This window comes from Georgenia wangjunii (genome assembly GCF_036421975.1).
Classification (GTDB): Bacteria; Actinomycetota; Actinomycetes; order Actinomycetales; family Actinomycetaceae; genus Georgenia_A; species Georgenia_A wangjunii.
The window spans coordinates 1-113,805 of sequence record NZ_JAZGON010000006.1 but is presented as its reverse complement, the minus strand read 5'-3'; the positions used below and the strand labels follow the sequence as shown (position 1 = coordinate 113,805).

Annotated in this window: 98 protein-coding genes, 6 tRNA genes, 1 other RNA gene and 2 pseudogenes (1 of these 107 only partly in view); 41 read left to right on the top strand and 66 right to left on the bottom strand. The window is 73.8% G+C overall.

Annotated features, from left to right (window positions below; all coding sequences use genetic code 11):
• Nucleotides 1–1,825: the 3' portion of a valine--tRNA ligase gene (gene valS / locus V2J63_RS10655; protein WP_331231012.1), read on the top strand. 905 nt of this gene lie to the left of the window's left edge; the window shows 1,825 of its 2,730 coding nt (coding positions 906–2,730); its start codon lies off the left edge, out of view; the stop codon is at nt 1,823–1,825.
• 97 nt (nt 1,826–1,922) lie between these two features.
• Nucleotides 1,923–3,761, top strand: coding sequence for an AMP-dependent synthetase/ligase (locus V2J63_RS10650; RefSeq protein ID WP_434056314.1), 1,839 nt, complete (start codon nt 1,923–1,925; stop codon nt 3,759–3,761).
• Nucleotides 3,762–3,847: 86 nt separating this feature from the next.
• Here the strand turns inward: V2J63_RS10650 and V2J63_RS10645 are convergent, their stop codons facing one another.
• The 3 genes from V2J63_RS10645 to nirD all read right to left on the bottom strand — a co-directional run bounded on the left by V2J63_RS10645 (nt 3,848) and on the right by nirD (nt 5,384).
• On the bottom strand, nt 3,848–4,183 hold the full coding sequence (locus V2J63_RS10645) for a chorismate mutase (protein WP_331231011.1): 336 nt from the start codon (nt 4,181–4,183) through the stop codon (nt 3,848–3,850).
• A gap of 74 nt (nt 4,184–4,257) precedes the next feature.
• A complete protein-coding gene (locus tag V2J63_RS10640) occupies nt 4,258–5,007 on the bottom strand; it encodes a sirohydrochlorin chelatase (protein WP_331231010.1) in 750 nt (249 codons plus the stop codon).
• Entirely contained in the window at nt 5,004–5,384 is a 381-nt protein-coding gene (gene nirD / locus V2J63_RS10635) for a nitrite reductase small subunit NirD (protein ID WP_331231009.1), read from the bottom strand. Before nirD ends, V2J63_RS10640 begins: the two co-directional genes overlap by 4 nt.
• A gap of 229 nt (nt 5,385–5,613) precedes the next feature.
• On the opposite strand from nirD, the gene nirB reads away from it, so the two are divergent.
• The 6 genes from nirB to V2J63_RS10605 all read left to right on the top strand — a co-directional run bounded on the left by nirB (nt 5,614) and on the right by V2J63_RS10605 (nt 15,802).
• Complete coding sequence (gene nirB, locus V2J63_RS10630) at nt 5,614–8,244, top strand: nitrite reductase large subunit NirB (RefSeq protein ID WP_434056313.1); 2,631 nt, start codon at nt 5,614–5,616, stop codon at nt 8,242–8,244.
• A 3-nt stretch (nt 8,245–8,247) separates the two neighbouring features.
• Nucleotides 8,248–9,276: a uroporphyrinogen-III C-methyltransferase gene (cobA, locus tag V2J63_RS10625; protein ID WP_331231008.1), complete on the top strand. Its 1,029-nt coding sequence runs from the start codon at nt 8,248–8,250 to the stop codon at nt 9,274–9,276.
• A complete protein-coding gene (locus V2J63_RS10620; protein WP_331231007.1) occupies nt 9,273–10,409 on the top strand; it encodes a uroporphyrinogen-III synthase in 1,137 nt (378 codons plus the stop codon). The genes cobA and V2J63_RS10620 overlap by 4 nt, the downstream gene beginning before the upstream one ends.
• Before the next feature lie 163 nt (nt 10,410–10,572).
• Entirely contained in the window at nt 10,573–12,024 is a 1,452-nt protein-coding gene (locus V2J63_RS10615; protein ID WP_434056312.1) for an MFS transporter, read from the top strand.
• A 5-nt stretch (nt 12,025–12,029) separates the two neighbouring features.
• The gene (locus V2J63_RS10610) at nt 12,030–14,141 is read left to right on the top strand and encodes a molybdopterin oxidoreductase family protein (RefSeq protein WP_331231006.1); all 2,112 of its coding nucleotides are present in this window, start codon (nt 12,030–12,032) and stop codon (nt 14,139–14,141) included.
• Nucleotides 14,138–15,802: an FAD-dependent oxidoreductase gene (locus tag V2J63_RS10605; RefSeq protein WP_331231005.1), complete on the top strand. Its 1,665-nt coding sequence runs from the start codon at nt 14,138–14,140 to the stop codon at nt 15,800–15,802. Before V2J63_RS10610 ends, V2J63_RS10605 begins: the two co-directional genes overlap by 4 nt.
• 58 nt (nt 15,803–15,860) lie before the next feature.
• Here the strand turns inward: V2J63_RS10605 and V2J63_RS10600 are convergent, their stop codons facing one another.
• The 6 genes from V2J63_RS10600 to V2J63_RS10575 form a co-directional block, all read right to left on the bottom strand.
• A complete protein-coding gene (locus V2J63_RS10600) occupies nt 15,861–17,054 on the bottom strand; it encodes a baeRF2 domain-containing protein (protein ID WP_331231004.1) in 1,194 nt (397 codons plus the stop codon).
• A 105-nt stretch (nt 17,055–17,159) separates the two neighbouring features.
• Complete coding sequence (gene clpX, locus V2J63_RS10595; protein WP_331231003.1) at nt 17,160–18,434, bottom strand: ATP-dependent Clp protease ATP-binding subunit ClpX; 1,275 nt, start codon at nt 18,432–18,434, stop codon at nt 17,160–17,162.
• A 101-nt stretch (nt 18,435–18,535) separates the two neighbouring features.
• Nucleotides 18,536–19,240 (bottom strand): ATP-dependent Clp protease proteolytic subunit, encoded by a 705-nt coding sequence (locus tag V2J63_RS10590; RefSeq protein WP_331231002.1) that lies wholly within the window; start codon nt 19,238–19,240, stop codon nt 18,536–18,538.
• Between the two features lie 44 nt (nt 19,241–19,284).
• Nucleotides 19,285–19,905, bottom strand: coding sequence for an ATP-dependent Clp protease proteolytic subunit (locus V2J63_RS10585; protein ID WP_331231001.1), 621 nt, complete (start codon nt 19,903–19,905; stop codon nt 19,285–19,287).
• 215 nt (nt 19,906–20,120) lie between these two features.
• Nucleotides 20,121–21,593, bottom strand: a complete 1,473-nt coding sequence (gene tig, locus V2J63_RS10580) for a trigger factor (RefSeq protein WP_331231099.1) — start codon at nt 21,591–21,593, stop codon at nt 20,121–20,123.
• Nucleotides 21,594–21,832: 239 nt separating this feature from the next.
• Nucleotides 21,833–21,909: transfer RNA gene (locus V2J63_RS10575), tRNA-Pro, on the bottom strand.
• A gap of 109 nt (nt 21,910–22,018) precedes the next feature.
• Between V2J63_RS10575 and V2J63_RS10570 the strand changes: the two genes are divergently transcribed.
• Nucleotides 22,019–22,092 (top strand) — tRNA-Gly (locus tag V2J63_RS10570).
• 133 nt (nt 22,093–22,225) lie between these two features.
• On the opposite strand, the gene rpmF is transcribed toward V2J63_RS10570, so the two are convergent.
• Entirely contained in the window at nt 22,226–22,393 is a 168-nt protein-coding gene (rpmF, locus tag V2J63_RS10565; protein WP_331231000.1) for a 50S ribosomal protein L32, read from the bottom strand.
• A 201-nt stretch (nt 22,394–22,594) separates the two neighbouring features.
• On the opposite strand from rpmF, the gene V2J63_RS10560 reads away from it, so the two are divergent.
• The 5 genes from V2J63_RS10560 (at nt 22,595) to epsC (ending at nt 26,528) form a co-directional block, all read left to right on the top strand.
• Nucleotides 22,595–23,248, top strand: coding sequence for an IMPACT family protein (locus V2J63_RS10560; protein ID WP_331230999.1), 654 nt, complete (start codon nt 22,595–22,597; stop codon nt 23,246–23,248).
• A 43-nt stretch (nt 23,249–23,291) separates the two neighbouring features.
• A complete protein-coding gene (locus tag V2J63_RS10555; RefSeq protein WP_331230997.1) occupies nt 23,292–24,224 on the top strand; it encodes an alpha/beta hydrolase in 933 nt (310 codons plus the stop codon).
• A gap of 67 nt (nt 24,225–24,291) precedes the next feature.
• Nucleotides 24,292–24,729, top strand: a complete 438-nt coding sequence (locus V2J63_RS10550) for a PH domain-containing protein (protein WP_331230995.1) — start codon at nt 24,292–24,294, stop codon at nt 24,727–24,729.
• A gap of 277 nt (nt 24,730–25,006) precedes the next feature.
• Nucleotides 25,007–25,942, top strand: a complete 936-nt coding sequence (cysK, locus tag V2J63_RS10545; protein ID WP_331230994.1) for a cysteine synthase A — start codon at nt 25,007–25,009, stop codon at nt 25,940–25,942.
• A 1-nt stretch (nt 25,943) separates the two neighbouring features.
• Nucleotides 25,944–26,528, top strand: coding sequence for a serine O-acetyltransferase EpsC (gene epsC / locus V2J63_RS10540; protein WP_331230993.1), 585 nt, complete (start codon nt 25,944–25,946; stop codon nt 26,526–26,528).
• 118 nt (nt 26,529–26,646) lie between these two features.
• Here the strand turns inward: epsC and V2J63_RS10535 are convergent, their stop codons facing one another.
• The 3 genes from V2J63_RS10535 to V2J63_RS10525 form a co-directional block, all read right to left on the bottom strand.
• Nucleotides 26,647–27,747 (bottom strand): ScyD/ScyE family protein, encoded by a 1,101-nt coding sequence (locus tag V2J63_RS10535; protein WP_331230992.1) that lies wholly within the window; start codon nt 27,745–27,747, stop codon nt 26,647–26,649.
• Between the two features lie 230 nt (nt 27,748–27,977).
• Complete coding sequence (locus tag V2J63_RS10530) at nt 27,978–29,054, bottom strand: Fpg/Nei family DNA glycosylase (protein WP_331230991.1); 1,077 nt, start codon at nt 29,052–29,054, stop codon at nt 27,978–27,980.
• Nucleotides 29,047–29,412, bottom strand: a complete 366-nt coding sequence (locus V2J63_RS10525) for an MGMT family protein (RefSeq protein ID WP_331230990.1) — start codon at nt 29,410–29,412, stop codon at nt 29,047–29,049. The genes V2J63_RS10530 and V2J63_RS10525 overlap by 8 nt, the downstream gene beginning before the upstream one ends.
• Nucleotides 29,413–29,542: 130 nt before the next feature.
• On the opposite strand from V2J63_RS10525, the gene V2J63_RS10520 reads away from it, so the two are divergent.
• A complete protein-coding gene (locus V2J63_RS10520) occupies nt 29,543–30,256 on the top strand; it encodes a hypothetical protein (protein ID WP_331230989.1) in 714 nt (237 codons plus the stop codon).
• Between the two features lie 41 nt (nt 30,257–30,297).
• On the top strand, nt 30,298–31,569 hold the full coding sequence (locus V2J63_RS10515) for a GNAT family N-acetyltransferase (protein ID WP_331230988.1): 1,272 nt from the start codon (nt 30,298–30,300) through the stop codon (nt 31,567–31,569).
• 43 nt (nt 31,570–31,612) lie between these two features.
• Here V2J63_RS10515 and V2J63_RS10510 read toward each other — a convergent pair whose 3' ends face one another.
• Nucleotides 31,613–32,059, bottom strand: a complete 447-nt coding sequence (locus V2J63_RS10510) for a ribose-5-phosphate isomerase (protein ID WP_331230987.1) — start codon at nt 32,057–32,059, stop codon at nt 31,613–31,615.
• Between the two features lie 168 nt (nt 32,060–32,227).
• Here V2J63_RS10510 and V2J63_RS10505 point away from each other — a divergent pair, with 168 nt between their 5' ends.
• Nucleotides 32,228–34,240 carry a M13 family metallopeptidase gene (locus V2J63_RS10505; protein WP_331230986.1) on the top strand — a complete coding sequence of 671 codons (2,013 nt, stop codon included), beginning with the start codon at nt 32,228–32,230 and terminating at the stop codon, nt 34,238–34,240.
• Nucleotides 34,241–34,300: 60 nt separating this feature from the next.
• Here V2J63_RS10505 and V2J63_RS10500 read toward each other — a convergent pair whose 3' ends face one another.
• Both V2J63_RS10500 and V2J63_RS10495 read right to left on the bottom strand, forming a co-directional pair.
• Nucleotides 34,301–34,852 (bottom strand): hypothetical protein, encoded by a 552-nt coding sequence (locus V2J63_RS10500; protein ID WP_331230985.1) that lies wholly within the window; start codon nt 34,850–34,852, stop codon nt 34,301–34,303.
• Nucleotides 34,853–35,082: 230 nt separating this feature from the next.
• Complete coding sequence (locus V2J63_RS10495) at nt 35,083–35,706, bottom strand: mycothiol-dependent nitroreductase Rv2466c family protein (protein WP_331230984.1); 624 nt, start codon at nt 35,704–35,706, stop codon at nt 35,083–35,085.
• 248 nt (nt 35,707–35,954) lie between these two features.
• Between V2J63_RS10495 and pepN the strand changes: the two genes are divergently transcribed.
• A complete protein-coding gene (pepN, locus tag V2J63_RS10490; protein WP_331231098.1) occupies nt 35,955–38,555 on the top strand; it encodes an aminopeptidase N in 2,601 nt (866 codons plus the stop codon).
• 203 nt (nt 38,556–38,758) lie between these two features.
• On the opposite strand, the gene V2J63_RS10485 is transcribed toward pepN, so the two are convergent.
• From V2J63_RS10485 to V2J63_RS10465, 5 genes are all read right to left on the bottom strand, one after another.
• Nucleotides 38,759–39,463, bottom strand: a complete 705-nt coding sequence (locus tag V2J63_RS10485) for an HAD family hydrolase (RefSeq protein WP_331230983.1) — start codon at nt 39,461–39,463, stop codon at nt 38,759–38,761.
• On the bottom strand, nt 39,460–39,918 hold the full coding sequence (locus V2J63_RS10480) for a PTS sugar transporter subunit IIA (protein WP_331230982.1): 459 nt from the start codon (nt 39,916–39,918) through the stop codon (nt 39,460–39,462). Before V2J63_RS10480 ends, V2J63_RS10485 begins: the two co-directional genes overlap by 4 nt.
• Nucleotides 39,915–40,145: a PTS sugar transporter subunit IIB gene (locus V2J63_RS10475; protein ID WP_491062234.1), complete on the bottom strand. Its 231-nt coding sequence runs from the start codon at nt 40,143–40,145 to the stop codon at nt 39,915–39,917. The genes V2J63_RS10480 and V2J63_RS10475 overlap by 4 nt, the downstream gene beginning before the upstream one ends.
• Before the next feature lie 157 nt (nt 40,146–40,302).
• The gene (locus tag V2J63_RS10470; protein ID WP_331230981.1) at nt 40,303–40,557 is read right to left on the bottom strand and encodes a PTS sugar transporter subunit IIB; all 255 of its coding nucleotides are present in this window, start codon (nt 40,555–40,557) and stop codon (nt 40,303–40,305) included.
• Nucleotides 40,554–41,345 (bottom strand): GntR family transcriptional regulator, encoded by a 792-nt coding sequence (locus V2J63_RS10465; RefSeq protein WP_331230980.1) that lies wholly within the window; start codon nt 41,343–41,345, stop codon nt 40,554–40,556. The genes V2J63_RS10470 and V2J63_RS10465 overlap by 4 nt, the downstream gene beginning before the upstream one ends.
• A gap of 225 nt (nt 41,346–41,570) precedes the next feature.
• Between V2J63_RS10465 and V2J63_RS10460 the strand changes: the two are divergent.
• Nucleotides 41,571–42,911: pseudogene (locus V2J63_RS10460) on the top strand (PTS transporter subunit EIIC); the annotation flags it as partial.
• A gap of 268 nt (nt 42,912–43,179) precedes the next feature.
• Here V2J63_RS10460 and malQ read toward each other — a convergent pair.
• Nucleotides 43,180–45,342, bottom strand: a complete 2,163-nt coding sequence (gene malQ / locus V2J63_RS10455; RefSeq protein ID WP_331230978.1) for a 4-alpha-glucanotransferase — start codon at nt 45,340–45,342, stop codon at nt 43,180–43,182.
• A 457-nt stretch (nt 45,343–45,799) separates the two neighbouring features.
• Here malQ and ptsP point away from each other — a divergent pair, with 457 nt between their 5' ends.
• The 7 genes from ptsP to V2J63_RS10420 all read left to right on the top strand — a co-directional run bounded on the left by ptsP (nt 45,800) and on the right by V2J63_RS10420 (nt 55,355).
• Nucleotides 45,800–47,521 carry a phosphoenolpyruvate--protein phosphotransferase gene (ptsP, locus tag V2J63_RS10450; RefSeq protein ID WP_331230977.1) on the top strand — a complete coding sequence of 574 codons (1,722 nt, stop codon included), beginning with the start codon at nt 45,800–45,802 and terminating at the stop codon, nt 47,519–47,521.
• Nucleotides 47,518–47,922 (top strand): globin, encoded by a 405-nt coding sequence (locus V2J63_RS10445; RefSeq protein WP_331230976.1) that lies wholly within the window; start codon nt 47,518–47,520, stop codon nt 47,920–47,922. The genes ptsP and V2J63_RS10445 overlap by 4 nt, the downstream gene beginning before the upstream one ends.
• Entirely contained in the window at nt 47,919–48,866 is a 948-nt protein-coding gene (locus tag V2J63_RS10440; protein WP_331230975.1) for an acyl-CoA thioesterase, read from the top strand. The genes V2J63_RS10445 and V2J63_RS10440 overlap by 4 nt, the downstream gene beginning before the upstream one ends.
• Before the next feature lie 255 nt (nt 48,867–49,121).
• On the top strand, nt 49,122–50,096 hold the full coding sequence (locus V2J63_RS10435) for an SDR family oxidoreductase (RefSeq protein ID WP_331230974.1): 975 nt from the start codon (nt 49,122–49,124) through the stop codon (nt 50,094–50,096).
• Nucleotides 50,093–52,636 (top strand): glycosyltransferase, encoded by a 2,544-nt coding sequence (locus V2J63_RS10430; protein WP_331230973.1) that lies wholly within the window; start codon nt 50,093–50,095, stop codon nt 52,634–52,636. Before V2J63_RS10435 ends, V2J63_RS10430 begins: the two co-directional genes overlap by 4 nt.
• On the top strand, nt 52,633–52,938 hold the full coding sequence (locus V2J63_RS10425; RefSeq protein ID WP_331230972.1) for a hypothetical protein: 306 nt from the start codon (nt 52,633–52,635) through the stop codon (nt 52,936–52,938). Before V2J63_RS10430 ends, V2J63_RS10425 begins: the two co-directional genes overlap by 4 nt.
• Before the next feature lie 269 nt (nt 52,939–53,207).
• Nucleotides 53,208–55,355: an alpha/beta hydrolase domain-containing protein gene (locus V2J63_RS10420; RefSeq protein ID WP_331230971.1), complete on the top strand. Its 2,148-nt coding sequence runs from the start codon at nt 53,208–53,210 to the stop codon at nt 55,353–55,355.
• Nucleotides 55,356–55,486: 131 nt separating this feature from the next.
• On the opposite strand, the gene V2J63_RS10415 is transcribed toward V2J63_RS10420, so the two are convergent.
• Nucleotides 55,487–55,618, bottom strand: a complete 132-nt coding sequence (locus V2J63_RS10415) for a hypothetical protein (protein ID WP_331230970.1) — start codon at nt 55,616–55,618, stop codon at nt 55,487–55,489.
• Nucleotides 55,619–56,014: 396 nt separating this feature from the next.
• The gene (locus V2J63_RS10410) at nt 56,015–56,620 is read right to left on the bottom strand and encodes a DUF2231 domain-containing protein (protein ID WP_331230969.1); all 606 of its coding nucleotides are present in this window, start codon (nt 56,618–56,620) and stop codon (nt 56,015–56,017) included.
• A gap of 302 nt (nt 56,621–56,922) precedes the next feature.
• On the opposite strand from V2J63_RS10410, the gene V2J63_RS10405 reads away from it, so the two are divergent.
• A complete protein-coding gene (locus V2J63_RS10405; protein ID WP_331230968.1) occupies nt 56,923–59,868 on the top strand; it encodes a family 20 glycosylhydrolase in 2,946 nt (981 codons plus the stop codon).
• 57 nt (nt 59,869–59,925) lie between these two features.
• Here the strand turns inward: V2J63_RS10405 and V2J63_RS10400 are convergent, their stop codons facing one another.
• The gene (locus tag V2J63_RS10400; protein WP_331230967.1) at nt 59,926–60,969 is read right to left on the bottom strand and encodes an SAM-dependent methyltransferase; all 1,044 of its coding nucleotides are present in this window, start codon (nt 60,967–60,969) and stop codon (nt 59,926–59,928) included.
• Between the two features lie 122 nt (nt 60,970–61,091).
• Between V2J63_RS10400 and V2J63_RS10395 the strand changes: the two genes are divergently transcribed.
• Nucleotides 61,092–62,105 carry a DNA topoisomerase IB gene (locus V2J63_RS10395; RefSeq protein ID WP_331230966.1) on the top strand — a complete coding sequence of 338 codons (1,014 nt, stop codon included), beginning with the start codon at nt 61,092–61,094 and terminating at the stop codon, nt 62,103–62,105.
• A gap of 367 nt (nt 62,106–62,472) precedes the next feature.
• Here V2J63_RS10395 and V2J63_RS10390 read toward each other — a convergent pair whose 3' ends face one another.
• The 5 genes from V2J63_RS10390 to V2J63_RS10370 form a co-directional block, all read right to left on the bottom strand.
• Nucleotides 62,473–63,021, bottom strand: a complete 549-nt coding sequence (locus V2J63_RS10390) for an acyl-CoA thioesterase (RefSeq protein ID WP_331230965.1) — start codon at nt 63,019–63,021, stop codon at nt 62,473–62,475.
• Between the two features lie 13 nt (nt 63,022–63,034).
• Nucleotides 63,035–64,717 (bottom strand): energy-dependent translational throttle protein EttA, encoded by a 1,683-nt coding sequence (gene ettA / locus V2J63_RS10385; RefSeq protein WP_331230964.1) that lies wholly within the window; start codon nt 64,715–64,717, stop codon nt 63,035–63,037.
• 149 nt (nt 64,718–64,866) lie between these two features.
• Nucleotides 64,867–65,400, bottom strand: a complete 534-nt coding sequence (locus V2J63_RS10380) for a single-stranded DNA-binding protein (RefSeq protein WP_331230963.1) — start codon at nt 65,398–65,400, stop codon at nt 64,867–64,869.
• A gap of 159 nt (nt 65,401–65,559) precedes the next feature.
• Entirely contained in the window at nt 65,560–67,056 is a 1,497-nt protein-coding gene (locus tag V2J63_RS10375) for a GTPase (RefSeq protein ID WP_331230962.1), read from the bottom strand.
• Between the two features lie 83 nt (nt 67,057–67,139).
• Nucleotides 67,140–68,855 carry a hypothetical protein gene (locus tag V2J63_RS10370; protein WP_331230961.1) on the bottom strand — a complete coding sequence of 572 codons (1,716 nt, stop codon included), beginning with the start codon at nt 68,853–68,855 and terminating at the stop codon, nt 67,140–67,142.
• Between the two features lie 187 nt (nt 68,856–69,042).
• On the opposite strand from V2J63_RS10370, the gene V2J63_RS10365 reads away from it, so the two are divergent.
• The 5 genes and pseudogenes from V2J63_RS10365 (at nt 69,043) to V2J63_RS10345 (ending at nt 72,588) form a co-directional block, all read left to right on the top strand.
• Nucleotides 69,043–69,115: transfer RNA gene (locus V2J63_RS10365), tRNA-Arg, on the top strand.
• Nucleotides 69,116–69,153: 38 nt separating this feature from the next.
• A complete protein-coding gene (locus V2J63_RS10360) occupies nt 69,154–70,623 on the top strand; it encodes an MFS transporter (protein WP_331230960.1) in 1,470 nt (489 codons plus the stop codon).
• On the top strand, nt 70,620–71,615 hold the full coding sequence (locus V2J63_RS10355; RefSeq protein ID WP_331230959.1) for a DMT family transporter: 996 nt from the start codon (nt 70,620–70,622) through the stop codon (nt 71,613–71,615). Before V2J63_RS10360 ends, V2J63_RS10355 begins: the two co-directional genes overlap by 4 nt.
• Nucleotides 71,616–71,632: 17 nt before the next feature.
• Nucleotides 71,633–72,253, top strand: a pseudogene (gene orn / locus V2J63_RS10350) (oligoribonuclease); the annotation flags it as partial.
• Between the two features lie 259 nt (nt 72,254–72,512).
• A tRNA-His gene (locus V2J63_RS10345) sits at nt 72,513–72,588 on the top strand.
• 232 nt (nt 72,589–72,820) lie between these two features.
• Here the strand turns inward: V2J63_RS10345 and V2J63_RS10340 are convergent.
• The 4 genes from V2J63_RS10340 to V2J63_RS10325 all read right to left on the bottom strand — a co-directional run bounded on the left by V2J63_RS10340 (nt 72,821) and on the right by V2J63_RS10325 (nt 76,231).
• Entirely contained in the window at nt 72,821–73,045 is a 225-nt protein-coding gene (locus V2J63_RS10340) for a sulfurtransferase TusA family protein (protein ID WP_331230958.1), read from the bottom strand.
• A 24-nt stretch (nt 73,046–73,069) separates the two neighbouring features.
• Nucleotides 73,070–74,137, bottom strand: a complete 1,068-nt coding sequence (locus V2J63_RS10335; RefSeq protein WP_331230957.1) for a YeeE/YedE family protein — start codon at nt 74,135–74,137, stop codon at nt 73,070–73,072.
• Nucleotides 74,138–74,337: 200 nt separating this feature from the next.
• Complete coding sequence (locus V2J63_RS10330) at nt 74,338–75,219, bottom strand: carbohydrate deacetylase (protein ID WP_331230956.1); 882 nt, start codon at nt 75,217–75,219, stop codon at nt 74,338–74,340.
• Nucleotides 75,220–75,319: 100 nt separating this feature from the next.
• Nucleotides 75,320–76,231, bottom strand: coding sequence for an ATP-grasp domain-containing protein (locus V2J63_RS10325; RefSeq protein WP_331230955.1), 912 nt, complete (start codon nt 76,229–76,231; stop codon nt 75,320–75,322).
• 171 nt (nt 76,232–76,402) lie between these two features.
• Between V2J63_RS10325 and V2J63_RS10320 the strand changes: the two genes are divergently transcribed.
• From V2J63_RS10320 to V2J63_RS10300, 5 genes are all read left to right on the top strand, one after another.
• Nucleotides 76,403–76,478 (top strand) — tRNA-Lys (locus V2J63_RS10320).
• A 439-nt stretch (nt 76,479–76,917) separates the two neighbouring features.
• Nucleotides 76,918–77,391 carry a thioredoxin-dependent thiol peroxidase gene (gene bcp / locus V2J63_RS10315; RefSeq protein ID WP_331230954.1) on the top strand — a complete coding sequence of 158 codons (474 nt, stop codon included), beginning with the start codon at nt 76,918–76,920 and terminating at the stop codon, nt 77,389–77,391.
• Nucleotides 77,392–77,433: 42 nt separating this feature from the next.
• Nucleotides 77,434–77,515: transfer RNA gene (locus tag V2J63_RS10310), tRNA-Leu, on the top strand.
• A 95-nt stretch (nt 77,516–77,610) separates the two neighbouring features.
• Nucleotides 77,611–78,147 carry a DUF4916 domain-containing protein gene (locus tag V2J63_RS10305; RefSeq protein WP_331230953.1) on the top strand — a complete coding sequence of 179 codons (537 nt, stop codon included), beginning with the start codon at nt 77,611–77,613 and terminating at the stop codon, nt 78,145–78,147.
• A gap of 53 nt (nt 78,148–78,200) precedes the next feature.
• Nucleotides 78,201–78,554, top strand: coding sequence for a DUF3054 domain-containing protein (locus tag V2J63_RS10300; RefSeq protein WP_331230952.1), 354 nt, complete (start codon nt 78,201–78,203; stop codon nt 78,552–78,554).
• A gap of 164 nt (nt 78,555–78,718) precedes the next feature.
• On the opposite strand, the gene rdgB is transcribed toward V2J63_RS10300, so the two are convergent.
• The 7 genes from rdgB to clpS all read right to left on the bottom strand — a co-directional run bounded on the left by rdgB (nt 78,719) and on the right by clpS (nt 85,713).
• Complete coding sequence (gene rdgB / locus V2J63_RS10295; RefSeq protein ID WP_331230951.1) at nt 78,719–79,471, bottom strand: RdgB/HAM1 family non-canonical purine NTP pyrophosphatase; 753 nt, start codon at nt 79,469–79,471, stop codon at nt 78,719–78,721.
• Complete coding sequence (rph, locus tag V2J63_RS10290) at nt 79,468–80,247, bottom strand: ribonuclease PH (protein ID WP_331230950.1); 780 nt, start codon at nt 80,245–80,247, stop codon at nt 79,468–79,470. The genes rdgB and rph overlap by 4 nt, the downstream gene beginning before the upstream one ends.
• A gap of 87 nt (nt 80,248–80,334) precedes the next feature.
• Nucleotides 80,335–83,019 carry a phosphoenolpyruvate carboxylase gene (locus V2J63_RS10285; RefSeq protein WP_331230949.1) on the bottom strand — a complete coding sequence of 895 codons (2,685 nt, stop codon included), beginning with the start codon at nt 83,017–83,019 and terminating at the stop codon, nt 80,335–80,337.
• Between the two features lie 58 nt (nt 83,020–83,077).
• Nucleotides 83,078–83,875, bottom strand: coding sequence for an MBL fold metallo-hydrolase (locus V2J63_RS10280; protein WP_331230948.1), 798 nt, complete (start codon nt 83,873–83,875; stop codon nt 83,078–83,080).
• Nucleotides 83,872–84,696: a glutamate racemase gene (gene murI / locus V2J63_RS10275; protein WP_331230947.1), complete on the bottom strand. Its 825-nt coding sequence runs from the start codon at nt 84,694–84,696 to the stop codon at nt 83,872–83,874. Before murI ends, V2J63_RS10280 begins: the two co-directional genes overlap by 4 nt.
• 11 nt (nt 84,697–84,707) lie before the next feature.
• Entirely contained in the window at nt 84,708–85,388 is a 681-nt protein-coding gene (locus tag V2J63_RS10270; protein WP_331230946.1) for a DUF2017 family protein, read from the bottom strand.
• A gap of 1 nt (nt 85,389) precedes the next feature.
• Complete coding sequence (clpS, locus tag V2J63_RS10265) at nt 85,390–85,713, bottom strand: ATP-dependent Clp protease adapter ClpS (RefSeq protein ID WP_331230945.1); 324 nt, start codon at nt 85,711–85,713, stop codon at nt 85,390–85,392.
• Between the two features lie 45 nt (nt 85,714–85,758).
• On the opposite strand from clpS, the gene V2J63_RS10260 reads away from it, so the two are divergent.
• Entirely contained in the window at nt 85,759–87,102 is a 1,344-nt protein-coding gene (locus V2J63_RS10260) for a nicotinate phosphoribosyltransferase (protein WP_331230944.1), read from the top strand.
• Between the two features lie 78 nt (nt 87,103–87,180).
• Here V2J63_RS10260 and V2J63_RS10255 read toward each other — a convergent pair whose 3' ends face one another.
• The 10 genes from V2J63_RS10255 to V2J63_RS10210 form a co-directional block, all read right to left on the bottom strand.
• A complete protein-coding gene (locus V2J63_RS10255; protein WP_331230943.1) occupies nt 87,181–87,342 on the bottom strand; it encodes a hypothetical protein in 162 nt (53 codons plus the stop codon).
• Between the two features lie 92 nt (nt 87,343–87,434).
• Entirely contained in the window at nt 87,435–88,235 is an 801-nt protein-coding gene (locus tag V2J63_RS10250) for an HAAS signaling domain-containing protein (protein ID WP_331230942.1), read from the bottom strand.
• On the bottom strand, nt 88,232–88,582 hold the full coding sequence (locus V2J63_RS10245) for a PadR family transcriptional regulator (protein ID WP_331230941.1): 351 nt from the start codon (nt 88,580–88,582) through the stop codon (nt 88,232–88,234). Before V2J63_RS10245 ends, V2J63_RS10250 begins: the two co-directional genes overlap by 4 nt.
• Nucleotides 88,583–88,805: 223 nt before the next feature.
• Nucleotides 88,806–90,641 carry a DEAD/DEAH box helicase gene (locus tag V2J63_RS10240; RefSeq protein ID WP_331230940.1) on the bottom strand — a complete coding sequence of 612 codons (1,836 nt, stop codon included), beginning with the start codon at nt 90,639–90,641 and terminating at the stop codon, nt 88,806–88,808.
• Entirely contained in the window at nt 90,638–91,000 is a 363-nt protein-coding gene (locus tag V2J63_RS10235; protein WP_331230939.1) for a DUF3039 domain-containing protein, read from the bottom strand. The genes V2J63_RS10240 and V2J63_RS10235 overlap by 4 nt, the downstream gene beginning before the upstream one ends.
• 95 nt (nt 91,001–91,095) lie before the next feature.
• Complete coding sequence (gene nagB / locus V2J63_RS10230) at nt 91,096–91,881, bottom strand: glucosamine-6-phosphate deaminase (RefSeq protein ID WP_331230938.1); 786 nt, start codon at nt 91,879–91,881, stop codon at nt 91,096–91,098.
• Between the two features lie 103 nt (nt 91,882–91,984).
• The gene (locus tag V2J63_RS10225; RefSeq protein ID WP_331230937.1) at nt 91,985–93,604 is read right to left on the bottom strand and encodes an NACHT domain-containing protein; all 1,620 of its coding nucleotides are present in this window, start codon (nt 93,602–93,604) and stop codon (nt 91,985–91,987) included.
• Entirely contained in the window at nt 93,580–94,347 is a 768-nt protein-coding gene (locus V2J63_RS10220) for an ABC transporter ATP-binding protein (RefSeq protein WP_331230936.1), read from the bottom strand. Before V2J63_RS10220 ends, V2J63_RS10225 begins: the two co-directional genes overlap by 25 nt.
• A 95-nt stretch (nt 94,348–94,442) precedes the next feature.
• Nucleotides 94,443–94,727 (bottom strand): HU family DNA-binding protein, encoded by a 285-nt coding sequence (locus V2J63_RS10215; protein ID WP_331230935.1) that lies wholly within the window; start codon nt 94,725–94,727, stop codon nt 94,443–94,445.
• A 178-nt stretch (nt 94,728–94,905) separates the two neighbouring features.
• The gene (locus V2J63_RS10210; protein ID WP_331230934.1) at nt 94,906–95,193 is read right to left on the bottom strand and encodes a GNAT family N-acetyltransferase; all 288 of its coding nucleotides are present in this window, start codon (nt 95,191–95,193) and stop codon (nt 94,906–94,908) included.
• A 194-nt stretch (nt 95,194–95,387) separates the two neighbouring features.
• Here V2J63_RS10210 and V2J63_RS10205 point away from each other — a divergent pair, with 194 nt between their 5' ends.
• Nucleotides 95,388–96,383: an aldo/keto reductase gene (locus V2J63_RS10205; RefSeq protein ID WP_331230933.1), complete on the top strand. Its 996-nt coding sequence runs from the start codon at nt 95,388–95,390 to the stop codon at nt 96,381–96,383.
• Between the two features lie 54 nt (nt 96,384–96,437).
• Here V2J63_RS10205 and V2J63_RS10200 read toward each other — a convergent pair whose 3' ends face one another.
• The 6 genes from V2J63_RS10200 to V2J63_RS10175 form a co-directional block, all read right to left on the bottom strand.
• Nucleotides 96,438–97,289: a DUF72 domain-containing protein gene (locus tag V2J63_RS10200; RefSeq protein WP_331230932.1), complete on the bottom strand. Its 852-nt coding sequence runs from the start codon at nt 97,287–97,289 to the stop codon at nt 96,438–96,440.
• Between the two features lie 117 nt (nt 97,290–97,406).
• Nucleotides 97,407–98,399: a hypothetical protein gene (locus tag V2J63_RS10195; protein WP_331230931.1), complete on the bottom strand. Its 993-nt coding sequence runs from the start codon at nt 98,397–98,399 to the stop codon at nt 97,407–97,409.
• Complete coding sequence (locus V2J63_RS10190; RefSeq protein WP_331230930.1) at nt 98,396–99,520, bottom strand: ABC transporter ATP-binding protein; 1,125 nt, start codon at nt 99,518–99,520, stop codon at nt 98,396–98,398. Before V2J63_RS10190 ends, V2J63_RS10195 begins: the two co-directional genes overlap by 4 nt.
• Nucleotides 99,521–99,604: 84 nt before the next feature.
• Nucleotides 99,605–100,552: a CAP domain-containing protein gene (locus V2J63_RS10185; RefSeq protein ID WP_331230929.1), complete on the bottom strand. Its 948-nt coding sequence runs from the start codon at nt 100,550–100,552 to the stop codon at nt 99,605–99,607.
• 247 nt (nt 100,553–100,799) lie between these two features.
• On the bottom strand, nt 100,800–101,834 hold the full coding sequence (locus V2J63_RS10180) for a threonine aldolase family protein (RefSeq protein WP_331230928.1): 1,035 nt from the start codon (nt 101,832–101,834) through the stop codon (nt 100,800–100,802).
• A 93-nt stretch (nt 101,835–101,927) separates the two neighbouring features.
• Nucleotides 101,928–103,154, bottom strand: coding sequence for a cation:proton antiporter domain-containing protein (locus tag V2J63_RS10175; RefSeq protein WP_331230927.1), 1,227 nt, complete (start codon nt 103,152–103,154; stop codon nt 101,928–101,930).
• A gap of 340 nt (nt 103,155–103,494) precedes the next feature.
• Between V2J63_RS10175 and V2J63_RS10170 the strand changes: the two genes are divergently transcribed.
• Nucleotides 103,495–104,376 (top strand): alpha/beta fold hydrolase, encoded by an 882-nt coding sequence (locus tag V2J63_RS10170; RefSeq protein WP_331230926.1) that lies wholly within the window; start codon nt 103,495–103,497, stop codon nt 104,374–104,376.
• A gap of 157 nt (nt 104,377–104,533) precedes the next feature.
• On the opposite strand, the gene ssrA is transcribed toward V2J63_RS10170, so the two are convergent.
• The 9 genes from ssrA to prfB form a co-directional block, all read right to left on the bottom strand.
• Nucleotides 104,534–104,904, bottom strand: a transfer-messenger RNA (tmRNA) gene (gene ssrA, locus V2J63_RS10165).
• Between the two features lie 69 nt (nt 104,905–104,973).
• The gene (locus V2J63_RS10160; RefSeq protein ID WP_331230925.1) at nt 104,974–106,023 is read right to left on the bottom strand and encodes an LLM class flavin-dependent oxidoreductase; all 1,050 of its coding nucleotides are present in this window, start codon (nt 106,021–106,023) and stop codon (nt 104,974–104,976) included.
• 130 nt (nt 106,024–106,153) lie between these two features.
• Complete coding sequence (locus tag V2J63_RS10155; protein ID WP_331230924.1) at nt 106,154–106,579, bottom strand: hypothetical protein; 426 nt, start codon at nt 106,577–106,579, stop codon at nt 106,154–106,156.
• A 120-nt stretch (nt 106,580–106,699) separates the two neighbouring features.
• Nucleotides 106,700–108,640, bottom strand: coding sequence for a DUF2207 domain-containing protein (locus tag V2J63_RS10150; RefSeq protein WP_331230923.1), 1,941 nt, complete (start codon nt 108,638–108,640; stop codon nt 106,700–106,702).
• A gap of 4 nt (nt 108,641–108,644) precedes the next feature.
• A complete protein-coding gene (gene smpB / locus V2J63_RS10145) occupies nt 108,645–109,169 on the bottom strand; it encodes an SsrA-binding protein SmpB (protein WP_331230922.1) in 525 nt (174 codons plus the stop codon).
• Nucleotides 109,170–109,304: 135 nt separating this feature from the next.
• Nucleotides 109,305–110,759 (bottom strand): peptidoglycan DD-metalloendopeptidase family protein, encoded by a 1,455-nt coding sequence (locus V2J63_RS10140; RefSeq protein WP_331230921.1) that lies wholly within the window; start codon nt 110,757–110,759, stop codon nt 109,305–109,307.
• 8 nt (nt 110,760–110,767) lie between these two features.
• Complete coding sequence (gene ftsX / locus V2J63_RS10135) at nt 110,768–111,682, bottom strand: permease-like cell division protein FtsX (RefSeq protein WP_331230920.1); 915 nt, start codon at nt 111,680–111,682, stop codon at nt 110,768–110,770.
• Between the two features lie 9 nt (nt 111,683–111,691).
• Complete coding sequence (ftsE, locus tag V2J63_RS10130) at nt 111,692–112,381, bottom strand: cell division ATP-binding protein FtsE (protein WP_331230919.1); 690 nt, start codon at nt 112,379–112,381, stop codon at nt 111,692–111,694.
• Nucleotides 112,382–112,510: 129 nt separating this feature from the next.
• Nucleotides 112,511–113,629, bottom strand: coding sequence for a peptide chain release factor 2 (gene prfB, locus V2J63_RS10125; protein WP_331230918.1), 1,119 nt, complete (start codon nt 113,627–113,629; stop codon nt 112,511–112,513).
• Nucleotides 113,630–113,805 lie beyond the last annotated feature (176 nt).

Sequence of the window (113,805 nt, the reverse complement as noted above, 5' to 3'; positions counted from 1 at the left end):
GACCTCCCCGCTCTTCGGCGTCGAGATCCCCGTCCTCGCCCACCCGGCGGCGGAGATGGACAAGGGCGCCGGCATCGCCATGTGCTGCACGTTCGGCGACCTCACCGACGTGCAGTGGTGGCGCGAGCTCGACCTGCCCACCCGACCCGTCGTGCGCCGCGACGGCCGGCTCGTCACCGACGTCCCCGCGTGGGTCACCGACTCCGGCGCGCGGGCCCTGTGGGCCGACGAGCTCGCTGGCAAGACGACGTTCAGCGCCCGGAAGGCGATCGTCGACGCCCTGCGCGCCACGGGTGACCTCGACGGCGAGCCCGTCGCGACCCAGCGCAAGACGAACTTCTTCGAGAAGGGCGACAAGCCGCTCGAGATCGTCACGTCGCGCCAGTGGTACATCCGCAACGGCGGCCGCCCCGCCACGGACGCCGACGGCGCCGACCTGCGCACCGCCCTCCTCGAGCGGGGGCGCGAGCTCGACTTCCACCCCGACTTCATGAAGGTCCGCTACGAGAACTGGGTCGGCGGGCTCAACTCCGACTGGCTCATCTCCCGCCAGCGCTTCTTCGGCGTCCCCATCCCCGTCTGGTACGGCCTCGACGCCGACGGCGAGGTCGACCACAACCACGTCCTCGTCCCCGACGAGGCGAGCCTGCCGGTCGACCCGAGCACCGACGTCCCGCCCGGCCACGACGCCTCCCAGCGCGGCCAGGCCGGCGGCTTCGTCGGCGAGGTCGACATCATGGACACGTGGGCGACGTCCTCCCTCACCCCCCAGATCGCCGGTGGCTGGCTGCGCGACGAGGACCTCTTCGCCCGCGTCTTCCCGATGGACCTGCGCCCCCAGGGCCAGGACATCATCCGGACGTGGCTGTTCTCCACGGTCGTGCGCGCGCACCTCGAGTTCGGCACCCTGCCGTGGCGGCACGCCGCGATCTCCGGGTGGATCCTCGACCCCGACCGCAAGAAGATGTCGAAGTCCAAGGGCAACGTCGTCACTCCGATGGACCTCCTCGTCGAGCACGGCTCCGACGCCGTCCGGTACTGGGCCGCCTCGGCGCGCCTCGGTACGGACGCCGCGTTCGAGGTCGGCCAGATGAAGATCGGGCGCCGCCTCGCGATCAAGGTGCTCAACGCCTCGAAGTTCGCGCTGACGATGGGCGGGGACGCCCCCGTGAGCCGGGACCCCGCCGCGGTGACCGAGCCCGTCGACCGCGCGATCCTCGCCGAGCTCGCGGACGTCGTCGAGCGCGCCACCGCCGCCCTCGAGCTCTTCGACCACACCCGGGCGCTCGAGGTGACCGAGACGTTCTTCTGGACGTTCTGCGACGACTACCTCGAGCTCGTCAAGGACCGCGCCTACGACTCCGAGGGCGCCTACGACGAGGCGGCCGTCGCGTCGGCGCGCAACGCGCTCGCCCTGACGATCGACGTCGTCCTGCGCCTGCTCGCCCCCGTCCTGCCCTTCGCCACCGAGGAGGTGTGGAGCTGGTGGCGGACCGGCTCGGTGCACGAGGCGTCGTGGCCGCAGGCCGCGCCGCTGCGCGAGGCCGCGCCCGACGGCGACCCCGCCGTCCTCCACGCGACCGGGCTCGCCCTCGCGGCGCTGCGCAAGGTCAAGTCCGAGGCCAAGGTCTCCCAGCGCACGACGTTCGCCCGGGCGCGCCTCACGCTGCCCGCGGCCGACGTCGCCCGGGTCCAGGCCGCCATCGGTGACCTCCGGGCCGCGGGTCGGGTGCGCGGGGACCTCGAGGTCCTCGGCGCCTCCGCCGCGGAGGGGGCCACGGTGAGCGCCCACGAGCTCGACGAGCCCCAGCCGCGCAAGGGCTGACGCACGGCTGGGCATGCGCGACCGGGTGGCGCACGTCCGGGCGCACGCGGCCGAGCACGGACAGGGGCCTGAGCCCGCGACGAGACGAAGGACGGGCATGAGCGAGGCAGCAACGGCGGGGCCGCCTGGCCGGCGCGAGGCGACGACCCCGGGCACGGGGACCCTCGGGCCCGAGATGTCGATCCCGTGGATCCTCGCCCGGCGCGTCTCCACGGCGGGCCAGGGCACGCTCTTCGAGCGCAAGTCCGCCCTTGGCAGCGGCTTCGTGCCGGTGACGGCGCAGCACTTCGCCGACGACGTCCTCGCGCTCGCGAAGGGGCTCGTCGCGCTCGGGGTCGCCCCGGGCGACCGCATCGCGATCATGAGCCGGACGAGCTACGAGTGGTCCCTCCTCGACTTCGCCACCTGGGCGGTCGGGGCCGTGCCGGTGCCGATCTACGAGACGTCCTCCGCCGAGCAGGTCGCGTGGATCACGGCCGACGCCGGTGTCCGTCTCGTCTTCACCGAGACCCACGCCCTCGCCGGCCTCGTGGAGCCTCTCGTCGACTCGGTCGAGACCCTCGAGCGGGTGCTCGTCATCGACACCGGCGCGATCACGGAGGTCGCCGCGGCCGGGACCGACGTCCCGGACGAGGAGGTCGCCCGGCGCAGCGCGGCGGTGACGGCGGACAGCCTCGCGACGATCATCTACACGTCCGGCACGACGGGGCGCCCCAAGGGCGTCGAGCTCACCCACGGCAACGTCGTCACCCTCGTCGTCAACGGCTCCGCCGACCCGGACCTCGCCCTGACGGTCGCCGGCGCCGACAAGCGCACCCTCGTCTTCATGCCGCTGGCGCACGTGTTCGCCCGGTTCGTCGAGGTGCTGTGCGTGTACTCGGGCGCGACGATGGGCCACGTCCCGGACGCGAAGAACCTCGTCGCGGACCTCGGCGCCTTCCGGCCGACGTTCCTCCTCGCCGTCCCGCGCGTCTTCGAGAAGGTCTACAACTCCGCCGACGCGAAGGCCGGCGCGGGTGCCAAGCAGCGGATCTTCCGCTGGGGCGCCAAGGTCGCCATCACGTACTCACGCGCGCTCGAGGCCGACGGCGGCCCCTCCCCCGCGCTCACGGCCCAGCACGCGCTCGCGACGCGGCTCGTCTACGGCAAGATCCGGGCCGCCATGGGCGGCGACCTCGCCTACGCGGTCTCGGGCGGAGCACCGCTCGGCGAGCGCCTCGGGCACTTCTTCCGCGGCATCGGCGTCGTCGTCCTCGAGGGCTACGGGCTCACCGAGGTCGGCGCGCCCACGACGGTGAACCGCCCGGGTCACGTGAAGATCGGGACGGTGGGCCAGCCCTACCCCGGGACGTCGGTGCGCATCGCCGACGACGGCCAGGTCCAGGTCCGCGGTCCGCACGTGTTCCGCGGCTACCACGGCAACCCCGAGGCGACGGCGGCCGCCTTCGACGGCGACTGGTTCGTCACCGGCGACCTCGGCACGATGGACGACGACGGTTACGTCCGCATCACCGGGCGGCAGAAGGAGATCATCGTCACGGCGGGCGGCAAGAACGTCGCGCCCGCGGTGCTCGAGGACCGCCTGCGCGGGCACCCGCTCGTCTCGCAGGTGGTCGTCGTCGGGGACGCGCAGCCGTTCATCGCCGCCCTCGTCACCCTCGACGCGGACATGCTGCCGGCGTGGCTCGCCAACCACTCCCTCCCGGCGATGGGCGTCGAGGACGCCGCGGCGCACCCGGAGGTGCTCGCCGCGCTCGACCGCGCCGTCGCCCGTGCGAACGAGGCCGTCTCGCGCGCCGAGTCGATCCGCAAGATCACCGTGCTGACGACCGACTTCACCGAGGCGAACGGCTACCTCACGCCGTCGATGAAGGTCAAGCGGGCGGCCGTGCTGCGCGACTTCGCCCGCGAGGTGGACGCGCTCTACGGCGGCTGAGCCCACGGCTCCCGCGGCGCACGGCGCTCCCGCCGCGCGGCGTGCCCTGCGGTCGCGCGTACCGGCTACATCCTCGCGCGGAGCACCTACGCCGTCGACGTGGCCGCGCGCGTCTCGGCGGCCTCGACGTGGTGGCGGATGACCTCGCCGACGATGAACGCGAGGAACTTCTCCGCGAAGACGGGGTCGAGGCCCGCCTCCTCGGCGAGGCCGCGCAGGCGGGCGATCTGCCGCGCCTCGCGCGAGGGGTCGGACGCGGGCAGGCCGAGCTCGGCCTTGAGGACGCCGACGCGCTGCGTGCACTTGAAGCGCTCCGCGAGGAGGTGCACGAGGGCGGCGTCGATGTTGTCGATGGTGCCGCGGGCGAGCGCGAGCTCGGGTGGTACGTCGGCACGGGCCTGGTCCGGATGGTCCTCGCTCATGGCGTCGATCCTAGGTCCGCCGGGCGGGATCCCGAACCGCCCGGTCCGTCGGCACGGCTGAGGATCACCGGCACTCAGCCGTCGTAGCGGTCCAGGACCACGTCGACCATCTCGGGCGCCACGGTCTCGCCCGGGAGGAGGAGCGGTGCGCTGACGACGTCCGCCCCGCACGCGGTCGCCAGGTCTGCGAAGTACCCGGGCGCGAGGAGGTAGGTGGCGACGACCACGCGGGCGCCGGGCCTCTCTTCGCGGGCCGCCGCGACGGCGTCGGGAAGGGCCGGCTGCACGGCGGAGATGTAGCCGCAGCGGACGGGCCGGTCCAGGAGGGCGCCGAGCATCTCACCCATGGCCTCGCAGTCCGCGACCGCCCGGGCGTCGGAGGAGCCCGCGGCCGCCAGCACCACGCTGTCGTCCGGCGCGAGGCCGGCGTCGTCGAGGCGGCGCGCGAGCCGGCGCGCGAGCCGGACGTCCGGGCCGAGCGCCCGCTGCACGGCCGCGTCGGTCGCGCGGCGGGCGGCGCGGGCCAGGTCGACGTGCACGTGGTAGCCCGCCGAGAGCAGCAGCGGCACGACCCGGACCCTGCGCTCGCCGATCTCGGCGAGGGTGGCGGGCACGTCAGGCTCCTGCACGTCCACGAACGACGGCACCACCGCGAGATCGCGCCGGCGCGCGGCGACGGCCTCGACGAGGGCGGCGATGGCACGCTGGCCCGCGCGGGAGGACGTGCCGTGCGAGCACGCGAGCAGCACGGGGGGCTCGGCAGGCGGCTCCACGGCCGACGTCTCCGCGGCGGGTGGCCGCTCAGCGGTGGCGAGAGCGTTCACGCAGCGATGCCGATCTCGACGCAACGGTCGACGACCCGCGTCGGGTACGTCCGCAGGTGCAGCTCGGGGTTGGTGTAGCACTCACCCGTGGCGAGGTCGTAGACCTGCTTGTGCAGCGGGGAGGCGATCGTGGCGCGCTCCGCGCCAGCGACGACCTTCGACCCCGTGATCCCGCGCGCGATGACGTGGGAGCCGGTGGCCGGGTCGCGGTGGCCCACTGCGTGGACCTCGCCCGGCGAGAGCCGGAACAGGGCCACCTGCTCACCACCCACCCAGGCCACCTCGCCCCAGGCGTCCTCGAGGTCGTCGAGATGGCAGACGCGGTGCCACTCGATCGTCCGCGCGGCTCGGGCCGGCTCAATCAGCAGCTCGGTCATCTCGTGCTCCCGTTCCTCGTCTTCTCGCCGGCCCCGCGCCGAACGATGTCGAAGCTACGCACGCTGTGTTTCCGGCCGGGCAGCGCTCTGTTGCGCTCCGGTGAACTTCCCCTCACCACGGTCGTGGGGCGCGGTTACCGGCGCGTAACACGGGGGACACGACGGGGTGACGGTGGAGAAATCCCGCGCGGTTACGTTCGGTCTCACCCGTCGTCAGGAGATCGCCATCATGACCAGCACCTCGACCCGCCCGCGCGAGATCGTCGTCGTGGGCGGCGGACCGGCCGCGCACCGCTTCGTCGAAGCCATGTGCGCCCGTGACCTCACGGGCGTGCGGCTCACCGTCCTCGCCGAGGAGGACCACCTGCCCTACGACCGGGTGGCGCTGAGCAGGGCGCTGTCCGGGCAGCTCGACCTCACCCTCGGCGACCCCGCCCTGTGGCAGAACCCGCAGGTCCAGCTGCGCACGGGCGAGCGTGCGACCGAGATCGACCTCGCGGCGCGGGTCGTGCGCACCGCGTCGGCCGAGCTGCCCTTCGACGACGTCGTCCTCGCGACCGGCTCGGACGCCGCCCGGCTGTCCATCCCCGGGGCCGAGCACAGCCACGTCTACCGGACGCTCGAGGACGTGACCACCCTGACGGCCGAGGTGGGCCGGCTGTCCGCGACGCTCGGGCGAGCGCCCCGCGCCGTCGTCATCGGCGGCGGCCTGCTCGGTCTGGAGGCAGCCGGCGGGCTGCAGGGGCTCGGCGCGGAAGCCGCGGTCGTCAACGTCGGCCCGTGGCTCATGAACGCCCAGCTCGACGAGGGCGCGGGCGAGGCGCTCGGCCGGCTCATCTCCCGCACCGGCATCGCCGTGCACTGCGGCGTCGTGCCGACCGCGATCTCCGTGGGCGAGGACGGCGCCGTCGACGGGGTGGAGCTCGCGGACGGGGAACCGCTGCCCGCGGACCTCGTCGTCGTCGCCATCGGCGTCCGGCCCCGCGACGAGCTGGCACGCGGAGCCGAGCTCGAGCTCGGGCCGCGCGGCGGCGTCGTCATCGACGAGCGGTGCGCGAGCGCCGCCCCGGGGGTGTGGGCCATCGGGGAGGTCGCCAACTTCGAGGGCCGGTGCGTGGGCCTCGTCGCCCCCGCGAACACCATGGCTGAGGTCTGCGCCGACAACCTCCACGGCGGGACGGCGACGTTCCCGGGTTTCGACACCGCCACCAAGCTCAAGCTCTCCGGCGTGGACGTGGCGAGCTTCGGCGACGCCTTCGGCGCGTCCGAGGGCTGCCTCGAGATCGTCTACGCCGACCCGGCGCGCGGGACGTACCAGAAGGTCGTCGTCACCGACGACGCCAAGACGCTGCTGGGCGGCATCTTCGTCGGTGACGCCACTCCCTACACGTCGCTGCGCCCCCTGCTCGGCCGCGAGCTGCCCGCCGAACCGGGCGCCTACCTCTCCGCCGCCGGCAGCGGCGTCCCGGAGGGCGACCTGCCCGACGACGCGGTCCTGTGCTCGTGCAACAACGTGTCCGTGGGGACGGTCCGCTCGGCCGTCCACGGCGACGGCGGCGAGCCGTGCCACGAGATCGCCGCCCTCAAGACGTGCACCCGGGCCGGCACCCAGTGCGGGTCCTGCGTCCCCATGCTCAAGAAGCTTCTCGACGGCGAGCTGACCAAGAGCGGGCTGACGGTCTCCAAGGCACTGTGCGAGCACGTCGGCCACTCCCGCGCCGAGCTCTTCGAGGCCGTGCGTGCCCTGGGGCTCACCTCATTCGAGGAGGTCATGCAGCGGTTCGGGACCGGCCGGGGCTGTGACATCTGCAAGCCGGTGATCGCCTCCATCCTCGCCTCGCTGCGCAGCGAGTACGTGCTCGACGCCGGGCGCGGCGCTCTGCAGGACACGAACGACCGGGCGCTGGCGAACATGCAGAAGGACGGCACCTACTCGGTCGTCCCGCGGATCCCCGGTGGTGAGATCACGCCGGCCAAGCTCGCGGTCATCGCCCAGGTCGCGGCTGACTTCGGGCTGTACACGAAGATCACGGGCGCCCAGCGGATCGACATGTTCGGTGCCCGCCTCGAGCAGCTGCCCGACATCTGGAAGATCCTCGTCGAGGCCGGTTTCGAGTCCGGTCAGGCGTACGGGAAGTCGCTGCGCGCGGTGAAGTCGTGCGTGGGGTCGACGTGGTGCCGCTTCGGCGTGCAGGACTCGGTCTCCATGGCGATCGGGCTCGAGCTGCGGTACCGCGGCCTGCGCGCCCCGCACAAGCTCAAGATCGGCGTCTCGGGGTGCGCGCGCGAGTGTGCCGAGGCACGGGGCAAGGACATCGGGGTCATCGCCACCGAGAGTGGCTGGAACCTCTACGTGGGCGGCAACGGCGGCTTCCAACCGGTCCATGCGCAGCTCCTCGCCACGGACCTCGACGACGAGACGCTCATCCGCTACATCGACCGCTACCTCATGTACTACATCCGCACCGCCGACCGGCTGCAGCGCACGGCCCGCTGGATGGAGGAGCTCGACGGCGGCATCGACCACGTGCACCGGGTGGTGATCGAGGACTCCCTCGGGATCGGCGCCGATCTCGAGGCGGCCATGGCCACGCACGTCGACCACTACGAGGACGAGTGGGCCGCCACCCTGGCGGACCCGGACCGGCTGCGCCGGTTCCGGTCGTTCGTCAACGCCCCGCCCGTCGCCGACGACCCGGGCGCCTACGTCATCGAGCGCGACCAGCGACGCCCCGCCACGGTGGCCGAGCGCGCCGGCGACCTCGGGCCCGGGATCGTCCCGGCCGGGCCGGCACCCCGCGGGCCGGTCGTCGTCGCCGGTCCGGGCATCCCGGTCCGCAACGCGAACCAGGAGGCCTGAGCGATGCACCTCGAGGCCGACCTCAGGGGTCGCACCGTCCTCGTCCTCGGCGCCGCCCACGCGTCCCGGCGCGTCCTGCGCCGGTACACCCACGCCGGTGCCGTGGTGCGCGCCGTCACCTCTCCGGCGGAGCTGGCCGCCGCCCGCCTCGACGGCATCGCCCTCGTCGTCGCCGTCAGCGACGGGAACCCCGGGTGGTCCGGGGTGACCCAGCGGCTGGGCGCTCGTCACCTCGTCGTCACGGAGAAGGCCGCGGCACCCGGTGGGCAGATCGTGCTCGTCGGCGGTGGTCCCGGGGTCGAGGAGCTCCTCACCGTCGCGGCGCGTGAGGCGCTGCGCGAGGCCGACGTCGTCCTGTTCGACCGGCTCGCCCCGCACGAGAACCTCAGCACCCTCACCCAGGGCGCCGAGCTCATCGACGTCGGCAAGCGCCCCGGGCACCACGCGGTCCCCCAGCGCGACATCGAGGCGCTCATGATCGACCACGCCCGTGCCGGGCAGACCGTCGTGCGGCTCAAGGGTGGCGATCCCTACGTCTTCGGCAGGGGCGGGGAGGAGGTCGCGGCGGCGGCGGCGGCCGGCATCCCCGTGACGGTGGTGCCGGGCGTGACGAGCTCGATCTCCGTGCCGGGCGCGGTCGGGATCCCGGTCACGCACCGGGAGGTGAGCCACCTCTTCACCGTCGTGTCCGGGCACGCCCCGCTCACCGACGCCGAGCACGAGCACCTCGCCGGCCTCGGGGGCACGATCGTCGTGCTCATGGGCATCGGCACGCTCAACCAGCTCACCTGGGGGCTCCTCCGTGCCGGCATGGGTCCCTCGACCCCGCTCGCCGTCGTCGAGCGCGGCTACCGCGCGGACCAGGCGACGACGTACACGACGCTGAGCGAGGCCGTCGGCTCCGGCACCCTCGCGGCGTGCGCCTCCCCCGCCGTCGTCGTCATCGGCGAGGTGGTGCGGCTGGGCCGGGACTGCCCGCAGGAGATCGCGGCGCTCCTCCCGACGCCGGCGGGCGGCGTGGGCGTCGTATGACCACGACCACCGACGGCGGCGCTGCCGTCGCCGACTTCCGGCCCGACCAGCTCGCGGGCTTCCGCATCGGGGTGACGTCCGACCGCCGCGCGGAGGACCTCATCGCCGCGCTGGAGCGGCGGGGCGCCCACGTCCTGCACGCTCCCGCCCTGCGCATCGCCCCCGTCGCCGAGGACGTCCGCCTCGTCGAGGACACACGCTCCGTCCTCGCCGCCCGGCCCGCGGTCACCGTCGTCACCACGGCCTACGGGATGCGCCGCTGGACCGAGGCCGCCGACGCCGCGGGCCTCGGCGAGGAGCTCATGCGGACGCTGGAGGCCTCACGGATCTACACGCGCGGGCCGAAGGCCCGCGGTGCCGTCCGGGCGGCCGGTCTCGACGACGTCGGGATCGCCGAGGACGAACGGACGTCCTCCGTCATCGACATGCTCCTCGCGGAGGGAGTCGCGGGGCGGACGGTCGTCGTCCAGCTCCACGGCTACACCGACGGCGAGCAGCTCCGCCGGCTCACCGACGCGGGGGCCACGGTGCTCACCGTGGAGCCGTACCGCTGGGTCAAGCCCGACGGTGCGGACCGGCTCCCCCGGCTCATCGAGGCCGCGTGCGCCCGGAACCTCGACGTCGTGACCTTCACCTCCGCCCCGGCGGTGGACGCGCTGCTCAGCACCGCCGGGGAGCTCGGGCTCGCCGAGAACCTCGTCCAGGCGCTGCGCACCGACGTCGTCGCGGCTGCCGTCGGCCCCGTGACGGCCGGGCCGCTCCGCGCGGCCGGCGTGGAGCCGATCGTGCCCGAGCGGTTCCGGATGGGCGCGCTCATCCGGCTCGTGTGCGAGCACCTCGCGCTCCATCACGTCACGGAGGCCGCGACCGTGCTGGGGCCGGTCCAGATCCGCGGGTGCTCCGTCGTGCTCGGCTCGCGCGTCACCACGCTCGCTCCCGCACCGCTCGCGCTCTTCCGGGCACTGGCCGGCGCCCGCGGCGGCATCCTCACCCGGCAGCAGCTCATGGCGCACCTGCCCGGCACGCCCAGCGCCCACGCCCTCGACATGGCGATCGCCCGCCTGCGGCAGTCGCTGCCGGAGCCCGAGCTCGTCACCACGGTCGTCAAGCGTGGCTACCGCCTCAACGGCTAGCCAGCCGGTCGCCCCCGGGGCTGGTCGACCGGTGCGTCGCGCGGACCTCACCACGGTGATCCGGCGTGGTGAGGCACCAGTGATGAGGGCGTAACGAGGTGAGACCTACGGCGAAACACGGCCCGCCTAGTTTCGGTCCACGACGCCCCTGAGGGAGGACACCATGAGCATCGACGAGGCCCCCACAACGGCCACGGCCACCGCCACGCTGAGCGCCGGCCCGCTGACCACCGACGCCGCGGCGCCGGCGCACCGTCCGACGACGATGATCACGTTCCGGCCGGGCCGGTGGATCGACGGCTGGGACGCCGAGGACGTGCCGTTCTGGAACCGGCAGGGCAGGGCGATCGCCCGCACGAACCTGCGCTGGTCGGTGCTGTGCGAGTTCCTCGGCTTCGTCGTCTGGCAGCTGTGGTCCGTCGTCGCGGTCCAGCTCCCCGCGGCGGGCTTCGACCTCACCTCCGCGCAGATCTTCTGGCTCATCTCCATGCCGAGCCTCGTGGGGGCGACGCTACGCATCCCCTACACGTTCATGGTCCCGCTGCTCGGCGGACGGAACTGGACCGTCATCTCCTGCCTCCTGCTGCTCCTGCCCACCGCCGGTCTCGCGGTCGCGGTCGCGGACCCGGGCACCTCGTTCGGTGCGCTGCTCGCCCTCGCCGGCCTGGCGGGGTTCGGCGGCGGCAACTTCGCCAGCTCGATGGCCAACATCACGTACTTCTACCCCAAGCGGGAGAAGGGGTACGCCCTCGGCCTCAACGCCGCCGGCGGGAACCTCGGCGCGGCCGTGGCCCAGCTCGTCGTCCCCGTCGTCATCACCGCCGGCGCGGCGCTGACGCTCAACCTGCCACTGGCCGGGCTGGTGTGGATCCCGCTCATCCTCCTCGCCGCGTGGGGGGCCGGGAGGAAGATGCACAACCTCTCGCACGCCCGCGGCGACCTCACCGGCTCCCTCGCCGCCCTGCGCGAGCCGCACCTGTGGGTCATGGCCTTCCTGTACATCGGCACGTTCGGGTCCTTCATCGGCTTCTCGGCCGTGTTCCCCAAGCTCATCGGTGACGTCTTCCCGGAGTTCTCCTCCTTCGCCGTCGGCGGGGCCGCCCTCTCCCTGGCGTTCCTCGGCCCGCTCGTGGGCTCGCTCACCCGCCCGTGGGGAGGCAAGGTCGCGGACCGGTTCGGCGGGGCGCGGATGACCGTGCTCGCCCTCGCCGTCATGGCGCTCGTCGCCATGGCCGTGGCCGTCGTGCTCACGCTCGGCGTCGCGAGCTTCTGGCTCTTCCTCGTCCTCTTCCTCGCCCTGTTCACTGCCAGCGGGTTCGGCAACGGCGCCGCGTACACGATGATCCCGACGATCTTCGCCGTGCGGGGCCGGAGGCTCGGAGGTGTTGCGGGGGTGAGCAGCGAGCGGACGGCCTCGGCGGCCCTCGGTCTCGTCTCCGCCATCGGCGCCTACGGCGGCTTCGTCGTCCCCCAGGTGCTCAGCGCCTCGATCACCGCCACGGGCGGCTACCACACCGCGTTCTACGGCTTCGTCGGGGTCTACTTGCTCATGCTCGCGGTCGCGTGGCTGTGCTACCTGCGCCCCGGCTCCGAGCTCGCGCGGGCGGGGGTGTGAACGCCATGGCCACCGACACGCACTGCCCCTACTGCGCGCTCCAGTGCGCGATGACCCTCAGCGCCGGCGCCGCCCCGGAGGTGAGCGGCCGGGACTTCCCCACGAACCGCGGCGGCCTGTGCCGCAAGGGCTGGACCTCGACGTCGCTTCTCGCCTCGCCGGAGCGCCTCACCACGCCGCTCCTCCGGGGCGTCGACGGCGAGCTCCACCCGGTGGGCTGGGACGAGGCCCTGGACCGGGCGGTCGACGCCGTGCGCACGAGCCAGACCCGGCACGGCAACGACTCCGTCGGGGTCTTCGGCAGCGGCGGCCTGACGAATGAGAAGGCCTACCAGCTGGGCAAGTTCGCCCGGGTGGCGCTCGGGACCCGCCACATCGACTACAACGGCCGGTTCTGCATGTCCTCGGCCGCAGCGGCCGCGAACCGGGCCTTCGGGCTCGACCGCGGCCTCCCCTTCCCCGTCTCCGACCTCGACGACGCGGCGACCGTGCTCCTGCTCGGCTCCAACGTGGCGGACACGATGCCGCCCTTCGTGCAGCACCTCGCCGGTGCCCGGGGGCGCGGGGGTCTCGTCGTCGTCGACCCTCGGCGCTCCGCCACGGCGGCACTGACGGCCGACGGGGCGGGCCTGCACCTGCAGCCCACGCCCGGGACGGACCTGGCCCTGCTGCTGGGGCTGGCGCACGTCGTCGTCCACGAGGGCCTCGTCGACACCCGGTACGTCGAGACGCGCACCACCGGCTACGGCGCGCTGCTGGCGACCCTCAGCGCGTGGTGGCCCCAGCGGGTACAGGCCGTCACCGGGGTGCCCGCCGAGCTCGTCCGGGAGACGGCGCACCGCCTCGCGGCCGGTGCCCGCGCGGGCGCCGGGGCGAGGGCTGGGGCCGGCGGGACGTACATCCTCACGGGCCGAGGCGTCGAGCAGCACGTGGACGGCACGGACACGACGACGGCGGCGATCAACCTCGCGCTCCTCCTCGGCCTGCCCGGCACCGCGCACAGCGGGTACGGGACGCTGACCGGCCAGGGGAACGGGCAGGGCGGGCGCGAGCACGGCCAGAAGGCGGACCAGCTGCCCGGCTACCGCTCGATCACGGACCCGGCTGCCCGGGCGCACGTCGCCGAGGTCTGGGGGGTGCCGGCCGAGTCGCTGCCTGGCCCGGGGGTGTCCGCCACCGAGATGCTCATGTCGCTCGGACGGCCCGGCGGGGTGCGGTGCCTGTTCGTCCACGGTTCCAACGTGGCCGTCTCGGCGCCGGATGCCGGCGCGGTGCAGGACGCCCTCGGCCGCCTCGACTTCCTCGTCGTCGCCGACTTCTTCCTCTCGGAGACCGCCGCCCGGGCCGACCTCGTCCTGCCGGTGGCCCAGTGGGCCGAGGAGGAGGGCACGATGACCAACCTCGAGGGTCGGGTCATCCGGCGCCGCCGGGCGCTGCTCCCGCCGCCCGAGGTGCGGGACGAGCTCTGGCTCCTCGCCGCGCTCGCCGAGCGGCTCGGTGCGCCCTCGTCGTTCAGCGCCGACCCGGAGGAGGTCTTCGCCGAGCTCGCCCGCGCCTCCGCGGGTGGGCGGGCGGACTACTCGGGCATCGACTACGCGCTCCTCGAGTCCGGTGCCGCGGTGCACTGGCCCTGCCCCACCGGCTCGGCGGGGACGCCCCGGCTCTTCCTCGACGCCTTCGCCCACGACGACGGCCGGGCCAAGCTCGTCCCGGTCTCACCTGCACGGGTGCCGGACCGTCAGCACCGCGAGGGGGCGCTCGTGCTCGTCACGGGGCGGTTGCTCGAGCACTACCAGTCCGGCAGCCAGACGCGCCGCGTCCCCGACCTCGTGGGGGCCCAGCCGGAGCCGCGCCTCGAGATCCACCCGACGACGGCCGCGCGGCTGGGCGTCGTGGACGGCCAGTGGGTGGACGTCACGAGCGCCCGCGGCGTGGCGCAGGGCCGGGTCCGGGTGACGACCGGCATCCGCCCGGACACCGCCTTCCTCCCCTTCCACTTCGCCGGCGCGCAGACGGCCAACCTCGTGACCGAGGCCGCGACGGACCCGGTGTCCGGGATGCCGGAGTTCAAGGCGACCGCGGTGCGGGTCAGCGCGCGAGCGGTGCAGCCGGCATGAGCGCCGTCACCGGGCTCACCCCGGAGCGGGTCGTCGTCGTCGGCTACGGCCCCGTCGCCTCGCGCCTCGTCGACGAGCTGCTGCCGGCGGTCCGGGCCGGCAAGGTCGAGCTGCTCGTCCTCGGCGAGGAGGAGCGGCCGGCCTACAACCGGGTCCTCGTGGCGGAGGTCGCGGTGGGCCGCACCACGCCGGAGGCCATCACGCTGGCCGACCCCACGGAGCTCTCCCGTGCCGGGGTGCAGGTGGAGCTCGGCGTGCGCGTCGGTGCCCTGGACAGGGAGCGCCGGCAGGTGCTGCTGAGCGACGGGCGGACCGCGCGCTACGACCGACTCGTCCTCGCCACCGGGGCACGCGCCGCCGTGCCCTCGCTCGCCGGCATCCGCCCCACCGAGGACAGGCTCCCGACGGGGGTCACTGCGCTGCGCGACCTCGCCGACGCAGCACGGCTCCGGGCGGCCGTGCGCGAGCGGCGCCGGATCGTCGTGCTCGGCGGTGGGATCCTCGGTCTGGAGGCTGCGCTCGCCGCCTCCGAGGAGGGCGCGGACGTGACGCTCGTCCACTCCGGTCCCGGCCCCATGGCGCGCCAGCTCGACCGCGGCGGCGCGAGCGTCCTCACCGCCGCGCTGCGCGCGCAGGGGGTGCGGGTCATCGCCGGTGCGAGAGCCGCCGGCGTGACGACCGAGCCCGGCCCCGACGGGCTACCCCGGTTCCGCGCCCTCGTGCTCGACGACGGCACGGAGGTCGAGGGCGAGGCGCTCCTCCTCTCCTGCGGCGTGCGTCCGCGGGTCGAGCTCGCGCGGGCCGCCGGGCTGCAGGTGATCACCGGCGTCGTCGTCGACCACGAGCTCCGGGCGGATCCCGAAGGACGGGTGCTCGCGCTCGGCGACTGCGCCGAGATCCGGTGCTCCGCGCCTGGCTGCACGCGGTGCACGGGCCACGGGCCGTCGGGGCTCATCGGCCCGGGCTGGCGCCAGGCCGAGTGGCTCGCGGCGCGGCTCACGGCGGCAGCGGGTGCTGGCGCGGGCGGGGCCGGTGCTGCCGGTGGGGCGCCCGCGGGCGCGGACGCAGACGCCGGCATGAGCGCGGAGGGACCCGGCGTCATCCTCCTCAAGTCCCGCTCGGTCGACCTCGCGGCCGCCGGGAACGTGGCCCCCGAGCCGTGGGACGTCGAGGACGACCCCGCGGGTGCGCCGCCGGTGCACGTCGCCCAGTGGGCGGACCCGCAGCACGGGCGCTACGTCAAGATGGTGACCCGCGACGGCGTGCTCGAGGGCATGGTCTGCGTGGGCATGCCGCGCACCGCCGCCGAGCTCGTCCTGCTCTTCGAGCGCCGCGCGGAGCTTCCCGCGGACCGCACCAGCCTGCTGCGCCTCGACGCGGCCGACGAGCCGGCCGTGGCGGCGTCCGGGCCGGAGCGCACGGTGTGCCGCTGCACGGGCGCCACACTCGGCAGCATCGACGAGGCGATCGGCCCGGGGTGCGACACGGTGGCCGCCGTCGGCCGGGCCACTCGCGCGGGGACGGGTTGCGGCGGCTGCCACTCGACGATTCGGGAGCGGCTGGCCGCTTGGGGCGCTGCGCAGGCGGCCAAGGCGACAGCGGCCACGGCGACAGCGACGGCGAGCGGGCAACCGGCGCTCCCGGCCGGCCTTTCGACGTAGTCCTGGGACCGGGCAGCACGAGGCCCCCGCCCGCAGGGGCGAGGGCCTCGTGGTCCGCTCACATCCGGGCGGTGTCCCCGCCCATCGTCATGGCGTGGTCGGACGGGGTCGATGCGTCGTGCCAGCGCAGGATCGCGCCGACGCCGTCGGCGAGGTCGACGCTCGCCTCGTCGACGAAGGTGAAGCCCGCGCCCTGCTCGACGGCCGCGAGGCCGAGCGCCTGGTCGGCGCGCATCTCGCGCGGGTCGGTCGCGCCGAGGTCGAGCGCCTCCTGACGGCTGAGCGCCACCTGCATGCCGAACTCTCCGACCCAGAGCGTGCGGTCAGCAAAGGTCGACGGCGGCCCAGCAACGGCCTCGGTGAGGAGGAGCTCGGCGACCTGACCCCGCCGCAGCACCTCGACGACGGCGTCCAGGCCTGTCGTCGCGTTGGCATCGCGCCCGTGCTCCTCCCGGAACCGGTCGACGACCTCCTCCCGGCGGCGCATCCGGTACGCGGTCAGCGCGGCGTCGACGTGCTGGGCGAAGGCCTCCTCGTTCACGCCCTCGGCTCGGGAGCCGCCCTCGATGACGGCGACGAGCGGTCGGGCGGCACCGCCGAGGTTGTCCCGCACGAGCGGCACGGCGCGGACGTCGCCGGTGAGCAGCAGAAGCTCGGGACGTCGGCGGGCGACGGCCCGGTCGAGCTCGGCCGCCACCGCCTCGGCGTTGCGCTCCCACGAGTCCTCGGCGCGGGCCTGGATGCGGCGGGTGGCCATCCCCTGCGAACGGACCTTGTTGAGGACGTCGTGGCCACCCTCGACCGTCGAGGTGCCGTCGTCGAGGGTGAGGTCGAGGGCCGCGTTCTCGTAGAGCGTCAGGTCGGCACCGGAGCGGTCGATCTCAACGAGGAGGTACCGCACGGTCTCGTCCGCCACCCGGGCCAGTGTGAACGCCGCCGCGCCGCCTCGGCAGACGATGGCCTCGTCCGTGGCCGGCGGGCCGGCCAGGGCCCGGTCCACGAGAACACCTGCGCTGCCGGCGACGATGACGCGGCCGTGCTGGCCGCTGACGTGCGTCGGTATCTCGACGCGTTCGCCGATCGCGGCGACCGCCGCGGCCGGTGCGCCCTGGGCCTCGAGGGTGCGGCGCAGGTCGCGCCAGCGGGTGAGGACGGCCTGGGCACCGGACTCGCTCTCGCGGGTGCCGTCGAGGACGATCGTGACGACGTCCTCGTCGGCGGGCAGGAGACTCGTGAGCCACTCAATCTGCATGTGAAGTGCACCTCGCTCGTAGGTGGGGATGAGTCCTTCCCACCTTGGGCCAGATCGGCCCGTCGCGCATCCGTTACGGGCGACCGCGCGCGGTGCCGGTGGCGTTCAGGCGCTCTTCTCGCGCGGCGGGCGGCGCTTGCCGGGCTGCTCACGCGGAACGAGGGTCGGGTTGACGTTCTCGAGGACGACCTCGCGGGTGATGACGACCCGCGCGACGTCGTCGCGGCTCGGGACGTCGAACATCGCCTCCCGGAGGATCTCCTCCATGATCGCGCGCAAGCCGCGCGCCCCGGTCCCCCGCAGGAGGCCCTGGTCGGCGATGGCCTCGATGGCGTCGTCGGTGAACTCGAGCTCGACGCCGTCGATCTCGAACATCCGCTGGTACTGGCGCACGAGGGCGTTGCGCGGCTCCGTGAGGATCCGCACGAGCGCGTCGCGGTCGAGCGGCGAGACGGTCGCGATGACGGGCAGGCGGCCGACGAACTCGGGGATGAGCCCGAACTTGTGCAGGTCGGCCGGGCGCACCTCGTCGAAGACGTCCGCCTCGGCATCGGTCGAGCGCAGCGACGCCCCGAAGCCGATGCCGCGCCGTCCGGCCCGGGAGGTGATGATCTCCTCGAGGCCCGCGAAGGCGCCCGCGACGATGAACAGGACGTTCGTCGTGTCGATCTGGAGGAACTCCTGGTGCGGGTGCTTGCGCCCGCCCTGGGGCGGCACGGAGGCCTGGGTACCCTCGATGATCTTGAGGAGGGCCTGCTGCACGCCCTCGCCGGACACGTCCCGGGTGATCGACGGGTTCTCGCTCTTGCGGGCGATCTTGTCGATCTCGTCGATGTAGATGATGCCCTTCTCGGCCTTCTTGACGTCGAAGTCCGCGGCCTGGATGAGCTTGAGGAGGATGTTCTCGACGTCCTCGCCCACGTACCCGGCCTCGGTGAGGGCCGTGGCGTCGGCGATGGCGAAGGGGACGTTGAGCATCTTCGCCAGGGTCTGCGCGAGGTAGGTCTTGCCCGTGCCCGTGGGGCCGATGAGGAGGATGTTCGACTTCGACATCTCCACGGCGTCGTCCCCGGGCGCCTTCTCGGCGGCCTGGACGCGCTTGTAGTGGTTGTAGACGGCCACGGCGAGGGAACGCTTGGCGGGCTCCTGCCCGATGACGTACTCCTCGAGGAAGTCGAAGATCTGGCGGGGCTTGGGCAGGTCGACGAGGCCGAGCTCGCTGGCCTCGGCCAGCTCCTCGTCGATGATCTCGTTGCACAGCTCGATGCACTCGTCGCAGATGTAGACACCCGGACCGGCGATGAGCTTCTTCACCTGCTTCTGGCTCTTGCCGCAGAACGAGCACTTGAGCAGGTCCGTACCCTCAGCAGTACGCGCCATGCCTACCCCTCCTCACGCTCGTCCCGATGCATCTCATTGCACACTATGGCGATCTTCCGCGCACCGCCGCAGGCGGCCCGGAGTGTCGGCGGCCGGCTCCCTCACGCCTCGAGCTGCGGGAGGGTCTCCGGCTTGCGGGACTCGAGGACCTGGTCGACGAGCCCGTACTCGAGCGCCTGCTGCGCTGTGAGGATCTTGTCACGCTCGATGTCCCGGCGGACCTGGTCCACAGGGGTGGTCGAGTGCGCCGCGATCGTGTGCTCGAGCCACTCGCGCATCCGCAGCACCTCGTTCGCGTGGATCTCGATGTCCGAGGCCTGCGCGTACCCGCCACCCTCGAGCGCGGGCTGGTGGATCATGACGCGCGCGTTCGGCAGCGCGAGGCGCTTGCCAGGGGTGCCCGCGGCGAGGAGCACCGCGGCGGCCGAGGCGGCCTGCCCGAGGCACACCGTCTGGATCTGCGGCTTGATGTACTGCATCGTGTCGTAGATCGCCGTCAGCGCCGTGAAGGAGCCACCCGGGGAGTTGATGTACAGCGTGATGACGCCGTCCGGGTCCGCGCTCTCGAGGACGAGGAGCTGGGCCATGACGTCGTCCGCGGACGCGTCGTCGATCTGCACGCCGAGGAAGATGATGCGGTCCTCGAAGAGCTTCGTGTAGGGGTCCTGCCGCTTGTACCCGTACGCCGTGCGCTCCTCGTACTGGGGCAGCACGTAGCGCGACGAGGGCGAGAGCGGCGCGGTGGACGCGGGGAACCCGCGGTTGAGTCCGCCAGCCTGGGCGAGGAAACGAGGGTCGGTGCTCACATGTGCTCCTGGGGTCGCAAAGGTCGGTAAGAGGGGCGCGTGCGCTACGGCGTCGCGGTTCCGCCGCCGCCGGAGACCGAGGCCGCGTGCTCGACGACGTGGTCGATGAAGCCGTACTCGAGCGCCTCGGGAGCGGTGAACCAGCGGTCGCGGTCGGCGTCGGCGTTGATCTGCTCGACGGTCTTGCCGGTCTGCTGGGCCGTGAGCTCGGCGAGGACCCGCTTCATGTGGAGGATGAGCTCGGCGTTGATGCGGATGTCCGTCGCCGTGCCGCCGATGCCGCCCGAGGGCTGGTGCATCATGACGCGGGCGTGGGGCGTGGCGTAACGCTTGCCCGGCGCGCCGGAGGAGAGCAGGAACTGCCCCATGGAGGCGGCCATGCCCATGCCGACCGTGGCGACGTCCGGCTGGACGTACTGCATCGTGTCGTAGATGGCCATGCCGGCCGTGACGGAGCCGCCCGGGGAGTTGATGTAGAGGAAGATGTCGCGCTCGGGGTCCTCCGCGGCGAGGAGCAGCAGCTGGGCGCAGATGGTGTTCGCGTTGTCGTCGCGCACCTCCGAGCCGAGCCAGATGATGCGCTCCTTGAGCAGGCGGTTGTAGATGTGGTCGTTGAGGGCGAGGTTGCCGCCCTCACCCCTGGCAGTCTGCGGCGTCTGGCTCACGTACACGCTCCTCGTCTCTCTCGTGCTGGCACCGACGTACCGAACGGATCGCGGCGTCGGCACGGGCGTCCAGCGACACTAACCCCGACCGGGCGCCCGGCAGTCCCGTTGTCCGTGGGTTTCGCTGTTGGCGCACGCCGGCCCGGGCGCACCGGCCCCGGACGCACGGGAGGCCCGCGCCGGACGGCGCGGGCCCCTCGTGGCGTGCTGGGTGGTCAGCTCTTGGCGGAGTCCGCCGAGGCCGCCGACGGCGCGCTCTCGGGCGAGTCCGGGCTGTCGGGCGAGTCGGCGCTGTCCGCGGACCCGGCGCTGTCGGCCGAGTCCGGGCTGTCGGGAGAGTCCGCCGAACCGGCCGAGCCGGAGCCGGCGACCGCGGCCTCGGCAGCGACCTTGGCCGCGGCGTCCTGCTCGTCCGAGCCGATGAACTCGCTCAGGTCGAGCTCGGCGCCGGCTGTGTCCTTGACCGTCGCCTGGCGCAGCGCGACGGCGAGGGACTTCGTGCGGGCGAGCTCGCCGACGAAGACGGGGATCTGGCCCGCCTTGTCCGCGCTGGAGATGAACTCGTTCGGGTCCATCCCGTACTGCTGGGCGTTCGACAGGAGGAACTGGATGAGCTCGTTCTGGCTCACCGAGACCTCGAGCTTCTCGGCGAGGGCGTCGAGGAGGAACTGCTCACGCAGGAGGCTCTCGGTCTCCTCGCGGACCTCCTCGCCGTGCGGGTCGTCCTCGGCCTTGCCCTCGGCCTCGAGGTGGTTCTTGATCTCGGCGTCGACGACGCGCGTCGGCACGGGGAAGTCGACGGCGTCACGGAGGTGCTCGAGCATCTTGTCCCGGGCCTGGACGGCCTGGTTGGACGCCTTGTCCTTGGCGACCTGCGTGCGCAGGTCCTCGCGGAGCTCCTCGATCGTGTCGAACTCGCTCGCCAGCTGGGCGAACTCGTCGTCGACGGCGGGGAGGTCGCGCTCCTTGACGGTCGTGGCGGTGACCGTGATGTCGGCCTCCTCGCCCGCGCGCTCGCCGCCGGCGAGGGCCGCGGTGAACGTCGTCGTGTCGCCGGCGCTGAGGCCGGTGAGGGCGTCGTCGAGCCCCTCGAGCATGTTCCCCGCGCCGATCTGGTACGAGACGCCGGAGACGGAGTCGACCTCCTCCTCACCGATCTTCGCGGTGAGGTCGATGACGACGAAGTCGCCGTCGGCGGCCGCACGGTCGACGCCGACGAGAGAGCCGAAGCGCTCGCGCAGCGCGTCGAGGCGGGCGTCGACGTCCTCGTCGGTCACGTCGACGGGGTCGACGGTCAGCTCGAGGCCCTCGAGCTCGGGGAGCGTGATCTCCGGGCGGATGTCCACCTCGGCGGTGAAGACGAGCTGGCCACCGGGCGTGCCGGACGTGGCCGGGATCTCGGTGACGTCGACCTCGGGCTGGCCGAGGGGCTTGAGCTCGGCCTCGGTCACCGCCTTGCGGTAGAGGTCCGGGAGGGCGTCGTTGACGGCGTGCTCGATGACGGCTGCGCGTCCGACCCGCTGGTCGATGATGCGTGCGGGCACCCGTCCCTTGCGGAATCCGGGCACGTTGACCTGCTCACCGATGTGGGAGTAGGCGTGGTCGAGGCTCGGCTTGAGCTCGTCGTACGACACCTCCACGGTCAGCTTGACCCGGGTGGGCTCAAGGTTCTCGACGGCGCTCTTCACTGCGGTGCTCTCCACTCATCGGATTCCGGGGACACCCTCGCCGTGGCGAGGGACGATCGTGCGGTCGGCGCGCGGGGCGCCTCGGCGTGCGGCTGGACCCGCACCGCTGGCGCGGGCCGAGACGGGCGGCGCGCACAGACCCGGCCATCGTAGTGCACGCCTTAGCACGTCCGCGCGGCGGCGGCCGGGAAGGCGGGCGCCGCCGGGCGGTCCTGCGGGACGGTGCCTCGCGGCAGTCGTGGTCGGGGTGGCGGGATTCGAACCCACGGCCTTCCGCTCCCAAAGCGGATGCGCTACCAAGCTGCGCTACACCCCGTCGCCGAGGAGTCTAGGCCAGCGGGAACCGCCGGTCGGTGCGCGGCTGCTCGATGCACGGCGCGCAGGGCGTTAGACTTTGACCCGTGCCGGCTGCGATGCTGGCTCACGCGGGTGTAGCTCAATGGTAGAGCCTCTGCCTTCCAAGCAGATGGTGCCGGTTCGATCCCGGTCACCCGCTCCAGCACTCCTCGGCGGCCGCAACGACGCGGCCCCTCCCCTCGCTCGCACAGCCCGCGCCCAGCCCTGCGAACGACGAACGGCCGCCACCTCCGAGGAGGCAGCGGCCGTTCGTCCGTCCGGGGAACCGGCGAGGATCAGTCCTCGACGAGCATCCCCTTCTGGTAAGCCTTGGCCAGGCGCCGGGGCACCTGGATCTCCCGGCCCTGCACGCGGACGGCGACGAGCTCGGTGAGCTGCGCCTTCCACTGGGACCGGCGAGAGCGGGTGTTGCTGCGGGACATCTTGCGCTTCGGAACTGCCATGTGCCCTGCCGCTCCTTTCGTGGTCGAGACGATTGCCGTCGTATATCTTGCCACGGCCACGGGCCTGGTGACGAACCCGACCTCGCGGGCTCGCTGTGAGGTTCCCCGCTCGCCGCGCCGCGGTCCCGACCGTCGTGGCTGCGGCACCGCCTCGCGCCGTGCGGTTCCCCGCCCGGCGCCGCTCGCGACGATACTCGGTCCATGCCCGAGCCCACCCCGCCCGAGGTCCGCACCCTCGCCCGCGGGACGACCGCCACCGAGCTCGAGGTGCGTCGCTCGCGCTTCATCACGTGGCTGCGGCGAGCCGACGACGAGGCCGCGGCCCGCGCGCTCGTGGCCGACGCGCGCGCGGCGTTCCCGGACGCCCGGCACCACTGCTCGGCCTTCGTCGTCCGCGTGCCGGGGGCCAACCTCGTCGAGCGCTCCTCCGACGACGGCGAGCCCGCGGGCACCGCGGGGATGCCGATGCTCGAGGTGCTGCGCGGCAGCGGCCTCGTCGACGTCGCCGCCGTCGTCGTCCGGTACTTCGGCGGGGTCAAGCTCGGCACCGGCGGGCTCGTGCGCGCCTACTCCGACGCCGTCCGCGGGGCGCTCCAGGCGGCGCCCCGCGTCGCGCTCCAGCGCCTGGGCCTGTGGGACGTCCACCTCCCCCACGCCGAGGCCGGTCGCGTCGAGGCCGAGCTCCGCGCCCGGGGCGTCCTCGTCCACGACGTCGGCTACGGCCCGCAGGTCCGTCTCACCCTCGCGACGAACGACGACGCCGCGCTCCGCTCCTCGCTCGCGAGCCTCACCGGCGGTGCGGGCGAGCTGATCGACGCCGGGGAGACGACGACGGAACGGCCCGTGCGGTCCTGAGGGACCAGGATGGCAGCGACCGTCGGCACGAGAAGGAGGACGCATGGACGACCGCTACGAGCCCTTCGTCCCGGCTCCCGCTGACGGCGTCACGGCCGAACGACGGTCGTCGTGGTTCCCGTGGCGCGACATGTCCGTCTGCGTCGAGCACGTCGGCGCGCCCGACGCCCCCGTGCGGCTCGTCCTCCTCCACGGAGCCGGCGGCAACGCTGCCGCGATGTGGCCCTTCGCCTCCCGGTTCGCGGCGCTCGGCGCCCACGTCACGGTCCCCGACCTCCCGGGCTACGGGCTCACCCGCGTCGCCGACCGCGCCGGCGTCCGGTACGAGCACTGGCGGGACGTCGTCGCCGACCTCGTGCGCGCCGAGGCCGACGACCGGCCGCTCGTGCTCCTCGGCGCGAGCATGGGCGGTCTCCTCGCCTACGACGTCGCGGCCGCCACCGGGCTGGCCTCCTCGCTGGTCGTCACCTGCCTGCTCGACCCGCGCGAGCGGGACGTGCGCGCCCGGCTCTCGTGGCACCCGCTGCTCGGCGCGCTCGCCGGTCCCGTGCTCCACGTGGCCGCGGGGCCGCTGGCGCGCGTGCAGGTGCCGATCCGCTGGATCGCCGACATGCGTCACATCAGCAACGACCCCCGGCTCGTGCGCGCCGTCGTCCGGGACCGCGCCGGCGGTGGCGGGCGGATGCCGCTCGGCTGGATGCGCAGCTTCCTCGAGTGGGTGCCGGCCGTCGAGCCGGAGGAGCTCACCGGGACACCGGTGCTCATGGCTCACCCCGCGCTGGACCGGTGGACGCCCCTCGCGATCAGCGCGCGGTTCTTCGACCGCATCGCGGCGCCCACGGAGCTCGTGCTGCTCGACGGGGCCGGCCACTTCCCGGTGGAGCAGCCCGGCTTCGACCAGCTCCTCGCCGCGGTCGCGCGGGTCGTCGGGGGTCTCACGCACCCCGATGCCGCTCCGGCCGCGGTCCCGGCCTGAGCACGGAGACCTCACGGGGACGGCGTAACGCCTCGCCGGCGGCCAGTGCCGTTCTACGGTGAACGCCATGGCAGAGCCGCAGCGGTGGTACCCCGACGCCGGGAGGAGCCGCTTCCACGGGGTCGCGGTGGTCATCGGCGTCGTCATCCTCGTCTTCGCGGTCTACCGGGTGGTCGCCTACCCGCACGAGGACCGCAACGACGGCATCGCCACCGTCCTGTTCTTCCTCCAGGCAGCCGCCCTGCTCGGCATGGGCGGAGGCGGGCGGCGGACGTTCGTCGAGGCGGACGACGCCGGTATCGCGGTGGCGAACGGCTGGTGTCCGCGCCAGATCCCGTGGGGCGACATCACCGAGCTGCGCCCGAACGTCCCGTACTCGTGGGCCACGCTCGTCGTCGTCCGCCGCGACGGCACGGAGGTGGAGCTTCCGCTGCCCGCGGACCACCGCGGCCTCCTCGACCGGTGGGAGGCTGTGGCGTCCCACCGGGAGCCCCCCGCACCCTGAGGCGTGCCGCGGGAGACATTGCCAACACGTTGATCGGTCCGGGGCCGTGGTTTAGGGTTCAAGAAGGTGTCAGCCCCGGCGCGGAAGGAGAACGCAGCAGCGATGAGCGCGCTCGCCGTCCCCACCTCCGCCCCCTGCGGCTGCCGCACCTGTCTGTAGAGCGCCCGGCTCTACCGTGCGGCGCTGCCGCATGCCAGGCGCTCCCCCGGCCCCCGCGAGGACGCGGCGCGGTCCCACCCAGCGACACCCCACCCCCCTACCTGCGAAGGATCGATCCATGGCACGCATCTACGACGACGTCACGGCCCTCATCGGCCGGACCCCGCTCGTCCGTCTCAACAGGGTCACCGAGGGCTCCAAGGCCACGGTCCTGGCCAAGCTCGAGTTCTACAACCCCGCCAACTCCGTCAAGGACCGCATCGGCGTCTCGATCGTCGACGCCGCCGAGCAGTCCGGCGCCCTGACCCCCGGCGGAACGATCGTCGAGGCGACGTCCGGCAACACCGGCATCGCGCTGGCGATGGTCGGCGCCGCCCGCGGCTACGACGTCGTCCTCGCCATGCCGGAGACGATGAGCAAGGAGCGCCGCGCCCTCCTCCGCGCGTTCGGTGCCGAGCTCATCCTCACCCCCGGCTCGGAGGGCATGAAGGGCGCCGTCGCCAAGGCCGAGGCGATCGCCGCCGAGCGACCCGGAGCCATCCTCGCCCGCCAGTTCGCCAACGAGGCCAACCCGGCGATCCACCGCAAGACGACCGCCGAGGAGGTCTGGAACGACACGGACGGCGAAGTCGACTACTTCGTCGCCGGCATCGGGACCGGCGGCACCATCACCGGTGTGGGCCAGGTGCTGCGCGAGCGCAAGCCCGGCATCAAGATCGTCGCGGTCGAGCCCGCCGAGTCCCCGATCCTCAACGGCGGCCAGCCCGGTCCGCACAAGATCCAGGGCATCGGCGCGAACTTCGTCCCCGAGATCCTCGACACCGAGGTCTACGACGAGGTCATCGACGTCAACCTCGAGCAGGCGACGGTGGTCGCTCGACGCCTCGCTGCGGAGGAGGGCATCTTCGCCGGCATCTCGTCCGGCGCCGCCGTCCACGCAGCCCTGGAGATCGCCGCCAGGCCCGAGGCCGCGGGCAAGACGATCGTCGTCATCATCCCGAGCTTCGGCGAGCGGTACCTCTCCACCCCGCTCTACAGCGAGTTCGCCGACTGACGTGCACGACTCGGACGTGCGGTTCCTCGACCTGCTGCGCGAGGACCTCGAGGCTGCGCGCCGCGGTGACCCCGCCGCGCGCAGCCTCGTCGAGGTCGCGCTCGGGTACCCGGGCGTCCACGCGCTGTGGATCCACCGGCTCTCGCACCGCATGTGGCACGCCTCGCCGCTCCTGAAACTGCCCGCCCGGCTCATCTCCCAGCTCGCGCGCGCCCTCACCGGCGTCGAGATCCACCCCGGTGCCTCGCTCGGGCGGCGCCTGTTCATCGACCACGGGATGGGCGTCGTCATCGGCGAGACCGCCGAGGTGGGCGAGGACGTCGTCCTCTTCCACGGGACGACGCTCGGCGGGCGGTCGATGACCCACGGCAAGCGGCACCCTACGGTGGGCGACCGCGTCACGATCGGCGCGGGTGCGAAGGTGCTCGGCCCGGTCCATGTCGGCGACGACGCGCGGATCGGCGCCAACGCCGTCGTCGTCAAGGACGTCCCCGCCGGGGCCGTGGCGGTCGGCGTACCAGGCCGGGTGCGCACGGCCCCCGTCGGTGACGTGGACCCGTTCGCGGACCCTGCGATCTACATCTAGCGCGACGGCGGCGGGCTCACAGGCGTCGGCGCGGCCGGCGAGCGCTGCGTCGGCCGCGTGGTCCCGGCGACGTGACGGGGCGGGGCGCCCGGATCCTGGCGCCCCGCCCCGGCAGCGGTCAGTGACGGCCCGACGACGCGCGGAGGGTGACGATCTTCCCCGCGCCGAAGGCGTCGGTCGAGACGTACAGGCGCCCGTCGGACCACTCGACGCCCGCCGGCTGGTTGAGCGTCGCCACCGTGGAGACCTTGCCCCGGCGGGAGATCGCGGACACCTCGTTCCCGAACAGCTCCGCGACGTAGACGGTCCCGTCCGGAGCCACGGCGAGGTTCGTCGCGCCGGCGAAGCCCCGCGCGAGCAGGCGCACGCGCCCGCTCCACGGCTCGACGGTGTAGACCGAGCCGTTGGCCCCGAGGCTGCCGTCCTCGGGACCGCCCGGGAGGGTCGAGACGTAGAGCAGCCCGTTGCGGCCGACCTCGACGTCGGTGGGCACCGACTCGAGCATCATGACGTGCCCCGCGACGCACGGGTCGACGCCGTTCGCCTCCGCCATCTCGGCCGTGATCCGCACGGGGGTGCCGGGCAGCACCGCCACCGTGCGCACCTTCCCCCACCGGTCGACCTTGAGGACGGCGTTCGCGGCCGCGTCGGCGACGTAGAGCTCGCCGCCGACCGTGACCGAGCCGTACGGGTGCGAGTCGACGAGGCCCTGGTAGGGCGCGAGGGGGCCGGGCGGGAGCGTCGCGAGGCACTCGGGGCTGAGCCCCTGGAACCCGTAGGTGGTCCGGCCGTCGGGGTTCTTCGTCGCCTCGTGGTGGTCGAGGTCGGCGATCTGACGCACCCGCCCGTTGGGCGAGCGCTGCTTGATGACGGCCGAGAGCTCTCCGCCCTCCTCCGTCGGGTAGGCCGTCTCGGCCCACGTGAGCGTGCCCCGGTGGGTCGAGACCGCCGCGATCTCGATGCCGTGCGGACCGACGAGATCACGGGACCGGCCCCGGTGGTCGATCCGGGTCAGCGCCCCGGCGAACGCCTGACCGACGTAGAGGGTGCCCGGACGCTCGACGTCGAACGTGAGCGGGCTGACGAGGTTCTCGGCGACCGTCACCGGGCGGTCCGGCCGCGGGTGCGACCCGTGGGCGGCGGCGGGCGGGGCGAGCGCGAGCCCGAGCGCGAGGGCGCCGGCGGCGCCGAGAGCGAGCGGCTTCCAGGAACGTTGCATGGGTTCTCCTCCTCGAGACCCGGGGTACGCCCGGAGTGGGCGTGGACGCACGCTAGTGCGCGGCGCCCGGCGGGCGACATGCCTCATCGGGCAGCTGACCAGGCGCTCTCGCCTGCCGTCGGGCACCCCGAGCGGGCACGACCGAGGCGGCGCGCGACGAGGCGGCGCGGGGCGCGGGCGAAGCAGCGCGGGCCGACAAGCGCCGCGGGAGAAGCGGGGCGGGGTGCGGCTCAGGCGCCGGTGCGGGGCGCGCGCTGGCACCGCGAGCACCAGTAGACCCGGCGCGTCGCCATGTCCGCCTCGCTGACCGGGGTGCCGCACACCCGGCACGGCAGCCCGCCGCGGCGGTAGACGTACCAGCGGTCCTCCGGCCCGCCCCGGTCCTCGGGGCGGGTCGTGTCGATGCGCCCGGTCGCGACACCGTCGGCCATGAGGACCTCGAGGTCGGCCCACATCTCGCGCAGCTGCGCCGCGGGAACGTTCCGGCCGAGGCGGCGAGGGTGCACCCGCGCCCGGTAGAGCGCCTCGGCCCGGTAGATGTTCCCGACGCCGGAGATGACCGCCTGGTCCATGAGCAGCTCGCCGACGGCACGGCGGCGGGCGCGCACCGCCGCGACGAAGGCCTCGCCGTCGCCGTCGGGGCGCAACGGGTCCGGGCCGAGCCGCGCGTGGACGGTGGCCTTCTCCGCCGAGGTGATGACCTCGCACGCCGTCGGCCCGGTGAGATCGGCGACGCCGTGGCGCCCGACGAGGCGGACCCGTACCGCCCCGCGCGGCTCGGGCGGCTCGAACTCCTCCGCGGTGGTACCTGCGGCGCCGCCGGACGCGGCCGCGTCGCCGGCCCCCGGGGTGGTCGCCGCCGGGCCGAGGTCCGGCAAGGGGGTCTCCTCCTCGGCCACGCGCCGGCGCGGCGCACCGATGGCGTGCGGGGCGTGGAAGGTCGCGTCACCGGCGAACGTCCACGAGCCGTAGAGGCCGAGGTGGACCCGCAGCCAGTGCAGGTCGACCCCGTCGTCAGGACCGTCGTCGCCACCCGGACCGTCGTCGCCCGGATCGACGCCGGCACCCGGGAAGGCGTCGTCGGTGGCGCGCTCGCCGCCGTGGCCCGCGGTCTCTTCCTGGGCCGCGCTCGCGAAGCCGAGGAAGAGGTGCTTGCCGTGGGCGTCCGTGCGCACGAGCCGGCGGCCGTCGAGCAGCGCAGCGCCGGCCGCGAACCGCCCCTGCGGGGAGCTCGCCGCGAGCACCTCGCCACCGAAGAGCTCGTCGAACGCGAGCGCGAGGCGGTGGATGGAGTGGCCCTCAGGCATCGTGCGCTCCTGCTTCTGAGTCGGTGGCCGGGTCCACCGGGTCGGTGACCGGGTCCCACACGGCGCGCGCGAGGTCGACGGCGGCGCGGTGGGCGAGGAGCGGCGTGCCCTCACGCGCGTACATCGGCGTGGCCCGTGCCCACAGGGCGGGCGGGAGCGTCCCGTCGGCGCGGACGACCCGCCACCACGCGACCTCCTGGCCGGACCGGGAGAGCACGGCACCGACGTGCCGGGCGGCGCCGCGGCCGGTGCGCAGACGGACCGCCTCCGCGATGAGCCCGTACGTCGTGGCGCGCCCCGGGGGCACGTGGGCGGCGGTCTCGAGCACCATCGCGCTCACGCTCCCGGGCCGCTCCACCGGTCCATCATGGCAGCGCGCCTCCGCGGCGCACGGCCAGGCGGGTCGCACCCCGGGCCCCGCCGCACCGCGCCGTGGGCGCCGCCACACTCCTGGGCGACGCCGGTGCGCCGCCTATGATCGGGGGGACATGAGCAACGAGACCCACGCCCCGGCGGGAGCCCCCGCAGCCGCTGCCGCCGCCGACCCGCACGCGTGCGCGCACTGCGACAGCTCCGTCCCCCACTCCCACCGCGACGTCCGCGAGGCCGTCACCACCGCCCGGACCCGCGCCCGGCGCGATGCGCTCGTACGGGCCGGCGTCGCCGCCGTCCTCCTCGCCGGTGCCCTCGTGGCCGCGGGTACAGCCGTCGGCGCGGGCTGGGCGCTCGTGGTGCTCGCCGTCACGGTGGCGGGGTGGGCCCTGAGCACCGCCGTCGGCGTCGTCGTCGCCGGCGCCTACCGGGCGCGGACGTCGGACGCCCGGGCCCTCGTCATCGCCTCGCTGACCGCGGCGGCGCTCACCCCGCTCGTCGCGCTCGCCGTCGCCCTCGTCGGCCCGCGCCACCTCGTCCTCGCGCTCGTCGCGGGGGCGGGGTGGCTCGCGTGCACGGCGGCGGTCGAGGTCTCGCGCGCCCGCACGTGGCGCACGCTCCTGCTCGAGCCGGGGCGCGAGGGCGAGACGGCGCGGGCACGCGCCGTCTCCGAGGAGGAGCCTGCGGGCGGTCACGCGCGCTGGTTCGCCACGGGCGTCGTCGTCGGGGCGTTCGTCGTCGCCCTCACCCTCGTGCCGGTGGCCGTCGTCGTCCTCGTGCCCCTCGCCGTCGTCCTCGCGGCCGTCTCGGCACGCCCGCCCGCGCGGTAATTCCCTCGCCCGCGCGGCGCCGTCGCTGGCATCCTGCGGGCATGACGACCTCTCCCCTGCCTGCCGGTTACCGCCTCGCCGAGCTCGACGGCGTCGCCGACCGCGACGCCATCATCGACGTCGACGGCTGGGCCTTCGCGTACGAGCTCAGCCCCGAGGACGAACCGGCTCGCGTGTGGGACCTCGAGCCCGGCCGCATCGTCGGCGTCTGGGACGAGCGCGACGCGAGCGCCCCGCGCCTCGCGGCCCTCCACGCCTCCTACGCGTTCTCCCTGCCGGTCCCCGGCGGGGTGCGGCTCCCGACGGCGGGGCTGACGTGGGTGGGCGTGCACCCCGGGCACCGCCGGCGCGGCATCGCTCGCGCCATGCTCACCGCGCACCTCGAGCGCTCGCTCGCCCGCGGGGAGGTCCTCTCCGCGCTCAACGCCGCCGAGACCGGCATCTACGGCCGGTACGGCTACGGGGTGGCGACGCACGCCGTCAAGCTCACGCTGAGCCGCGGCGCCGAGCTGCGCGACGTCGAGGGCAGCGACGCGCTCCTCGTCGACCTCGACTCCTTCGACCCGGCGGTCCACCTCGACGTCGTCGAGCGCGTCCACACCGCCGTCGACCGTCCGGGCTGGATCACGCGGGACACGGACGCCCTGCGGGCCTCGCACCTGACCGACTGGCCCTCGGCGCGCAAGGACACCGAGCGGCTGCGCATCGCCGTCGTGCGCACGAGCGAGGGAGAGCCGCGCGCGTACGCCGTCTTCCGCCGCCGGGAGAAGTGGTCCGCGGCGAACGCCCCGGAGGGTCTGGTCCGCGTCCGCGAGGCGGTCGCGCTCGACGCCCCCGCGGCGCGCGCCCTGTGGGGCACGCTCACCGACCTCGACCTCATGGCCACGATCGAGACGAACGCCCTCGTGCCCGACGACGCGCTCGTCCACCTCCTCACCGACCTGCGTGGGGTGCGGCTGACGGCGCTCGACGACGTGTGGGTGCGGATCCTCGACGTGCCGGGCGCCCTCGCTGCGCGGCGCTACCAGGCGGACCTCGACGTCGTCCTCGACGTGCGGGACGACCAGCTGCCGGCCAACGCCGGGCGCTGGCACGTGCGCGGAGGGTGGGAGGCCGCGAGCGCCGAGAGGACCGAGGCGCCGGCGCACCTGGCGCTCGACGTCGCCGACCTGGCCTCCGCCTACCTCGGCGGGACGTCGCTCGCGGCGCTGGCAGGAGCCGGGCGGGTGCGCGAGCTCGTGCCGGGCGCGCTGGCGCGGGCCTCGGCCGCCTTCGGCTGGCCGGTCGCGCCCGGGACGAGCTGGGGGTTCTAGGGCTGGGGTTCCGGGGCTGAGGACGTAGGGCCCGTCTGCGGTCCTAGAGCCCGGCCTCGTACGCGGCGAGCTGGTCGATGCGGCGCTGGTGGCGCTCGTCGCCCGAGAACGGCTCGGCGAGGAAGGTCTCGACGAGCGCGATGGCCTCATCGACCGAGTGCTGGCGCGCGCCGAGCGCGATGACGTTGGCGTCGTTGTGGGTGCGGGCGAGGGCGGCGGTCTCCGTGCTCCACGCGAGCGCCGCGCGCACGCCCATGACCTTGTTCGCCGCCATCTGCTCGCCGTTGCCCGAGCCACCGATGACGATCGCGAGCGAGCCGGGCTCGGCGACGACCGCCTCGCCGGCGTCGAAGCAGAACTCGGGGTAGTCGTCGTCCGCGTCGTAGGCCTCCGCGCCGTGGTCGACGACGTCGTGGTCGGCGGCGAGGTGCTCGACGAGGGCGGCCTTGAGCTCGAACCCGGCGTGGTCGGCGGCGATGTGGATGCGCATGGAACCTATCCTGCCGTGCCCGGCGCGTGCGTGGGGTCACTGCCCGCTCCCGGCGCGGCACGTCGTCGGGCGCCCAGGGCCTCGGGCGCACGCCGCGCCCCGCCGTCGTCGCGCCGAACGCCCCCTCCGAGCGGCGCCCCGCGGGGGTGAACGCGTATGTTTCGGGGCATGACCACGAGCGACAACGAGACAGCCGTGCCCGCCGCGCTGAGCGCGGCCGAGGCCATGGACCACAGCGTCCGCCCGCAGGACGACCTCTACCGGTTCATCAACGGGACCTACCTCCGCGAGCACGAGATCCCCGGTGACCGCGCCCGCGACGGCGCCTTCATGGTGCTGCGCGACCTCTCCGAGGAGCGCGTGCGGGACATCATCACCGAGGCCGCCGAGAACCCGACCGGGTCCCCCGAGGCGCAGAAGATCGGCGACCTCTACTCCTCCTTCATGGCCACGGAGCGGATCGAGGCCCTCGGCACCGGGCCGCTGCGCCCGGACCTCGACCTCCTCACCGCCGCGCTCGACAAGGACGCCCTCACCCGGGCGATGGGCGCGCTGCAGCTGACCGGCGTCGGCGGCGGCGTCGGCCTCTTCGTCGACACCGACTTCAACGACCCCGAGCGGTACAGCGTGTTCCTGTGGCAGTCGGGCCTGGGCCTGCCGGACGAGTCGTACTACCGCGAGGACACCCACTCCGAGACCCGCACCGCCTACGTCGCGCACGTGGCGGCGCTGCTCGCGCTCAGCGGGCTCGTCACCGAGGACGAGGCGATGGGCGCCGCGGAGCGCGTCATGCGCGTGGAGACGACGCTCGCCGGCGCTCACTGGGACCGGGTCAAGAGCCGCGAGGCGGACCTCCTCAACAACCCGATGTCCTGGCCCGACCTCGTCGCGAGCGCGCCCGGGTTCGACTGGGACCTGTGGCGCGAGGCCCTCGAGGTGCCCGCGGACGCCGTCGAGCACCTCATCGTCGCCATGCCCTCCTACGCGCGGGACTTCGCCCGCGCGTGGTCCGAGCTCGACGTCGACTCGCTGCGCCTGTGGCTGACGTGGCACGTGCTCCACGCCCGCGCGCCGTACCTGCCCGAGGCGTTCGTCGAGGAGAACTTCGACTTCTACGGGCGCACGCTCACCGGCGCACCCGAGCTGCGCGACCGGTGGAAGCGTGGCGTCGCGATCGTCGAGGGCGCCCTCGGCGAGGCCGTCGGCAAGGTCTACGTCGAGAAGTACTTCCCGCCGGAGCACAAGGCCGCGATGAGCGAGCTCGTCGCCAACCTCGTGGCCGCGTACCGCGAGTCGATCGACTCCCTCGAGTGGATGGGCGAGGAGACGCGCGCCCGCGCCCTGGCCAAGCTCGAGGCGTTCACGCCGAAGGTCGGCTACCCGGACCGGTGGCGCGACTACTCAGCGCTGGAGATCTCCCCCGAGGACCTCCTCGGGAACGTCCGCGCGGCCAACGTCTTCGAGGAGCGGCGCAACCTCGCCAAGATCGGAGCGCCGATGGACCGCGACGAGTGGTTCATGCCCCCGCAGACGGTCAACGCCTACTACAACCCGACGATGAACGAGATCGTCTTCCCGGCCGCCATCCTCCAGCCGCCGTTCTTCGACGCCGACGCGGACGCGGCCTGGAACTACGGCGGGATCGGCGCGGTCATCGGGCACGAGATCGGCCACGGGTTCGACGACCAGGGCTCGAAGTACGACGGCACCGGACGGCTCTCCGACTGGTGGACCGACGCCGACCGCGCGGAGTTCGAGGCCCGCACGAAGGCCCTCATCGCCCAGTACGACGCGTTCTCCCCCGACCAGCTGGACGGCTCGCACCACGTCAACGGCGCGCTGACGATCGGCGAGAACATCGGCGACCTCGGCGGGCTGTCCATCGCGATCAAGGCCTACGAGATCGCGCTGCGCAAGCAGGGTCTCGGCGGGCTCGCCGACGCCCCGGTCGTCGACGGCCTCACCGGCCTGCAGCGCGTCTTCTACTCGTGGGGCCGCATCTGGCAGCAGAAGGCGCGCGACGCGGAGGTGGTCCGGCTGCTCTCGATCGACCCGCACTCCCCCAACGAGTTCCGCTGCAACGGCGTGGTCCGCAACCTCGACACGTTCGCCGAGGCGTTCGACGTCCAGCCGGGCGACGCGCTCTACCTCGCCCCCGAGGAGCGCGTGCGGATCTGGTGAGCTGTGCGGACCTCGTGACGTGACCGGCCGGGGTGCTCCGGCTCCCCGGCCGGCAGGCGGCTAGAACAGCTCGTAGGTGGAGCGGGCGAGCGCGAAGCCGTGGCCGGTGGCGTCGTGCCGGCACGTCACGCCGGCCTCCGAGCTCTCGCACGTGAAGCCGTGCGCGCTCTCGCTCTCGCCGTAGTCGAGGATGGCGACCTCCCCGGCGATGACGAGCGGCTCGCACGGCATCGTCGCGCCGGCCTCGTCAACCCGCACGTGGCCCCCGGCGCCCTCGGGGCACGCCACGGCGTCGGCAGGCTCGTACGTGAAGTTGCTGATGACGCAGCCCGCGGAGTCGTCGCCGATCTCGCAGGCGATGTTGCCGCTCGGCATGGCGAACGTGACCGGCTCGGCGTCCTCGTCGGCAGTCGCCGTGGCGTCGCCGTCGCTCGTCGGCCCGCCGGTGGCGCCGGTCGCCGCGGGGGGCGTCGGGGTCGCCTCGGCGTCGGAGCCGGAGGTCAGGCGCCCGGCGAGCATGACCGCGAAGACGACGACGAGCACCGCGACGACGACGATGACCGCGATCTCGCCGCCGCTCATCGTGCGGCGCGCGTCCTGTGCCCGTGCCATGCGTTCCTCGCCTCGTCAGCCGTCGGTGTGCCGACGAAACGGTACGCGAAAGGCCGGCACCGGCCGAACTGCGGCGTCGGACGCGCCCACGGTGGCCCGTGACCGGCGCCCGGGCGCCCGGGGCCGGCGCCGCGGTGGTCGCGGCCGCGGCCGGCGCCCGCTGACCGCACAGGGCGTGCAGCGGGCGACCGGCGCCTGCCTCGGCACCCGGTTCAGCGTCAGCGTCAGCGTCAGTCGAAGACCGGGCCGGACGTCCGGGTGCGCTTGAGCTCGTAGAAGCCGGGCACGCCGGCGACGAGGACGCAGCCGTCCCACAGGCGCCCCGCCTCCTCACCCTTGGGGGCCGGGGTGATGACCGGGCCGAAGAACCCGATCCCGTTGAACGCGACGACGGGCGTGCCGACGTCCTCCCCGACGATGCTGATCCCGCGCTGGTGGGAGGCGCGCAGGGACTCGTCGAGCTCGTCGGAGGTGGCGTAGCGCGCGAGGTCGGCGGGCAGGGCGGCCTCGGCGAGCGCCTCGTCGATGACGGCGCCGAGGTCGTCGCCACGGCCGCCGGGGTGGATGCGGGTTCCGAGCGCGTCGTAGAGCGGCTTGACGTGCTCCTCGCCGTGGAGCTCACGAGCGGCGTTGACGACGCGCGCCGGGCCCCAGGCGCGGTCCATGAGCGCGCGGTAGTCCTCGGGCAGCTCCCGGCCCTCGTTGAGGACGGCGAGGCTCATGATGTGCCAGCGGACCGTGATGTCGCGGACCTTCTCCACCTCCATCATCCAGCGGGACGTCATCCACGCCCACGGGCACATCGGGTCGAACCAGAAGTCGGCGGTGTTCGTTGTCGTCGTCGTTTCGCTCATGCGCTCATCCTGCGCCACACGGGGCCACGGGCGCACACGGGCCGACGGCGGGGCACCGGCTGGGCGCGGGCTGCTCGCTGTCCGCCTGGCCGCCATGCCCTCGGCCTGGCGCCGGGGCCGCTCCCCGCCGTCGGCCTCCCCCCCCGACCTGGGCAATTGACTCGCGGACCCACCGGGCCGGCATGGCAGGATCGAGCGCGGACGCCGCGCACACCCGTCGCGGCCCCGCCACCGACGAAGGAGAGACCGTGCCCGGAGAGAACCTCACCCGCGCCGAGGCCCAGGAGCGGGCCGGCACCGTCGCCACCCACTCCTACGAGATCGACCTCGACCTCGTGCGCGGCGACAAGGTCTTCGGTTCGCGCACGCTCGTGCGGTTCTCCGCCAACCCGGGCGCGAGCACCTTCCTCGACCTCATCGCCGACGCCGTCCACGAGATCACGCTCAACGGGCGCCAGGTGGACGTCGCCGCGTGGGACGGGGTGCGGATCGCGCTCGACGGGCTCGAGGCGGAGAACGAGGTCGTCGTCGTCGCGGACTGCCGCTACATGCACACGGGTGAGGGCCTGCACCGATTCGTCGACCCTGTCGACGGCGAGGTCTACCTCTACAGCCAGTTCGAGGTCGCGGACTCACGTCGCGTCTTCGCGGTGTTCGAGCAGCCCGACCTCAAGGCGACCTTCACGTTCACCGTCCTCGCGCCGGCCCACTGGACCGTCGTGTCGAACTCCCCCACCCCGGAGCCGGAGCCGGCACCGGGCTCCGACCTCGCCGCCGCGCGCTGGCGGTTCGCGCCGACCGCCGTCCTGCCCTGCTACGTCACGGCGATCATCGCCGGGCCGTACCACCGCGAGACCGGGGAGCTGACGAGCGCGGACGGGCGCACGATCCCCCTCGGGGTCTTCTGCCGCGCCTCCCTCGCCGAGCACCTCGACGCCGAGAACGTCATGGACATCACCCGCGCCGGCTTCGCCTTCTACGAGGAGGCGTTCGCCCGGGCCTACCCGTACGAGAAGTACGACCAGCTGTTCGTCCCGGAGTTCAACGCCGGGGCCATGGAGAACGCCGGCGCGGTGACGTTCCTCGAGAACTACGTCTTCCGCTCGAAGGTGCCCGAGGCGATGGTCGAGCGCCGGGCCGTGACGATCCTCCACGAGCTCGCGCACATGTGGTTCGGCGACCTCGTGACGATGCGCTGGTGGAACGACCTGTGGCTCAACGAGTCCTTCGCCGAGTACGCCTCGACCCTCGCGACCGCCGAGGCGACCCGGTGGACGAGCGCCTGGACGACGTTCTCCTCGCTCGAGAAGTCGTGGGCGTACAACCAGGACCAGCTGCCCTCGACCCACCCGATCGTCGCCGAGATCAACGACCTCGAGGACGTCGAGGTCAACTTCGACGGGATCACCTACGCCAAGGGCGCCTCCGTGCTCAAGCAGCTCGTCGCGTGGGTGGGGCAGGACGCCTTCCTCGCCGGGGTGCGCGCCTACTTCGCCAAGCACGCGTACGGCAACACCGAGCTGAGCGACCTCCTCGCCGAGCTCGAGGCGACGAGCGGGCGCGACCTCAGCGCGTGGTCGCGGCTGTGGCTCGAGCAGGCCGGCGTCACGCTCCTGCGCCCGCACGTCACCACGGACGGCTCCGGCGTCATCACGTCCTTCATCATCGGCCAGGAGGCCCCGGCCGAGCACCCCGTCATGCGCCCCCACCGCCTCGCCGTGGGCGGGTACGACGTCGCTACGGACGACGACGGTGCCACGCGCCTCGTCCGCACGTTCCGCGTCGAGCTCGACGTCGACGGCGAGCGCACGGAGGTCGCCGAGCTCGTGGGCACGCGGCGCCCGGCGCTCATCCTCGCCAACGACGACGACCTCGCCTACGCCAAGGTCCGCCTCGACGAGGATTCCCTCGCGGTCGCCGTCGAGCACCTCGCCGGCTTCACCGACTCGCTCCCACGCTCGCTCGTGTGGGCGGCCGCGTGGGACATGACCCGCGACGGCGAGTGGGCCGCGCGCGACTTCATCGACCTCGTCCTGCGCAACATCGCGGTCGAGTCCGACTCGACGGTCGTCATGGTGCTGCTGCGCCAGCTCACCCTCGCCCTGTCCGCGTACACCGCTCCCGAGGACCGCGCCGCGCTCACGGAGCGGGTGACGGAGCGCCTGTGGGGGCTCGCCGAGGCCGCCGAGCCGGGCTCGGACGTCCAGCTCCAGCTCCTCAAGAGCCTCGCGGGCAAGGCGGAGAGTCCCGCCCTGCTCGACGCCATCGCCGGCCTGCTCGACGGCTCGGCGCCCCTCGAGGGCCTCGCCGTCGACACGGACCTGCGCTGGGAGCTGCTGACCGCGCTCGCCGCCGCCGGCCGCGCCGGCGAGGCGGAGATCGCCGCGGAGGCCGAGCGCGACGCGACGGCCACCGGGCAGCGCGCCGCCGCCCGGGCCCGCGCCATCATCCCGACGGCGGAGGCGAAGGAGCGCGTGTGGGCGTCTGTCGTCGAGTCGGAGGAGCTGCCCAACGCCCTCCAGGGCGCCGTCATCTCCGGGTTCGCCGACGTCCACGACCGCTCGCTCCTCGTGCCGTTCGTCGACCGGTACTTCGCGGCGCTCGAGCGCGTCTGGGCCGAGCGCACGAACGAGATGGCGCAGAGCATCGTCACGGGCATGTTCCCGTTCCGCCTCGCCGGCCTCGCCGACGCCCTCGGCGTCGACGTCCTCGAGCGGGCGGACGCCTGGCTGGCCGGAGCCACGAGCGCCCCGCCGGCGCTGCGCCGCCTCGTGGGCGAGGACCGCGACGCCGTGCGCCGCGCCCTCAAGGCGCAGGACCGCGACCGCGCCGCAGCCCAGGACGCCTGACCCGCCAATCACGACCCCACGCTCGTGATCATGCACAAGCGCCGCTAGGGCCGGCCCGCCAGCCACCTCCTCCTCGTGATCATGGAGAAGTGTCGGGCGACGCCCGCTCGCCCCGAACACGCTCGCCTGCACTTCTGCATGATCACGAGCAAAGGGGATCGGGCAGGCGCGGCGGTCGCCGGGCAGGGCAGGCGCCGAGCCGCTCAGGGGATGAGGACCGTGAGGTCGGGGACGGCGGCGTCCGCGCCCGCGTGGAGGAGCGCGTCCTCGTCGAGGGTCGTCATGACGCCGAGCGTCATGCCCACGCCGGCAGCGCGGGCGGAGGCCACTCCGGCGGCGGAGTCCTCGGCAGCCAGGCACAGCGCCGGGTCGAGGCCGAGACGCTCAGCCCCGAGGAGGAACGGCTGGGGCGAGGGCTTGCCGATCGGCGTGTCCTCAGCCGTGACGAAGCCGACGCCGATCCCGTCCGCGCCGATGAGCTCGAGCGCATTCTCCGCCCACGGGCGCATGGCCGAGGTGACGAGGGAGACGGGCAGGCCGAGCGCACGCCAGGCCCGGACGGCCTCGCCCGCGCCGGGCACCGGCTGCGGTGGGTTCGCCTCGGCGTCGATGCACTCGATGACCGCCGCAGTCAGCGCGACGGGGTCCTCCCCCGTCCACGGCCCCTCGATCGAGGCGAAGGACTCCTGGCCGCGCCGGCCCATGAACTGCCCGATGAGCGACGGCGGGACGTCCCAGCCACGCCGCGCGAAGTAGGTGGCGAACGCGGCCTGCTGCATCGGCTCCGAGTTGACGAGCGTGCCGTCGAGATCGAGGAGCAGACCGGCGCCCGGCGTGCGCAGGACGCGGACGAGCCGGGACCGCAGCTCCGCGGTCCCGGCTCGTTCGTCGTCGTGCTGTGTGCTCACGCCCACGCGAACAGTACGTCGCCCGCGGCGACCGTGCTGCCGGGCTCGACCCGCAGGTCGAGCGCGTCGGCCGCCGCCTCGAGCCCGACGACCGGGCTGACGGGCGAGCGCCCGCCCTCCTCGATCTCAGCCGGGTTCCAGCTGACCAGCACCTGGCCGGCCTCGACGACGTCCTTCTCGGCGGCGTGGAGCGTGAAGCCCTTGCCCTCGAGCTGGACGGTGTCCAGCCCGAGGTGGACGAGCACGCCCTTGCCGTCCTCGGTGAGGATGATGAACGCGTGCGGGTGGAACTTGACGATCGTGCCGGAGACCGGCGCGACGACGTCCACCTGCCCCGTGCGCTCCGGGTCGATGGCGATGCCGGGACCCACGATGGATCCGGCGAACACCGGGTCCGGCACGTCCGTCATGGCGACTGCCGTGCCGGCGACCGGTGCGAGGACGGTCAAGCTCACCGCAGGTCCTCGATGTCCTCGACGATGTTGTCCGCCTCGGGCCCGACGACGACCTGGACGGCATTGCCCTGCTGGACGACGCCGAAGGCGCCGGCGGAGCGCAGCGAGGCCTCGTCGACCTTGCTCGGGTCGGTGACCTCGACGCGGATACGGGTGATGCAGGCCTCGAGGTCGACGATGTTTCCGTCGCCGCCGAGAGCCGCGAGGATGGACTCTGCCTTGCTCATGATGTGCTCCTCATCCACGGCACCGGCGGCCGCAATTCGTGACGGCCTCGGTCGCCCGTGAGCCGCGATCTCACCTGGACCCCGCTGGTCCAGACGACTAGATCAGACAGTCCGGCGCCCCACCGTGTCAAGCGGTGACGCGCCGTGCTGACGCCGTTCACTCACCGGGCTCGAGAACACCCCACGTGAGCTCCGCGAGGTCGCTCGCGAGGAGGTCCGCCTCCGGCCCGACGACGACCTGGACGACGCGCCCGCGCACGAGCACCCCGTGGCACCCGGCGGAGCGGAGCACCCGGGGGTCGACGTGGTCCGGGTTCTCCACCTCGGCGCGCAGGCGAGTCACGCAGGGCTCGATCTCGCGGACGTTCTCCACACCGCCGAGGCCGGCGAGGATGTGCTGGATGTCCTTCATATGACACCTCCCTGTGTCGCGGCCAGCGTGGCACGGGTGCCCGCCGCCTCGGGTGTGCCGCGCCGCCCCGGCTGGCGGTGCGGCGGGAGCAGCGTGGGGCTCGGCGCACTGACCGGTACCCACAGCGAGTAGCGGTCGCCGCGGTAGATCGACCGCGAGTACTCCACCGCGACGTCGTCGCTGAACGTGCGGCGTGCGATCCGCAGGCCCGGGGCGCCGGGCCTGACCTCGAGCATCTCCGCCTCCGCCGGGCCGACCGTCACGGCCTCGATCGTGTCCTCGCCCCACGACGGCGCGAGACCGCGCTCGCTCAGCGCGCGGAAGACGTTGGGCGGGGGGCCCTCGTCGAAGAGGTCGGGCGCGAGGATCGTCGGCACCCACGTCTCCTCGAGCGCCATGGGGCGCCCGTCGGCGAGCCGGATGCGGTGGAGGTAGTAGACCTCCTCGACCGACGTGCGCTCGAGGGCCTCCGCGACGTCAGCCGGCGGGCGGACGCGCTCGGCCCGCAGCACGCGCGTCTCCGGCTCCTTGCCCCGGCGGCGCATCTCCTCCTCGAACGGGGTGAGCCGGAGCTGGAGGTCCACCTTCGGCTGGGCGACGAAGGTGCCCCGGCCCTGGACCCGCTCCAGCGCCCCCTCGACGACGAGCGCGTCGACCGCCTGGCGCACGGTCATCCTGGAGACGCCGAAACGCTCGCAGAGCGAGCGCTCCGACGGGATCGACGAGCCGACCGGCAGACCGTCGGAGATGAGCCCGCGCAGGTACTCCCGGACAGTCACGTACTTCATGCTCGGCCCCGCTCCCCGTCGGTCCCCGACGATGAAAATTGTTACCAAACGTTGTTCCGGCGCTCCCCGTGAGGTGCTTGACACCAAGCATCGCCAAGCGATCTAGTTAGCACAACTGGTCCAGACATCCCAGTAGACGTCTGGCCAGACCATCCCCGCCCGGTTCTTCCCGGGCCACCGGAACGCGTAGCGGCACGCCGCGACCACCTCGACGAGGAGCATGACGTGACAGCAGCAACCGCCGGCGCAGCAGCGCCGGCCAAGAAGGAAAAGAAGCCTATCCCCGGCTTCGCCCAGCTCCAGCGCGTGGGGCGCTCCCTCATGCTCCCCATCGCCTCGCTGCCGGCGGCCGGCATCCTCCTGCGCCTCGGCCAGGCCGACATGCTCGGCACCGACGGCCTCGCGGGCGTCAACGGGTTCGGCTGGGTGGAGCCCGTCGCCGCTGTGTTCGGCGCCGCTGGTGGTGCCCTGTTCGACAACCTGGCGCTGCTCTTCGCCGTCGGTGTCGCCGTCGGCTTCGCCCGCAAGTCCGACGGCTCGACGGCGCTCGCCGCGGTCATCGGCTACCTGGTCCTCACCAACGTCCTCGGCGCGCTCGCGACGATGAACGCCCCCTGGGGCGGCACGTTCGGCGGCGGCGAGGAGGGCGCTGAGACCATCAACTACGGCGTCCTCGGCGGCATCGTCATCGGTATCGTCGCGGCGCTGCTCTACCAGAAGTTCTACCGCGTCAAGCTGCCCCCGTACCTCGCCTTCTTCGGCGGGCGCCGCTTCGTCCCGATCGTCACCGCCTTCACCGCCGTGTTCGTCGCGGTCGTCTTCGCGTTCATCTACCCGATCTTCGACGCCGTCATCACGGGCTTCGGCGACTGGGTGACGAACCCGGGCAACTCGGTCCTCGGTGGCTTCGTCTTCGGTACCGTCAACCGCCTGCTCATCCCGTTCGGCCTGCACCACCTGCTGAACAACCTGCCGTGGTTCCAGTTCGGCGAGTACACCAACCCCGAGACGGACCAGGTCGCCAACGGCGACATCTTCCGCTTCCTCGCGGGCGACCCGACCGCGGGCACGTTCATGACCGGCTTCTTCCCGATCATGATGTTCGCCCTCCCGGCCGCGGCCATTGCCATCTGGCACACCGCCAAGCCGTCGCGCCGCAAGGTCACCGGCGGAATCATGATCTCCGTCGCCCTGACGGCGTTCCTCACGGGTATCACCGAGCCGCTCGAGTTCGCGTTCGCGTACGTCGCGTTCCCGCTCTACGTCGTGCACGCGCTGCTCACCGGTACGTCGTTGGCAATCGTCAACGCGCTCGACATCCGCAGCGGGTTCACGTTCTCCGCCGGCGCGATCGACTACCTGCTCAACTTCCGCATCGCCGAGCAGCCGCTGATGATCATCGTCATCGGTCTCGTCTACGCGGTCGTCTACTACTTCCTCTTCCGCTTCATCATCACCAAGTTCAACCTCAAGACCCCTGGTCGCGAGGACGACGACGCTGGTGGCTCGGTCTTCGACGAGGCGCAGGAGGCGGCCGCCGTCTCGACCGGCAAGCGTGACGCCGAGCTCGGCGCCGGCGACGTCGCCCGGGAGCGCGGCAAGGCGCTCCCCGAGGAGGCACGTGACCGCCGGGACACCGGCACCACGCTGCCCGAGCAGCGCAAGAAGTGAGCCGCTGCCGGCCGGGGCACCGCGCCGGCCGGCCGGCGGTGAGCTGATCAACTGACCAGCTTGCATGCACGAGAAGGGCCCGGCACCTCACAGGTGCCGGGCCCTTCTGTCGTCCTTGTGCCTGCTGTACGCCGGCCGCCCGGGGACAGCCGGTGCGGGCGGGTCAGGCGAGGCGGTCGTCGTCGCCGAGGTGGGAGCGGACGGCGGCCACGAGCGAGAGCAGCCGGGCGGAGCCGGGCAGGTCCTCGACGAGGACGGCCGCCTCGGCGCCGTCCGCGAGCGGGAGCTTCCAGTTCGGGTACTCGGTGTCCGTCCCCGGCTGGTTCTGCGCCCGCCGCTCCCCCACCGCGTCGGTGAGCGAGACACCGACGAGCACCGACGGCGTGCGCACCACGTACGCGTGGAGCGCCTCGACGACCTGCCGCTCGGTCGGGTCCTCACCGACGAGGCCCTCGTCCCGCAGCCGCTCGAGCGTGCGCTCCCGCTCCGTCCGGGCCTCGAGCCGCACCTTGGGCGCCGGCTCGGTCAGCAGCCCGAGCCGCTCCCGCAGGTCGACGTGCTCCTCGGCGAGGTATCCCGCCGTGGGAGGCAGGTCGTGGGTGTTGACGGTGGCGAGCACGAGCCGTCGGTAGTCCGCGGGCGGGAGCGGGTAGCCGTCGGCGTCCTTCTCGAACCACAGCACGGACGTGCCGAGGACACCGCGCTCGGTGAGGTAGCCACGCACCCACGGCTCGACGGTGCCGAGGTCCTCGCCGATGACGACGGCGCCCGCGCGGTGCGCCTCGAGGAGGAGCACCCCGACCATCGCCTCGTGGTCGTAGCGGACGTACGTGCCCTCGTCCGCGCCCGCGCCGTCGGGGATCCACCACAGGCGGAAGAGGCCGAGGATGTGGTCGACGCGGATGGCGCCGGCGTGCCGGAGCACGGTGCGGGCCATGTCCCGCAGCGGGGCGTAGCCCTGGCGGGCGAGCGCGTCCGGGCGCCACGGCGGCTGGGACCAGTTCTGCCCCTGCTGGTTGTACATGTCCGGCGGCGCGCCGACGCCCATGCCCTGGGCGAAGGCCGACCGCATGCTCCACACGTCGGCGCCCTCGGGGTGCACACCGACCGCGAGGTCGTGCATGACGCCCATGCCCATGCCGGACTCCTTGGCGACGGCCTGCGCGCGCGCCAGCTGGCCGTCGGCCACCCACTGGAGCCACACGTAGAAGTCGACGCGCTCGGCGAGCTCGCGGCGGGCCCTGAAGACCGCGGGCGAGGCCACGTCGTGCAGCTCGGTGGGCCACTCCTCGCCCTCGTACCTCTCGGCGAGCGCGCACCACAGGGCGAAGTCCTCGAGGCCCTGGCCCTGGTCGGCGCGGAAGCGGTCCATGTCCCGCTGGCGAGCGCGGGAGCGGCCGGCCGCGTAGATGACCTCGAGGGCCTGCCGCTTGGCGGACCACGCCGCGTCCCGGTCGATCGGCCCCGGGTCCTGGGCTGCGGGTCGCACCTCGGCGGCCGCCCACTCGACGAGCGCCCGCTGCGGCCCGGGGAGGTAGGAGGTCTCCCGGATGTCCTCCGGGCGGATGTAGAGCGGGTTGACGAACCTGCGCGTGACCGGCAGGTACGGCGAGGGCGTCATGTGCCCCACCGGCTCCGCGGCGTGGAGGGGGTTGATGAGGAGGAAGTCGGCACCGAGCTCGCCGAAGAAGCTCGTCAGCTCGCCGAGGTCGGCGAGGTCGCCGATCCCCCACGACGTCCGCGAGCGCACCGAGTACAGCTGCGCCATGAACCCCCAGCCGCGGTCCTTGGCGAGCGCGGGCTCGGTGAGGCGGTCGGGCGTGACGGCGAGGACCGTCCGCTCGACACCGACCTCACCGTCGCCGACCTCGGCGACGATCATGTGCCAGCCGAGCGGGAGGTCGGCCGGCACGAGGAACGTCGCCCGCCCGGTGCGCACGCCGTCGACCGTGCGGGGCTCGACCCACAGGTCGAGCTGGGTGAGGTCGTGGCTCTCGCCGGCCTCCGTGTCGACGCGGATGCGGACGGGGGTGCCGTCCGGCACGTGCACGAGGAGGTGGTGGGTGCGGCCGGCGCGCAGCACGACGCTGGGCGGCAGCACCGAGCGCCACGGCGCGTCCTCGAACTCCGCGAGCGCCTGGGTGACGTCCGCGTCCGTCGCCGCCTCGACGCCGAGCGCGCCCAGCACGGCGCGGATCGTCGCGGCCCGGACCGTGCGGTGGTCGCCGGTGTAGTCCCAGAAGTCGGTCGCGACTCCATGTGCCTCAGCGAGGCGCCGGAGCTCGTCGCTCGGGGAGTCCACGTCCTGCGGGGTTGTCGTGCTCACGCGTGCACCAGGCTCCTTCGTCTCCGTTCGGGCACGGCGACGCCGCCTCCGACTGGTCCCCGTGATCTTGCCAGAGCACGGGGATCTTGCCTGTCGGGCGGGCGGGCGGTGCGCCGTGCCGGGTCGTGGCGGGCCTGGCGGGAGCCGCGAGGAACGAACCGGGCCACGAGGGGCGGGCGGGGCGCCGTGCCGGGTCGTGGCGGGCCTGGCGGGAGCCGCGAGGAACGAACCGGGTCACGAGGGGCGGGCGGTGCGCCGTGCCGGGTCGTGGCGGGCCTGGCGGGAGCCGCGAGGAACGAGCGGCGGATGGAAGACCCGGCACGGCGCACCGCCTGCCCCGACCCACCACCACCCGTCAACCTGTGATCGCCCGCACTTCTCGCCCGCGGTCCCGGGTTGCGGCGCCCGGGAGGGGTCACAATGGTCGGAACCCAGGCATACAGAACGGGAGCACAGCGTGAGCGAGCAGAAGCAGGCCCAGAACACCGGTGAGCGAGCCGCGGACGTCGAGACGGTCAGCGGCATCGGGGTGAGCCCGGGGCGCGCAGCCGGACCTGTCGCCCAGCTCGCCGGTGCGGTGACCGAGCCGGCCGCCGGCGCCTGCCTCGAGGGCGAGGAGGCGATCGAGGCCGCCGCCGCGGCCGTCGCCGAGCATGCCGTCAAGGTCGCTGCGGGGCTCAACGCCGCCGCGGAGGCCGCCAGCGGGGAGAGCAAGGAGGTCCTCGAGACCACTGCTCAGATGGCCGGTGACCCCACGCTCGTCAAGGTGGCCCAGGGCAAGGTGCGCGAGGGCACGAGCGCCCCGCGCGCCGTGTGGGAGGCCGCCGGCGCCGTCGCCGACCAGCTCGCCGCCCTCGGCGGGTACATGGCCGAGCGCGTCCGCGACGTCCAGGACGTCCGCGACCGCATCGTCGCCAGCCTCCAGGACCTGCCCATGCCGGGCGTCCCGCAGCGCGACGAGCCGTTCGTGCTCGTCGCCCTCGACCTCGCACCCGCGGACACCGCCCTCCTCGACCCGGAGAAGGTCCGCGCGATCGTCACGGCCGAGGGCGGGCCCACGTCCCACACGGCGATCCTCGCCCGGTCCCTCGGGATCCCGGCCATCGTCGGCGCGAGCGGCGCCCTCGAGGCCCTCACCGACGGCCGCCTCGTGCTCGTCGACGGCGCCGCGGGCACGGTCGTGCTCGACCCGTCGGACGAGGACGTCGCCGCCGCGGAGAAGCTCGCCACCCAGGTGCGCACGTTCGACGGCGACGGCCGCACCGCCGACGACCACAAGGTGCAGCTGCTCGCCAACGTCGGCGACCCGGCCGGCGCGGCGAAGGCCGCCGAGGCGGGGGCCCAGGGCGTCGGCCTCTTCCGCACGGAGTTCTGCTTCCTCGACCGCGCGGACGAGCCGACCGTCGCCGAGCAGGTCGAGCAGTACCGGACGGTGCTCTCCGCCTTCCCCGGCAAGAAGGTCGTCGTCCGCACGCTCGACGCGGGTGCGGACAAGCCCATGCCGTTCCTCACCGACACCGACGAGCCCAACCCGGCACTCGGGGTACGCGGCCTGCGCACGTCGTGGAGGAGCCCGCAGATCCTCGACAACCAGCTCCAGGCCATCGCCGAGGCCGCGGCCGCAGAGAGCGCCGACGTCTGGGTCATGGCGCCGATGATCGCCACGGTCCCTGAGACCGAGGACTTCGTCGCGGCCTGCGAGCGCCACGGGCTCGGCACCGCCGGCGTCATGGTCGAGGTGCCGAGCGCCGCCCTGCTCTCCGGGCCGATCCTCGCCCGCGCGGCGTTCGCGTCGATCGGGACAAACGACCTCACCCAGTACACGATGGCCGCGGACCGCCTCCTCGGCTCCCTCGCCACCCTCTCCGACGCCTTCCAGCCGGCAGTCCTGCGGATGATCGAGGCGACGTGCCGGGGCGGCGAGCAGCAGGACCGGCCCGTGGGCGTGTGCGGCGAGGCTGCCGCGGACCCGGCCACCGCCGTCGTCCTCGTCGGGCTCGGCGTCTCGAGCCTGTCGATGTCCCCCCGCTCCCTCGCCGACGTCGCCGCGGTGCTCGCCGCGACCCCGTTCGCCCGGTGCCAGGAGCTCGCACAGGTCGCGGTCCAGTCCGAGTCGGCGGACCAGGCGCGTGCCCGTGTGCGCGAGGGGCTGCCGATCCTGGCGGAGCTGGGCCTGTGACCGCCCACAACCTCGCGGCTCAGCGGACCGCGTACGAGGCCCTCGGCGGCCGGGCGGCGTTCGAGACGCTCGTGCGTCGCTTCTACGAGGGCGTGCGCACGGACGACCTCCTCGCGCCGATGTACCCCGAGGACGACTTCGAGGGCGCCGTCCAGCGCCTGACGGGGTTCCTCGAGCAGTACTGGGGTGGTCCGACGACGTACTCCGAGCAGCGCGGGCACCCCCGCCTGCGGATGCGCCACGGGGCGTACCGGGTCACGCCCGCCGCCCGCGACCGCTGGCTCGCCCACATGCGGGCCGGCGTGGACGAGCTCGCGCTCTCGCCGGAGCTCGACGCCATGCTCTGGGACTACCTCGAGCGGGCCGCGCACTCCCTCGTCAACGCCCCGGAGGAGAGGTGAGCGGCGCCGAGGAGGTCACTGGTCCCGCCGAGGACAGCGCCCTCGGTGAGACGCCGACGGCGGCGCTCGCCGCGGTCCTGCAGGCCCTCGACCTCGAGCGCACGGGGGAGGACACATTCGTCGGCACCTCCCTGCCCCAGCTCAACGGCCGGGTCTACGGCGGTCAGGTCCTCGCCCAGTCCCTCATCGCCGCCGGCCGGACCGTCGCCGACGCCGGGCTCGACGCGGCCCGCCTGCCCCACTCGGTCCACGGGTACTTCCTCCGCCCGGGCCACCTCGAGGTGCCCATCACCTTCGAGGTGGAGCGGATGCGGGACGGGCGCTCGTTCAGCGCCCGGCGGACGCACGCCATCCAGAAGGGCAAGCCGATCCTGTCGATGATCACCTCGTTCCAGGTGAGCCAGGAGGGCCTCGAGCACGCCGAGACGGCGCCCGACGTGCCTGCCCCCGAGGACCTGCCGAGCGCCGTCGACCTCTTCAACGGGCTCGACCACCCGGCGGCGCGGTTCCTCGCCCGCACCGGGGCGTTCGACGTCCGCCACGTCGAGCGGCACCTCTACCTCGGGGCGGGAGGCCCTGCGCAGGAGACGCAGGCGCTGTGGATGCGCGCCCGGGGGCGGGTCGAGGGGGACGAACTCCTCCACCGCGCGCTGCTCGCCTACTCGTGCGACCAGGTCATGCTCGAGCCCGTCATGCGCCGGCACGAGCTGGGGTGGATGAGCCCGGGCCTGAGCGTCGCGAGCCTCGACCACGCGATGTGGTGGCACCGGCCCGTGCGCACCGACGAGTGGCTCCTCTACGTCCAGAGCTCGCCGAGTGCGCAGGGCGGGCGCGGGCTCGGGATCGCCAAGGTCTTCGACCGCGCCGGCGCGCTCGTCGCGACCGTCTCCCAGGAGGGCATGGTCCGGGTGCCCGCCGACGGCGCCTCACGCACGGGCGGCTGACCCCGCCTGCACCTCACGCACGGGCGCCCGACCCTGCCTGCGCCCTCACGGGCGGGCGGCTGACCCTGCGCGCGTGCCCCGGTCGCGACGCGAGCCAGCGCCCCGCCGGGGCGAGGCGCGACCGGCGGGCGCCGGGCGACGGTTGGCGCGCGGCGCGGGGCCGTCGAGATGCGCGTGGGCACCTACAGGCGCACAGTGTCCCTCCCGCGCCGGGCGGCATCGACGCCGGCGCCCGGCAGGTCATCGGGGGCTCCGTTGCGCATCAAGGGTTCAGTCGTCGTCATCACCGGTGCGTCGAGCGGTGTCGGCCGCGCGACGGCGCTGAGGTTCGCCGGGAAGGGCGCGCACGTCGTGCTCGCCGCCCGACGACGCCCGGCGCTGGAGTCGCTCGCCGCGCAGTGCCGCGAGCACGGCGTCGAGGCGCTCGCCGTCCCCACCGACGTCACCGACGCCGATGCCGTCGACGCCCTGGCCCGCACCGCCGTCGAGCGGTTCGGCCGGATCGACGTCTGGGTGAACGACGCCGCGGTGGCCGTCTTCTCCCCCTTCCTCACCGTGCCGCTCGCGGACTTCCGCCGCGTGCTCGACGTCAACGTCATGGGCTGCGTCCACGGCGCGCGGGCGGCGCTCAGCCAGATGCAGCGCCAGGGCGAGGGTGTCCTCATCAACGTCGCCTCCGTCGTCGGTGAGGTCCCGCAGCCCTACACGGCCGCGTACTCGGTCTCCAAGGCGGCCGTCCAGGCCCTCGGGGTGAGCCTGCGCTCGGAGCTCCTCCTCGACCGCGCCTCCGGCGTGGACGTCGTCACGGTCCTCCCCGCGACGATCGACACACCGTTCTTCCGGCACGCCGCCAACTACACCGGCCGCGAGCCGGTCCCCATGCCGCCGCTCTACAGCCCCCAGCGCGTCGCACGGGCCATCGTCAAGGTTGCCCGGGCGCCGCGCCGGGAGGTCGTCGTCGGGCCTGCCGGGCGACAGTTCGCCCTCCAGCACAAGGTCGCGCCGGGCACGACCGACGCGATGATGGCCGTCCAGGTCGACCGGACCCAGCTCTCGCGCCACAACGCGGCGCCGCACACGACGGGCAACCTCTACACGCCGTCGGCGGACCCCCGCGACGCGGAGGTCGAGGGCGGGTGGCACGGCCGGCGCCGGACGGCGCAACGCCGGCTCGCCGTCGTCGCGCTCACGGTCGGCGCGGGCCTCGTCGCGCGGCGGGCGCTGCGGTGACGCTCGGCGCTCTGCCGCCCCGCGGACTGACCCTCCTCGCCGGGTTCGAGAGCACGTACGTGCCCGCCGCCGGCCTCGACGCCTTCGACCTCACCCGCCACGCCGAGACGTGGCGGGCCGACCTCGACGCCGTGCTCGGTGCCGGGGTGCGGCACCTGCGCTACCCGCTGCGCTGGCACCGCATCGAGCGTGAGCCGGGCGTCTACGACTGGCGCGAGGCCGACGCGGTCCTCGGTCACCTCCGCGACCGTGGCGCCGTGCCCGTCGTCGACCTCGTCCACCACACGAGCTACCCGGACTGGCTCTCCGACGGCTTCCGCGGTGCCGACTTCTCACCGGCCCTCGTGCGTTTCGCCGAGGCGGTGGCGACCCGGTACCCCTGGCTCCCGGCGTACACGCTGTTCAACGAGCCCTTCGCCACCCTGTTCCTCGCCGGGCACCAGGGCCTGTGGCCGCCCTACGACCGCGGCGACGCCGGGTTTGCCCGCCTCCTGCGGTCCGTGCTCCCCGGCCTCACCGAAGCCGCTGCGTGCTGGCGTGCGCTGCTCCCCCGTGCCCAGCACGTGTGGATCGACACCGCCGAGCACCACACGGGCGTCGGTCCCGGCGCGCCCTACGCCGTGGTGGCGAACGACCGCCGGCACGTCGCCCTCGACCTCGCGCTCGGTCACGACCTCTCCCTCGAGCGCCCGTACCTGCGCCGGCTCGTCGAGGCCGGCGGCGAGGCGCTCCTCGACCTCACCCCCCTCACTGTCGACGTCCTCGGGCTCGACTACTACGCCCACTCGGAGTGGTTCTACGACGAGGTCGGCGGCCACGCCCCCTCCCCCCGGCCCGTCGGCCTGGCCCGCGTCATCGAGCAGTACGGCGACCGGTACGGCCTGCCCATGATGGTGAGCGAGACGAACGTGCGCGGCCTGCCCTCCGACCGCGTGTCCTGGCTGCGCTACGTCCTCGAGCAGTACGAGACCGCGCTCGCCCGCGGGTACGACCTCCACGGCCTGTGCTGGTTCCCCCAGGTCAGCTCGTGCGACTGGGACACGCTCCTCGCCCTCGCGCGGGGCCGTGCCGACCCGGTCGGCATCGTCGACCTCGCCGACGACGGGACGCGCACCCGCACGATCTTCACCGAGGCGTGGGAGGCGGTCGCCGCCGGAGCCGGCTCGGCCGACCTCCCCGCCTACCGGTTCCAGCCGCCGTGCGACGGCCAGCTCGCCGGGATCGGCCCGGCGACCGCCCACTGGCCGTGGGAGGACCCCCCGCCCGACGAGCTCGTCCCGCCGCTGCACGTGGCCGCCCCTACGACGGCGCCCCCGTCCCCCATCGCCCATGTCCACAAGGAGCAGCTCATGGAAGCGCCCAGCACGTGCCCCGACCTCGTCGTCCTCTCGCACCTGCGCTGGTCCTGGGTCTGGCAACGGCCGCAGCACCTCGTCTCGCGGCTCGCCGCCGCGCGCACCGCCGCCGGCGCGCGGACGTGGTTCGTCGAGGAGCCGCTGCCCGCCGACGTCGAGCGCCCGACCCTGCGCACCCAGGAGGTCGACGGCGTCACCCGCGTGTGGCTCGAGGTGCCGCCCAACGCCGAGGGCCCGGCGCAGCCGAGCTTCGACGACCCCCGCGCCCGTGACTACGCCGACCTCCTCGCCCCGGTCCTCGCCCGCGGCGGGACCGCCGTCGGCACGCCCGCCCACGACGTGTGGCTGTACACCCCGATGGGCGTCGAGATCGCCCGCTCGCTCCGGCCCGGCCGCACCGTCTACGACGTCATGGACGACCTCGCGTCCTTCCGCGACGCCCCGCGCGGCCTCGTCCTGCGCCAGCGCAACCTCGTGGCCCGCGCGGACGTCGTCTTCACCGGCGGCCGTTCGCTCCACCACTCCGTCCTCGCGCACCGGAGCGAGGGGGTGCACCTCTTCCCCAGCGGCGTCGAGGCGGACCACTACTCCGGCGCCAGGGCGCTGCGCCGGGACCACGAGCGTCCCGTGGCCGGGTACGTCGGCGTGCTCGACGAGCGCCTCGACCTCGGCCTCCTCGCCGACCTGGCCGCACGACTGCCGGACTGGACCCTGCGGATCGTCGGGCCCGTCGCCAAGATCGACCCGGCGAGCCTGCCCGCGGCGCCGAACATCGAGTACGCCGGGATGGTCGCGTACGAGGACCTGCCGTGCACGATGGCGGGCTTCGACGTCGCTCTCATGCCCTTCGCGCTCAACGAGGCGACACGCTCGATCAGCCCGACGAAGACGCTCGAGTACCTCGCGGCAGGGCTTCCGGTCGTCTCCACCCGGGTCCCCGACGTCGTCGCGGACTACGCGAGCGTCGTCCATCTCGCCGACGACGGCGCCTCCTTCGCCGCGGCGTGCCGGGAGGTCCTCACGCAGGACCGGTCCGAGCGCGACGCCCTCGTCGAGCCGATCCTCGCGCGCCAGGAGTGGGACCACATCGCCTGCGCGATGGCGGAGCTGCTCGACAGGGTCGGCGCGGCGGCTCAGGCTAGCGCTGCCGAAGCTCTCGCCGGTGAGAGCGAGGCGGCCGGGTGACGTCCTGGTCGGACGATGCCGGGCCCACCGCGCTCGCCCGCGAGCTCGGGGAGGCCCACCGGCAAGGGGTCGGAGCGGCGACGGCAGGGCTGCAGGACGCCGCCCTCGGTGCGGTGCGGCTGAGTGGGGACGGCGTGCCGGTCCTCGCGGACGCCGCCGTGTCCTCGGCGACGCCGTTCCTGCGCGCACCGCTCCTCACCCGGATCTCCCGCGCGCGACTCCTCCACACGGCGTCCGCCGACGGGCTGTGCCCCGCGTGCGGGGTCTCGGCGCCGTGCGAGACCGTGCGCGCGCTCGGCTGAGGGTCCCGGACCGGTTGGCCGCCTCCACCGCGAGGCGGGCCGGCGTCGCGCCCCCGACCACGGGTGGATCCTCGCGCGAGGCGCGCTCGATTCGACGAGCGCGGCTTGCGGGGGACCTTGGCGATCTGGAGACCCGAGCCCGGGCTCACGTGGGCCGCGGCGGTCAACCGGCGCCGGTCGTTGTCGTCGTTGACGCCGTCACTGTGACGCCAATAGGCTCCGAATCTTCCCGCCTACTGGCCCCGGCCACCGATGATCCCGGAGCACCCATGGCCCGCACCCGCACCCTTGCCGCGCTTGTCGCCGCGGCCGCCCTCACAGTCCCCACCGCCCTGCTCGGCTCGCCCGCCGTCGCCTCGCCAACCGAGCTCGAGCGGCGCCCGTCGCTGGCCACCGGCGAGACCGTCCCCGCACCCACCGTTACCGAGCCGGTGGCGAGCACCAGCCCGGTCGGCGACCCGAGTCACGGCTACCCGTTCCTCGCCACCGACGTCGACCTGAGCGCTGCGGGGTACGTCGAGGAGGAGTTCCTCATCTCAGGGGAGGCGACCCGCTACGCCGCCGACGGGCTGACTGACGCCACGGTCACCAGCACCGGGCACCCCTACACCACGCGCATCGTCGTCCGCCGCCCCGTAGACGCGGCCACCTCCAACGGGGTCGTCCTCGCCGAGTGGATGAATGTCTCCAACGGGTGGGACCAGGAGGTCGACTGGTTCCAGACGCACGAGCACCTGATGCGCGAGGGCTACACATGGGTCGGCGTCTCCGCCCAACGCGCCGGCGTGCACTCGGAGACCGGCCTCAAGGCGTGGAGCCCGGAGCGCTACGGCGCACTCGACCTCACTGACGGCGGCACCATCGAGGACGACTCGCTGTCCTATGACGTGTTCAGCCAGGCCGTGAAGGCCCTGCGGGACCCGGCCGGGACCGACCCGCTCGGTCCGATCGACCCCGACTACGTCATCGCGACCGGCCACTCGCAGTCCGCAGGGCGGCTTCACACGTACTACAACAGCGTCCAGCCGTTGGCCGACGTGCTCGATGCGGTCGTCCTGCACGGCGGCGGTGGGCCGGTCCGCACCGATCTCGACACCCCGCTGTTCAAGCTCAACTCCGAGGGTGACCTCGCGATCGACCTCCTCGATGCCGCTGTGCGCCAGCCGGACTCCGACACGGTGCGCACGTGGGAGGTCGCCGGCGCCTCGCACGGCGACTGGAAGCTCATCACCGACTACGGCCCGCTGCGGCTGCGTGACATCGGCACGCTGCCCGGCGGCCACCCGGGACTGCCGCAGACCTGCGATCTGCCCTCGCTCTCCCGGGTGCCCCAGCACCAGGTACAGGCCGCGGTGTACGACCACACCGTCGCCTGGGTCGCCCACGGCGTCCAGCCGCCGACAGCGGATCCGATCGAGCTCGACGACGAGGGCCAGGTGGTCCGCGACGCCCTCGGCCTCGCCGAGGGCGGCATCCGCCTCGCCGCGGTGGAAGCGCCGGTGCGAGTCAACAGCGGCGTGAACACCGGACCTGGTTTCTGCTTCCTCGACGGGAGCTCGGTGCCACTGCCCGAGGCCGTGCTCGCCGAGCTGTACCCGACAGTCGACACCTACGCCGGGGACGTCGCCGCCGCGACCGCCGATGCCGTCCAGCGCGGTTACGTGCCGATGAACGTCGCCGTCGACCAGGCGTGGTACTCCGACCTGGCTTACCTCGTGGGTGACCTGGCCGCTGAGGACCGCCTCACCGGGCCGCTCGCGACCCGGCTCGCGTCCTGGGCCGAGCTGGCCGGGGTCGCCGCCGACAACGGCCAGCGCGACGAGGCCGTCCGGCAGCTCGAGCGCATCGCCGCCGAGATCGAGAGCTCGAGCGTCGACGCCGCCGCGCGCGCGGCGCTCCTGCGCCAGGCGGAAGCTGCCCTCGCGGTTCTTGGGGCGACCGACCCTGCCTACACCCCGGCGATCACGCTCGACGACGACGAGGTCCAGGCCGGCACGAGCGTTGGCGTGGTCCTCAGCGGCTTCATGCCGGACGGGACGGTCGTCCTCACCCTCGACGGCACCGTCCTCGCCGAGGTGGAGGTCGACGACGAGGGCGCGGCCACCGCCGACGTCACCATCCCCGTGACGACGGCGGGCGGGCAGTTCGCGCTCACGGCGACGCAGGGCGCGCTGACGGTCAGCGCCCCGCTCACCGTGACCGCGGCACCGACGCCGACGCCGACGCCGACGGACACGATGTCCCCGACGCCGACGGGCACCGACTCACCCGCGCCGACCCCGGCACCCACGACCACCCCGCCCGGCGGGGGCGGGCTGCCGAGCACCGGTGCTGAGGTCGGCGCGGCGCTCCTCGCCGCGCTGGTGCTCCTCGGGACGGGTGGGGTCCTCCTGGCCCGCCGCCGGGCCGGGGCCTGACCCAGCCGACGACGACGCCCCGGGTGGTCCGACCGCCCGGGGCGTCGTTCTGCCCAGCCACCCCCGGGACGCGTCACCGTCCGCCGCGCGTCAGGCGTCTCGCCGCGCGCGTCACAGTCTCGCTGGACGCGTCACCGTCCGGCGCTGCGTCGGGCCGAGACGAGGTGGAGCGGGGCTCCCGGGCCGAGACGCCGGCGGGTGACGACCTCGAACCCGGCGGTCGCGCACGCGTCGACGACGTCCGCCGGCCGCGGCAAGGCCATCGGCGGGTCCTGAGCGTGGAGGAGGACGTCGAAGTGACGGCTGAACGGTGACTCGTCCGCCGTCGTCGTGACGACGACGAGGCGCCCGCCCGGCGCCAGCAGTTGGCGAGGGACGCGAGCAGCCTCCCCCGCTCCCCCCCGCGGACCCGGGGCGACTCCACGAGCAGACGTCACAGGAGCGTGCCGTCCCCGCAGCCCACGTCGAGGAGACGCTCCGACGCCGCGGCATCGAGCTCGTGGACGAGGGCCACCTCCGCGAGCGGGGCCATCGCGCTGGAGAGCCGGGCGATGACGTCCGCATGGTCGACGACGTCGGGCGGCCCGTCCCTCCCCGCAGCTGGTCGCCATGCCGCGATACACGTCGCCCTGAGCGGCGCCGTGCTGCGCGCGTGCGTCTCAGGCGTGCGCGGGCGGCTCCGGGGCGAAGGCGGCGTTGTGGGTGGAGACCTTCCGCGCGAGCGAGAGGTGGGACCCGAGGAACCCACCGGCGCCGACGACGACACCCGCGGCGAGACCGATCGCGACGCCCAGCCCGTGGTGGCCGCGGCGCCGGGCGAGCCACGAGCCGGTGTAGAGGCCGAGCGCCACCGAGTTGGCCGCCGCGTGCGCGACCCCCACGCGCTTGGCCCCGCCCTCGGTCGTCGCCCACTCCGCCCAGCCGGTCACCGCCGTCGGGACCGCCGCGAGCAGCCCGACGCCGACCAGCCGGCTGGCGGCCTCGCGCGAGCTCCCGGTGAGGTCGAGGATCGTCGCCGAGGTCCACGCGCCGATCGGCAGGTCCGTGAGGAGCGGGTGGAGGGCGTGCCCGAGCACCCGGCCGTGGAGCGCCCGACGGGCAGGCTCGCTCGCCACGAGCGCCTCGGCGACGGGCTCGAGGGCCTTGACCGCGGGGTCGAGGGCGTCGTTGTGCTCGAGGGCCAGCGCCGCCCGGACGAGCAGCGGCTCGCGACCTCCCCCGTGGCCGTCGTGGACGCGGGCGGGCTCGTGCGACGTCATCGCCATGGGGACCTCCGGGAGTGCGGGCGGGCTGGGTAAGAGGCAGCGTCGCCCAGTGACGTCGCAGACGCATCCGGAGGCCGGCGGCCGGGCGGCATGCGCGCCCGTGGCCGCCGGTGGTCGCGGTCTCAGCATTCCCGGGACTGATCCGTTGCCCGGACCGCAACAACCCTTGACAGCGCGGAGGGGCAGTCGGATCCTGAGACCAGTCCTCGGTCGTGTGCTGCCCCCTCCTTCCCTCAGCGCACCAGCCGATGACTCCGCGCGCTGCGCGCGGACGGGGGAACAGCAACGAAGGAGCATGCGTGATGAGGCGCACCAAGACGAGGACCCGCCCGACCCTGCTGGCGCTCGCCGCCGTCGCCGCGGTCGGCCTGGCCGGCGCGGTCCCGGCCACGGCCGACAGCCACGAGGTCGGCACGAACGTCGCCCTCGCCGCGAACGGCGGCGAGGTCACGGCGTCCGGTCAGGAGGTCGCGGGCCAGTGGGGCCCCGACCTTGCCATCGACGGCATCACGGGAGGTGTCGCCGGGCCGCAGGGCTCGCGCTGGTCCTCGAACACGGCCGACGACGCGTGGATCCAGGTGGAGCTCGCCGAGCCCACCGACGTGCACCACGTGACGGTCTACTGGGAGACGGCCTGCGCGCGCCAGTACCGCCTCCAGGTGTCGGCCGACGGCGCGGAGTGGACCGATGCGACCGACGTCGTCGAGCCCGTCTGCGGCACCCGCGACGTCCAGCTGCTCGACCTCGACGAGCCGGTCAGCTTCGTCCGGATGCAGGGCATCGACCGCACGCCCATCGATGGCACCGAGTACGGCATCTCGCTGTGGGAGCTCGAGGTCTGGGACGGGCCCGAGGCGGACCAGATCCCGCTGCCCGGCGCCATGGACCTCATCCCCCGGCCAGTGTCGCTCGAGGTCGACGAGGAGGGGGAGCCCTTCGTCCTCACGTCCGGCGCACAGATCGTCGCGGACGACGAGGCCGCGAGCGCTGGTGAGTTCCTCGCGGACATCCTGCGCCCCTCGACCGGCTACGAGCTGCCTGTCGTCGACGACTCCGACGACGGCGGGGACATCACCCTCGAGGTCGGCCCGGAGCACGCCGTCGAGGGCTACGAGGACCACCCCGAGGCGTACACGATCGACGTCGACGACGAGGGTATCGTCGTGGCCGCGACCGAGCCCCACGGCGTGTTCAACGGCGTCCAGACCCTGCGCCAGCTGTTCCCGTCCTTCGTCGAGCACGACGAGGTGACCTCGGGCCCGTGGGCCGTCCCCGCGCTGAGCGTCCTCGATGCCCCGCGGTTCGACTACCGCGGCATCATGCTCGACGTCGCGCGCAGCTTCCAGACCGTGGACGAGGTCAAGGAGTACATCGACGCCCTCGTCCAGCTGAAGATGAACCACCTCCACCTCCACCTCGCGGACGACCAGGGCTGGCGCATCGAGATCACGAACGAGGGGCGCGTCGAGGGCGACGACATCGACTACACGCGCCTCACCTCGATCTCCGGCCAGACCGCGATGACCGAGGGCGGGTACAACGACGAGCCCGGGCACACCGGGTTCTACACCCAGGAGGACTACGCCGAGATCGTCGACTACGCCGCCGAGCGGCACATCGTCATCGTCCCCGAGATCGACACGCCCGGACACACCCAGGCCGCCCTCCACGCGATCCCCCAGCTCAACACCGAGGGTGCCGCACCGGAGCCGGACCCGGAGACGGGGGTCCCGCCCGCGCACGGCACGGGCGAGGTGGGCCACTCCACCCTCGACACCCGCAACGAGGTGACGTACACGTTCCTCGAGCACGTCTGGGCCCAGATCGCGGAGATGACGCCCGGGCCCTACCTCCACATCGGCGGGGACGAGTCCCACGTCACCGAGGAGGTGGACTACATCTACTTCATGGACCGGATGATCGACATCGTCGAGGACCTCGGGAAGGAGCCGTTCGGCTGGAACGAGCTCGCGCTCGCGGACGTCCACGAGGGCAACGTCCTGCAGATGTGGAGCGCCGGCACGGCAGGGGCTGACATCGCGCCCGAGCGGGTGAACGAGAACGGCGCCCAGCTGGTCATCTCCGACGCGCCGCAGGCCTACCTCGACCAGCGGTACGACGGCGACGACCCGGGCGACCCGGACGACTCCGTCTCCCCCATCGGCCTGTCGTGGGCGTGCCGTGACAACTGCACCGTCGAGCGTTACTACGACTGGGACCCGCTGGCGCTCTTCCCCGAGGCCAACCCGGAGGGTTTCCTCGGCGTCGAGGGGCCGCTGTGGTCGGAGACGGTCCGCGGCATCGACCAGGCGCTGTGGCTCGTCCTGCCCCGGGCCGCCGCGGTGCTCGAGATCGGGTGGACCGAGCAGGAGCAGCGCCGCTTCGACAACTTCGCCGAGCGGCTCGCGTCCCTGGGCGGGCGGATGACCCTCCAGGACCACAACTTCTACGCCACGCCCCTCATCGACTGGACGGTCGACGCCGCCGGGATCGACCAGGCGATCGAGCGGGCCGGCACGGCCGCCGACATGACGCTCGGCGTCGTCACGGCGCCGGGGACCACAGCGGAGGAGATCACCGCGACGATCGACTTCGGCGACGGGAGCGACCCGGTGCCCGCGACGGTCACCGCCACCCGCGAGGGCGACGAGCTCCACGTCAACGGTGAGTACCTCCTGTCCGCCCAGCACACGTTCGCTGCTCCCGGGACGTACGCCGGCACGATCACGGCGACCGGACCCAACGGGACGGCCACCGCGCTGGTCACGTTCACGGTTGCCTACACGCCGGCGATCACGCTCGACGACGACGAGGTCGAGGCAGGGACGAGCGTCGGCGTGGTCCTCAGCGGCTTCATGCCGGACGGGACGGCCGTCCTCACCCTCGACGGCATCGTCATCGCCACGGTGGAGGTCGACGACGAGGGCGCGGCCACCACCGACGTCACCATCCCGGTGACGACGGCGGGCGGGCAGTACGCGCTCACGGCGACGCAGGGGGCCCTGGAAGTGAGTGCCCCGCTCACCGTGACCGCGGCACCCGTCCCGACGCCGACGCCGACGGACACGATGTCCCCGACGCCGACGGGCACCGACTCACCCGCACCGACGACGGCACCGACCACCCCGCCGCCCGGTGGGGGCGGCCTGCCGATCACCGGCGTCGAGACTGGCGCGGCGCTCCTCGCGGCGCTCGCCCTGCTCGGAGCGGGCCTGGTCCTCCTGGCCCGGCGCCGCACCAGCGCCTGACGCGAGGGAACGACGACGCCCCGGGTGGTCCCGCCGCCCGGGGCGTCGTGCTGCGCGTCATCCCGGGGGCGTGCTCGTCCCGGCAGGCCGCCGGGCGGAGACGAGGTAGAGCGGGTCACCCGGGGCGATGCGCCGGCGGGTGACGAGCTCGAGCCCGCCCCTCGCGCACGCGTCGACGACGTCCGCCGCTCGCGGGAGGGCCATCGGCGGGTCCTGCGCGCGGAGCAGGAGGTCGAAGTGGCGGCTGAAGGGTGAGTCGTCCGCCGTCGTCGTCACGACGACGAGACGCCCGCCCGGTGCCAGCAGACCGGCGAGGGAGGCGAGCAGCGCCACCCGCTCCGCGGGCGGGACGTAGTAGAGGACGTTGGCGAGGAGGACGAGGCCGAACGGGCCCTCGACCCTGCCGGCGCGCACCAGCGCCCCGACGTCGCCGCGCTCGACGCTCGCCCGGGCGCTCAGCCCGGCTTCGGCGAGGGCGCGCTCAGCGACGGCGGCGGTGGCGTCGTCGACCTCCACACCGACCCCGTCGGCCCCGGGCGCGTCCATGAGCAGGCGCCGCAGGTGGGTGCCGTCCCCGCAGCCGACGTCGAGGAGACGGCGCGGGCCGGCGGCGTCGACCTCTCGCGCGAGGGCCGCCTCGACGAGGGGAGCCATCGCGCTCGAGAGGCGGGCGATGACGTCGGCGTTCTCGACGACGTCGCGACGTCGCGTCCTCCCGCGCAGCTCATCGGCCATGTCGCGGTACACGTCGCCGTGGAAGCCGCCGAACGCCTCGTAGCCCGCGCGGACGACGCCGTCGTCCAGGACGGCGGCCCCGCGGCGGGTCAGCAGGTACCCGGCGGGCGTCCGCGTCACGACGCCGTGCGCGACGAGGACGCGCACGAAGGCCGTGAGCAGCTCCTCCTCGCTCGTGCCTAGCCGGGCGGCGAGGTCGGGGACGGTGCGCGGGGTCCGGAGCGCGGCCAGGACACCGCTGCGCAGGCCGGCGTGGAGGGCCGCCACCCGTAGCGCCGCCTGCCCGTCCCGGATCGCGCGCACACGCGCACCGAGGTGCCCGGCACGGGCGATCCGGACGACCGACCGCAGGGAGACGATGGCCATCGATCACTCCTCCCGACGGGGCGCGCGGGCGGTCCCCGACGGCCCCATCGTGCGCGCCCGCGGGCCGCTCGGCGAGCGCGGTGGCGCAGCGCCTCGCAGACTGTGCCCGTGAGGATGATCGGATGAGGTTGCGCAGGGTGAGCGTCGACTCCCCGGGGTTGACCCGGCGGCGGGCGGGCAAGGGGTTCGTCTACCTCGACGCGACGGGGCGGCGCATCGACGACCCCGAGGTGCTCGAGCGCTGCAAGTCGCTCGTCATCCCGCCCGCGTGGCGCGAGGTGTGGATCTGCCCCGTCCCGAACGGCCACATCCAGGCGGTCGGCACGGACGACGCCGGCCGGCGCCAGTACCTCTACCATCCGGCCTGGCGGGAGCGGCGCGACCGCGCCAAGCACGAGCACGTCCTCGCGATGGCCGGGGCGCTCCCGGCTGCCCGCGAGCGCGCCGCGGTCGACCTGACCCGCCCCGGCATGCCCCGCGAGAAGGCGCTCGCCGTGGCGTTCACCCTCCTCGACCGGGGGTTCTTCCGGGTGGGGAGCGAGGCGTACACGGAGCAGAACGGCAGCTTCGGCCTCGCCACGATCCGTAAGGAGCACGTCCGGATCCGCCGGGACGGCACCATCGAGTTCGACTACATCGCCAAGTCCGGCCAGCGCCGCCAGCTCGTCCTCGAGGCGGACGCGGACCTGCGCGCCCCCATCGCCACCCTCCGGCGCCGCCGGGGCGGGGGCGAGGAGCTGCTCGCCTACCGCCGCTCACGCCAGTGGTTCGACATCACGAGCGGGGACATCAACGCCCACGTCAAGGAGCTCCTCGGTCCCGACTCGAGCGCGAAGGACTTCCGTACGTGGCACGGCACCGTCCTCGCGGCGCTCGCCCTCGGGCGTGCCGAGCACGCCTCCTCCGCCCGCAAGCGCGCCAAGGTGGTGCGCGCCGCCGTCGTCGAGGTGTCCGAGAACCTCGGCAACACCCCCACCGTGTGCCGCGCCTCCTACATCGACCCGCAGGTCATCGAACGGTACGAGCGCGGGGAGACCGTCCCGCGCGAGCTCGCCGAGCGCGCGGCGCAGCCGGTCCCGATGTCCGACACCGAGCGGGCCGCGGTGGAGCGAGAGGTGCTCGCGCTCCTCGCCTGAGACGTCGCCCGGGCCTCGCCGGACCGCTGGGGCCGGGCGGCAACGGCACCTGCGCGGGCACCGTCGTCGCGCCGCCGTCCGCTTGCCGGGACGGTCACCGGCGTTCGTTGACACTCTTCCGCGCCCCTGGATAGCGTGAGGTGCTTCACAAAGGCGTGGAGCACCTGAGCACCAGGCGGGCGCCACGGACGGGCGGCCGGGTCACCAACGACGCGGCCAGGCGGCGGTCGAGGCAGGCTCGCTCGAGGTGACCGCCGACGCCTCGCGCGACGGTGACGTCGTCACGGGCTCGACGACCGCCGCGTACGGGGCGCACTCCTGCCCGTGAGGCGTCGTGGCGCCGTTGTCGCACCGCGCGCCCGCACGGTCAGCGGTTCCGGTGCCGCCGGAAGGAGACGGGCTCCTCGACGAGCGGCTCCCAGGCCGCGCGCTCGTCGTCGGTGAGCCGGCGCGGGCGGCCGGTGCCGGAGTCGACGAGGACGATCGTCGTCATCGCGCGCGCGGCGACGCCGTCGGGACCCGGGATCTCGTAGCAGACGTCGATGCTCGCGCCGCCCATGCGGGCGACCCACATCTGCACGTGGAGGGGCTGCAGGCTGTACGGCAGCGGCGCGAGGTACTCGATCTCCTGGTGTGCGATGAACGTCGCGGTGGCCGCCCCGGGGCCGGCGTCGAGGAGCTTGCCGCCGCTGTCGCCGGTGCCAGGCTCCGTGGCGACAGGCCCACCAGTGCCGGGCTCGCCCGCCGTGGACTGCCCCGCAGCCTCGTCCTGCGACGCGGGATCCCCGGGCCGGGGCGCCCAGAACGCCGCGATGCGCGCCTCCTCGAGGAGGGTGAGCATCGCGGCGTTGTTGACGTGGCCGTACCCGTCGATGTCGGACCAGCGGAGCTGGACCGGGATGGTCAGTCGTGCCACGGCAGGCGCCCGCTCAGTCGCGGGTGAGCTTGCGGTACGTGACCCGGTGCGGACGCGCGGCGTCCGCGCCGAGGCGCTCGGTCTTGTTCTCCTCGTAGGAGGCGAAGTTTCCCTCGAACCAGTACCAGCTCGACGGGTTCTCCTCGGTGCCCTCCCAGGCGAGGATGTGCGTCGCGACGCGGTCGAGGAACCACCGGTCGTGAGAGACGACGACGGCGCAGCCCGGGAACTCGAGCAGCGCGTTCTCGAGGGAGCCGAGGGTCTCGACGTCGAGGTCGTTCGTGGGCTCGTCGAGCAGGAGGAGGTTCCCGCCCTGCTTGAGGGTGAGCGCGAGGTTGAGGCGGTTGCGCTCACCGCCGGAGAGGACGCCGGCCGGCTTCTGCTGGTCCGGGCCCTTGAACCCGAACGCCGCGACGTACGCGCGCGAGGGCATCTCGACGTTGCCGACCTGGATGTAGTCGAGCCCGTCGGAGACGACCTCCCACAGGGTCTTCTTCGGGTCGATGCCGCCGCGGGACTGGTCGACGTAGGAGATCTTCACGGTCTCGCCGACCGTGAGGTCACCGGCGTCGAGCGGCTCGAGGCCGACGATCGTCTTGAAGAGCGTCGTCTTGCCGACGCCGTTCGGGCCGATGACGCCGACGATGCCGTTGCGGGGCAGCGTGAAGGACAGGCCGTCGATGAGCGTGCGCCCGTCGAAGCCCTTGTTGAGGTTCTTCGCGTCGATGACGACCGAGCCCAGGCGCGGACCCGGCGGGATCTGGATCTCCTCGAAGTCGAGCTTGCGGGTGCGCTCGGCCTCCGTGGCCATCTCCTCGTAGCGCGCCAGGCGCGCCTTCGACTTGGCCTGACGGCCCTTCGCGCTCGAACGGACCCACTCGAGCTCGTCCTTGAGGCGCTTGGCGAGCTTGGCGTCCTTCTTGCCCTGGACCGCCATGCGCGCCTGCTTCTTCTCCAGGTACGTGGAGTAGTTGCCCTCGTAGGGGTAGAGGCGCCCGCGGTCGACCTCGGCGATCCACTCCGCGACGTGGTCGAGGAAGTACCGGTCGTGGGTGACGGCGATGACGGCGCCGGGGTACTTGGCGAGGTGCTGCTCGAGCCAGAGCACGCTCTCGGCGTCGAGGTGGTTCGTCGGCTCGTCGAGGAGGAGCAGGTCCGGTGCCTCGAGGAGGAGCTTGCACAGCGCGACGCGGCGGCGCTCACCACCGGAGAGGACGGAGACGTCCGCGTCCGGCGGCGGGCAGCGCAGGGCGTCCATCGCCTGCTCGAGCTGGGCGTCGAGGTCCCAGGCGTTCGCCGCGTCGATGGCGGTCTGGAGCGTGCCCATCTCCGCCATGAGCGCGTCGAAGTCGGCGTCCGGGTCGGCCATGAGCTCACCGATCTCGTTGAACCGGTTGAGCTTGGCCTTGATCTCCGCGACGCCTTCCTCGACGTTGCCGAGGACGGTCTTCTCCTCGTTGAGCGGCGGCTCCTGGAGGAGGATCCCCACGGAGTAGCCCGGCGACAGCCGCGCCTCCCCGTTGGACGCCTGCTCGAGACCGGCCATGATCTTGAGGATCGTCGACTTACCGGCACCGTTCGGGCCGACCATGCCGATCTTTGCCCCGGGCAGGAACGCCATCGTGACGTCGTCGAGGATGACCTTCTCGCCGTGCGCCTTGCGCGCCTTGACCATCGAGTAGATGTACTCGGCCACAACTCTCCCTGTGCGATCGGGTTCGGCCGAGAATCCTCGGCCGTTCAACCTCCCAGGGTAGGACACCCTGCCGCCCGCTGGACCGCACTGTGTCCGACCCCACGCACCGGGCGGTGCGCAAGGCGCCGAAGCACGAGGACCCGGCGCGCTCAGCTCGTCGTCGCGCCGGTCAGTGCGGCGCCCTCCGGCTCGTCGCCGTACTCCTCGCCGGCCGGCTCGTCATCGGGCGGGAGCTCCCAGACGGGCGCGTCCGCTTCCGGCGCCGTGCCCGGTACCGGGTCCGCGTGGCCGAGCGGCTCCTCCTCCTCGAGCCGAACGCCCCGGACGACGCGGGAGAAGTGCGCGGTGCCGGTCTTGAGATCGATCCCGACGACGTCGGCGTGGATGACGAGGGTCGTCTGCTCCTGCCCGTCGCGCGTCCACGTGTCGGTGCCGAGGGTGCCCACGACGACGACGGGGGTGCCCTTGACGAGCGACGCCGCGACGTTCTCGGCCAGGTCGTACCAGGTCTTGACCGTGAACCACTCCGTCCGCCCGTCGCGCCACTGCCCCGTGGCCGCGTCCTTGACGCGCTGCGTGACGGCGATGCGGAACCGCGTGTACCTCGTGCCGCGCTCGCTGATGACGAGCGTCGGTGTTGCGCCGACATTGCCCCGGACGGTCACCTGAGACTTGACGTCCATGACGTGCTCCTCCACTCCCGCGCCGGCCCGGTGCCGGCGTCGGGCGACACGCTGCCGCGCCGGCCCGACGCCACCCGGCCCACCGCGGGCGTCCTGTGGACGGGGTGGCCAGGGACCTTCCTGTGCGGGAAGCGCGGGCGGGCGGTGCCCGCGGAGTGGTCAGCCCAGGGCCTCGCGGAGGCGCCGGTGGCGGGCGTGGAACGCGTCGGTGGGCGCGGCGAGCTCGGCGCGCACCACCATGCGCAGGCGCTGCGTCACGGCGGCGCGGTAGTCCCCGGCGGCACGCTCGGCGGCAGCACCCCGGACCGACCGCGCAGCGATGACGAGCACCGAGCCCGCGACGACGGCCCCGACTCCCCCACCGAGGAGCGCCGCCGTCGGCAGGTCCCACTCGGCAGCCGCGCCGACGGCGAGGACGACGAGGGCAAGCAGACCGAGCACCCCGAGGGCGAGCCCGGCCCAGCGCAGTGCGGCGGCGCGGGGCACGCGGGTGGGCGGGAGCGCCACGCCCGCGACCGCCTCGGTGGCCGCCGCCGCGAGCCGCTCGACGGGCGCGACCGCCTGCTCGATGCCGGCGCTCCAGCGGGCCGGGAGACCGGCGGAGGCTTCCTCGACCCACCGCCCCCGCACGCCCGCGACCGTGGCGACCGCGGGCGCCTCGGGATCGGCGAGCGCGCTGTCCCCCTGGCGTGCGACCGCCGTGCGGATCGACTGCTCGACGGCGTCGATCCCGCTCGCGACGGTGAGCTGACGCGCTGCGCCGTCGACGGCGTCCTCCCCGAGACCGGGCTCGCCCGACCCGACCGCTCCCCGGAGGCGACCGGCGACGGCGTCGAGCTCGGCCTGCGCCGTCCGCGCCGAGACCGACGGGAGGGCAACCGCGAGCGCGAGCACCGCGCGCAGCTCGTGGATGCCCTCCCCGGTCAGCGCCGACGTCGTCAGGACCTCCACGTCGGCGAGGCCGTCCGCGGCGAGGAGGGCACGCACACCGTCCGCGACGGGGACGACCTTGTCGTCCGGGATCGTGTCGACCTGGTTGACGAGGACGAGCATGGCGTCCTGCCGGTTCGCGAGGGCGCGCAGGTACCGCTCGTGCAGGGCGTTGTCCGCGTACTTCTGGGGGTCGACGACCCACACGAGGATGTCGACGAGCGGGAGCAGCCGGTCCACCTGGGCCGAGTGCTCCTCGGCGACTGAGTCGTGGTCGGGCATGTCGAGCAGCACGAGGCCGGAGAGGGCACGCTCCCGCTCGTCGTCGGGCGGGCACTCACGGACGATGCGCCGGTGCTCAGCGACCGCGAGGAAGTCGAGGAGTCCGTCCGCCTCACTGCACCACGCGCACGCGGCGGCGCGGTCCGTCGTCGGACGGATCGCGCCGACGTCGGCGAAGGTGACGCCTGAGATCGCGTTGAAGAGGGAGGACTTCCCCGATCCCGTGCCCCCGACGAGCGCGACGACCGTCCGGTCCACGCCGAGCGCGAGGCGGTCATGGACCGTGCGCATGTCCGCCCGGGCGCGCTCGGCGAGCGCGGGGTCCACGAGGTCGCCAGCTGCGACCAGGCCGTCCTCGATGCGCGCGACGCGGGCCGCGAGCGCCGAGTCCGTCCCGTCGGCGGGCGTCCGGTCGCTGCGCTCGGCGGGTTCGACGTGCGTCATAGGTGCCCTCTCGGTTCGCTCGAGCGCCACCTCCGTCCTGTCAGGGGACGTCGGGGCACTGCGCTCGGTGAGTTCGACGTGCGTCATAGGTGCCCTCTCAGTTCGCTCGCTCGTAACCGGAGCCCGGAGCCGGCCTCCGGGCGCAGGTCGAGCTCGTCGAGTCGCTCGACGAAGCGGTCCGCCTCCGCCCGCACGGCCGCGCCGGCGTACTCGATGAGCTCGGCGCGGGCACGCTCGACGAGCTCGACGCCTGAGCGGCCGAGCAGCGAGGAGAGCGCTCGCGCAGCCCCGTCGAGCCCGGCGGCACCCGCCTGGGCGAGCGCCGCGACGCCGGCGTGATCGAGCGCGTCACGAGCGCTCCCGGCGGCGAGCTCGGGGGTGAGCACCTTGGTCCGGGCGACCCACCGGTCGACGGCGGAGCGGGCGCGTGCCTGCCGCGCGGTGGCGTCGGTCCCGGGTGCGTCCGCGGACGTGCTGGTGGCACCTGCGGTGCCGGGGGCACCCGTCGCGGCAGCAGTGCCGGGCGCCGTCACCCCCGCCGAAGCGGCGAGGAGGACCTGGCCGCCGAGGGCCGGTTCGCTCCCGGCGGCGCGCACGGCGGCGCCCGCCTCCCCCGCCGCGGCGGCGATGAGCGTGACGAGAGCGGCCCGGACGTCCGCGGCGATCCCGGCCGCCGCTGCCGAGCGGGTGCGGTAGGCGCCGGAGCGCCACCCGCGGCGGACGCGCGAGCCGGTGCCGGCGACCAGCGGGGCGAGCGGCCCGCCCGTGCTGGCGAGCGAGAGCCACCGGGTTGTCGGCGCCCCCTGGGCCGCGACGCCGGCGGCGAGCGACCGCGTGAACGCCTCCGCGTGGTCCTCGGCGGCATGCGCGGCACGCGACCGCAGGCTTCCCGCCGCGATCGTCTGGGCCGTCACGCCGTCGGCGAGGCGCAGGAGGTCCTCCCGCAGGCCGCGCCACGCCCCCTGCGTCGTGCGGCGGACGACGCCGCGCGCCGTGTTCCGCCCGCCGACGAGTGTGAGCCACGTGCGCAGCGGCTCGATGGCGGACTCGGGGAGCAGCCCCTCGTGCGGGCCGACGTCCTCGATGACGAACAGCGGCGCCGAGCCGAGCCCGAGGCCGTCGAGCCGGCCGAGGAGGTCCGCGCGGACCTCGGCCAGCACGCGCCGGGGGACGCGGTTGAGGACGACGGCGAGGGAGGTCCCCCGCTCCTGCGCCTGAGTGAGGATCCGCCACGGGACGGCGTCGCCGTAGCGGGACGCCGTCGTGACGAAGACCCACAGGTCCGCGGTCTCGAGGAGGACGTCGGCGAGCCGGCGGTTGGTCTCGTCGACGGAGTCGACGTCCGGGGTGTCGAGCAGAGCGAGGCCCCGCGGCACGCCGTCGTCCTCGACGAGGTCCGCGAGCGCGGCGAGCGGATGGTCCTCGAGAAGCCAGGAGTCCTCGGGACGCGCGGCGAGGACCGGTTGGGTCGTCGTCGGGCGCAGGACGCCCGCGGTGGAGACCTCGCTCGTGATGACGCTGTTGACGAGGGTGGACTTCCCGGCGCCGGTCGAGCCGCCGACGACGACGACCGCCGGGCCCTCCTCATGCTTGAGGCGAGGCAGGAGGTGGGCGCCGATCTGGGTCTCGACGCGCTCGCGCAGGCGGCGCAGCTCAGGCGCGTCGGGGAGGTCGAGCGGGAAGCGCACCGCCTCGACGTCGGCGAGCAGGTCCGTGACGACGTCGAGCAGCGGTGAGCGCCCGCGGACGTGCCGAGGGTGCCTGCCGACGGCGGCGGGAGTCTCGGGCACGGCAGTCACCGCCCTAGGGTGCCTTGCCGCGGCGCCGGCGCCAAAGAAGCGCGCCGCGCGTGCGCGCTCCGACCGCCCGTGTCGGCGCAGCCAGGGCTCGTCGAACGCCCTGACCACGCACCGAGCGGCGAGCGCCGACGGCGACGGACCTGACACAATGGCCCCAGCGCCGCTGCGGGGTCCGCACCGTGCGCGGGCCCCCGTAGCTCAACGGATAGAGCAACGGCCTTCTAATCCGTAGGTTGCAGGTTCGAGTCCTGCCGGGGGCACAGGCTTGCATCGCCCCTTGGTGAGACGATGACCCATCGTGAGAGCCCCCTTCGCCCGCGTCGATGACCGCGCCCGTCGTTCGTCCTGGCTGGTGTGGCTCGCCGGGGCGTGCGTCTACTTCCTCGCCGTCCTCCACCGGGCCTCGCTCGGGGTCGCCGGGCCCGACGCGATCGACCGCCTGGGCATCTCCGCCACGGAGCTCGGCTCGTTCGTCATGGTCCAGCTCGGCATCTACGCGGCCATGCAGGTCCCCGCCGGCCTCGCCATCGACCGCTGGGGCCCCCGCCGCGTCCTCCTTGTCGCCACGCTCGTCCTCGGCGTCGCCCAGACGACCTTCGCGTTCGCCACGGGGTATCCCGTCGCTCTCGCGGCCCGAGCCCTGCTCGGCATGGGCGACGCCGCCGTCTTCATCGCCGTCCTGCGCCTCGCGGCGATGTGGTTCCCGCGCCGGCGCTACGCCATCCTCACGACGGCGACCGGCCTGTTCGGCATGGCCGGCAACCTCGTGGCGACAGTCCCGCTCGTCATCGCGCTCGAGGACTACGGCTGGACCCGCACGTTCGCCATCACCGGGCTGACGTCCGTCGCCTACGCCCTGCTCCTCCTGCGACCCGCCATCGCGGCCCCGTACCGCGAGGTGCGGGAACCGGCGCAGCAACCGGAGCGCACGAGCCGCCGGGCGCTGGCGGACGTCGCCGCGTCCTGGGGGCGCAAGGAGACCCGCCTCGCCTTCTGGACGCACCAGGCGACGATGACCCCCGGCGGTGTCATCTCCCTCGTGTGGGGCTACCCGTTCCTCACCGAGGCGCTCGGCTACAGCAACGCCGCGGCCGCGGGTCAGCTCTCCCTCTACGTCGTCGCCACCCTCGCCGCGAGCTTCTTCATCGGGCCCTTCGCCGGCCGACGCCCGGGGTGGCGGATGCCCATCGCCGTCACGGTCTCCGTCGGCGGGATCCTCGCCGTCGTCTCGCTCGTCGCCTGGCCGGGCGACGGGCCACCACCGTTCGTCGTCACGACGGCGTTCATCGTCCTGGCGCTCGGCGGCCCCGCGTCGCAGGTCGCATTCCACATCGCGCGCGACTACAACCCTCCCTCCCGGATCTCGACGGCGACCGGGCTCGTCAACTCCGGCGGCTTCGCCGGGGCGATGATCGCGGCGATCCTCGTCGGCATCGTCCTCGACGCGCGCTCGGGCACCGCCGCGCCGACGCTCGGCGACTACCGGTGGGCGATCGGGTCGGTCGCCGTCCTCGCGCTCGCCTCCACCCTCGCGATGGTCGCCACGCTGCTGTCGGTGCGCATCGGCGTGCTCGACCGGATGGTCCGGCAGGAGGACGTCGTCGTCCCGGTCTACCCGCGCTGGTGGGACCAGACGTACGCGCGGCTCTCCCGGATGCGCGTCGAGGAGGACGACGGCGGCGCGGCCCCGCCCCGGGACGAGGGCCCGGACGCCCCGGATGACGACGGCGCAGCATCGCCGGACGACGACGGCCGATCCGCCCGATGAGCGCCGAGCGGTCCCCGCGAGCGATCGGCGTCATGTTCGCCCTGCTGGCGCTGATCTGGGGCTCGAGCTTCCTCCTCATCAAGGTCGCCCTCGACGGCCTCTCCCCCGCCCAGGTCACGCTCGGCCGCCTCGTGTGCGGCGCGCTCGCCCTCGCGGGCGTCATGGTCGTCACCCGCCGCCGGTGGCCCCGGGGCGCGGCCGTGTGGGGCCACCTCACCGCGATCTCGATCGTGCTGTGCGTGGCGCCGTTCCTCCTGTACTCCTGGGCCGGGCAGTACATCCCCTCGGGGCTGTCGAGCATCTACAACGCCACCACCCCGGTCACGACCCTGCTCGTCGGGCTCGCCCTCCTGCCGGACGAGCGCCTCACCCGTCGCCGCACCGTCGGGCTGCTCGCCGCGGGAGCCGGCGTCGTCGTCGTCGCGGCACCGTGGTCCGCGCTCGCCGGGTACCGCGGGGAGAACGTCCTCCTCGCGCAGGCCGCCTGCCTGGGCGCGACCACGTGCTACGGGCTGGCGTTCGTCTACAACCGCCGGATCCTGCGCGGCTACGACTACGACCCGACGACGATCGCCGCCTCCCAGGTCGGCGTCGCCGCCGTCATCATGCTCGTCCTCGCCCCCGCCGTCGCCGCGACGCCGGTGGCGCTCACGGTCCCGGTGACGGCGAGCATCGTCGTCCTCGGCGCCGTCGGCACAGGGCTCGCCTACGTCTGGAACACGACGATCATCCGCGCCTGGGGAGCGGCACCGGCCTCGACCGTCACCTACCTCACGCCGGTCGTCGGCGTCGCGCTCGGCGTCCTCGTCCTCGGTGAGGAGCTCCACTGGAACGAGCCCGTCGGTGCGGTGCTCGTCATCCTCGGCGTCCTCGTCAGCCAGGGCCGGCTCGTGGCTCCCCGCCCGCGGGCGACCCCGCCCGGCCCCGTCGGCGAGCACGGCGCCGGGCAGGCGCGCCCCGACGGGCTCGCCCCGGACACGCGGGACCGCTGAGCACCTACCCTGGACAGGTGAACTCACGCACCTTGAACGACCCGATCGTCTGGATCGACTGCGAGATGACGGGCCTCGACCTCGCCAGCGACGCCCTCGTCGAGGTCGCCGTCGTCATCACCGACTCCGAGCTCCGTCCGGTCGACGCCGGTATCGACCTCGTCATCGCTCCTCCGCCCGGCGCGGTCGAGCGGATGGGCGACGTCGTGCGGGAGATGCATACGACGTCCGGCCTCATCAACGAGCTGGCCGACGGCCTGACGATGGAGCGGGCGCAGGAGCTCGTCCTCGAGTACGTGCGCTCGTGGGTGCCGGAGCCGCGCAAGGCCCCCCTCGCGGGCAACTCCGTCGGCACCGACCGGACGTTCCTCCACCGGGACATGCCCGAGCTCGTCGAGCACCTGCACTACCGGATCATCGACGTCTCCTCGATCAAGGAGCTGGCGCGCCGCTGGTACCCACGCGCCTACTTCCACTCCCCCGCGAAGAACGGCGGGCACCGCGCGCTGGCGGACATCCTCGAGAGCATCGACGAGCTGCGCTACTACCGGGCCGCGCTCTTCCCGGCGGGCGACGGGCCGGACTCCCCCACGGTGAAGAAGGCGGCCCAGGCCGTGGCCAAGCAGCCGACGTCGGCGATCCTCGCCGGGATGGGCGAGACGGCCGACGGCGCCACGACGGTCCCGACGCCGGCGGCCGCCGACGTCGCCGCTGACCTCGCGGCTCTCGGGGCGGCCTCGCGCGCCGGCCAGGGCGGCGCCGCGTTCGGGCTCCCCTTCGGGGGTGAGACGCAGGACACCCCGCCGTCGGCCTCCGCGCCGTCCTGAGCACCCGCGGGAGCGGCTACACTAAACGACTGCAACGTCAGTGCTCGCGAGGGCCTCGACCGCGCACATGGTGGGTATAGCTCAGTCGGTAGAGCGCCTGGTTGTGGTCCAGGAGGTCGCGGGTTCAAGCCCCGTTACTCACCCCAGCACGAGAAGGCCCCCGGCCCGCGGCACACACCGCGAGCCGGGGGCCTTGTCGTTCCCGCACGCCGCCGAGCACCGGCACAGGGGTGGGTCGGGCCCGCCCCGGGGCGCCCGAGCGGAGCTGGCGCCGACCCCGGACGCACGAGCGCGGGGCACGCCGGTCCGCTCGGACCCGCGTGCCCCGCGCCCTACCCCGCCCCCCTGGGGTAGTCCTTGTGCGGCCTCCGGCCGCGCCTACTGCTTCTCGACGGTGATCGTCCAGCTGGCGTCACCGAGCCGGTCGAAGTGCGTCACCGGGTAGCCGTTCTCCGCGGCCCACCGCGGGATGGCGTCGGTGGCCTGGGTGCAGTCGAAGTTGATGGTGAGGTGGTCACCGCTCTCGAGGGAGGCGATGGCCTGCTTGGCCTCGACGAGCGGGAACGGGCAGACCTGGCCGTTGGTCTCGAGGGTCACGGGCATGGGAGATCTCCTTCGTCAGTGTGGTCAGGCGTTGGCGAGCGAGGCGACGGGCTGGGAGCCGGACGCGGTGCCCGAGCGGTGGCGCAGGATGAAGATGTGGGTGGCGACCCCGGTCCCGAGCACCATGAAGCCGAAGGACAGCCAGCCCTGGTAGGAGAACTGGGCGGTGTTGACCATCGCGTTGCCGATCGTGCAGCCGCCGGCGAGCGCGGCACCGACGCCCATGAGCGCACCGCCGCTGATCGAGCGGACGACCGTCGTCGCGTCCGGGACCCGCAGCCGGAACTCCCCGCTGGCCTTGGCGGCGATGAACGCTCCGACGAGGATGCCGAGGACGAGGAAGACGCCCCAGTCGACGAGCTCGACGTCACCCGTGACGAGGAAGCTGACGACGTTGGCCGACGGCGTCGTGATGCCGAGCCCGGCGTTGCGGCCGCTGGCGGCGCTGAGCGGCCACGCGACGGTCGCGATGACGCCGATGAGTACGGCCGTCCCGAAGGCGTGCCAGGGCTTCTCGAGGAGGAGGTGCGCGAGCCCGGTGCGGCGCGGCGGCAGCGTCGCGATCGCCAGCTTCGGCTCGGCGGCGAGGTGGCGCGAGGCGAGCGCCGCCACGCCGACGGCCAGCACCGCGACGAGCCACCACGGCGAGATGCCGAGGCTGTCGTGGATGGTCGTGAGCGGGACGGTCTGGGCACGGGCGGCGGCGGTGAGGTCGCCGAAGATCCCGTACTTCATGATCGATGCGAACCCGGCATAGAAGAGGAGAGCGAACCAGCTGCCGATGAGGCCCTCGCCGGAGCGGTAGAACGTCCCGGTGGCGCACCCGCCGGCCAGCACGATGGCGAAGCCGAAGATGAAGCCGCCGACGATCGTCGGCCACAGCGCCAGCTCGCCGGCACCGAGCTCGATGACGCCGAGGCCCTGCAGGGTGAACAGGCCGACGCTCTGGACGGCGATGACGATGAGGAACGCCGTCATCCATCGGGTCTGGCGCCCGATCCACACGTCCCGGAACGCGCCCGTGACGCAGAAGCGACCGCGTTGCAGCGCGAAGCCGAGAACACCGCCGACGGCAAGTCCGGTGAGGACCATGGGTCTTCCTTCAGTGAGGGGCGCCGCGCGCCGTCCGGGCCTGGACAGGTCCGGACGGCGTGCGCACCGGTGAGACGTGCGAGTGGTTCGGACGCTAGGGACGGACGGCGCGCGCCGTCGACCGCCGTCCACCGCCCGGGACCACAGGTGCCCGACCGTCTGCCAGGTGAGACGACGACGCCCCCGTGCCACTCACCAGCTCACCAGGACGAGACGAGCTCGATCCCCTCAGCCGCGATCGCCTCGGCGAAGGCGGGGTCGCGCAGGAGCCGGAGCTCCCACGCCCGGGTCATCCCGTCGGGACCGTGCAGCTTCTCGACGGCGGACTCCGGTGCGGGGTGGAGGAAGATCTCGCTCGTCCCCTCCGGGAGCCGGCACAGCAGGTCGACGTAGTGGGCGCGCAGCGCCTCGTAGGAGCCGAGCTCGCCGGCGGACTCCCAGCTCGTGCCGATCTCCGCCGGCAGGCGCACACCGAGGCCGTCCGCGGTCGCCACCGCACGGGCGACGTACTCCTCGAACTCGGCCCGCATGTCCGGCGGGAGGTTGAGGCCGCCGTAGAGCTCGATCGAGCGCGGCATCCGGAACGGGAGGCCGTGCCTGGCGCAGAAGGCCAGCGCGACGTCGAGGAACGGGCCACCGTGGAGGCCGTAGAGGATGCCGGCGTGCGAGTCGAGTCCGGCCGGCTGCAACCCCGCCGCGCCCATCCACGCGAGCTGCGCCTCGAGCTCACGCTCGACCTCCTCGGCTGTGGCCTGCTCTCCGAGGAGGAAGGCGTTGACGTGGAAGGCACCGTCGTCGTCCGTCAGGGATCGCACGTCGGGGGCGACGGGCCGCCACGGCGGTTCACCCGCCGGGCTCGTCAGCGCGATGTGGAGGCGCGGGACGGGAACGCGGCCCGCAGCCGGGGCGCCGTCGTCCATCCTCGCCGCGAGGACGAGCCCGGCGGCGTGCGCCGCTTCCGGGCCCACGACGAGGAGCGTCGAGGCGGTCAACCGGCCCTCCTGCAGGAGCGCGACGATCTCGCGGTTCGTCTCCCGGTCGTGGCCCAGGTCGTCCGCCGTGAGGACGAGCCGGCGGCTCATCGCCCGGCCCGCCGGGCACCCAGCTGTACGCGCGTCATGAGCCGATCGTGGCAAAGAACAGCGACCCCGCAACGTGAGCGCGCCGCCCGCCGGGCGCGGCTCACCAGAAGGCGCGCGCCCCGATCGCGTCGGCGAAGTTGTCGAGCGCCCCGGGCGTCGTGCCGAGGTAGAGCGAGGCGTCGACGAGGGAGACCTCCATGACGGTCGGATGCCCGCCGTCGCCTTCGACGACGTCGATGCGGTTGAAGAGGAGCTGGGCGTCCCGCCCGATGCGGGACTTCATGTAGCTGTGGGTCGCCGCGCGCACGTCCTCACCGAGGCGCAGCTCGGCGGTGGTGGGCTCGCGCGTGTGCGCGACCTCGCGGGGCGCGTCGTCCGCGCTCGTGAAGGGCCCGTGGAGCATCGCCTCCTTCTCGACGGCGTGGGAGAAGATGCCGTTCATGTAGATGAGCGCCGTCTCCCCGCGCACGTCGACGGAGTCGAGGTAGCGCTGGACCATGACCGAGCGGCCCTCGCTCAGCAGGGCGTACGCGTGCTGGATGGCCTTCATCCGCGACCCGGCGTCGCGCGCGGTGTACCGGCCCGTGTCGCGCGACCCGGCGGAGACGGCCGGCTTGACGACGAAGTCACCGAGCGAGGGGAACCGGGTGTGCACCTGGTGCTTGCTCAGCTTCGCGTCGGGCTCGAGCCAGACGGTGCCGATCGTCGGCATCCCCCGCTTGGCGAGCTCCTGGAGGTAGTGCTTGTCCGTGTTCCACTCGACGACGTCGGCGTTGTTGAGCAGCTTGGGGATGGTCCGCGCCCACGCGAGGAAGTCATCCCGCCGGCTCGCGTAGTTGTGGACCGAGCGCAGGACGACGATGCCCGCCTCGGACCAGTTGACCTCCGGGTCGTCCCATGCGGAGACCCGCGGGTCGATCCCCCGCTCGGCGAGGGCGTCGGGCAGGCCGAGCTCGTCTTCGTCGAGTCCGGCGTCGGAGCAGGTGGCGAGCGTTACGCGAGGCTGTGGCACCCTTCCAACCTATCCGAACGGGGCCGCTCGCACGCCCCCGGCGGGACCGGTCCGCAGCGCCCGCTCGCCGTCGCGGCGCGGCAGGGTCCGCGCCGGTGTGCGTGATGGGCGTCACGGGCCGCGGACTCGCACCGCCCCCGCCGCCGGTGGTAGCGTCATCCACTGTTCCAAGCGCCATTAGCTCAATTGGCAGAGCAGCTGACTCTTAATCAGCGGGTTCAAGGTTCGAGTCCTTGATGGCGCACCACCCAGCCGCCCCGACCGGTCATCCGGTCGGGGCGTTGCTGTGCCCGGAGCTGCCGCCTCGGCGGCAGCGGCGCGTATGCGCGGTCGACGCATGGTGTCCCTTCCTGCGGATCGACGTCGTTGTCGTCAGGGCGCTCCGCGAGCCCCCCGGGTGCGCCGCTGCCACTCGCACTCATCGCCGTCAGGACGAGGCGGCCACCATGGAAGGGACACCTCTGCAACGATGCACGAGCGACGCTATTGACGCGCCGGCAAGGCGACGGCTCCCGGTGCGCTCTCGGCCGAGCGGCGCGGGTGCCTGAGCCGGCAGGCGCGCCTGAGCCGGGCGGCGCGGGCGCCTCGGCCGTGGCAGGCGGGCACCGGGGCTGGCGCCGACGCGGGCACCGCGGCGCGGATGGGATGCTGGGAGCACCCGTTTCCGCCTGCCGAGGGAGATCACCGTGGCCCGTCTGTCCGTCGGGGACACCGCCCCCGACTTCGTCCTGCCGACCGTCGACGGCTCCGTCAGCCTCGCCGACCTGCGCGCGGAGGCGGAGCGCGGCGTCATTGTCTACTTCTACCCGGCGGCGGCCACGCCGGGGTGCACGACGCAGGCGTGCGACTTCCGCGACAGCCTCGCCGCACTCCAGGCCCGTGGCTACGCCGTCGTCGGCGTCTCTCCGGACCCGGTGGACAAGCTCGCCCGTTTCGCCGAGGCGGAGTCGCTGCCCTTCCCGCTCGCCTCGGACACCGACCACACGGTCCTCGAGGCGTGGGGCGCCTGGGGCGAGAAGAAGAACTACGGCCGCACGTACACCGGCGTGCTGCGCTCGACCGTCGTCGTCGACCCAGCCGGCGCCGTCACCCTCGCCCAGTACAACGTCAAGGCGACCGGCCACGTGGCGCGTCTGCGCCGCGAGCTCGGGATCGACTAGCGTCAGGGCGTCGGCACGGCCCCGCGGGCCGTGCGCCGACGAGCGCGAGTGGCGTAATTGGCAGCCGCGCCAGGTTTAGGTCCTGGTGTCTTCGGACGTGCGGGTTCGAGTCCCGCCTCGCGCACGACCATCCCGCCCCCGCCCCGGCGGCGGCCGGAGAGACGGACGACGGCGAAGGAGGCCTGTGGTGCACGAGCGGACGACGGCGGAGGTACGGACATGAGCGGGCTCGCGTCCGACGACGTCACCCCCTGGCTCTCCCCCGCCGAGCTCGACCTCGTGCGGCGCAAGGTCCCGATGATCTACGTCGACCTCGTCCCCGTGCGGGTCGACGCCAGCGGCACCGTCCAGGCGATCGGGCTGCTCCTGCGCAACCCGCGCGAGGGCGGGATCTCCCGGGCCCTCGTCTCGGGCCGGGTGCTTCTCCACGAGAGCGTGCGCCACGCGATGCTGCGCCACCTCGAGAAGGACCTCGGGCCGCTGTGCCTGCCGCGCATCCCCGCCGCGCCCCAGCCGTTCACCGTGGCGGAGTACTTCTCCACCCCCGGCCAGGGCTTCCACGACTCGCGCCAGCACGCCGTCTCCCTCGCCTACGTCGTCCCCGTCGACGGCGACTGCCAGCCCCAGCAGGACGCCCTCGACCTCACGTGGCTCACCCCCGCCGAGGTGCTCGACCCCGACGTGCTCACGGAGATGGTCGACGGGCACGAGGTGCTCCTGCGCCAGGCGCTGGCGCACGTCGGCCGCCTCCTGTGAGCCGGGCGGCGACGGCGGCGGGCAGCCGGGCCCCAGCGGCGGCGAGCCGGGGGATGCACCCGGGCGCCGTCGTCGCCCTCGACGTGGTCTGCGTGGCCGTCTTCATCGCGGTGGGCCAGGCGTCCCACGCCGGCGACGGCGCGGCGACGCACCCGCTCCTCGCCGTGGCGCCGTTCCTCGGCGCGCTCGTCCTCGCCCACCTCGTGGTCCGGCGCGGCCGCGAGCGGGTCTGGCCCGGCGGCGTCGTCGTCTGGCTCGTCACATGGGGCGGCGGCATGGCCGTGCGGGCGTTCGTCAACGACGGCGTCGCCCCGGCGTTCCTCGCCGTCGGGCTCGGGGCGCTCGGCGTGCTCCTGCTCGGGTGGCGCGCTGTCGCGGCGCTCGTGCGACGGTCCGGGGCACGCTGACGCGGGCGCGCTGACGCCGGGCGTGCTGACGGCGCCCCGCCTTACTCGCCATGAGCCGCCTCCGACGGAGGCGGGGGCTCTCGGGGAGTGCTGAAGCACTATGGGCACAGCCACGCTCCCCACTGATCGGACGAGCGATCGGGCGGGCGGGCAGCTGAGGGTGGTCAGTCCGCCAGGACGGCGGCGATGCTGGGGGCGAGGGCGCGGAACGCCTTGCCGCGGTGGCTGAGGGCGTTCTTCTCCTCGGGGCTCAGCTCGGCGGCGGAGCGCTCCTCGCCGTCGGGGCGCAGGACCGGGTCGTAGCCGAAGCCGCCGGCCCCGCGCGGGGCCGTCAGGAGCGTCCCGGGCATGGTGCCGGTCTCGACGACCTCCTCCCCCGCGGGCGTGACGAGCGCGGCGGCGCAGAAGAAGTGCGCTCCGCGGTGCTGGGCGGGCACGTCGCCGAGCTGGGCGAGGAGGAGCTCGAGGTTGGCGCGGTCGTCGCCGTGCCGCCCGGCCCAGCGGGCGGAGAAGATGCCGGGCGCGCCGCCGAGGACGTCGACGCACAGGCCGGAGTCGTCGGCCACGGCGGGCAGGCCGGTGGCCGCGGCGAGCGCGCGCGCCTTGATGAGGGCGTTCTCGGCGAACGTCACGCCGTCCTCGACGGGCTCGGCGACGCCGAAGTCGCCGGCGCCGACGACGTCCTCCGGCGTGAGGGCGGGCAGGAGCGGGGCGAGGATCGCGCGCAGCTCGCCGACCTTGTGGGCGTTGTGCGTGGCCAGGACGAGCCGGGGGCGACGGGTGGTGCTGGCGCCGCCGGTGGCCGTGGCGCCGTCGGGTGCCGTGGTGCCGCCGGGGGCCGTGGGAGCGTCGGGCGCCGCCCCGTGCCGTGCCGCCCCGCCGGTCGAAGCGCCGCGGGACCCGCCGTCGGCGCTCATGCGCGGGTGCGCAGCGGCTCCGCGAGGGCCGCGCGCTGGATCTCGGTGAGGCGCGCCGTCCCCATGACGGCGAGGTCGAGCAGCTCGTCGAGCTCGCTGCGCTGGAACGGCTTGCCCTCAGCGGTGCCCTGCACCTCAACGAACCCGCCGGAGCCGGTGACGACGACGTTCATGTCCGTCTCGGCGGCGACGTCCTCGACATAGGGCAGATCGAGGACGGGCTGGCCCGCGACGATCCCGACGCTGACGGCCGCCACGGAGTCCGTGAGGACGGGCTTGGACGCGCTGCGGGCGGCGATGGCGCCCTGCGCCTGGCCCCACGCGACGGCGTCGGCGAGCGCGACGTAGGCGCCCGTGATGGCGGCGGTGCGCGTGCCGCCGTCCGCCTGGAGGACGTCGCAGTCGAGGACGATCGTGTTCTCCCCGAGGGCGGCGACGTCGATGATGGCGCGCAGCGAGCGGCCGATGAGCCGGGAGATCTCGTGCGTGCGGCCGCCGACGCGCCCCTTGACCGACTCGCGGTCGCTGCGGGTGTTCGTCGAGCGCGGGAGCATCGCGTACTCGGCGGTCACCCAGCCGAGCCCGGAACCCTTGCGCCAGCGCGGCACGCCCTGCGTGAAGGAGGCGACGCACAGCACGCGCGTGCCGCCGAACTCGACGAGGACGCTGCCCTCGGCGTTGTCGTGCCAGCCACGGGTGAGGCGGACCTCGCGGAGCTCGTCGGGGGCCCGGCCGTCGGCCCGCAGGGAGATCGTGTGGTCCGCGGAGGTCGTCATCCCATCAGGCTACCCAGGCCGGGCGGCGGCGCGTGCAGCCCCGGCGAGTCGGCCCGGCGCGTCACCGCACGGCCGCGCGGTGCCGGGTCATCCCGTGTTCTGCAGGCCCGCGGCGATGCCGTTGACGGAGAGCAGCAGCAGCCGCTGGAGCTCCGTCGTCTTGGCGGCGTCCTCGCCCGCGGCCTGCCCGCGCAGCGCGCGCAGCGCCCGGAGCTGGATGAGCGAGAGGGCGTCGACGTAGGGGTTGCGGAGCTGGACGGCGCGGCCGAGCACGCGCCGCCCCTCGAGGAGGTGCCCGTGCTGGGTGATCTCGAGGACCCACCGGGTGGTGACGTCGAGCTCGGCCATGACGAGCGCAGCGAGGTCGTCGCGGTCGCCGAGGTCGAGGTAGCGCTGGGCGATGCGCGCGTCGGTCTTCGCCAGGGACATCTCGACGTTGTCGATGAGGGTGTTGAACAGCGGCCACTCGCGGTAGGCCTGGCGCAGCACCTCGATGTCGCCGACCGCCTCGAGCGCGGAGCCGAGGCCGAACCAGCCGGTGAGGTTGATCCGGGCCTGGGTCCAGGCGAACACCCACGGGATGGCCCGCAGGTCCTCGAGGGACTCGACCGAGAGCCCGCGCCGCGCCGGCCGGGAGCCGAGCGCGAGCAGGCCCACCTCCTCCTGGGGGGTGACCTGGGCGAACCACGGTGCGAAGCCGTCGGCGTGGACGAGCTCGAAGAACTTCTCCCGCGAGACGGCGTCCATCCGCGCCGCGACGTCGGCGAAACGCTCGGCCGCGGCGGCGTTGTGCTTCTCCGTGGACGGGGCGGACGCGAGCAGCGTCGCCGCCGCGACCTGGTCGATGTGGCGCGCGGCGATCGCCTTGTTGCCGTAGCGGGCGGTGATGACCTCGCCCTGCTCGGTGAGCTTGAAGCGCCCGTCGACCGAGTGGGGAGGCTGGGCGAGGACCGCACGGTTGGCGGGGCCGCCGCCGCGCCCGAGCGCACCACCGCGACCGTGGAAGAGCGTGAGCCGGATGTCGTGCCGGCGGGCCCAGGCGGCGATCTCCTCCTGCGCGACGTACAGCGCGAGGGTCGCCGAGACCGGGCCGACGTCCTTGGCGGAGTCGGAGTAGCCGAGCATGACCTCGATGCGGTTGCCCGTGGCCGCGAGCCGGTCCTGCACCTGCTCGATGGCGAGCATCTCCTCGAGGATGCGGGGCGCGGCCTGGAGGTCGTCGAACGTCTCGAACAGCGGCACGACGTCGAGCACGGGTGCCGCCCCCGCCGAACCGAGCGCGTGCTCGGCGAGGCGGTAGACGGCGGCGATGTCCTCGCTGCCCTGGGTGAAGGAGACGGTGTAGCGCCGGCACGCGTCGACGCCGTGGCGCTTCTGGATCGCGGAGATGGAGCGGAAGACCTCGAGGACCTCCTCGGGGTCGACGCTCGGCTCGGGGACCGAGGCCGGGTCGTCGATCCACGCGAGGGTCTGGTCGTGGACCTTGGCGTGCTGGCGCACCTCGAGCTCGGTGAGGTGGAACCCGAAGGACTCGACCTGCCAGATGAAGTTCTGCAGGTCCCCGTGGGCCTTGCGCAGCGCACCGCCTGAGCGCAGGGAGTCCTGGACGATCCGCAGGTCGGTGAGGAGGTCCTCGGCCACCGCGTAGGCGAGGTCGGCGTCGCGGTCGCGGGTGGCGGCGAGGCGCGCGGCGACGACGAGCATGACCTGGCGGTGCGGCTCCTTGGGCGACCGCGCCGCGATCTCGCTCGTCAGGTCCGCGGAGAGCTGGCGCTGACGGCCCCACAGGGCGAGGAGCGCCTCCGAGGGGGGCGTCGTCGTCTCGTCGAGCGTCATGGCCGCGCCCACCCGGGCGCACTCGCGCTCGAGCGCGCCGAGGATGTGCTCGGAGGCGATCGCAGCGGCCTTGCGGGTGATCGCCGCGGTGACGTTGGGGTTGCCGTCGCGGTCCGCGCCGATCCAGCTCCCGAGCCGGACGAACGACGTCGCCCGGGGGGCGGCCTTGCCGCGCTCGTCGCCGGTGAGCCAGTCGTCGGTCTGGCGGTACACGTGCGGGAGGATGTCGAACAGTGTCGTCTCGAAGACGTTCATCGCCGTGTGGACCTCGTCCAGCGGCGACGGCTTCGTGTGCCGCAGGTGGGCGGTGCGCCACATCGTGTCGATCTCGGCGAGGAGACGACGGCGGATCTCGAGCCGCCCGCGCTCCCCCAGGCGGGGGTCGTCGCCCGCGGCGACGAGGTCGGAGATCCGGCGGATCGTCTCGGAGATCGCGCGGCGGCGCGCCTCGGTGGGGTGCGCCGTCAGCACGGGGTGGAACTCGAGCTCGGCGAGGCGGCGTGCGGCCTCGTCCTCACCGATCTCCTCCGCGAGCTGGGTGAAGGCGCCCGCGAGGGTGTCGGCACCCTGCCGCCCGCCCTCGGGGGTGTCCCGGGCACGCAGCGAGCGCACGCGGTGGTACTCCTCGGCGAGGTTGACGAGGTGGAAGTAGCACGTGAAGGCCCGGGCGACCTGCTCGGCGCGCTCGGGGCTGAAGGAGGCGACGAGGCTCTCCGCCTCGGCGAGGAGCTCGCCGTCGCCGTCGCCGAGCGCGGCGATCGAGAGCTCGCGCAGGCGCTCGACGTCCGCGAGGAGCTCCGGCCCGGCGTCCTCGGTGAGCACCTGCCCGAGGAGGGAGCCGAGGAGGCGGACGTCGGCGCGCAGCTCGTCCGGCATGAACGAGGCAGCGTCCCCTCGTGTGCGCGCCGCGTCAGTGGTCTCGATCGCGTCAGTCATGCACGCAGGTTACCGACGTGCGGGCACCGCATGCGCCGGGCATCCAGCGGGCAGACGCCTACAGGACCCACGTGGCGCCGGGCTCGGCGAGGTCGATCGGGCCGTGGTAGACCTCGTGCGCCTCGCCCCGGACCACCTCGGGATCGTTCCAGGGCGGCAGGTGCGTGAGGACGAGGCGGGAGACGGCGCTGCTCGCCGCGAGCTCGCCGGCCCGGCGTCCGGTGAGATGAACACCACGTGTCGTGTCGCGCCCCTCCTGGAACGCCGCCTCGGAGAGCAGCAGGTCGGCGTCAGCGGCGAGCTCGGCGAGCCCGGGGCAGGAGTCCGTGTCCCCGGTGTAGGCGAGCACGACCTCGCGCCGCCCGCCCTCGCTCGGCCCCGTGACCCGCACGCCGTAGGCGGGCACCGGGTGCTCGACGGCGACGGGCTCGACCCGCAGGGGCCCGACGTGCACCGCCGTGCCCGGCACGAACGCCTCGAAGGTGAACTCCGTCGAGAGGTCGGCGTCCTCGTCGTCGCCGGCGACGGCCCGGACCCGCGCGGGGGTCTCGGCGGGCCCGAGGACCCGGACGGGGCCGAGCGCGCCCTCCGGGTGGTAGCGGCGGTAGACCTGCAGCCCCGTCATGTCCGTCATGTGGTCGGCGTGGAGGTGGCTGAGGACGACGAGGTCGAGCTGCGCCGGGTCGACGTAGCGCATGAGGGCGCCGAGCGCCCCGGAGCCGAGGTCGAGCAGGACGTTCCACGTCCGCACCGCTCCCCCGGGCCCCGCTGGGCCCTCCGCCTGGAGGAGGTAGCACGACGACGGGGACTCCGGGCCGGACATCGAGCCCGAGCAGCCGACGACGGTCAGCCTCACGTGACGGGCTCCAGCTCGGCGGCGCTACGGACGTGGTCGACCTCCGGGCCGAGGAACCGGCGGGCGAGGCGGGTGAACTGGGCGGCGTCGCCCGTGGCGAGGAAGCGGTGCGCGGGCGGCCCGGCGGCCGGGTCTCGCTCGAGGTCGTGGGCGACGAGCGTGCGGTAGGCGTCCTTGGCCGTCTCCTCCGCGCTCGAGACGAGCGTGACCTGCTCCCCCATGACGTAGGAGATGACGCCGGTGAGGAGGGGGTAGTGCGTGCAGCCGAGGACGAGCGTGTCGACGCCGGCGTCGCGCACCGGCGCGAGGTACTCCTCCGCGACGGACAGGAGCTCGGGCCCCGACGTGACCCCGCGCTCGACGAACTCGACGAACCGGGGCGCCGCGGTCATCGTGAGGTCGAGCTGGGGCGCGGCGGCGAAGGCGTCGCGGTACGCGCCTGACTCGATCGTCGCACGCGTCCCGATGACCCCGACACGGCCCGAGCGCGTCGCGGCGACCGTGCGCCGCACGGCCGGCTGGATGACCTCGACGACGGGCACGCCCGCGTCACGGGTGTATCGCTCGCGGGCGTCGCGCAGGACGGCTGCCGAGGCGGAGTTGCACGCGATGACGAGGAGCTTGACGCCCGAGGCGACGAGCCGGTCCATGACGTCGAGGGCCATGGCACGCACCTGCGCGATCGGCCGTGGCCCGTACGGTCCGTTGGCGGTGTCCCCGATGTAGAGGACGGACTCGTTCGGGAGCTGGTCGAGCACGGCGCGCGCGACAGTCAGACCCCCGACGCCGGAGTCGAAGATGCCGATCGGTGCATCGCTCACAGTCCCTGACCCTAGTGCCCGCGCCCCCGGGTAGACATGGCGTCGAGCAGTGACTCCTGCCACCACGTCAAGGCTGTGTAGAGGCTGGCGAGCGCACTCTCGAGCGCGTCGGCCTCGTCCTCCGGCTCACCGGCCGCGGTCCGCCCGTAGACGGCCTCCGCGTCGTGCTCGTCCTCGATGCCCAGGCGTGCCGACAGGACGAGCCGGACGTCGTTGAGGGCCGCCAGCCACTGCGGCTCCGTCCCGTCCCGCACGACGACGACGCCCGAGCTGGCGCGCAGCGCGGACCACACGAGGGCGAGCCGCCCGACCTTCTCGGCCCGCAGCGAGCCCTCGGTCAGGCGTCGCATCTCTCCCGCGAGCGCCTCGTCCTCGGTGCTCGCCGGCGGGAAGAGCCGCGCGAGCGCGGGGTCGGTGGGGACCTCCTCCCCCGCGGGGTCCCAGTCGAGGGCGGCGAGGACGGCGGCCTCGCCGGCCCCGTCGTCGAGGTGGGTCTCCGGTGCCGGCGCCGACCCGGACGGGCCGCCCGCACCGGCCGACGGCGGCGCCGCGGCCGCCAGGTCCCCGGCGCTCTCCTCGAGGGAGGTGCCGAGGAGCTCGGCGGTGTCGGCGACGACGCGGGCGATGATGCGCAGCTCGGCGGGCTCGAGCTGGCAGGCGAGCCCACCGGGCACGACGACGAAGGCGTGCACGTCAGTCCTCCCCGCCCTGGGCGAGGGTGGCCCACAGCCCGTAGGAGTGCATGGCCTGCACGTCGACCTCCATCTGCTCGCGCGACCCGGTCGAGACGACGGCCCGGCCCGCCTCGTGGACCTGGAGCATGAGGCGGTGCGCGGTGGCCTCGGGGTAGCCGAAGTACGTGCGGAACACGTACGTCACGTAGCTCATGAGGTTGACCGGGTCGTTCCACACGGTCGTGCGCCAGGGACGCTCCGGGACGACGTCCCCCGCCGCCTCGCGGGCCCTCTCCTCGACCGGGGCGACGTCCGGGACGCTGCTCACGGGGGTGCGGGACATGGCGCCCAGCCTAGTCGGGTGGCGCGGGTGACTACGGTTGCCCCCATGGCGACGACCGCACCGAGCACCGCGCTGCTGACCGACCGCTACGAGCTGACCATGCTCGAGGCGTCCCTGGCCTCGGGGGTGGCACAGCGGCACTGCGTCTTCGAGGCGTTCGCGCGCCGCCTGCCCACCCGGCGCCGGTACAACGTCGTCGCCGGGACCGGACGCCTCCTCGACGCCGTCGCGGCCTTCCGCTTCGGGGACGCCGAGCTGGGCTGGCTCCGCGAGGCGGGCGTCGTCGGCCCCGAGACGATCGACTACCTCGCGAGCTACCGGTTCTCGGGCGACATCGTCGGTTACGCCGAGGGCGAGTGCTTCTTCCCCGGCTCCCCCGTCATCACGGTGACCGGCACCTTCGCCGAGTCCGTCCTCCTCGAGACGATCATCCTCTCCGTCCTCAACCACGACTGCGCCGTCGCCTCGGCGGCCTCCCGGATGACGACCGCCGCGCACGGCCGGCCGTGCCTGGAGATGGGGGCCCGCCGCACGCACGAGGCCGGCGCCGTCGCGGCCGCCCGCGCCGCCGTCGTCGGTGGCTTCGCCGCGACGAGCGTCCTCGAGGCGGGCCGCTCCTACGGGATCCCGACGATCGGCACGGCTGCCCACTCCTTCACCCTCGCCCACGACGACGAGGAGGCGGCCTTCGCCGCCCAGGTCGCCACGCTCGGGCCCGCCACGACGCTCCTCGTCGACACGTACGACATCGAGCGCGGCGTCGAGCGGGCCGTCGCCGCCGCCCGCGCCGGGGGCGGGGAGCTCGGGGCCGTACGGATCGACTCCGGCGACCTCGTCGCGCAGGCGTTCACCGTGCGCGAGCAGCTCGACGGGCTCGGGGCGACGGGCACGAAGATCGTCGTCACCTCCGACCTCGACGAGTACGCCATCGCCGCGCTCGGCGCGGCACCGGTGGACACCTACGGCGTGGGCACCGCGCTCGTCACCGGCTCCGGCCACCCGACGGCCGAGCTCGTCTACAAGCTCGTCGCGCGGGAGAGCAGCGCCGGGACGATGGAGGACGTCGCCAAGGCGTCGAAGTCGAAGAAGTCCGTGGGCGGGTACAAGACGGCGGGGCGCATCCTCGACGACGGCCGCGCCCGCGAGGAGCTCGTCGTCGCCGGCGACGACCCCGAGGCCACGGCGCGAGCGGTCCGCGAGGCGGGCGCGCGACCGCTGCAGGTCCCCCTCGTGCGGGCCGGCGTCATCGCCGACGAGCACCGCGGACCCGACGCCCTGCGTGCCGCGGCGGAGCGGCACCTCGCCTCACGGGCGGAGCTGCCCTACGCGGGCTGGCGGCTGAGCGAGGGCGAGCCGGCGATCCCCACCCGCCACGTCGACATCGACTGAGTGCCGACGTGCGGACGGGCCGCACCCCGAGGGGGTGCGGCCCGTCCGGCCGGCGTGTGCGAGCAGCGCGTCGCCGCGTCAGACGCGGGTCTTGCCGCCGCCCTTGCGAAGCACGCTGAGGATGAGCGAGATGACGACGACGGCGATACCGATCCAGATGAGGATCTGCGCGGCCTCGACGGCGACACCGATGATGAGCATGACGACGCCGACGATGATGAGGATCAGCCAGAGAGGCATGAACGTGTCCTTTCTCGAGGAGCCGCCGGAGGGTGACGGCCTGTACTGAATTGATCATGGCACCGGTCGGTCCGACCGGCATCCCGAGAGCGTCAGCGGCGTCCGCCCGCAGCCCGGTCGGAGGCGGGCGCACCGCCCGTCCGGGTCCCTCGCGCGACCGCCCGGACGGTGAGGACGGTGCCCGCGACGACGGCCCCGAGCGCGACGACGAAGGCGACGGCGAGGGCCGGGCCGGCACCCGCCGTCGTGGCGACGACGGCCGGTACGGCGACGAGGACGACGGCGCACGCCGGCACGAGCAGGGTCCCCGCGACGCGCTCGCGGCCGCCGGTCCGCGGTGACAGGAGGAGGAGCACCGCGCCACCGAGCCAGAACGGCAGGGAGAGGACGAGGGCGCCCAGCCCGGCCCCGACGAGGCCGCTCACGTCGACGACCGCGCTCCGGACGTCCACGCTCCCGTCGGGTCCCACCGACACGGTCCGCGCCGTCAGCAACCCGCCCGCCCCGACGACGACGAGGACGACGAGGACGACGGCGATGACGAGCAGCGCGGCCGCCACACGCGGCACCCAGTCGCGCTCGAGCACCGGGGCGTGTGCCGCCGGGGCGGGCGTCGCCAGGGTGGGGAGGCCGTGGCCGGTGACGACCGGCGCCGGGTGTCCGAGGTCGCGCAGCGCGGCGGCAGCGACCGCGTCGGGCGGGCCGAGCTCGGTGAGCACACGGTCGACGTCCGCCTGGCCCGAGGGCCGGGGACGGGCGGCGAGTGCCGCCTCGATGTGCTCGCGGAGCCCGGCGAGCACCTCGGCGCGGTCGTCGGGCTCGAGCGTCGCGAGCATGCGGGCGACGTCGTCGAGGTAGGAGGCCACGCGCTCGCGACCCAGCGTTGCGTTCATCGTCGGTCTGCTTCCTGCTCGAGGGTGGAGTCGACGGCGTCCCGGAAGGGGCGCCAGACGCCGGCGAAGGTACCGAGGGCGCGGTCGCCGTCGGCGGTGAGGGCGTAGTACCGCCGCGGCGGCCCCTCGACGGACTCCTGCCACGTCGTGGCGACGAAGCCGGACTTCCGCAGCCGGGCGAGGAGGGGGTAGAGCGTGCCCTCCCCGCTCATGAGGACGCCGTCGCTCGTCAGGTCCCGGGCGAGGTCGAGGCCGTAGCGCGGCCCGTCCCGCAGGAGCGCGAGCACGCAGTACTCGAGCGCACCCCGCCGGAGGTTCGACAGGATGCTCCCCTCATCAGGTACCATGCGTCACAAGGTAGCGATCGAGCCTCGCCTCCGCAAGACCCCTCACCCGACGGCCGCGCCCCGCGCGCTCCCGCGCCCCGCGCGCCCCCGCGCCCCCCACCCCCCTCGTGATCATGCAGAGATGTCGGCGGCCGCCGCCCGCGCCCCCATCGGCGCTTCTGCATGATCACGACAAGGGGCGTGGGCGCGACCACGGGTGAGGGCGCCACCGCGCGAAGGAGTGCTAGGTGCGGCCGACGAACCACCGGCGCAGGAGGGCGATCCGGGCCTCGATCTCCTCGGTGCGCGCCTGCGCGACCTCGGGCCCGCCACACCGCGAGCGCAGCTCGGTGTGCACGACGCCGTGGGGCGTCCCGCTGCGCCGCGACCACGCCGAGACGAGCGTCGAGAGCTCCTTGCGCAGCTCGGCGCGGCGGCGGTGGTCCTCGACGCCGGAGTTGGTGCGGCGCTGGGCCTGGGCGCTCGTCTCGCGCTTCTGCTGCTTGATCTGCTCGGCCTGGTGGGCGCGCAGGAGCGTCGTCACCTGCTCGGGCTCGAGCAGGCCCGGGATGCCGAGGAAGTCGTCCTCGGCCGAGGAGCCGAGCTCCGCGCCGGCGCCGAACTCGCCGCCGTCGAAGAGGACCCGGTCGAAGGAAGCCTGCGCGTCGAGCGCCTCGAAGCCGGGGAGGGTGAGGTCGTCGCTCGCCTTCTCGGCGCGGTTGGCGGCCGCCATGTCCGCGTCCTCCGGCGTGAAGAAGGCGCCCTTCTCCTCCGCGGTGAGCACGCGGTCGAGGGCGTGGTCGCGCTGGGCCTCGAGCTCGCCGGCGAGCCCGAGGAGGATCGGCACGCTCGGGACGAAGACGGATGCCGTCTCCCCGCGGCGCCGGGCGCGGACGAACCGGCCGACGGCCTGGGCGAAGAAGAGCGGGGTCGACGTCGCGGTCGCGTACACGCCCACCGCGAGGCGCGGCACGTCGACGCCTTCGGAGACCATCCGCACGGCGACCATCCAGCGCTGGTCCCCCCGGGCGAACTCCTCGATGCGCTCGGACGCGCCGTCGTCGTCGGAGAGGACGACGACGGCCGGCTCGCCCGAGACCTCGCTGAGGATGCGGGCGTAGGCGCGGGCCTTCGTCTGGTCGGTGGCGATGACGAGGCCGCCGGCGTCGGGCATGGCGCGGCGGACCTCGCTGAGGCGACGATCGGCGGCGGCGAGGACGGCGGGGATCCAGTCCCCCGTCGGGTCGAGCGCCGTGCGCCACGCCTGGGCGACAAGGTCCTTCGTCAGCGGCTCGCCGAGGTTGGCGCTCATCTCGTCCCCGGTGCGGGTGCGCCAGCGCATCTGGCCCGAGTAGGAGAGGAAGATGACGGGCCGCACGACGCCGTCGCGCAGGGCGTCGGCGTAGCCGTACGCGTGGTCGGCCTTCGAGCGGCGGATCCCGTCGGCGTCTCGCTCGTACGTGACGAACGGGATGGCCGCGGTGTCCGAGCGGAAGGGCGTCCCGGTGAGGCCGAGCCGCCGGCGGGCCGGCTCGAACGCCTCCCGCACGGCGTCACCCCAGCTGAGGGCGTCGCCGCCGTGGTGGATCTCGTCGAGGATGACGAGGGTGGGCTCCGCCTCGGTCCGCGCCCGGTGGAGCGCGGGGTTGGCCGCGACCTGGGCGTACGTGAGCGCGACGCCGTCGAACCCCGCGCCGTGGCGGCCCTGGGCGTTGCGGAACGCCGGGTCGAGCTGGATGCCCACCCGCGTGGCGGCGTCGGCCCACTGGCGCTTGAGGTGCTCGGTGGGCGTGACGACGGTGACGCGGCGGACGGCGCCGCGCGCGAGGAGCTCCGTCGCGACGCGCAGCGCGAACGTCGTCTTGCCGGCGCCGGGGGTGGCGACGGTGAGGAAGTCACGCGGGTCGCGCTCGAGGTAGGTCGCCAGGGCCTCGGCCTGCCAGGCACGCAGGCGCGACGCCGTCCCCCAGGCAGCGCGCGCCGGGTAGGCGGGCGAGAGCTGCTCGGCGGCCGCCGTCGAGACGACGGACGGGCCCGCGTGGGGCGGCGTGGGCGGCCTGCGCGTGTTGGGCGCGCTCACTCCCCGCTTCCGGAGGAGTCCTTGCCGCCCTTGCCACCGCGGCCGGACCGGCCGCCGGAGCCCTCGCCACCACCGGCGTTGATGCCCTCGTAGATCGCCTTGCACGCCGGGCAGACCGGGTACTTCTTCGGGTCGCGGCCCGGCGTCCACACCTTCCCGCACAGCGCGACGACCGGCTGGCCGGACATGGCGGAGGAGACGATCTTCTCCTTGCGCACGTAGTGCGCGTACCGCTCGTGGTCACCCGGCTCGACGGCCTCGCGCAGCTCCTCGCGCTCGAGGACGCTCGTTCCCGCCGCCGGCTGCGAGGACGGGTGGCCGGGCTCGGCCGGGGCGCTGGGTGGCTGCGGGGAACTCATGCCCCAAGTCTAAGCACCCGGCGCGCGTGCGCCAGCGACCTGTGGGGAGAGGTCGCGCACCCGCGCCGGTGCACGCCCCTCCCGGGTGCCGTGCCCTAGATGGACTGCCACTCCGGCTTGGTGGCGTACGTCTCGCGGTAGTAGCTCGCGCGCTCGAGCCGGGAGGCGGACGCGTCGTCGAGGAGGACCGTCGCGTGCCGGTGGTGCTGCATGATCGTCGCGGGCCACATGGCGCTGACGGGCCCCTCGGCGAGCTGGCGGACCGCCTCGGCCTTGCCCTCGCCCGTCGCGACGAGGACGAGGTGGCGCGCCTCCATGATCGTGCCGAGGCCCTGCGTGAGGCAGTGCTGCGGGACGGCGTCGACGTCGTCGTCGAAGAAGCGGGCGTTGTCCTTGCGGGTCTGCGTCGTCAGCGTCTTGATCCGCGTGCGCGAGGCGAGCGAGGAGCCCGGCTCGTTGAAGGCGATGTGCCCGTCGGTGCCGATGCCGAGGATCTGCAGGTCGATGCCGCCGGCGTCGACGATGGCCTGCTCGTACGCCGCGCACGCCCCGGGGAGGTCCGCGGCGAGGCCGTCCGGGCCCTGGACCGCGCCGGGTGCGAAGTCGACGCGGCCGGCGATCTCGCGCTCGATGACGTTGCGGTACAGCTCCGGGTGCTCGGCACCGAGGCCCACGTACTCGTCGAGCATGAAGGCGCGCGCACGGGCGAAGGAGATGCGGCCCGCCTCGTGGCGCCGCACCAGCTCGTCGTAGACGGCGAGCGGGCTGGACCCGGTCGCCAGGCCGAGGACGGCGTCAGGCTTCTCGGCGAGCAGCCGCTCGATGGCGTCAGCGACCAGGACGGCGATCTGCTCCGCCCCGGGCTGGATCACGACCTCCACGTGGGTTGCACCTCATTCTTCGTCGGGCGGCACGAGCGTGTGCCTGCCCCAACCCTAGTGACGAACGCGCGGGGGCGCCCCGGCCGTCCGGACCGCCGGGCCGTCAGTGCTTGGGCCAGCCCCGCATCGTCGTCAGCAGCCGGTCCGCCCGCGCGTCGAGCGCGCGCCCGCCGACGACGACGCCGGCCGCCACGAGGCCCGCTCCCCCGACGAGCCCGACGGCCAGGCTCGCCCACCCCCACGCGGGCGCCACGGCGACGGCGAGCACGGCGGTGACGAGCGCCGGGAGCGAGAGGAGGAACGCTGCCCCGGAGGTGACCGCCTGCGCGACGAGCGTGATGCCGACGTTGCCGGTCGACGTCGTCGAGAAGGGGCTCGCCCCCGGGGGCGGCGCGGGGTAGACGAGCACGCCCGAGGCGACGGCGGAGACGGCGAGGCCGGCACCGAGGAGGCCGAGAGAGGCACCGAGCGCGGCCGGCACGACGTCCCAGCGCCCGCTCCACCCCGCGAGAACGAGCGTGAGGACGGCGGTGGCGGGCACCATCCACGCCGCCGCGCCGACCACCCGGCCGAGCCGGTCGTGCCACCCCCGCACCCCGGCGCTCACGTGCATCCAGAAAGCGGTCGAGTCGTACGCGGTGTCGTTGTGCGCCGTCCACCCCGCGAAGCCGGCGAAGACCGGGACCGCGGCGAGCGGCGCCCACGAGAGGTTCCCGGCACCGAAGAGGTCCGTGGAGAACCAGACGACGGCGAGGATCGGCAGGATCGCCATGCCACCGATGTTGCCGAGGTAGCGCGGGTCCGCGCGCCAGTACCGCAGCGAACGGGCGGCGACGGCGGCCGCCGGCAGCGGCAGGCGGAGCACCCGCGCGAGGACGGGGGCCAGGTCTCGCCCGCGCCCCCGGCCCGCACGGGCGGGCGGGCGGCCCGTCCCCACGGAGACCATGGAGGCGGCGAGCAGCCGCGTCCACGCCCACGCGAGCAGGCCCACCCCGCCGGCGCTGACGGCGAGGCGGGCGAGGGCGAGCAGCGGTGCGCCGTCGGCGACGTCCCCGGGCGCCGCCCACGGGGCCCCGAGCGGCGTCCAGGCGAGGACCGCGACGGCACCCGGCAGCCAGCGCCCGATCGCCGCGACGTCGAGCGTGCCGCCGACGGCGGGCAGGACGGAGACCGCGAGCAGCGCGGCGAGCCCGACGAGCCCGGCGGCGTCGCGCCCGCGCCGCGAGCGCAGGCCGCTCGAGGCAGCCGTCGTCGTCACCCGGGCCACGAGCAGGCACGTGAGCGCGCCGAGCACCCCGCCGAGGACCGCCGTGGCACCGGCCGCCGCGGACCCGGGCGCCCACAGGAGCACCGGCAGCTGCGCGGCGAGGAGGGTGAGGACGCCGGGGATCCCGATGGCACCCGCGACGACGAGCGCGACGGCGAGCCGGCGGGAGGGCACGGCGAAGAGCGCGAACCGCTGCGGGTCGAGGGTGTCGTCCACCCCGAAGGCGACGAGCGGGACGAGGGCCCAGCCGAGGACGAGGAGCGAGCCCGCGCCGACGGCGACGAGCTGGCGGGTGGCCACCGCGCCGTCGGCGAGCGTCAGCGCACCCGCGACGAGGACGGCGAGCACCGCCACGCCGTAGAGGCCGCCGAGGACGAGGACGACGACGCGCCACACCTCGCGGCGGAAGGAGTTGAGGAGCAGCCTCAGCTTCAGCCGGACGAGGGTCGCAACCACGACAGCTCCACCTGGTTGGGCTCGGCGCCGACGAGCTGGGCGAACCGTGTCTCGAGGTCCTCCCCCGCGCTCACGTCCGCGATCGTCCCGGCCGCGACGACCTGCCCCTGGGCGAGCACCGCGACGTGGGTGCACAGGCGCTGGACGAGGTCCATGACGTGGCTCGAGAGCACGACCGTCCCGCCCCGGGCGACGAAGTCCTCGAGGATGGCGCGGATCCCGGCGGCCGAGACGGGGTCGACGGACTCGAAGGGCTCGTCGAGGACGAGGACGCGCGGGGCGTGGACGAGCGCGCACGCGAGCGCCGCCTTCTTCGTCATCCCGGCCGAGTAGTCGGCCACGAGGGTGGCGCCGGCCTCGCGCAGGCCGAGGACGTCGACGAGCTGCTCGGCGTGGGCCCGGGCCCGCTCCGCCGGCATGCCCCGCAGGAGCCCCGCGTACGTGACGAGCTCGAGGCCCGTGAGGCGGTCGAAGAGCCGCACGCCGTCGGGCAGGACGCCGAGGTCGGGCTTGGCGAGGGCGGGCTCGGCCCAGACGTCGACGCCGTGGACGTAGGCGGTCCCGGCGTCGGGGCGCAACAGACCGGTGGCCATGTTGAGGGACGTCGTCTTGCCCGCCCCGTTGGGGCCGACGATGCCGAAGAACGATCCGGCGGGGATGGCCAGGCTCAGCTGGGCGACCGCGACCTTGGGGCCGAACCTCTTGTGGAGGCCCCAGAGGTGGAGGGCGGGGATCTCACTCATCGCTGCCCGAGCGTAGCCGAGCCGCGGCGGCAGAACCGCCGCGCGGGGCGGGCAGGACGTCTGGCGCCGTGCCCGCCCCGCGTGCGCGGGTGTGCTTACTTGTTGGAGACGGCCTTCTTGAGGGCGCTGCCGGCGGAGATCTTGACGCCGAAGCCGGCGGGGATCTGGATCTCCTCGCCGGTGCGGGGGTTGCGGCCGGTGCGCGCGGCGCGCTCGACACGCTCGACGGCGAGCAGACCGGTGACCTTGACGGTCTCACCCTTGCTGAGCGAGTCGACCAGGACGTCCTGCAGGGCCGACAGAGCGGCGTCGGCCTGGGACTTGGTGAGCGAGGAGCGCTCGGCCACGGCGGCGACGAGCTCGGTGCGGTTGACGGACATGAAATCCCTCTCATCGATCGGCACACGCACCCTCGTGGGTGCGGCTGGCCCGACACTACGGCGTCTGTGGCCGCGGTGTCGCCCCAACCCGCCGCATTTTCGGCGTGTCTCTGCGGATTATGCGCTCGGGAAGGGTGTTCTTCGACGCACGTCGTCGAACCTTCGTCCGTGCGGGCGCCTACTCGGTGCCACGGGTGAGGTCCGCGTACTCAGGGTGCCGGTCGATCCAGCCGGCGATGAAGCTGCACTGCGGGACGACCGTGAGACCGCGCTCGCGGGCGTCGTCGAGGCCCGCCCGCGCGAGCGCGGAGCCGATCCCGTTGTCCTCTATCTCGAGGTCGACCTCGGTGTGCGTGAACGTCATGACGCCGTCGGCGACCGTGTACGCGGCGACCCCGACGACCTCCCCGTCCAGGACAGCCTCGACCTGCTGGGCCTCGATGTTGTTCCTCACCTGTGCGTCCATGGCGTCTCCGTCGCTCGTCGTCCGGGGACCACCGACGCTAGCCGCCGGTGACGCTGCCGTCCTGGGCAGGCGCGGCCGGGCCGGGCAGACGCCGGGCGGCCCCGCCCGGCGGGAGGCTGCCCCCCGCCCGCGCTGCAGCCACCGCGGGCCCCGTGGGAACCTGTGCGGACACGCACGATCGACAGGAGTTGATGATGGAGTCACGCACACTGGGGAGCACGGGACGCACCGTGTCCGCCGTCGGCCTGGGGACCTGGCAGCTGGGCGCGGACTGGGGGTCCGTGGACGAGGGCGAGGCGCGCGGCGTCCTCGAGGCCGCCGTCGAGGCCGGAGTCACGTTCTTCGACACCGCCGACGTCTACGGCGACGGGCGCAGCGAGTCCTTCATCGGCTCGTTCCTGCGGGACAACCCGGGTACGGGCGTGACGGTGGCGACGAAGATGGGCCGGCGGGTCGAGCAGGTCCCCGAGAACTACACCCTCGACGCGTTCCGCGAGTGGACCGACCGCTCGCGCCGCAACCTCGGCACGGACCGCCTCGACCTCGTCCAGCTCCACTGCCCGCCCGGGCCGGTCTTCTCCGACGACGCCGTCTACGACGCCCTCGAGACGATCGTCGCCGAGGGGCGCGTGGCCGCGTACGGCGTGAGCGTCGAGACCTCCGAGCAGGCGCTGCGCGCCATGGAGCGACCGAACCTCGCGAGCGTCCAGATCATCCTCAACGCCTTCCGGCGCAAGCCGCTCGAGGAGGTCCTGCCCCGCGCCCAGGAGACGAGCACCGCCATCATCGCGCGCGTCCCGCTCGCCTCGGGCCTGCTCTCCGGGCGCTACACCCGCGAGACGCGCTTCGCGGAGACGGACCACCGCAGCTTCAACCGCCACGGCGAGGCGTTCGACGTCGGCGAGACGTTCTCGGGCGTCGACTACGAGACCGGGGTCGACGCCGCGGCGGAGTTCGCCGAGCTCGCCGCCCGCCTCGGGCCCGCCGGCGCGACGCCGGCGCAGGTCGCTCTGCGCTGGGTCATCGACCAGCCCGGCGTCACCTCCGTCATCCCCGGCGCGCGCAACGCCGAGCAGGCCCGCGCCAACGCCGCGGTCGGGGCGATCGAGCCCCTGTCCGGCGAGCTCCTCGAGGCGCTCGAGCGCCTCTACGACGAGCGGATCCGCGCGCAGGTCCACGAGCGCTGGTGACCCACCGCGGCGGCCGGCACCCCCGGCCGCCGCGGCCCGCGCCGCGGTCTCCGCTCACGGGACGCCCGGCCCGGGCCGGGCGGGCACCGCGATGTCCGCGAGCCGCTCGGTGAGCGCGAGCGCGTCGAAGGGCGCGTGGACCTTGGCGTCGTTGTCGAAGTAGACGTAGACGTCGGCGCCGCCGGCGTGCCAGCCGCGCACGTCGGCGGCCCACGCGTCGAGGGCAGCGCCCGAGTAGCCGCTGACGTAGAGCTCCTCCGCCCCGTGGAGGCGGACGTAGACGACGTCGCTCGTGCGCTCCCGCAGGAGCGGCCAGCGCCCGGCCGTGTCGGCGACGACGAACCCGATGTCGTGGGCACGCAGGAGGTCGAGGAACGCCGGGTCGCGGTAGGACTCGTGGCGGACCTCGAGGGCGTGCCGCAGCGGGCGGTCCACCTCGACGCTCGTCCACGCGCGCCCCTCGACCCGCTCGTCGTGGCCCTGGGCGAGCCGCGCGGCCGCGCCGGTGCTGCGCGGAAGGAGGCGGAAGAACGCGGCGAGGCGCTCGGGGTCGAAGCCCAGCACCGGCGGCAGCTGCCACAGGACGGGGCCGAGCTTGTCCTCGAGGGCAAGGACGCCCGAGGCGAAGAAGTTGGCGAGCGCCGTCTCGACGCCGACGAGCTTCTTCATGTGCGTGATGAAGCGCCCGCCCTTGACCGAGAAGACGAACCCGGGCGGCGTCTGGGCGTACCAGGCGCGGTAGCTCTCGGGGCGCTGGAGGGAGTAGAACGAGCCGTTGACCTCGATCGAGGCGAGCCGCCCGGCGGCGTACTCGAGCTCGCGCCGCTGGACGAGCCCCGCGGGGTAGAACGTCCCGCGCCAGCCGGCGTACCGCCACCCCGAGATGCCGATGAAGACGCGCGCCATCCGCCGGACCCTAGCCGGTGGCGCCCTCGACGGCCTCGCGGAACCACGTCGTGATCGTCGTCGGGTGAGTGATCGCCCGTCGCCACCGTCCCCTGACGGCGATGCGGACGCGGTGGCTCAGGTGACGTCGCGCCGGTGGAAGAGGAACGCCCCGGCGCCGACGAGCAAGACGGTGAGCGCGGCGAGGTAGCCCGCGCTCTGGGCGAGGGTGAGGACCTGGTCCGTGTAGTCGCACGTCATGCCGAGTGACGTCGTCGTGCACTCCTCGACGTAGTACGTCGTGCCGTCCGCCGCCCACGCGGTGACGTTGACGAGCACGAGGTAGGGCTGGACCTGCGGCAGGAGCCCGCGGCCGAGGCCCTCGGCCACGACGCCGTAGGCGATGACGACGCCGAGCACGGCGGCGACGTGCCGCAGGAGGAACCCCAGCGCGGCGCCGACGACCGCCGCCCCGCCGGCGAGCACGACCAGGCGCGCCCCCGTCCACGCCGCGTCACGCCAGTGGTGCGCGAGGGTGCCTCCGGCGAGGTCCTGCGTCCCGTAGATCACCCAGGACCCGAGGAGCGCGAGCGCGAGGATGACGACGGCGACGGGCACGACCCCGAGGCCGGGGGCGAGGACCTTGCTCGCGTAGACACGCATCCGGCGCGGCTCGAAGGTCAGCCACGTGCCCATCGAGCCCGTCGAGAACTCCGCCGCGGTCGCCGTCGCCCCGACGAGGACGCCGAGGAAGCCGGCGAGCGGGGTCAGCGAGAGCAGAGAGGTCTGCATGACCTCGTGGAAGGGCGGGGCCGAGAAGAGGAAGTCGCTGCGCTGCGGCGGTCCCATGAACTCGCAGCCGAAGTCGACGTCCGCGCCGCTGCGGGCGCGCTCCGCCTCCTCGTCCGCCTCGCACTGAGCGAGCATCTCCTCGCCGTCCGCCTCCCACATGGCCACCGCCTCGGCGTAGAAGCGCTCCGCCTCGGCGACGGCCGCCGGCGTCGGCGGCTGCACCGACTGCCACGCCGAGACGAGCAGGAGCACGGGGACGGCGAGGCTCCCGAGCATGAGGGCGAGGACGAACCGGCGCGCGAAGAGCCGGCGCAGCTCGACCCTGACGAGCCGGCTCACCGCTGCTCCCCCTCGTCGCTGCGCGGCGCCGGACCTGCGGCGCCCGACGCGCCCGGCGCGCCTGCGGCGTCTGCCGCGCCTGCGGCGTCTGCGGCGTCTGCCGCGCCTGCCGCGAGCGCCCGAGGCCTCCCCCGCGACGGTTTCGGCCGCCCGCCCCGCCGCCGACGCGCGCCGCCGGCGTCCGGGTCCCCGTAGTCGATTCCGCCGTCACCGCCGGCCAGGCCCTCGCCGCGGGTGAGGTCGAGGAAGACGGACTCGAGGTCGGCGCGCACGGGCGCGAGCTCGTTGACGTAGAGCTCGCTGCGCGCGAGGAGGTACGTGATCCGGGCGGGGTCCGGCTCGCCGCTCACGTGGAGCATGCCGGCCTCGGTGCGCACGTCGAGGCCAGCGGCGACGAGGACCGCCCGCGCGGACTCGGGGTCGTCGATGCCCAGGCGCACCTGCGTCGTCGCGCGGGTGCCGATGACGTCGGCGACGGTGCCCGAGGCGAGGAGCCGCCCACGGCCGATGATCGAGACCGTGTCCGCCACCTGGCCCACCTCGGCGAGGATGTGGCTGCTGACGAGGACCGTGCGCCCGGCGTCGCCGAGCCGGCGCATCGTCTCGCGGATGTCGCGGATGCCCGCGGGGTCGAGCCCGTTCGTCGGCTCGTCGAAGATGAGCAGGTCCGGCGCCTTGAGCAGCGTCGCGGCGATGGCCAGGCGCTGCTTCATGCCGAGCGAGAAGCCGGCGTAGCGGTCGGCGGCACGGGCGCGCAGCCCCGTCTCGTCGAGGACCTCCTCCACTCGGGACCGGGGTGCCCCGATCGCCTCGGCGAGGAGGCCGAGGTTCGTCCGGGCGCTGAAGGTCGGGAAGAACTTCGGCGACTCGACGATGGCGCCGACCCGCCCGATGACCGTCGGCAGCTCGGCCGGGACCTCGTGACCGAAGATGCGCATCGTGCCCGAGTCCGCGCGAACCAGGCCGAGGAGCATGCGGATCGACGTCGTCTTGCCGGACCCGTTGGGGCCGAGGAAGCCGTGGACTCCGCCGGCCGGCACGTGGAGGTCGAGGCCGTGGACGGCGACGTGGCTGCCGTACGTCTTGCGCAGCGCGTGCGTCTCGATGGCCAGGGCGCTCATGTGCCTCCTCGGCGTCCGGCGCCGGGGGTGGCGGCCAGGGTCGAGGCTAGCGAGGAACCCCAGCGAGCGGTGCCGAACCGCCGGTCAGCGGCTGCCGAAGAGCTGGACGGCGTACGGGCCGCCGGGGCCCATGACGTAGCCGATACCGACGTGAGTGTGCCTCGCGTTGAGCATGTTGTCGCGGTGGACCGAGGAGTTCTGCCACCACCCGAACATCCAGGACACGATTGCATCGGGGGACATCGAGGCACCGCCGGTGTTGCGGACGATGTTCTCGCTCACCGTCCAGCCGGCGCCGGCCTCGGTCCCGTTGTTCGGGTTGTGCTGGAGCACCTGGTTCGAGGCCATCCACCGGGCCCAGTTCTGTGCGACCTGGTCGAGCTGCGGGTCCCGCGCGAGCGTGTGCAGCCCGTTCTGCGCGCGGTAGTTGTTGAGCATCGCGGTGAGCGCGCCACGCTCCGAGCCCGCGGCGGCGTTGACGGCCGGAGCCTGCTCGGGGGCGCTGCGCTGGGCGGGCTCGCTGCTCTGCGCGGGGGCACCGTCCTGTGCTGCGGCACCGCTCCGGGCCGCGGGGCGCTGCGCGGCCTGCGCCTCTGCCTCCGCGCGCGCGGCCGCGTCGGCCGCCTCGGCGAGCGCCTGGCGCTCGGCTGCGCGGCTGGCGGCGTGCGCCTCACGGATGGTGGGGACGTCGGCCTTGGCCACCGAGGCGTCGGCGTCCGTGGCGTCGAGCGTCCACTCGGCGTCGTCCGGGACGACGACGGGGTCCTCGGTGCGCTCGGGGGTCGCCTCGAGACTGATCGCGGCGAGCGCGGCCTCGTCGACCCGGTCGTCCGGCGTGATCGTCGCGGCGACGGCGAGGCCACCGGCGAGCGTGAGCGCGAGCGCGGACGAGAGGACGGCCGTGCGCCGGCGAGGCCATGCGGCGACGGCCGCGCGGGCGCGGTCGAGGGTGGAGCGGGTGCGATCGAGGGCCGTGCGGGCGGGGTCGCGACGGTCGACGTCATGGTCGCGGGGTGACCAGGGTGCTGTCACGGGCAGCCTCTCCGACATCCCCGAGGGCACCGTCCGCGGGGCGCTGAGTGCGCCGTCCGGACTCTCCTCGTCCTTGCCGTCTTTCGGATCAACCGAGCCTCGGGGCAGCGGCAGGGAGGGGATCTGCCCGAGGGCCCACGGCGGAGGGGGCCGCGGATCCGTCCGAGCGTAACCACCGCCCGGTCGGGAAGTCACGTTTTGATCACGGAGTGTGGCTCATCGCACGGCCAGCGGACCGGCGTGCGGGTCAGCCGAGGATGCGCGCGAGGGTCTCGACGAGCCGGGCGACGTCGTCGTCGGTCGTGTCGAAGGACGCGACCGCCCGGACGACACCCTGCTCCGCGTCCCACGTGAGGACCGGCGCCTGCGCGACGACGGCGGGGAGGCGCTCGGGCGGCACCGGGATGAAGACGGCGTTGGCCTCGACCGGGTAGACGGGGTCGATTCCGAGCTCGGCCCCCAGCCGGGCGGCGAGGAGGTCGGCGGCATCGTTGGCGTGCTGGGCGTTGCGGCGCCACAGGTCGTCCGTCAGGAGCGCCGCGAGCTGGGCGGACACGAAACGCGCCTTGGAGGCGAGCTGCGCGCTCGCCTTGCGCAGGTGCGCGACGGCGTCGGCGAGGTCGGGGTCGCGGACGACGACGGCGTCCCCCAGGAGGAGGCCGTTCTTCGTGCCGCCGAAGGAGAGCACGTCGACGCCGGCCGTGGCCTCGCCCAGCCCGAGGCCGAGCCGCACGGCCGCGTTGGCGATGCGGGCGCCGTCGACGTGGAGCCGTGCGTCGTGCGCGTGGGTGACGGCGGCGATGGCCGCGAGCTCGGCGGCGGTGTAGATGGTGCCGAGCTCGGTGCTCTGCGTGAGGCTGACGGCGGCGGGCCGGGCGTGGTGGACGGACCCGTCGTGGGCCGCGAGGACCGCGGCGACGTCGTCCGCGGCGAGCGTGCCGTCGGCTGTCGGCAGCGCGCGGACGGTGAGGCCGCCGACGAGCTGCGGCGCCGTGCTCTCGTCGGTGACGACGTGGGCGCGGGCGCTCGTGACGACGGACTCCCAGCGGCGCACGAGGGCCTGAAGGCCCACGACGTTGGCCCCGGTGCCGTTGAGGACGGGGAAGATCCGGGCGCCCGGGCCGAAGGTCTCCTCGGCGAGCTCCGCGAGGACGGCGGTCCAGCGGTCGGCACCGTACGCGGGGGCGTGGGCGTCGTCGGCCGCCACGAGGGCTGCCATGACCTCGGGGTGGACGCCCGAGGCGTTGTCGCTCCAGAACCCGCGGGCTGGCGAGGCGGTCATGCGTGGCTCCAGGGGGCGCAGCGGCGTGTCACCCGGCGAGCGTAGCCGCGGTCGTGAGGGGGCGCGGCGACGACCCTCGCGGCGTCGCACCGCTCACGCGTCGACGCTCGCCCGTCGGGTCGCTCGGCGGTACAGGGCCCGACCGGGCGTGGCGCTGATCCCGTGGACCACCGTGGACAGAGCGACGACGAGGGCGCCGGCGGCGAGCAGCCGAGGATCCATGGCGAGCCGGTCCGCCTCCATCGTGAGGTAGAGGAGCGCCGCGACACCGATGGGACCGAACCACCCGAGGTACATCGCGTCCGGGAGGGTGAGCCGGAGCGGCCGGCGCAGGAGCAGGACTGCCGGCACCCGGCGCACGAGGAGGACCGCGACGGCGAAGACGATCCCCCGCCATCCCATCTCCGCCCACTCCCGCCAGGGCAGGATCCCGCCGAGCATGACGAAGAGCGGCAGGACGGCGAAGCGGTTGACCGCGTCGTCGATCGGTTCCTCCCCCGCCCGCTCGGGTCCCGTCGAGACCCGGTTGAACGCCAGTCCCGCGACGAACACGCCGAGGACGCCGCTCACGCCGAGCACCCCGCACACGCCGAGGACGCCGAGCGCGAGGAGAAGCGTGAAGAGCAGCGCGGGGGCGGGCTCGGTCGCGCCGTGGGCCTCCCCCTGCCGGAGCCCCCAGCCACCCACGGCACCCAGCACGACACCCACGACGACCGCGCCGAGGACCTGCCACGCAATCTCGGCCGCGACCGCGCCGGCGGTGAGCGGTCCGGCGACGGCAACCGCGACGAGCACCAGCGGGAGCGCCAACCCGTCGTTGGCGCCGGACTCGATGGAGAGGATGCGCCGGACCCGGGCCGGTATGTCCTCCTCCGCGGGCGCGCCGGTGACGACGTTCGAGGACAGCACCGGGTCCGTCGGCGTGAGCGCGGCCCCGACCAGCAGGGCGCCCGCGACCGTCGTGCCGAGCACGAGCCCGGCGAGACCCGCCGTCACGGCCGCCATGAGCGGCATGGCAACGGCGAGGAGCAGGGCGACGGGGCTGGCGACGGAGCGCAGCTGACCGAAGGGGAAGCGCAGGGCGACCGCCATGACGGAGACCGCGAGGAGCAGCCGGGCCGCCTCGTGCAGCGGTGCGGCCGTGAGGGAGCCGGTGTGCCAGGGCAGCACGCCGAGCACTGCCGGGCCCGCGAGCACGCCGGCGATGAGTCCGATGAGCGGCTCGGACAGCGGAAGGCGTTCGAGTCGGGCGGACAGCGTTGCGACGAGCACCCCGAGCACGCCGACGACGACGAGGAGGACATCCATGACGAGCACCATGCCCGCTCGGCCCAGACCTCGCAGCACCGTGCCTCGGCGAGGTGGCAACGGCGAGGGTGGGGCAGAGCTGCGATGTGCCCCCCGGCGGCCGGCCCGCCAGGCGACGCCCGGTGCATTGACCCGGAGGAGGCCGACGCCGGCCCGGGACCGTCGGAGGTCCGCGAGACGGGCGGTGGTGAGCTCGTGCACCTCGGGCAGCGTCGCCCGGACCCGCTGCCGACGCGCCGTCGCCGCCACCGCCGTCTCGCACACCCGATGAGTTCCGGCGCCCCGGGCGGTCGGTAGGGAGGACGGGCGCGCCGCGCTCGCGCGATGCACCGACCGACACTGGAGTGGCGAGATGCCGACGACGACCACCACCGACACCCGCACCCTCGACGTGCCGGGGGCGACGCTGACCTACGACGTGCGCGGCCCGTTGCCGACGGCCGACGGCAGCCCCCCGATCCTCCTCATCGGCCAGCCGATGGATGCGAGCGGCTTCGGCACGCTCGCCTCGTTCTTCCCCGACCGGACCGTCGTGACCTACGACCCGCGGGGCCTCGGGCGCAGCACCCGGAGCGACGGCAGCGACGCACAGACCCCCGAGCAGCAGGCCGACGACCTCCACCGGCTCATCGGTGCGCTCGGCGCCGGGCCGGTGGATCTCTTCGGCAGCAGCGGGGGCGCCGTCACCGCGCTGTGCCTTAAGGCGACGTGGCCGGACGACGTCCGCACCGTCGTCGCGCACGAGCCCCCGATGCTCTCCGTCCTGCCCGACGCCGAGCATGCCCTCGCCGCCGGGCGCCGCGTCGGGGAGATCTACCGGGAGCGGGGCTGGGGGTGGGGCATGGCTGCGTTCATCGCCCTCACGTCGTGGCAAGGCGAGCTCACTGCGGAGTTCGGGAACGACATCCCGGCCCCGGGCACGTTCGGCATGCCGTCCGACGACGACGGCACCCGCGACGACCCCCTGCTGTCGGGTGTAGCGGACGCGATCACCGCGTACACCCCCGACGTCTCGGCCCTCCGGGACGGGACCCCACGCGTCGTGCTCGCCGCCGGCATCGAGAGCAAGGGGATCCTCACGTGGCGGGCGAGCGCCGCGCTGGCGGAGGCTCTCGGGCAGGAGCTGACCGTCTTCCCGAGCAACCACGGCGGGTTCCTCGGGGGTGAGTTCGGCCAGACGGGGCAGCCCGAGGCCTTCGCCGCACGCCTGCGGGAGGTGCTCGGCGAGGGATGACCCACCCGCGGTACCCGGCGAGGGATGGCCCTCGCCGAGAACCTGGCAAGGGTTGACACACTCGAGGCCACCCGGCCCCGGGCATGACGAAGGCCGCCTCCGGGGAGGCGGCCTTCGTCACGGGGCGACCGGTGGCCTGCGCGAGGCAGGCCACGAGCTGTGGAGATGGCGGGAATCGAACCCGCGTCCGACGGTGAACGAACAGGGCTTCTCCGGGCGCATTCTGCAGTAGCTTTTCTCGGCCCCAGCAATCACGCAGACAAGATGCTGACGGGCCCAGTCACCATTTGAAGTCCCCGCAGCCCCGGTGACTAAGGCTGCGAGCAGTGGCTCTCTAGATGACGCCAGGACACCGGGACGAGAGCTAGCCCGGGCTGACGGACTTCGCTACTCGCTCAGGCGGCGAGGGCGAAGTCGGTGCGATTGGAATCGGCACCTATTGGTTTGCAGAGAGCGTTGACGAGATGACTCTGCATCCTCGGCCCGCTTCCCCTGGAACGACATCCGTCGTCGAAACCGATCATCCCCCTGTGCAGTTGTACCGCCGGCGCGAGCCAGCGGGTCCATCCTACGTCCTCAACCGCGCCCCGGGCATCTCTATTCCGCGCGACCGAGCTCGGCGTCGACGAGCGGCTTCACCTGCGTGCCGAGCAGCTCGATGGCACGCAGCGACTCGCGTTGGGGCACGCCGGCGTAGTCCATCTGAAGGAGGTGCCTGTCGTGCCCGAGCGTGCGGTGCAGCGTGACGAGCTTCTCGGCGACGACCTCGGGGCTCCCGATGAAGAACGCGCCGTGCCGGCCCGACTGCGCCTCGTAGGAGATGCGGTTGGGGGCGGCGAACCCGCGCTCGGCGGCGATCTGGGCCATGTTCGCCGCGAAGTAGGGGTAGAGGAAGTCGCGGGCGCCGGCGGCGTCGTCGGCGAGGAAGCCGGGGCCGGAGACGGTGACCCGGCCCGTGCCGGGGTGACCGGCCTCGCGCCACGCCTCGCGGTAGTACTCGACGAGCGGCGCGAAGCGACGGCCCTCGCCCCCGATGACCGCGAAGTTGACGGGCAGCCCCAGCCGGCCGGCCCGCACGGCCGAGGCGGGCGACCCGCCCGTGGCGATCTCGATGCGCAGGTGCTCGCCGATCCCGGGCTTGTCGGTCGGCCGCGGAAGGATGCGCGCGTCGCGCAGCGCGGGCCGGAACCGGCCCGACCATGTGACGGGGTTCCCGGCGTCGAGCGCGAGGAGGAGCGCGAGCTTCTCCTCGTACAGCTCGTCGTAGTCCTCAAGGCGCGCCCCGAACAGCGGGAACGACTCGATGAAGGACCCGCGGCCGGCCATGAGCTCGACCCGCCCGCCCGAGAACTGGTCCATCGTCGCGAACTGCTGGAACACCCGGACCGGGTCCTCCGTCGAGAGGACGGTGACGGCGGAGCCCACGTGGATCCGCTCGGTCTGCGCGAGCGCGGCGGAGATGACGATCGCGGGCGCGGAGATCGAGTAGTCCGGGCGGTGGTGCTCGCCGATGCCCACGTAGTCGAGCCCCACCTCCTCGGCGAGGCGCGCGCGTTCGAGCACGTCGCGCACGCGCTGCCCGGGCGAGACGCGGGGCGCGCCGGGGCGGAGGTCGAGGTCACCGAAGGTGTAGAAGCCAAGCTGCATGCTTATGCAAACGCATGGAGCTCAGTCCTATTCCGCGCGCGCGGTCTCCCCGGGCCTGCGCCGGTGACGACCGGAGCTCGTGCCGGCGGTTGCCGGCGCTCCCGGCGGCTACCGGCGCTCGTGCCGGCGGCTACCGGCGCTTCGAGGTGAGGGCGTCGACGACGAGGCCGAGCCCGATCCCGAGCATGAAGACGTCCTTGGCGATGCCCGTCCCCGCCTGGGTGGGGCGTATGCCGTCGGCCTCCGTCATGCCCGGCGTGCGCAGGTACATCCGCAGGAGCGCCGCGGAGAAGCCCGTGAGCCCGAGCCCGGCGAGCCACGACGGCACGACCGGCAGGAGGAGGGCCGCCCCGAGGGCGGTTTCCCCCGTCGAGATGAGCTTGCCGAAGTCCTTGGGGTCCATCTCGCCGAGCTGGGGGAAGGCGTTGGCGGCCATCGACTGGAGCCCTGCCGCGGACTCGGCGTCGAGCTCACGCTTGCCGAGCCCGGAGTTGAGGATGAAGGCGCCCGCGGCGGCGCGGCCGGGGACGTGACGAAGCTTGATGGGCAGGCCCATGGGGTTCCTCCTGGTGACGATCCGACGCGGGACAGCTGCCAATCTACGTCCAGGAGGCGCCGGGTACCTCGCGCAGGCGGCGCAGGGGGCGCGGGGCGGGCTCGATGACGCCGGCCGGGGTCACCAGCCCCCGCCACCGCCCCCGCCGACGCCGCCCCCGGCGAAGCCGCCGCTCGAGCCCGAGGCCCCGCCGGACCCGGGGGTGGCGGCGGTCGTCGCCGATGTCGCGAACGCACCGACGGAGGAGCCGAACGTGGTCGAGGACGCCCACAGCGCGCCGGTGCCGACGTACCAGGTGGGCTCCGGCACGGGCCGCCCCTGCGCGGCCAGGTCGGCGAAGATCGAGGCCCACCGGTCGGCGACGCCGAAGGCGACGGCGTAGGGCAGGTATCGGGAGAAGACGTCCTCGCCCTCCTCGAAGCGGATCTGGTTCGCCTCCGCTGTCTCGAGGTACCGCTTGAACCCCAGCGCCTGCGCGAGCACAGCGGTGCCGGGGGCGGTACGTGCGGGTGCCACGGCGCTGAGGCCGAGGACGAGGGCGCCGAGGACGAGCAGCGGGATGCCGAGCACCCCCAGTCCGGCGATGACGAGGACGACGGCGGCGACGGCGCCCACCCCGAGGATGATCCCGCCGATGCCGGCCCAGCGGGAGCGCACCGCGCTCGGGTCGGCCGTGAACCACCCGGCGTCGGTGACCGTGCGGTAGAGGGCGCGCTGGACCGCCGCCATGACGGGGGCGAGCACCTCCCCCAGGTCGGAGAGCAAGACGGCGTCGCCGGTCCCGAAGAGCTGGTCGAGGAGCACCTCCTCGTACGGCACGAGCGGGTCGCCGGCCGGGGCCGGAAGCCGCACGAGCCGCCAGTCCGACGGGGGCTCGGCCGCGGCACGCTCGGCCGTGGCGGGCGTGGCAGTGGCGCGCGGACCCGCCGGCGCAGCGCCGTCGTCCGCCGGACCCGCCTCCTCGATCCGGAGGTAGCCGCGGACGGCGAGGTCGATGAGGGTCGCCGCGACGTCGTGGGGGTCCGCGCGCTCGTCGGTGAGGGTGCCGATCTCGCCGGGGCGCACGCCGTCGGGCGGGGTGAAGCGCACGGCGACCGGCACCTTGGGGGCCCGCCCAACCCGGGCGGGCTCGCCCGGGAGCGGCTCCGTCCCCGGGGTGAGCCCGAGGTAGGCCTGGTCGCGGCCCCGCCGCGTCGCGATGCGGACGGCGACGACGGAGCCGAGCAGCGTCACGCCCGCCGCGACGGACCCCGTGACGGTGTCCGCGCCCATGCTGTTGGCGAAGGTGCGCCGCGGGGCGTACGCCGGCTCCGCACCGGTGAACGTCCCCTCGGGCCACGACGCGACGACGGTGAGGCGCTCGCCCGGCTCGAGCTCGTCCTGGCGGAAGGTCGCCCCGGGTCCGGCGGGGTCGGAGCCGTCGCACGGGGTCGTGCTGCCGGCGCCACCGGCGTAGCACGTGGCGGCGATGACATCGGCCGGGCCGGAGAGCGCGACGGAGACGTCCCGCAGCGGCACCTCCCACCCGGGACCGATGACGTTCCAGTACAGCTCGTCGGTGCCGACGACGCCCGGGTTGACGAGGCCGCTCACCCGGTAGCTGATCCGGTAGGAGTGGACGCCCGAGACCTCGACGTCCTCGTCCCCGACCCGGACGACGAGCATCCCCGACTCGGACTCGGTCTCGACGTCGGCGGGCGCGCCGCTCGGACTCGTCGCGCTCACGTCGCTGATGTCGAAGGTCCGGTAGCGGTCGGGGTCGCCGGGGATCTCCTGGCGCTCGGGGAGGGTGAGGTAGGGCCCGTGGCCCTCCTCGTCGCCGAAGTCGAGGTCGAGGTCGAGGACCACGTCCATGACGCCCCCGTCGGCTGCGAGCTCTCCGTCCAGGGCGTAGCGGGTGACGGCCCAGTCGTCGCCGGCGTCCGCCCGGGCCGCGGGCAGCGCGCCGCCGGGCAGGAGGAGCGCCGGCACGAGGACGAGGAGCACCGCGCCGGAGAGCGCGAGCAGGGCGGCACGATGGCGCCGGGCTCGTCCGGCTCCGCGGCCGACGGCGGGCGTCACGACCTCAGCGGTTGAGCCGCAGGCTCATGGCACGCTGCGCCTCGCGGTTGTCCTGCTGCTCGCGAAGCGTCTGGCGCTTGTCGTACTCGCGCTTGCCTCGGGCGAGAGCGACGAGCACCTTCGCGCGGCCGCGGATGAAGTACAGCTCGAGGGGGACGATCGTGTGCCCCTTCTCGCGGGACTTCCCGGCGAGCTTGTCGATCTCCTCGCGGTGGAGGAGGAGCTTGCGCTTGCGGCGGACCGGGTGGTTCGTCCACGTGCCCTGGGTGTACTCGGGGATGTGGACGCCCTGGAGCCAGGCCTCGCCGCGGTCGATCTCGACCCAGCCGTCGACGAGGGACGCGCGGCCGGCGCGCAGCGACTTCACCTCGGTGCCGGTGAGGGAGATGCCCGCCTCGTACGTGGCGTCGATGTGGTAGTCGTGGCGCGCCTTCTTGTTGCGGGCGACGACGGTGCGCCGGTCCGCCTCCTCCTTGGCGCGCTCAGCCGGGGTGGGCTTCTTCCCACCGGTCGTGCTGGTGCCGGCCACCGGACCATCCCCTCGTCTCGTCCGCATCGCTACCGACGCCGCCGTCCGGCCGCGTCCGCCGTCCAGCCTAGGTCAGGCGGACGGGCGCCGTCGCCGCCATCGAGTGCGGGGCCGGGTCGGGCAGCGCTCGACCGGTCAGAAGCCGGGCAGGGTCATGGGGTCGATCGTCGCGCCGTTCCTCCACACCTCGAAGTGGACGTGGCAGCCGGTGACGTTGCCGGTGGCACCCGTGTACCCGATGACCTGGCCCTTGCTCACCTGCTGGCCGGCGCTGACGGCGAAACGCGTGAGGTGGTTGTACACCGTCACGTAGCTGCTACCGCCGATCGTGCCGTGGTTGATGAGCACCTGGTTGCCGTGCGAGGCGTTCCCGGCGGCGGGTCGCGTGTCCGTGACGGTGCCCGACGCCGAGGCGTACTGCGGGTTGCCGCACGCCGAGCGCAGGTCGACGCCGTCGTGCATCCACCGGTACCCCGCGAGCGGGTGGATCCGGTAGCCATAGGGCGACGTGACGTAGACGGGCTGCGGGACGGGGGTCCCGAGGGCGGCGCCACCGCCACCGTTCGCGGGCGGGGGTGCGGGAGCCGGGGCGGGGGCGGGGGCAGGAGCGGGAGCCGGCGCGGGGCGGTTGTTCGCCGCGGCCTCCTGCCGGGCGATCCGCTCGCGCTCCTCCCGAGCCGCCTGCTCGCGTGCCGCTGCCTCGCGCGCCGCCTGCTCGCGGGCGATGCGCTCGGCCTCCTTGCGGGCCTCCTCGGCGACGATCTCCTGGATGCGGGCCTCGAGACGGGCGTCATCGGCCTGCGCCGCCTCGAGGCTGGCGTCGAGCTGGTCGCGGGCAACCTCGAGCTGCGAGGCGAGTGCCGCCTTGTCGGCCTTGATCTGCACGATCTCCGCCTGTCGGGCCGCGGCGGCCGCGCGTGCGTCGTCGGCCGCGGTCACCGCGGCGTCGGCCTGGGCCTTGAGCTCGGTGACGCGCTCCGCCACGGCGTCCTGGCGCAGCTGCCGGTTGCGGTTGACCGCGGTGATGGTCTCGAGGTCGTCGAGGACCTGGGTCTGGGTGCGCGCCGCGGTGTCGACGACGGCGTACTGCTCGACGAAGTCCGCGCTCGACGTCGCGCTGAGGACGACGGACAGCCCGCTGAGAGAGTTCCCTCCGCGGTACGTGCTGCGAGCCAGCTCACCGAGGGAGGAACGGGTCGCCTCGATCTGGGCGTCCCCCTCCGCGAGCTGGGTGGCGAGCGTCTCCTGCTCCGCCTCGGCCACGGCGAGCCGGTCAGCCACGGACTGCTGGGTGCGCTGCGCGGCGGCCAGGGCCTCCTCGGCCTGGGCGAGCTCCGCCTCCGCGATGGGCAGCCGGTCGGTCGCCTCCTGAAGAGCGAGGTAGGTCTCGGCGAGCTGGGCGTCCGTCCCCTCGAGCTCCGAGGCGAGGCGCTCGCGCTGCTCGGCGTTCTCCTGCCGCTGGCGCTCGAGCTCAGCCTTGTCGTCCGCGTGCGCGACCCCGGCGCCGCCGAGCAGCCCGAGGGCGAGGACGGCGCCGACGAGCGCGCGCGCGAGGCCGCGGCGGCGGTCGGGACGGGCGGTGTCTCTCACAGGGGGTCTCAGACCTTCGTGTATCGACGCAGGGTGACGAGCGAGCTCACGCCGGCGAGGGCGATGCCCGCGGCCATGAGGGCCGGGGCGATGAGAAGGACCTCACCGGTGCCGACGAACTGCACCCACATGAACTCCTGGGCGAGCCAGTCCTCGAGCAGGTACCGGGCGCCGAACCACAGGCCACCGACGGCGAGGAGCGACCCCGCGAGCGCGGCGAGGGCACCCTCGAGCATGAATGGGAGCTGGATGAAGAAGTTCGAGGCACCGACGAGTCGCATGATCGACGTCTCACGGCGCCGGCTCATCGCCGAGAGGCGGATGGTCGTCGTGATGAGGAGGACAGCCGTGACCGTCATGACCGCGGCGAGGCCCACCGCGAGGAGAGTCGCGCGGTTGAGGATGAGGAAGAGCGGCTCGAGGAGCGCGCGCTGGTCGACGACCTCCTCGACGCCGGCCCGGCCCGTCAGCTCGTCGGCAACCACCTGGTACTGCTCGGGGTCGACGAGCTTGATCCGGTAGGAGACCTGCATCTGGTCAGGGGTGAGGGACTGGGCCCACACCGTGTCCGGCATCTGCTCCTGGAACGACTCGTAGGCCTCCTCCTTCGTCTCGAAGTAGACCTCCTCGACGTACGGGGCGAGGGCGGCGGACTCGAGGAGGTCCTCCACCTCGGTGAGCTGCTCCTCGCTCACCTCCCCGCCGGCGCACGTGGGGACCGCCGAGTCCTGCGGGCACATGAAGACCGAGACCTCGACGCGGTCGTACCAGTCGTTCTTCATGTTGCCGATCTGCATCTGCAGCAGGACGGCGGCGCCGACGAAGGTGAGCGAGACGAAGGTGACGAGGACGACCGAGATGGTCATGGCGACGTTGCGCCGGAGCCCGGAGGCCAGCTGGGAGAGGACGAAGCGTGCGCGCATGCCGGCCCCCTACCTCGCCGCGCCGTAGACGCCACGGGACTGGTCGCGGACGGTGCGGCCGTCCTCCAGCTCGACGACGCGCTTGCGCATCTGGTCGACGATCTCGTCGTCGTGGGTGGCCATGACGATGGTCGTGCCGGTGCGGTTGATGCGGTCGAGCAGGCGCATGATGCCGATCGAGGTCTTGGGGTCGAGGTTCCCGGTGGGCTCGTCCGCGAGGAGGATCGCCGGGCGGTTGACGAAGGCGCGGGCGATGGCCACGCGCTGCTGCTCACCGCCGGAGAGCTCGTGCGGGAGCCGGCGTTCCTTGCCCGCCAGGCCGACCATCTCGAGGGTCTCGGGGACGGTCGTGAGGATGTGGTGGCGCGGCTTGCCGATGACCTGCAGCGCGATAGCGACGTTGTCGAAGACATTCTTGTTCGGCAGCAGCCGGAAGTCCTGGAACACCGTGCCGATCTGGCGGCGCAGCATCGGGACCTTCCACTGCGAGACCTTCGAGACGTCGCGGCCAAGCGCGATGACCTGGCCCGACGTGGGGCGCTCCTCGCGCAGGACGAGGCGCAGGAAGGTCGACTTGCCCGAGCCCGAGGCACCGACGAGGAAGACGAACTCGCCGCGCTCGACCTCCATGCTCACCTGGTCGAGCGCGGGGCGGGCGCCTCGCGCATAGACCTTGGAGACGTTCTCGAATCGGATCACTAGCTCGCACCGGCCAGTCTCGGAGACGGGGGAAGGAAATCTCTGGCCGTCACGGACTGTAAGCACCCGGCGCCACGGAAACGGGGAGGACACGCCGCCCCGCGGGCCGCGCGTGCGCCCGGGCGGGGATCAGACGTCCTGCGGGAGGTCCTGCTGCTGGCGGCGCCAGCGGATGCCTGCCTCGATGAAGTCGTCGATCTCGCCGTCGAAGACCGCGGACGGGTTGCCCTGCTCGTGCTCGGTGCGCAGGTCCTTGACCATCTGGTACGGCTGGAGGACGTAGGAGCGCATCTGGTCGCCCCAGCTCGCCTTGACGTCACCCGCCATCGCCTTCTTGGTCGCGCTCTCCTCCTGCTGGCGCCGGAGGAGGAGGCGGGACTGCAGGACGCGCAGGGCGGCAGCGCGGTTCTGGATCTGCGACTTCTCGTTCTGCATCGACACGACGATGCCGGTGGGGATGTGGGTCATCCGCACCGCGGAGTCGGTGGTGTTGACGCTCTGCCCGCCCGGGCCCGAGGAGCGGAAGACGTCGACCTTGATCTCGGTGTCCGGGATCTCCACGTGGTCCGTCTGCTCGATGAGCGGGATGACTTCGACGGCCACGAACGACGTCTGGCGCCGTCCCTGGTTGTCGAACGGCGAGATCCGGACGAGGCGGTGGGTGCCGGCCTCGACGGAGAGCGTGCCGTAGGCGTAGGGGACCTTGACCTCGAAGGTCGCGGACTTCAGCCCCGCCTCCTCGGCGTAGGACGTGTCGAGCACCTGGGTTGGGTAGCCGTGGCGCTCCGCCCAACGCAGGTACATGCGCAGGAGCATCTCGGCGAAGTCGGCGGCGTCGACGCCACCGGCTCCCGCACGGATCGTGACGACGGCCTCGCGCTGGTCGTACTCCCCCGCGAGCAGCGTGCGCACCTCGAGCTCGCCGAGGGACTTGCGGATGACGGCCAGCTCGGCCTCGGCCTCGGCCATGGTCGCCTCGTCGGCCTCCTCAGAGCCCAGCTCGACGAGCGCCTCGAGGTCGTCGATCCGGCGGCCCATCGACTCGATGCGCTCTAGCTCGGACTGCGCGTACGAGAGCTCGCTCGTCACCGCCTGGGCGGCATCCTGGTCGTCCCAGAGGTCTGGGGCAGCGGCCTTCTCCGACAGCTCGGCGATCTGGGCGCGCAGCGCATCGGGGTCGGTGACCGCGCGGATGGACTGGAGGGTGCCGCGGAGGTCGTGAATCGCGGAGGAATAGTCGGTGGCCACGGGATAGCAGGCTACGCGATAGGCCAGCTCCAGTGCTGCGGCGCAGACCGGGACCGCCGTGGCGCGCGCCCGTCGGGCTAGACGAGCATGGGTTGGTTGTGGGTCTGGGTGGTGGCGAAGGTCTGGCCGTTGGGTCTGACGAAGCGCCAGGAGTCGGGGTATCTCTCGATGCTGAG

Bases quoted from the DNA above. Each gene is read 5' to 3' on its own strand.
- V2J63_RS10650 (WP_434056314.1), top strand. From the start codon at position 1,923: ATGAGCGAGGCAGCAACGGCGGGGCCGCCTGGCCGGCGCGAGGCGACG.
- V2J63_RS10645 (WP_331231011.1), bottom strand. From the start codon at position 4,183: ATGAGCGAGGACCATCCGGACCAGGCCCGTGCCGACGTACCACCCGAG.
- nirD (WP_331231009.1), bottom strand. From the start codon at position 5,384: ATGACCGAGCTGCTGATTGAGCCGGCCCGAGCCGCGCGGACGATCGAG.
- nirB (WP_434056313.1), top strand. From the start codon at position 5,614: ATGACCAGCACCTCGACCCGCCCGCGCGAGATCGTCGTCGTGGGCGGC.
- cobA (WP_331231008.1), top strand. From the start codon at position 8,248: ATGCACCTCGAGGCCGACCTCAGGGGTCGCACCGTCCTCGTCCTCGGC.
- V2J63_RS10620 (WP_331231007.1), top strand. From the start codon at position 9,273: ATGACCACGACCACCGACGGCGGCGCTGCCGTCGCCGACTTCCGGCCC.
- V2J63_RS10615 (WP_434056312.1), top strand. From the start codon at position 10,573: ATGAGCATCGACGAGGCCCCCACAACGGCCACGGCCACCGCCACGCTG.
- V2J63_RS10610 (WP_331231006.1), top strand. From the start codon at position 12,030: ATGGCCACCGACACGCACTGCCCCTACTGCGCGCTCCAGTGCGCGATG.
- V2J63_RS10605 (WP_331231005.1), top strand. From the start codon at position 14,138: ATGAGCGCCGTCACCGGGCTCACCCCGGAGCGGGTCGTCGTCGTCGGC.
- V2J63_RS10600 (WP_331231004.1), bottom strand. From the start codon at position 17,054: ATGCAGATTGAGTGGCTCACGAGTCTCCTGCCCGCCGACGAGGACGTC.
- clpX (WP_331231003.1), bottom strand. From the start codon at position 18,434: ATGGCGCGTACTGCTGAGGGTACGGACCTGCTCAAGTGCTCGTTCTGC.
- rpmF (WP_331231000.1), bottom strand. From the start codon at position 22,393: ATGGCAGTTCCGAAGCGCAAGATGTCCCGCAGCAACACCCGCTCTCGC.
- V2J63_RS10560 (WP_331230999.1), top strand. From the start codon at position 22,595: ATGCCCGAGCCCACCCCGCCCGAGGTCCGCACCCTCGCCCGCGGGACG.
- V2J63_RS10555 (WP_331230997.1), top strand. From the start codon at position 23,292: ATGGACGACCGCTACGAGCCCTTCGTCCCGGCTCCCGCTGACGGCGTC.
- V2J63_RS10550 (WP_331230995.1), top strand. From the start codon at position 24,292: ATGGCAGAGCCGCAGCGGTGGTACCCCGACGCCGGGAGGAGCCGCTTC.
- cysK (WP_331230994.1), top strand. From the start codon at position 25,007: ATGGCACGCATCTACGACGACGTCACGGCCCTCATCGGCCGGACCCCG.
- V2J63_RS10535 (WP_331230992.1), bottom strand. From the start codon at position 27,747: ATGCAACGTTCCTGGAAGCCGCTCGCTCTCGGCGCCGCCGGCGCCCTC.
- V2J63_RS10530 (WP_331230991.1), bottom strand. From the start codon at position 29,054: ATGCCTGAGGGCCACTCCATCCACCGCCTCGCGCTCGCGTTCGACGAG.
- V2J63_RS10520 (WP_331230989.1), top strand. From the start codon at position 29,543: ATGAGCAACGAGACCCACGCCCCGGCGGGAGCCCCCGCAGCCGCTGCC.
- V2J63_RS10515 (WP_331230988.1), top strand. From the start codon at position 30,298: ATGACGACCTCTCCCCTGCCTGCCGGTTACCGCCTCGCCGAGCTCGAC.
- V2J63_RS10510 (WP_331230987.1), bottom strand. From the start codon at position 32,059: ATGCGCATCCACATCGCCGCCGACCACGCCGGGTTCGAGCTCAAGGCC.
- V2J63_RS10505 (WP_331230986.1), top strand. From the start codon at position 32,228: ATGACCACGAGCGACAACGAGACAGCCGTGCCCGCCGCGCTGAGCGCG.
- V2J63_RS10500 (WP_331230985.1), bottom strand. From the start codon at position 34,852: ATGGCACGGGCACAGGACGCGCGCCGCACGATGAGCGGCGGCGAGATC.
- V2J63_RS10495 (WP_331230984.1), bottom strand. From the start codon at position 35,706: ATGAGCGAAACGACGACGACAACGAACACCGCCGACTTCTGGTTCGAC.
- V2J63_RS10475 (WP_491062234.1), bottom strand. From the start codon at position 40,145: ATGAGCAAGGCAGAGTCCATCCTCGCGGCTCTCGGCGGCGACGGAAAC.
- V2J63_RS10470 (WP_331230981.1), bottom strand. From the start codon at position 40,557: ATGAAGGACATCCAGCACATCCTCGCCGGCCTCGGCGGTGTGGAGAAC.
- V2J63_RS10465 (WP_331230980.1), bottom strand. From the start codon at position 41,345: ATGAAGTACGTGACTGTCCGGGAGTACCTGCGCGGGCTCATCTCCGAC.
- V2J63_RS10420 (WP_331230971.1), top strand. From the start codon at position 53,208: ATGGCCCGCACCCGCACCCTTGCCGCGCTTGTCGCCGCGGCCGCCCTC.
- V2J63_RS10415 (WP_331230970.1), bottom strand. From the start codon at position 55,618: ATGGCCTTGCCGCGGCCGGCGGACGTCGTCGACGCGTGCGCGACCGCC.
- V2J63_RS10410 (WP_331230969.1), bottom strand. From the start codon at position 56,620: ATGGCGATGACGTCGCACGAGCCCGCCCGCGTCCACGACGGCCACGGG.
- V2J63_RS10405 (WP_331230968.1), top strand. From the start codon at position 56,923: ATGAGGCGCACCAAGACGAGGACCCGCCCGACCCTGCTGGCGCTCGCC.
- V2J63_RS10400 (WP_331230967.1), bottom strand. From the start codon at position 60,969: ATGGCCATCGTCTCCCTGCGGTCGGTCGTCCGGATCGCCCGTGCCGGG.
- V2J63_RS10395 (WP_331230966.1), top strand. From the start codon at position 61,092: ATGAGGTTGCGCAGGGTGAGCGTCGACTCCCCGGGGTTGACCCGGCGG.
- V2J63_RS10380 (WP_331230963.1), bottom strand. From the start codon at position 65,400: ATGGACGTCAAGTCTCAGGTGACCGTCCGGGGCAATGTCGGCGCAACA.
- V2J63_RS10375 (WP_331230962.1), bottom strand. From the start codon at position 67,056: ATGACGCACGTCGAACCCGCCGAGCGCAGCGACCGGACGCCCGCCGAC.
- V2J63_RS10355 (WP_331230959.1), top strand. From the start codon at position 70,620: ATGAGCGCCGAGCGGTCCCCGCGAGCGATCGGCGTCATGTTCGCCCTG.
- V2J63_RS10340 (WP_331230958.1), bottom strand. From the start codon at position 73,045: ATGCCCGTGACCCTCGAGACCAACGGCCAGGTCTGCCCGTTCCCGCTC.
- V2J63_RS10335 (WP_331230957.1), bottom strand. From the start codon at position 74,137: ATGGTCCTCACCGGACTTGCCGTCGGCGGTGTTCTCGGCTTCGCGCTG.
- V2J63_RS10330 (WP_331230956.1), bottom strand. From the start codon at position 75,219: ATGAGCCGCCGGCTCGTCCTCACGGCGGACGACCTGGGCCACGACCGG.
- V2J63_RS10305 (WP_331230953.1), top strand. From the start codon at position 77,611: ATGAGCGGGCTCGCGTCCGACGACGTCACCCCCTGGCTCTCCCCCGCC.
- V2J63_RS10300 (WP_331230952.1), top strand. From the start codon at position 78,201: ATGCACCCGGGCGCCGTCGTCGCCCTCGACGTGGTCTGCGTGGCCGTC.
- rdgB (WP_331230951.1), bottom strand. From the start codon at position 79,471: ATGAGCGCCGACGGCGGGTCCCGCGGCGCTTCGACCGGCGGGGCGGCA.
- rph (WP_331230950.1), bottom strand. From the start codon at position 80,247: ATGACGACCTCCGCGGACCACACGATCTCCCTGCGGGCCGACGGCCGG.
- V2J63_RS10285 (WP_331230949.1), bottom strand. From the start codon at position 83,019: ATGACTGACGCGATCGAGACCACTGACGCGGCGCGCACACGAGGGGAC.
- clpS (WP_331230945.1), bottom strand. From the start codon at position 85,713: ATGTCCCGCACCCCCGTGAGCAGCGTCCCGGACGTCGCCCCGGTCGAG.
- V2J63_RS10260 (WP_331230944.1), top strand. From the start codon at position 85,759: ATGGCGACGACCGCACCGAGCACCGCGCTGCTGACCGACCGCTACGAG.
- V2J63_RS10255 (WP_331230943.1), bottom strand. From the start codon at position 87,342: ATGCCTCTCTGGCTGATCCTCATCATCGTCGGCGTCGTCATGCTCATC.
- V2J63_RS10250 (WP_331230942.1), bottom strand. From the start codon at position 88,235: ATGAACGCAACGCTGGGTCGCGAGCGCGTGGCCTCCTACCTCGACGAC.
- V2J63_RS10245 (WP_331230941.1), bottom strand. From the start codon at position 88,582: ATGGTACCTGATGAGGGGAGCATCCTGTCGAACCTCCGGCGGGGTGCG.
- V2J63_RS10235 (WP_331230939.1), bottom strand. From the start codon at position 91,000: ATGAGTTCCCCGCAGCCACCCAGCGCCCCGGCCGAGCCCGGCCACCCG.
- V2J63_RS10220 (WP_331230936.1), bottom strand. From the start codon at position 94,347: ATGAGTGAGATCCCCGCCCTCCACCTCTGGGGCCTCCACAAGAGGTTC.
- V2J63_RS10215 (WP_331230935.1), bottom strand. From the start codon at position 94,727: ATGTCCGTCAACCGCACCGAGCTCGTCGCCGCCGTGGCCGAGCGCTCC.
- V2J63_RS10210 (WP_331230934.1), bottom strand. From the start codon at position 95,193: ATGGACGCACAGGTGAGGAACAACATCGAGGCCCAGCAGGTCGAGGCT.
- V2J63_RS10205 (WP_331230933.1), top strand. From the start codon at position 95,388: ATGGAGTCACGCACACTGGGGAGCACGGGACGCACCGTGTCCGCCGTC.
- V2J63_RS10200 (WP_331230932.1), bottom strand. From the start codon at position 97,289: ATGGCGCGCGTCTTCATCGGCATCTCGGGGTGGCGGTACGCCGGCTGG.
- V2J63_RS10190 (WP_331230930.1), bottom strand. From the start codon at position 99,520: ATGAGCGCCCTGGCCATCGAGACGCACGCGCTGCGCAAGACGTACGGC.
- V2J63_RS10180 (WP_331230928.1), bottom strand. From the start codon at position 101,834: ATGACCGCCTCGCCAGCCCGCGGGTTCTGGAGCGACAACGCCTCGGGC.
- V2J63_RS10175 (WP_331230927.1), bottom strand. From the start codon at position 103,154: ATGGTGCTCGTCATGGATGTCCTCCTCGTCGTCGTCGGCGTGCTCGGG.
- V2J63_RS10170 (WP_331230926.1), top strand. From the start codon at position 103,495: ATGCCGACGACGACCACCACCGACACCCGCACCCTCGACGTGCCGGGG.
- V2J63_RS10160 (WP_331230925.1), bottom strand. From the start codon at position 106,023: ATGCAGCTTGGCTTCTACACCTTCGGTGACCTCGACCTCCGCCCCGGC.
- V2J63_RS10155 (WP_331230924.1), bottom strand. From the start codon at position 106,579: ATGGGCCTGCCCATCAAGCTTCGTCACGTCCCCGGCCGCGCCGCCGCG.
- ftsX (WP_331230920.1), bottom strand. From the start codon at position 111,682: ATGCGCGCACGCTTCGTCCTCTCCCAGCTGGCCTCCGGGCTCCGGCGC.